We start from the raw sequence: 115,343 nt of genomic DNA, 5'->3' as shown, positions 1-115,343 counted from the left end.
ACCGGTGCCGCCGCGCTCACTGTTTCTATCCTTGTCAACACGATAAAAGCGTTCAGTCAGCCTTGGTAAATGCTCCGAGGCAATCCCCGGCCCAGTATCTTCGACACTGAACTCAACCTCACTCCCGACCATTTGCCAAGTGACCCGAATATCACCCCCTTCTTGGTTATAACGAATGGCATTGGTAATGAGGTTTTGCATTGCACTCCGTAACGCATCCTCTTTGCCGTAAACTTTAACGGGCGCCACATCAAAGTGAACATTAATAGATTTTGTTTTAGCTAATTTTTCCGCCTCAGTTTGCAACTGTTGTAGTAATGAAGGTGCATCCACTACCCGTTCAAAGACATCATGCGATGGTGTTTCCATGCGAGAAAGCTCAAGCAGTTGATCAATAAGCAATCGCATACGCTCACTTTGACGTTGCATCTCACCCACCGCTTTGGTCATCATTGCCGGCGGAGTCATCGCTGGGTCCTCAACCATTTCAAGATACCCTTGCAATACCGTCAGAGGTGTTTTTAGTTCGTGCGAAACATTCGCTACAAAGTCTTTACGCAGATTATCCAATTGCTTAATTTGAGTGACATCGCGTGCGACTAAGAGATATTGATCATCACTGTAAGGCATTACCCGAATCTCAATATCTAACGAGTCGCGGGCAGGTGAGGGAATTGTCAGCGCTTCTTCAAAATTACCTTTACTCAGGTAACTAAAGAATTCGGGATGACGGATTAAGTTTGATAGGCGCATACCCGCGTCATCTGGCCATTTAAGACCAAAATAGAATTGCGCGAGTTGGTTACTCCATAACAATGAGCCATCACGTCGAAACACAATGGCTGCATCTGGAAGCGCTTCGGCTGCTTCACGGAAGCGACGAAGTAACTGAGCTAACGACCGACGCCGTTGTTGGCTACGACGCTGGTTTCGGTAAATCCCGTCGTAAATGTAAGACCAACTGCCTGGCGCCGTGGGCGGCATTAAGTTACGGCTATTCCAGAGCCAATCGGTCAATTTTTGCTGATAATAATAGTGCCATATCAAAAGGCCTGCCATGGATAGCGACATCGCTTGCCAAAAGATGCCCAATATGGCACCAATAATGGCAAAAGGCACTAGATAGAGAACAAGCCCCTTAAGTGCACCAAAACTGCTGTATTCTCTATCCATAACCTTCTGTTACCGGCTTGAAAAGCGATAGCCGACGCCACGAACCGTCTGGATCAAACGATCGTAACCGTGCTCATGTAACGCTTTACGCAAGCGACGAATGTGCACATCAACGGTGCGATCTTCTACATAAACATTGGTACCCCAAACTTGATCGAGTAGCTGCTCGCGGCTGTATACACGCTCCGGATGCGTCATAAAGAAATGCAACAGTTTAAACTCTGTTGGTCCCATATCGATACTACGATCGTGCGTAGAAATACGATGTGAAACAGGATCAAGCTTTAGTCCCTCTATCTCTAAAGGTTCATCCAAGACGGTCGGCGCAACGCGACGGAATACTGCGCGCATCCGTGCCATCAGTTCCTTGGGCGAGAATGGCTTTGTAATGTAGTCATCGGCACCCACTTCGAGTCCACGCACTTTGTCTTCTTCCTCGCCGCGCGCAGTGAGCATAATAATTGGAATGTTACGCGTGAAATCATCACTCTTAATTTTCTTGGCAAGCTGAATACCTGAACCGCCCGGTAGCATCCAGTCTAACAGCACCATATCGGGATAGGGCTCTGCGATTTTGGCAAGACCACTGTCATAGTCCTTAGCCTCCACGGCTTGATAACCATGTTGCTCCATGACAAAACTCAGCATTTCGCGAATAGGTGCTTCATCTTCTACTATGAGAATTCTACGCGGCATTGATTGGTTTCCTGACTCGTTAAACTATGCGACATAGTATTAACAATTATTATGACAGTTTTATTAAACTAGGTCACTTTTGTGACATTGTCACGCAGTCATGCCAACCACTGCAGTAATTGATGTAATAACGGTAAAGTGATGAATGCCAACAAGATACCGTAGCCCACCATAGCGGCCGATAAGATCGGTGCCAAACCAGCCATGATGGCAACCGCGCCCGCCGTTATCATGGGCGGCATTGCGGCTTCAAAAATAGTGACTTGTACCAAAGTCGATTCAATGCCCGTGGTCGATGCTAATACCAATAATGTCACCGCTGGCATCACCAGTAATTTAAGCAATAAACCGACGGTGAGTGGCGTTTTGCTGCCTTTTGGCAAACGAAATTTTAGCTGGAACCCAACAGCCACCATGATGACAGGCACCAATGTAACCGCCAACGACTCAGTTAGCACCGAGAACACCTCAGGGTAAGCCATATCTTTGATTATTAGAGCGATTATCAGCGAAATGAACGGTGGAAACAGCACGATTTTCTTGATGATATCCACAATGCGCGGACGTTCTGCTGATTCACCCGCAGCAAGTGGACGGTACAGCGCTATAATAATTGTCGAATAAATGGCTAATCCAAAGAACGAGCCAAACTGATCGTAGAGCAACCCATATACAATCGCATCACTGCCATAGAACGCCTCAATCATCGGAAAGCCAAAAAATGAGGTATTACCTAGCGGTACGCAAATCAGCAGGGCACCGGTGACTTCCCGCGACCAGTTAAACCAACGACTTAGCAGTAATACCATAACGGCACTCATTGCCAATAGTAGCCATGGAGTAATAATTGGAATAATGAGATCGGAAGAAAAATGTAAGTCAGGAATTTTGGTAAAAATAACACCGGGTAAAGCGGCGTAAATGACGTACAAGTTGAGCACTTGCGCGGTGTTATCCGGAAACTTACCAGCGCGTTTAATCACCACACCAATCAACAAATAGATGGCAAGTACAATAAGATTCGTCATGACGTCACTCGATTATCTGGCTCAATAGATAGAGCAGCCAAAGAGTAGCTGCTCATCGCGCTTCTATCTTACCAAGAAAAATCGTGACGTATACCGATAGAAAGGTAGTCTTCTGTTATCTGCTGCTGAATATCGCGGTTACGAGCGGTGTAAAAGGCAAACAAACGTGTGTTATCACCGAGGTAGTAATCACTGCCGATAGAGATCGAATGATCTCGCTCATCATCTTTAATAACTTGATACTGAACCTTAGGCACCCAAGCGCCATAGCGTTTAGCGGCACTGACCAACACGCCCTGAGCACTGATTATACCATCCACTGACTGGTAATCTTGAGCTGCAAAACCTAACTTGAAATCATTCACCTTAGTGGCGAAAGAGAATTGCACGATGTCAAAGCCTGCCACCTCATTATCAAATGCTAACGCGGCATAAACGTTACTCTTTTTGAGCTTTTCATCCCCGTAAATGAGGCCAAACGATTGACCGTCGTCTACACTATCATCGTCCGAAAATACGTAGGTAAAGCCCAGTTTGAAACCTTTATAAGCGGGCGAGTAATAAGTCAGGCTATTATCAGCACGGACTTCGCCTTTGAATAGGTATTTCAGATCGGCTGTATAGTCCTTGAATTGGTCAACAGCACCTTGTGAGTCTTTCAGAAACGTATCATAGCGGCCTAACATGACGGTACCAAAATCGCTACGCAGACCCACGATTTGGTTACGATCACTAATAGAATTATCTTCATCAAAGCCAGCGAGGTCGACGCCCCACTCAAATTGATAAAAAACTTCAAGATTATTGTCGAGCGACTGACGGCCCTTCAAGCCAAAGCGGGATGAGTAGCTTCTGACTTCCGTATCATCTTGATCCGCAATATCACTGTATAGCAAACCAATGTTGGCACGACCGTAGACGGTTAGCGCATCACTCTTGTCGCTCGCGTATGCGTTTATCGAACTGCACATCAATGCTGCATACATAAAATATCGAAGCATAAAATCCACACGATTGTTTCAGTCATTAACGCAGTTTACGGTTTTTGTCGTGAACTACGCGTGAAAATGAACGTTTAGTTAAAACATCGTGTAGATTTTATTACAGTTTTCTTACTTTATGTACCTTTTATTGCAAAAACGTGACTAATTCATTGCGGTTTCGTTAACACGCGCTTGATAGTCAACTTGGCTTTTTGCATAACGTTGCCATTGCTGAGCTGCCGCCTTACTCTCTGGAAACTCAAGCGCTTTAGCAAACGCTTCGACGGCTTGTTCGTATTGACGTTGGTTGACCGCGGCCATACCTTGCAGCAACCACAAGTTACCCGCATTACGTACTTCGCCTTTTTCAAGTGCCTGTTTAGCTAACGCCGTCGCACGCTGATTTTTATCCAGATTGAGTGCAACGTGTGCTGCCTGCGCTAACATTTCGCCATCTTCACTGACTTCGTCAGCCCACAAATAGGCATCCAACGCTTGCTGATATTCACGCGCCTGCATCAAGCTTTGCGCATAAAACTTACGATTAGCCAGGTTTGTCTCAATCTTGTTAGCGTCAAAACCGTCTTTCATGATCTTCGCCGCTTTGTACGGTAACTGATTAATATAGTAAACCTGCGCAAGATTTCGCAATTCTCCAGCCGTATCGATAAACCCTTGCTGATTTGCAGCTTCAAGTACTGCTAGTTGCTTCTTAGTCTGATCAAGTTGACCGTAAACTCCTGCTAGTTGTAGCCAATATTCTGGTTTACTGTAGAGTTTTACCAAGCGCTCAAGCACAGCCGCCACTTGCTCAGTTTGCTTCAGTTCATAATGAATAGCTCGAGCGAGTATCAACCAATTTTCTTGAGGTGCTTTATCTTCCTTGTCAGCGGCCGCAATGGCTTTCTGAATAAATGGCAAGGATTCCGCATAACGCTCTGCTTGATACAGTGCCTGGGCTTTGAGGACCCAAGCCTTGCTAAGCTCATCCGCCTTGGCCACGTTTTCCCATAGATCGAGGTAATCCAGCGTTTCTTGAAAATTCCCCTCAGTTAAGCTTAACTGAGCCAAGCTGAACAGCGTATTTTTTCTGAGCGACTCCGGAATGGGTGACTCTTGAACCACCTTTGCAAAGTAGTCAATCGCCTTGTCGACTTGTTCATTGTCGTAATAGGTATAACCATAGAAGTTCCAAAGCATCGCACGTTCATAGCTATTCATACTATCCGCACGATCCTCAACCGACTTCAACGCAGCCAAGCCAGCTTGCACGCCATTATCTTCAGCTTCTTGTTGAGCACGAGCTAATTGGCTATACACTTTTTCACGCAATGCGGGTACACGCTCTGTTGTCTGAGCCAGTACAGGCTGAACGAGCGTCGTACCTACAACCCAAGCAATTACGCCACTTAATAGAAAATGTTTCATTGCTCACCTCACCTTAATTCATTTCGAAGGTCATACGGTTACGCACCCCTTCGACTTCTACCGGCTCACCGTCGATAACGCGTGGCTTATACTTAAACTTAAGTACGGCTTCCATGGCTGAGTCTTCAAATATGCCTTGAGGTTCTGCCTCGACAACAACCGGATTTTTCACTGAGCCTTGCTTGGTGACCGTAAACTCGACTACCACATAGCCCTCAATGCCACGTTGAAGTGCACGACGCGGATAAGTTGCCTGAACCTTAACGATGGGCAAGTACTCACCATCGCTCGCTTGTAACGAGGCGCCATTACCAATATCCGCACTGGCACTGACATCAGCGCTGAAGTCATAAGACCCCGAGCTATCTGTATCAACGTCTGAGCTCATATCGGGTTGTGGTAAATCTTCCGGTGGCTGTTCAGGTTCCGGCGGGCGTTCGGGCTTGCGCTCTTTTTCCTGCACCTGCTCTGGTTCCGGCGTACGCACGAAGTCCAAAACACTGCCCTTTACCGGCTCCGACATCGCGCCCTCACCCGAGCTAATTAATGACTGCATTAAATAGAACAGCCCGATGGTGACTGCAGCGGCAACTAATAGCGCGGCAATATATCTCATAGTTACTGCTCATCCGTTGCTACTGAAACATCGAACACACCGGCAGCTCGTGCGGCATCCATAACCTCAATCAAGGTCTTAGTGTTTGACTCTTCATCGGCCTGAATTACGACTGAGCCTTGTGGATTCTCTGCATAAAGGCGTTCGATATTCGCCTGAACCGCGCGTAAATCAATCTGACGCTTGTTAATCCACACTTCATTCGAGTCACTGATTGCAACCAAAATATTGGCGCGATTCTTTTGCACAGCTGTAGCGGCATCTGGGCGGTTAACATCAATGCCCGACTCTTTTACGAATGAGGCTGTCACAATGAAGAAGATCAACATGATAAAGACCACGTCGAGCATCGGCGTCATGTCGATAGCGCTCTCTTCTTCTTCAACTAAATTGGCAAAATGCTGTTTCATATTAGTGACGCTCCAATAAAATTCGATCTTCTAATTTCATTCGCTCGCGGCGCGTTGTACGCTGCAACCAAGTCGCGGCAAATACTCCAGATAATGCTCCAACCATTCCGGCCATGGTAGGGATAGTAGCCTTTGAGACACCCGCAGCCATCGAGCGAGCACTCCCGGTACCTGTAATGGCCATCACATCAAACACCTCGATCATGCCGGTCACGGTACCCATCAGCCCAAGCAAAGGACATAAAGCGACTAACGCTTTTATCACCGGCAAATTACCTCCCAGACCCAGCGCAACACGTGAAATCATCGCTTGGCGAATCTGCTCAGCATTCCAAGACGATTTATCGTCACGCTCTTTCCAACGTTTGCGTGCGTCTTTGACCGCTTTACGGTGCCCATTGAAAAAGTAAAAAATTCGCTCGAGTATCATCAGCCACATACTGAAAATTAGGATTCCGATGACCAGCAGGACATGCCCGCCGGCCTCGATGAAATCTCTAATCGCATTGCTGAATTCAATCAGAAATAACACGACTATTCTCCTCGCTCAGAGCGTTCAGCGATAATGCCTGATGCTTGCTCCTGCAAAATGTGGATCATGTTTTTACTGCGTGTATGCAACATCGCGAATAGCAACGTCATTGGAATCGCGACGACAAGGCCAAGCACCGTGGTCACCAATGCTTGCGAGATACCACCCGCCATCATTTTCGGGTCACCGGTACCAAACAAGGTAATTGCTTGGAAGGTATTAATCATACCGGTTACCGTACCTAATAGACCCATCAACGGCGCGACAACCGAGATGATCTTAATAAACGTGAGGTTGCGGGTGATCTTCGGTACTTCGCGTAAGATGCCCTCACTCAGCTTGAGTTCGAGTGTTTCTGTATCCGCATCAGGGAACTTGTCTTTAATCAACATGACGCGACCCAGCGGGTTGTCTTCTTTCGGTTGTGGCGCTTTAAGTTGGCGCTTTACTTTATTGCCAATGAGCATGAGTGATACGAATCGCTCAAGTGCAATCAATAGACCGATTAAGCCAAGCCCAAGAATGATGTAGCCAACAGTACCACCTTGGTCCACCCGCTCTTTTAAGCTAGGCGCCTGTACCAATAATCCAAGAATCGAACCGCCGGTTGGATCTAAACCAAATGCGACAACACCACTTGAGGCGTCTTGCAACTCTTCAGCACTCTCGGTGAAACGTCCTGCGGGTTGACGGACTAATTCAGCGATGTTGCCAGTGGTTGCGTTATATTCAAGGTACGCGCCATCTGCAACAAGGTTGAATGCCCCAACACGTAAGACATCTTCGACGTCTTTCTCACCATCAGCTTCAGTCACAGGCGCAGAGAACTCGGCAATTTTGCCTGACTCGGTCATTTCTTTTTGTAGCGCCAGCCAAACTTTCTCGATATCTTCGATAGACGCCAGTTTAGACGAGTTACTGATTTGCTCAGATAACTGCTTTAGCTCATCAGAACGGCCGGGGTACTGAGCTGAAATAACAGAGTTTTGGAAGCTACCCGCAGCATCATTGGTCACTTGCTGTAGTACACCAAAGAGTTCTTTCAATGAGCCCATGCTTTGAGTCAAGGTATCTTGCAAGTTACCTAGTTGAGTCTCATTGCTTTCAAAGCGTGTCTCTAAGTCTGACGCTTGTTGCTCAAGCGCTTGACGCTGTGCGATGGCATCGCGCAACATTTGCTTTTGCTCTTGCTCCTGCTGACGGAAACGCTCTAAGCGAGCTTTGTTTTCTTCCGACTGTGCGTATTTACCTTGCTGTAATTGCTCAAGTAACTGGTCAAGGTTGATTGGATCTTGTGGCTTAGGTGCCGCATTTGCGCCTGCCACCAAACCCATGGTCAGTGCTGCGCTGAGTATTAACTTGATTGGTTTCATCGACATCTTCGGACTCCTTAGTCGGCAGCGTTAGTTGACGCGGTTTTATTCACGACGAGCGGTAGCATCAACATATCGGGAGCAACCTGCTTACGTGCGATACGGATGGCAGTTTCAACAGCGGGACGATGAGCCTGGTCAAGTTCCATCCACTGCTTACTGTCGTTGTCCCAGATGCCAAGATGTTGTCCATCGCGCGATTTATAAATCAATGCCACACGACCTACGCGTAAGAAGGTCACGTCTTGAACTTGCCCATCAATGGAATGCTCAGCTGTATAAGCCTCAATATTGCGACCATAATCTGTCTCAATTTGATAGGCTTCCATAACACGACGGAATTTTTCAGACACGTCCACGTTCGCTTTACTCATCAAATCGCGCAGACCCGCAATGCGTTCATCACGCTCTTGCTCTAAAAAGGGCACATCGAGTTCGATAAAAGTATCTAACGCATCAACCATGCGAATCATTAATGGAGTAATCTGGCGCTCCACGTAACTGACCTGGTCAATCGACTGGTTTAAATCAGCCATCTCAACCTGTTGATCATCGATCTGATTTTGAAGTTGGTTGGTGTAAACTTGCAGACCTTCGATTTCTTTCATGATCTGCTTGTATTGCTGCATGCGTTCTTGCATGGAATCAGAAATCTTGTCTACTGTAAGCTGAGCCTCGCGTGCAGACTCATTGATGTCGGTGGCGTTCTCAACGACTGGCTCTAAGGTTTTATCCTGTGCCAATGCTGAGGTTGATAGAACGCAAGCCATTGCAATGGCTGTACTTGTCGCTAGCAACTTCATATGTGACCCTTTACTTAGGTTGGTGAATTTTTAAACACCCAGATGAAAGATGCGACAACTTTAGTGATTTTTCGTGACAGCTTAATGACGTAAATATGTCAACTTTGTGACAACGATAAAGATTGCGTCTATGAGGTGAATCGATTAGTTTAATGAAAGTCTTTAAACTAGGTAAGCGGCGCTCTAATTACAACTTATTATGGCTTATAAAAGCATATCTTATTCACTTCTCACCCGCGTTCTGTCCGTTTATTTTTTATTAACGCTAACAGTCACGGCGGTACAAATCGGTGCAGAGTACTTTGACACAAAACGTGTCCTTGTTGCGGAACTGCAAAACCAACAAAGTACCTTTAATGGCTCGCTCACGCGATCGTTGTGGGAATTTAACACACCTCAAATTGAAACCATTGCTGACGGCTTGATTAGCATTCCGGCGATTGCTGGCGTACTAATAAGAGACGAAAGTGGTAAGCCTGTTATTCAAATTGGTGAAACACTACCCGTGGATGGTTTACCTGAACGCGCTTCCGAAGGCTATGTGCTACCAGAAGAAAACGGTACTTTCGGTTTTTACAACGCGCTTATTTTCGAGTTTTCTGGGCACTCGACTCGCGTTGGTGATGTCTCTTTGTTCACCACGCGCGATATTGCTATCGACCGTATCAAAATTAGTCTCGCCTTTATCGTTGGTAATGCAATCATCAAAAGTGCTTTCCTGTTGATTTTATTTGGTATTGCATTCCAACGCATGCTTAACCAGCCGCTAAACGACCTAACGCGACAAATCAACAGCTTCCGACTGGATAACTTGGATGCTTCACGTATTAAGCTTGATGAGCGACATAACAACGAACTGGTGTTAATTGAGCAAGCTTATAATCAGCTCATCGATAATATTGAGGACTACCAAGAAGATTTGGAGCGCACACAGCACAAACTCAAATTAGCGAATCGCCAATTAGATGAACAAAATGCAATTCTCGAGCAAGAGGTTGCGCGCAAGACATCGCGTTTAAGTCAAGTCATGTTAGACCTTGAACAGCGTAAAAATGAGTTGGAAATTCGCCAAGAGAAGCTAGAGCGAGAAATCAGTCAACGCCGGTCAATGGAGACTAATTTACGTGAGTCGAACGAGCGCCTGCAATCATCGCTTGACCACTTAAAAAATACCCAGCAACAGTTGATTGAATCAGAGAAGATGGCTTCTTTAGGAGGCTTGGTCGCAGGCATTACACACGACGTCAACACGCCGATCGGCATTAGTGTAACGGCAAATTCATTTCTGAAAGAGAAGCTCGAAAACCTTGAGCGCATGCTTAACGATAAAACGCTCACTCAAGCACAATTATCCAAGTATATTGAGGAGAGTCGCGAGAGTATTCAATTGTTAGAGAATAATCTCAACCGCGCATCAGAGTTGATCAGTAGTTTTAAACAGGTGGCGGTCGACCAAACATCGGATGCGATTCGTGATATTGACCTTAAACGCTATATCAATGATCTTGTACAATCGCTTCAGCCACAGTTAAAAAAGCACAATCATCATGTCCATATTGATTGTCAAGACAACCTCTTCGTACGCTGCGCAGCGGGTGCTCTGTCACAGATATTTACGAATCTTATAATTAACTCCATATTGCATGGCTTCGAAGGTATCAGCGAAGGCGAAATGAAGATTAAAATTCGTACCAGCACCGATGATAACGATAACGATAGACTTCATGTGGTTTACTCAGATAATGGACAGGGTATGAATCAGGAGCAGTTAGCCAAGCTATTTGACCCATTCTTTACAACCAAATTAAACCAAGGTGGGAGTGGATTAGGTACACACATTGTGCGTAACCTTGTCACACAAACATTAGATGGTGAAATCACCGCTACAAGCGAGCCAGGTCAAGGCTTAACGTACACATTTTCTTTTCCGATCATTATTTTAAAGTAAAGGCGCTTAATTATGTGGTTTAAAAACGCCCGCGTATATCGTTTTAGTGACACATTCCAACTACCCGAGGACTTTGAGTCTCAGCTTGAGGCGCAAGCGTTCAAACCTTGTGGACGTCAGGATATGACCAGTTTCGGTTGGACGTCTGTATTTGGTGCTCAGAGCGATGTTCTGCACCATGCTGTTGAACAAAGCTACTTAGTGTGTGCTCAACGAGAAGAAAAGGTGCTGCCGGCAGCTGTCATTAACGCAGAGCTTGAGCAGAAGGTCCAAGCGATTCAAGACACCGAGGGTCGTCCTGTCAATGGCAAGGAAAAGAAAAACATCAAGGAAGACATTACGCACCAATTACTACCACAAGCATTTAGTAAGTTCCGTCGAACCTGGGCCTATATTGATTTAAAACGTCAACTCGTCATTGTTGATGAATCCAGCGCTAACAAAGCGGAAGATTTACTTGGACTCCTCCGTGCCAGTCTTGGTTCGCTACCAGTAAAACCCATCGCACTCGCAGAGTCGGCGGAAGTGGTCTTGACCGAATGGTTGACAAAACAGTCGCTTCCCACACGCTTTGATTTAGGTGATGAGCTTGAGCTACGTTCGCCCCAAGCTGATGGTGGCATTATCCGCTGTAAGCAAGAAGACTTAACCCGCGAGGATGTTCAGGCACACGCAACCGCCGGCAAACAGGTCGTGAAATTAGGCTTGGTTTGGAATGAGCGCATCGAATGTGTACTTGAAGCAGACTGGGCGCTTAAGCGTATTAAAGCCACCGACCAGTTACTTGACGATCAAGATGATTGGAATGATGCATCGCCTGAGCAAAAACTAGATAGCGATCTAGCGCTCGTCTCTGCCGAGTTAGGGGCCCTGCTAGATGACTTACTGAGTATGTCAGCTAAGTGATGTACGCAAAGCTTGATAACGCTTCTGGGTGGACTCGTTCTCCCAGAAGTCTTGCACGGGGATAATTTCCCGTTGCTGATATTCAGCTAAGGTCATGGCACCTTCGACGGGTTGTGAATGACCCGTCAATAGACTCGCGATGTGAACGATATCGCAATAATTTGCCACGAGCGGATCATTTAAGTCTTCGAATCGGCCGCGGTTGAAAAAATACGGCACTTTTATAAGGTTCGGCGCAAATCGCCAGTGCTCGAGCACACTCACGCCTAGACTCCGATCAAAATGCGTAATGGTTTGATTCAGGAACGTCGGATTGGCAAAACTATCATCAAATTCATCGGCAATTTTCAGTATTGGCGCCACACCAATGCGACATACCATCCCAGCGAGCAAAGAAACGTCTTGATGTAGCCGGTTACAGTAGCCGCGCTCATGCAGGTGCTGTGTGACGATAACTGATGCTGCTGCAATGTCACGCGACTCTCTGACAAACTTATCCGCATATTTTTTGACAATATCGTTTTGTGGATTAAAAACTTGTTCGACCGCCATGGCAACCACCAACGTTCGAATTCGGCGAAGTCCAATTCGAGTGAGTGCTTGCATCAAACTCTCTGCACGAGCGCGCCCGCTCAAGTAAGCGCTATTAGCGAGTCTGATCAAGCGCGCGCTTAATGCTGTATCATGTTGGATAATTGCGGCAAGGTCATGCAGGTTGGTATCTGGGTTGATCGTCGCTTCGCGAATACGTTCTGCTGTTTCTGGCAAACCAGGCAGTTTGAGTTGGTCTCTTTGTATTCTATCCTCAATCAATAAATAAAGTGCATTGGTTGCCGTCATGACTCGTTTCCATACCTTATTGGTTACCCAACTTGCGATATTGTCCACATCGCATTAAATTATCTTAACTCATTTTACTACTATACTGACAAAGTTAAACTTATGTTAAAACAAATTTTCACCATTGCGCCATTGGTTCTTGCTTTATCGGCTTGTACAGAACAAGCAACTTCTCAGGAAACACAAGCGAACCAAACGGCAACTTCTTCAGCTCAGCAAACGTCTGAATATACCGTTGTAAAAGGTGCTGAGGATCGGTTTGGGATTTATACCGATTACACCCTGACGTCTGACATTTCGCATCTGACTGCTAATCAAAAAGACATGTTGGGATTATTGATTGAAGCCGCCAAAATCATGGACGACCTATTCTGGCAGCAAGCATTTGCGCATGACAAACGTTCATTCTTAAACGCAGTGCCATCGCAAGCACAGTCATTTGCTGACATTAATTATGGTCCCTGGGATCGACTCAATGGTGATAAACCCTTCTTACGTGAGTTCAGTGAGAAGCCACCTGGAGCAAACTTTTACCCTGCGGATATGAGTAAAGCGGAGTTTAACGAGCTCGATAGCGATACGAAAGATAGTGAATACACACTTATTCGACGCGACAGTGCAGGCCAACTCAAGGTCGTGCCTTATGCAGAAGCTTATGCTAATGAGTTAAAGCAGGCCGCTAAATTGTTACGCCAAGCAGCCGAGCTAGCAGAGGATCCAGACTTTGCGAAATATTTGAACCTGCGCGCTGATGCCTTTTTAAGTAATGACTATCGTCCATCGGATCTTGCTTGGATGGATATGAAGAACAACGACGTCGACTTAGTAATCGGGCCGATTGAGACCTATGAAGACCAATTGTTTGGCTACAAAACAGCATTCGAAGCCTACGTACTCATAAAAGACAAGCAGTGGAGTGATCGACTTGCTAAATACGCTCAGTTTCTACCCGAGTTACAACGCGGCTTGCCTGTCGAAGATAAATACAAGCAAGAAATGCCAGGCGCGAACGCACAGCTAAATGCCTACGATGCGGTCTACTTTGCTGGTCATTCTAACGCGGGTAGCAAAACCATCGCTATCAACTTGCCAAACGATGAATACGTGCAACTTGAAAAGGGCACTCGCCGCTTACAGCTTAAAAATGCGATGCGTGCTAAGTTTGACAAGATTTTGCGCCCTATTGCAGATCAATTAATTGTTCCAGAGCAACGTGAAAATATCACTTTTGATGCGTTCTTCGCGAATACCATGTTCCACGAAGTGGCTCACGGGCTTGGTATTAAAAACACAATCAATAACAAAGGCACCGTGCGCGCTGCATTAAAAGAACATGCATCAGCACTGGAAGAAGGCAAGGCCGATATTCTGGGTCTATATATGGTGACTCAGTTGTTTGAGAAAGGTGAACTGACCACGGGCACCCTACAAGACTACTACACCACCTTCATGGCAAGTATCTTCCGCTCAGTTCGATTTGGTGCTTCTAGCGCTCATGGTAAAGCTAACATGATCCGGTTTAACTACTTTGCCAATGAGGGTGCATTTACTCGCAATGCCGATGGTCAATACGCCATCAACATGGAAAAAATGCGCGCAGCTATGACCAGTCTTTCGAAGAAAATCTTGCAATTGCAAGGTGACGGTAACTACCAAGGCGTGGGTGAGCTAGTTCAGCGCCTCGGCGTGATTAGCCCTCAGCTACAGTCCGATTTAGATAAGCTATCGGATGCGGGCATTCCAGTCGATGTTAAGTTTAATCAAGGAAAAGCCGAACTCGGACTTTAAGCTTTCGAGTGATATTCAGCGTGCGCCATGCGGCGCACGCTATCAATTTTGCCTACCGCCCTAACCCTGTGCTAGAATCCGCGCGCTTCAGTGGTTGAACTTTAACCACAGTGTCACATCCGTGTCAGTTCGCTCAACTATACTGCATGCTCCGTACATGTGACATACAAACTAGATGCATTCCATCTCACAGTATTTTTAATTTGGTAAGGTTTTATGTGGAAGTCTATCCAGGCAAACTGGTTTTCGAACCTGCGCGGTGATGTACTATCAGGTCTTGTTGTTGCTTTAGCACTGATTCCTGAGGCTATTGCTTTCTCAATTATTGCGGGCGTTGACCCGAAAATCGGGCTCTACGCGTCGTTTGCTATCGCCGTCATTATCTCTTTTACCGGCGGTCGACCTGGCATGATATCCGCTGCAACAGGGGCTATGGCGCTATTGATGGTTACGCTCGTTAAAGAGCATGGCTTACAATACCTTCTTGCAGCCACACTGCTGACGGGGGTTTTACAAATCGTCGCAGGATACTTGAAACTGGGCGAACTCATGCGCTTCGTTTCGCGTTCCGTCGTTACTGGCTTCGTTAACGCGTTAGCAATCCTCATATTCATGGCTCAATTACCTGAATTGACAAACGTCACTTGGCACGTTTACGTAATGACCCTCGCCGGTTTGGGTATTATTTACGGTTTTCCCTATATCCCTGTCATCGGACGCTTGTTACCATCTCCTTTGATCTGCATTTTATCGCTGACAGTCATTGCCATCTACTTTGGGATAGATGTACGCACAGTGGGTGATATGGGGGAACTTCCTGATACGTTACCCGTATTCCTATGGCCTGATGTACCTCTCAATTTCGAAACGCTTGCTATTATCTTTCCGTACTCATTGGGCTTAGCAATTGTCGGTATGCTTGAGTCGCTGATGACCGCTACCATTGTTGATGACCTCACCGATACATCCAGTGATCGCAATCGTGAGTGTAAAGGCCAAGGTATCGCCAATATCGGCTCAGGACTCCTTGGTGGTATGGCCGGGTGCGCAATGATAGGGCAATCGATTATCAACGTAAAATCGGGGGGCCGCACGCGTCTTTCTACGTTTATCGCCGGTACCTTTTTGTTGATATTGATCTTGTTTTTAGATGAATGGTTAAAACAAATTCCCATGGCTGCGCTAGTGGCGGTTATGATTATGGTGTCAATTGGCACCTTTAGTTGGGATTCGATTCGAAACCTCAAACAACATCCATTGTCTACCAACATTGTGATGCTAGCGACGGTCGCAGTAGTCGTCGCGACTCACAATTTGGCACTCGGCGTATTTGTTGGCGTGTTATTAGCTTCAGTATTCTTTGCTAATAAAGTCGGCCATTATATGGCCGTCACATCGAGCTTAGATGAAGCTTCGTTCTGCCGCACTTACAAAGTTGCAGGACAAGTATTCTTTAGTTCATCAGAGAAGTTTATTGCAGCCTTTGACTTTAAAGAAGGCGTAGATAAGATTGTCATTGACCTAAGCGAAGCTCACTTCTGGGACATTACTGCTGTCAACGCACTGGATCGTGTCGTTATAAAATTTAGACGTGAAGGTGCAAAAGTCGATGTTATTGGGCTGAATAAAGCAAGTGCGACCATTGTCGACCGCTTTGGTGAACATAACCAAAGTGATACCAAAGACTTGATCGGACATTAATTAAGGTAAGTCGTATGAAACACGTTATCGCTTGTATTGATGAGTCGCGTATGGCCAATGCTGTCACGCAATACGCGACATGGTCCGCAAAGCAACTTCAAACACCACTGACGCTTTTCCATGTACTTGACGAAATGCGTTACCCAGTGAATTCGGACATGACCGGAAATATTGGTCTAGGAAGCCGAGAGTCGCTGCTCGAAGAGCTAGCCGAACTCGATGAGCGTCGTAATAAGATAGCCTTAGAGCATGGCCATCATCTGCTTGAAGCAGCGAAAAATCAAGCCGAAGAAATGGGTGCAGAAGACGTGCATGTGCGTCAGCGTCATGGTGATTTGGCTGAGTCACTGACAGCACTTGAGGATAACCTGCGACTCCTCGTCATTGGCTTACATGGAGCACAAACATGTGACAGCGATCGGCTTGGTCATCAGATTGAAACTATTGTGCGAAATATACATCGTCCAATTTTGGCCGTTCCCCCTAAGTACCATGCGCCGACGAACGTCATGTTGGCGTTTGATGGGAGTGATGTGTCACGTAAAGGCGTAAAAATGCTTGCGGAGTCACCTCTTTTTGTCGGCATGCCTATCCATGTGGTGATGGTAGGTGCCGCGACAGCCGATGCAACGGCATCGGTCGAGGCTGCCGTCAGTCATCTGCAAGAATTTCGTCATAAAGTCAGCTATGAGATCCGAGCGGGCGACGTTGAATCAACTTTGCACGATATTCAACAAGAACGTAATATCGACATGCTTGTTATGGGGGCATATAGCCACTCTAAGTTACGTCAGCTATTTATGGGTAGCACCACGTCAAGAGTACTCTCTCGTTCGCAAATACCCGTGCTTTTACTTCGTTAATTTTATTTTTAGGAATTCAGTGAATGACGCCAGATTGGCAAGAATTAGAGCTTGATGATGCGCTCATATCAGTACTTAAAGCAGCCGGTCTCAATAAACCGGCTAAAGTCCAGCAGGCAGCATTGCCAGCCGCAATGGATGGCCATGATCTACTGATCAGCTCGCCCACAGGTACAGGCAAAACCTTAGCGTTTTTGCTTCCTGTGCTACAGCACATGATGGACTTTCCTCGCAAGCAACCGGGGGCTGCGCGCGCACTTATTTTGGCGCCAACTCGTGAGTTGGCGGAACAAATCTATCAACAAGCAGAGATGTTTCGTGCGCTCACAGAGCTCTCTTCTGTCGTTGTTACTGGCGGCGTCAATTACGGTAGTCAGTTGAGCCGACTGGAGCAGAGCCATGATATAGTCATCGCAACGCCAGGCAGGCTATTAGACTTATTAGAAGCCGAGCAATACGAGCTTGAAGCCGTTGAATGGTTAGTTATTGACGAAGCCGATCGTATGCTGGATATGGGCTTTAAAGATGTTGTTAAAGACATTGCGCTGCACGCGCGCAATCGCCAACATGCAATTCTTTGTTCGGCGACGATTGAAAGTGACGGTGTGAAAGCATTCTCGCGTGCGCTGTTAAATGAACCCGAACTTATTGAGGTCACGCCTCCTAAGCGAGAACGCGGTAAAATAATTGAACACGCATATCTTGCAGATACCGATGATCACAAGCGTCAGTTGTTGATGGCGTTATTAAAGCAGCATAGTGGTCGCTCGATTGTTTTTGCGCGCACCCGCGAACGAGTGCAGGCGCTAGCCAGCTTTCTCCAATCACAAGACGTGCCTGTCATGTTTTTACGTGGTGACTTACCACATGCTGAACGACAACAGAAAATCATCGAATTTAAGCGTCGTGATAACGCCGTGTTAGTCGCAACTGATGTAGCTTCTCGCGGACTCGATATTGACGATATTAAATTGGTTATTAACTATGATTTGCCTAAACAGGCAGACGTTTATGTGCATAGAATAGGTCGTACTGCCCGCGCCGGCCAAAAAGGGTTAGCTATTTCACTCGTAGAGGCGCACGATGCACTTCTGTTAGGAAAAATCGAACGCTACATGGAGCATCGTCTTGATAGACGTGTGATTGATGGGCTCAAGCCGCAGTATAAATTTCCATCGACAGACAAAAAGCGTGTTAAGAAGAAGAAGCAAAATAAGAAAACAAAGAAGCGCCGTTAATCGCGGCGCTTTCGATAGAGCCACAGCAAGGTAAAGTAAGCCGTCACGCCCGCAGCATCAGCAAGCCAATCCATTACGTCAGAGCCTCGCCCTGGAATATAATACTGAATCACTTCTATCGCACAGCCATATATGAGTAGCAGTGAGCTTGCGAGTTTACCCGATAGGTCAAAGGCCTTGTGAAGGGTCACGCTCAACAGGAAAAAAGCACTAAAATGAACCCATTTGTCTGCATGAGGGATCATACGGCTCGCTTCATGACTTGGAAACTGCCATAAGAACGCGATGGTGATCACAATTAATAAGCTTAAAAAAATCGCACGCGCAAACATGCGAGAACTCGTTAGGTTACTCAACGTCCTGTCCTTCATACACCGAAACGTTACTGTATCCTGCTTCCTGCAGAAGTAACGTTTGCATTTTACTCATCACACCCTGCGAACAATATAATAGATAGTGATTTGCGTCATCCAGTTTTACAAATTCTGACTGAACCTTGAAGAATGGCATTTCAATCACCTCAAAGGAGGTCGATAGCGGTTGCTCTTCAATTTCGTCGGCTGTTCGAATATCGATGATGACCTTAGGCTTATCTGTCGCTGTATGCTTTATTTGTACTTGGTCCTGTGCTGCCTTAGCAATGTCTTGCATACTAAGTACTTGGGCATTGCGAACGACTTGCTCAATAAGCGACATATCGAGCTTTGCTTCTTCTGCTAAGATAGCTCGCTCGTCGGCCTTTACGGTGGGTTTATTGGAAATAACACCACAATACTCTGGGATTGTTTTCGCTAAAGCTTCGGTTCCAATGCGCTTCGCTTGATCAACGATGGTTTGTTTGTCCGCTGTAATAAGTGGACGCAATACCAGTGTATCTGTCGCTTTATCGATGACTTGTAAGTTAGCCAACGTCTGGCTCGATACTTGTCCAATCGCTTCACCTGTGACCAACGCTTGCGCTTTTAAAAAGCCCGCAACACGCGTTGCTGCTCGTAGCATTTGACGTTTTAGAACAACTCCCATGGCACCGTTGTCGACGTGGGTCAGAATATCTTCTACGATAGGCGCGAAGTCCACGCTGATAAACTTAATGGGATGCGACTTACTGTAACGGTCCCAAAGATAATGACATATTTGCTTAACGGCGACTTCGTGCGCGTCGCCACCGAGATTAAAAAAACAAAAGTGTGTGCGCGCGCCACGACGAATGAAGTCAAAGCTCGCAACACTCGAGTCGAAGCCGCCGCTCATGAGGCTCACCACGGTCTCCTGAGTAGGAATAGGAAAACCGCCCAGGCCCTGCCTCCGGGTACCCACTAACTGAATATTTTGCTCAATAATTTGCAAAGTAATTTCATGCTCAGGCGCCTTTAATTGCACTTTTGCAGTCGGTTGATGCTCAAGAAGGTAGCCACCGATGTAGCGCTCCAGCTGTTGTGAAGAGAAATCATGATGCCCTTTACGCTTTACTCTGACCGCAAAGGTTTGTTGAGCGATTTTTTCTAGCCAGAACTGCGCGACCCACTCGGCAAGGATCTCGAACTCATCCAGGGGGCGCTCAACCACCTCAGCGAACCATGAAATCCCTGGCGTACAAGCCAATTTATCAATCACCGCTTGACGTACATCTTCCTCTTCTGAGGGAGTACTCACTTCGATACGGTCCCACAACCATTTTACGTAGAGACCAGCATCTATATCGGCCAACACTTTACGTAGATTATTGGTGAGTACTTTTCCGTAACGCTTACGAACTGAGCGGCTTTTGATGGTGATTTCGGCATGCAACCGTACAACGAACTTCATGGAGGCCCCAGTTTTAGCTAGTCTAAAAACCGATCATTATACGATTTTTTAACGCTGTGAGCCACCCGAGCTAGTCAATTACATCCACCGGATCGGACTCTTTCGCCTTGCCTTGCATAATAGCGATATCAACACGTCGGTTGAGCGCACGATTAGAGGCCGAGTTGTTCGGTACAATCGGTTTTGTATCGGCATAGCCCATCGTAACAAGGCGTGATTGATCGAACCCGTCTACTGTAGTCATCTCTTCAGCAACAGCGACAGCTCGTTTAGCGGATAAATCCCACTTTGAGGTGTACATCTCAGAAACTAACGGTTGATTATCGGTATGCCCCGAGATCGTGATCTCGCCAGGAATATCTTTGAGCGCTTGTGCCACTTCCCGAATGACTGGCTTAAATTGCGGCTGTAAGAACGCAGATCCCTCTGGAAACGAACCATTTTCTTTAATTCGAATAATAATTTGTTGCCCCAATTGCTCTAATTCTAATGAGCCGGCCTTGATGTTATCACTTAATTGCTCTCGGATACGCTCCATTAGCTCCTTAACTTGCTGCTCTACCGCTGGATCGGACTCGCTTCCGTCAGCGGCCTTCTTGTCCTCCTCGCTGTCAGCTTGCTGTCCGCCCCGTTCGACCTGCTTACCTCCTGCAAAGTCTGATTCCCCATCTTGAAACTCCAAGGTTTGTTGGGTCATTTCGACTGTTTGTTGCTGAATGGTCTCGATGGGCGTAGGTTCAGGACGCCCAGGCCGAAATTCCTGTGCAATAATACTTGTTCCCTTGGGTATGTCTTTTACTTCAATTTTATTCTGAACACCCAGCGCATACTTCATAGAGCCGGCAATTTGCTTGAATTTAAGAACATCCATTTCAGAGAACGCAAGAAGCAGCACGAAGAAGCACATTAGTAGTGTCATTAAATCAGCAAAAGTCGCCATCCACATAGGAAGCCCAGGGGGCGGGCAACGGCATTCTTCTTGATCGTCTGCGGCAGCCATAGGCGCTATTCGTCCTCATTCCCTTCATTGACACGTTTGGATTCGGCGAGGTAATTACGTAGCAAGCCCTCAATAACCCGTGGGTTTTGTCCATCCTGAATTCCTAAAATAGCATCCAAAATGAGCTGCCGGTTCAGCTTTTCCTGTTCCGCTCGCAGCACCAATTTATTCGCAATGGGAATCGCAATCACGTTGGCCAAAAATGCACCATACAGTGTTGTTAGCAATGCAACCGACATCGCCGGACCAATAGCCTTGGGGTCATCCATATTAGCGAGCATCGCAACCAATCCAATGAGCGTACCAATCATCCCCATTGCCGGTGCTACGTCAGCCAAAATTTTAAAAAACCGAGCCCCCTCTTCATGTCGGGTAAAGCTCATGCTAATGTCTTTGCTTAAAGTGTGCTTGACCACTTCCGCGTCATGACCGTCCACCAGCATATCCACGCCTTTACGAAAAAAAGGATTAGGAATCTCTGCCTCTTCCAACGCTAGGAAGCCACCTTTACGCGCCGAGTCAGCCATTTCGACGGCACTATCGATAAGTTCTTGAGGGTGTTCTATTTTAAAAAAGAAAGCTTTTACTACGACTTTGCCGGTGGCAAAAAACTGTTGTAGTGGAAAGTTGGCCATAACGATAAACAGCGAACCACCCACAACAATCAATAAAGACTGAGTGTCAATGAAAAGACCGGGGTCACCACCCAATATCATCGCGGCAACAACAAAGCCTATGGCTCCAATGATCCCAACCAGCGTTGCTATATCCACTCAGCTTCCTCCACTTCACGCGATAAATTTGGCACGTGATCAATTTTAAACATCCCACTCACTGTGGCAACCTATATTGTAAATTTAAGTAAACCACGCATTGATCATCGGCTGACAATCGAGTTTCTTTATATGATAATGAGCCTATATTGAAACTAAAGGTGACGCATTATGGCAAAGAAGGAAGACAACCTATCGTTTGAACAAGCATTGCAACAACTTGAACAGTTAGTGAATGAGCTTGAGCAAGGCGACCTTCCATTGGAGACGTCATTAGAAAAGTTTGAACAAGCCGTAAAGCTATCACGTTTAAGCCAAGCGCAGTTGCAGTCAGCAGAACAAAAGGTTTCAACGTTACTAGAAAAAAACGGCGAACAGGTGCTGAGTGAACAGCACAGTGAGGCGCGCGAGTGAATATTAAGCAGTTTACAGCCGAGGTCCGTAGTGCCGTCGATAACCGATTAAACCAACTGATCGAATCACACATTGCTTCTAGTTCACTTAAAGAAGCCATGGCATACGGCGTCTTACTTGGCGGCAAGCGTATCCGTCCCTACTTAACGATGGCAGTGGCCGAATTATGTGGGGCTGAAACTAACGAGGCTTTGGACGCGGCTTGTGCCGTAGAATTGATCCACGCGTACTCATTAATTCATGATGACTTACCGGCGATGGACGACGATGAACTACGCCGAGGTCATCCCACGTGTCACATTAAGTTCGGTGAAGCGACAGCCGTATTAGCCGGTGATGCGCTGCAAACACTCGCTTTTGAGGTATTAAGCACCAACTTAGAGGCTAAACTTCCCTCTCAACGACGCATCGCAATGATCCAGCATTTGGCCAGCGCCAGTGGTGCTAAAGGTATGTGTTTTGGACAGGCGCTGGATTTAGATGCCACCGGGCGCGCCATTGATGAGCTTGAACTTGAAAAGATACATCGTCACAAAACCGGTGCTTTAATACGTGCCTCTGCGGCACTTGGAGTGCTTGCAGGTAACGACGAAAGCCAACAATACTTAGATCACTTTTGTGATTTCGCCAGCTGGATTGGACTTGCTTATCAAGTTTACGACGATATTCTTGACGTCGTCGGAAACACTGAAGTTATGGGTAAGCCACAAGGTTCAGATGAAGCCCACCACAAGGCGACTTACGTTGCGCTACTGGGGCTTGACGGAGCCAGTGAAAAACTGCTGTCATTGCATCAACAAGCACTACTGTCACTCAACAAGATCCCGTACAATACCCAAAAACTAGAAACATTTTCAGAGATCTTGCTGAAGCGCGATCACTAAGTAATACGAGACCTATGACCAAATTATTAGACGGTATTGAATACCCAACAGATCTACGCAAGCTGCCTACACATCAATTAAACGCGCTCTGTGAGGAAGTACGCGCCTACTTACTGGACTCTGTCAGTCGCAGTAGTGGTCACTTAGCATCAGGGCTGGGTACAGTTGAACTGACCGTCGCTCTGCACTACGTCTACAACACACCAAAAGATAAGTTAGTTTGGGACGTTGGTCATCAAGCCTATCCCCATAAGATTTTAACAGGACGAAAAAAGGCGCTGCATACAATCAGACAGAAAGATGGTTTGCACCCATTCCCATGGCGGGAAGAAAGTGAGTATGACGTTTTGTCTGTTGGTCACTCCAGTACCTCAATCTCAGCAGCATTAGGTATGGCGGTTGCCGCCCAGCGCAGTGGTTCTAACGAAAAGGTCGTCTCAATTATTGGTGACGGTGCAATGACAGCCGGCATGGTGTTTGAAGCGATGAACCATGCAGGCGATATTAAGCCTGACATGTTAGTGGTACTAAATGATAACGACATGTCGATTTCTGAGAACGTAGGTGCCTTGAATCAGCATTTCGCGCGTCTTTTGTCGGGGCGTTTCTATACCAAAATACGTGAGCAAGGCAAAAAACTGCTTAAGCCGTTACCGCCTATCCATCACTTAGCTAGCCGTGCTGAAGAGCATATGAAAGGTATGATGGCACCCGGTACTATCTTTGAAGAGCTCGGATTTAATTATATTGGTCCCATTGATGGGCACGATGTGGACACCTTAGTTGAAACGCTGCGTAATATGAAGCACTTACGCGGTCCACAGCTGCTTCACGTAGTCACGCAAAAGGGAAAAGGCTATCGGCCTGCAGAAGCCGATCCTATCGGTTATCATGGCGTGCCTAAATTTGATCCGTCGCTGTCCAAGCTACCGGCGAAAAAGCCCGGAATCCCAAGTTACTCAGAGGTATTCGGTGATTGGTTGTGTGATCACGCACAAGACGATGCCAAGTTAATGGCCATTACCCCTGCAATGCGAGAGGGGTCGGGAATGGTCAAATTCTCAAAACTTTATCCCGAGCAATATTTTGATGTCGCTATCGCCGAGCAGCACAGCGTAACTTATGCGGCTGGGCTCGCCATTGCTGGTCTTAAACCTGTTGTGGCTATTTATTCAACCTTTTTGCAGCGCGCCTATGATCAAGTCATTCATGATGTTGCGTTACAAAATCTCGATGTTTTGTTCGCTATTGATCGCGCAGGTATTGTTGGTGCAGACGGACCTACTCACCAAGGTGCATTTGACTTAAGTTACCTCCGTTGCATTCCAAATATGGTCGTTATGACACCCAGTGACGAACAGGAGTGTCGCGATATGCTTTACACTGGCTATTGCCATCAGGGGCCTGCTGCAGTCCGCTATCCCCGTGGTAGCGGTACCGGTGTCACATTACGAGAACACGATAAGTTACTTACGTTAGGTGAAGCAAACATCATACGTCAGGGTAACGACGTTGCGATCCTAAACTTTGGCACGCTGCTACCCGAGGCTATCGCGGTCGCCGAAGATATCAATGCAACAGTAGTCGATATGCGCTTTGTGAAGCCACTTGATAAGCAAGTCGCGATTGATTGCGCTCGTCGCCATCAGCTTGTTGTAACGCTTGAAGAAAATGCCATCGCAGGTGGTGCAGGTAGTGCCGTAAACGAAGCACTGGCGAATTCAGGAATCAATACTCAAGTTCTAAATATTGGTTTACCTGATGAGTTTATAAAGCACGGTAGTCAAGATGAGGTTAAACAAGAAATTGGACTGAACGCTACGGCGATTAAGTCGCGTATACAAGACTATTTAAACAGCTAACAGGCGCCACGCGCCTACAAAAACCAGTCACGACCGATTGTTGTCGCAAGTATCAGTTGTAAAACGAGGTTGCTCGCGATCCCCGCGAGCACGTCATCTAACATAATACCTGTTCCGCCATGCAGGCGTTTGTCCAACCAGCTAATTGGCCATGGTTTGAGAATGTCGAAGACGCGAAAGACCAAAAAGCCGACCATAAGTAAAGCCCAGTTAGCTGGCATGGCCCACATGGTAAACATCAAGCCGACGAACTCATCCCAAACAATTGCTGGATGATCGTGTACACCCATTTTATCGGCCGCACTGCGACAAATATAGATGCCTAGCAGGGTGCTAAGCGCGACAAACAGGCTATAGCTAGTGATGTCTAACCAGAGCATACCGTAGACCAATGGAACAGCAGCCAACGTGCCGAACGTGCCCGGCGCCTTTGGTGCTAGTCCAGAGCCAAATCCAAGAGCAAGTAAATCAACTGGATTCGCAAGTGAAAGCCCAGGAAATCGGCGCATATTAGGACGCTCCAAAATGGTTGTAACCCAATTCAATTTTAGGGAGTTCCCACGGCTCGCCTTGGTAAGTCATTCTCACCTGACGTGTCTCATCCTTTACCATTCGACCGATACAGATAGGTTTGTCTTTTAGATGTGACGTGATAGTTTCAAGTCGTCCGCGATTCTGCTCTGGTACAGTAAACAAAAGTTCATAGTCATCACCCGCAGTTAATGCCAATGAAAACGCCTCATCCAAGTCGAGAGTTTCAGTTAAAGCCATCGATAAAGGCAATTTATCAAGCTCTAACTGAACGCCCATTTGAGCGTTTGTAGGCAACAAATGAGACAAGTCTGCCAATAGGCCGTCTGAAACATCGATGCAACTATTAGCAACACCCCGTAATAGCTGCCCTAAAGCGACTCTCGGAGTGGGATAGTGCAATCGATTAATTAATGACTGTAAATGGCGATGAGTTGCCGACAATTCACCTTGTAATAACCGCAATGCTAAACCCGCATCACCTAACGAGCCACTCACGTACAGCCAATCTCCAGCCCGCGCTTGATCGCGTCTAATCGCCGTACCGTTGGGCACAACGCCTTGAGCAGTATAAGTCAACGTTAAAGGACCACGCGTTGTATCACCACCTATCAGATCACACTCATAGTAGTTTGAGATTTCTTTTAAGCCTTCGCTAAAATCGTGCAGCCAATCAGTATCAACTCGCGGTAAAGTCAGTGCCAGACTTCCCCAACTCGGCACTGCCCCCATCGCCGCTAAATCACTTAAGTTCACGGCGACTAATTTGTGTCCAATTGCACGTGGGGGGGTATTTTTATCAAAATGAACGCCCTCGACCATGGTATCCGTCACAGTAACGAGTTGATGATCTTCAGGCACTTCTGTCACAGCGCCGTCATCTCCTACGCCAACGATGACATCGCCACGATAAGATTCAGCTTTAAAGTAGTGTTCAATCAGATTGAATTCGTCGAGTTTTGGAGTCTGTGTCATAAGGGAGAAGAGCGGCGCACCGCTCTTTTATTATTGGCGGGCAGGTCTTAATGCATCGACAGCTTTGTCGAGTACACCATTCACAAAGCGGTGGCTATCATCAGCACCGAACGACTTGGCTAATTCGATAGCTTCATTAATTGCTACTTTATAGGGTACATCGTAACGTTCACGTAGCTCATACGCAGCGATACGTAGGACCGCAAGCTCTACCGGATCCAATTCGCTGATCGGTCGATCAAGATAGGGTGCTATCGCTTCATCTAGGCTTTTATAGAACGCACCCACTCCTCGAAGCAACTCCAGAAAGTAATCCACATCAACTTTACTGGTGTCATTGTCGGTTAGAAACTGTGCTTCTATCTCATTAAATGTATTTTGCGATAACTGCCACGAGTAGACCGCTTGTACTGCAAGCTTTCTCGCTTTTCTGCGTGCTGCTGGTTTCATTCTTAATGCGTTCCTGTTAAATCTTATCCAAGACGTTAACCATCTCTAACGCACTCAATGCTGCTTCAGAGCCTTTATTACCGGCTTTTGAACCGCTGCGCTCGATGGCTTGTTCCAGCGTGTCAGTGGTAATAATACCGAACGCCACTGGTAGACCAAATTCCATAGCAACTCGGCCTAAGCCGCTATTACTTTCTCCAGCGACAAAATCAAAGTGCGGTGTTCCACCTCGAATAACTGCGCCGACCGCAATAATCGCATCAAACTTATCCGATTCTGCGAGTCGCTTCGCGGTTACTGGGATTTCGTAAGCACCCGGCACTCTAACCACGGTAATATCGTCATCTGCGACCTGACCATATTGCTTTAGTGTCTGCACAGCGCCCTGAAGGAGGCTTTCAACGACAAAGTGATTAAAACGAGAGACGATAATAGCAAACTTTTTGCCTGGTGCGTTTATGCCACCCTCAATGATATGCATGCTTGGAATTCCTTGTGATCTCAATAATGCGCAAATAATACCATATTTTAACGTTATTTTCGGGCTAACGTATAAGAATAAAATACTTCATGTGTATCCCTATTCATCGCCACCTTTCGTGCTGCGCTATTATCCAATACAGCGAGCGCCGATTGGTTTGACTCAGAAACAGGGAATAGCACTTGACCCCAGGGCCAGCCAGCTCTTAACCAGTCGGTCGTCAGCGCAAACAAATCATTATGTAGGTTATCGGCGACTGCCTTTTTTCCTAACCACCACGTCACTTCCGCTTGAATATTGCTGGTATCAAGCGCAGCACCATTACCACGCTCTGCTGAAACTGGAGCAAAGTACACCATGCCAACCACTTTGTTCCGCTTTTTATCAGTGACGACAAAGCTAAAGCCATTTTTTTGCTTCATCTGCTTTAGCAGATGTTGCACCATCGATGCGTTCTGTTCTTCCGACGTTTTACTACTGGGCCAGCTCCATCCAAGCTGATGATACAACCAAGCTTGAGAGTCCATGTAAGCGCGATAGATAGCACTGGCATCATCAGCTTTAAGTGCTGTTATTTCGAGTCGAGAGGACTCAATACGCTGCCCCATTGACCAATCGTCTTGCCAAAACTCGGCTGCGCCGAGGTTTTCACTCAGCGCAAGAGCGAACACAGTCCAAAAAATGATACAAAGACGCCGAACGACCATTACGCGCGCTTACCCTGTGCATGAGCGAAAAACGACTTTACACGTTCCAACTCACGTTCGATTTCGCCATTAATCATCATCGCAGGGCCTATATCAATTGCTTTACGAGCAAAGTCCATCGCAACAGGCACAACCGGTACATTTGCCTGCTTTGCAATATGCAAAAAACCTGACTTCCATTGCTTCACTTTTTTGCGAGTGCCCTCGGGCGTGATCACTAAAACTAATTCGTGCTTGGTCTTAAACTCTTCAACCATTTTACCAACGACACCATTCGCGGCAGAACGATCAATCGGGATGCCTCCTAATTTGAGCATTAAACGCTTAATAGGGAACCGGAACAAACTCGCTTTCCCCAAATAGTTCAGCTTTAAGCCCATTGCGAGCATCACAAACACGCCAACAGGGAAATCCCAATTTGAAGTATGCGGCGCAATGGGGATAATTGCCTGACGGCTATTTGGCATGGAACCATTAATTTTCCATCCCCCCATTAATCGCATCCCCACTCGCCCTATCCAACGCGAAAAGCGATTCCCCTGTGACGGGAAATCGCCCTCTAAATTATTAGGTATTGAATCTTGATTTTCTGTCATTAATTCTCTCGAAACGCTGCTTTTACTTCTCTTAACTTAGCCTTGATTCGTTCAATATTGTTCGGTCCCATGCGCAATAGCTGCTTCTGTGCTGGCGGTAAGGCCTCAAGCGACGAATCGTGATACGTGTACATGACACTGTCATCGTCGACTTGCACCAAAGACTCTGGCACGGGTGTTTCTAACAAGACATTAATCGCTTCTATAATCGCATTTTTGAACTCACTGTCAGGGTAACCGATTTCACCGTATGCCTCTTGAAGCAACGGTTTAAACAACTCGTAGTTATCCACTAATGCATTGGCATCCAGGCTGGTAAACCAGTCAACGATAGGATCGTAACGTTGATAGCTTTGCTCATCAATATACAAGTCGCCCTCGACTTCAATCACTGAGAACCGGCCATCTGGGCGCTGCACTACGGTTCTGTCAGTCACCAACATGCCATTTCTTAGGTTATCGATAATAACCACAGCGTCTTTAATCAGTTGCGAGCTCTTCAGTGGCTGTATCTCTATGCCACTATTATCCAATTCTTGCAGCACTGTCGGGGTGCTCTCGTTGAGATCAGGTAGCGTGATAGCCGGTTCTGGCTCTTCCACCACTTCGGTGGTCGGCTCTGGCGTCGCTGCTGATTCAGGATCTGGTTCTGGCTGCGGCTGTGGCTCAGGCTCTTTCGGTTCGACCGCAGGCGCCTCTTCAGGCTGCTTTGGCAAATCCATCGACTGTGTCTGTTTTGCCTCGTTGTTATTTGAGCCACTTAACATCCACCAACTAACGCCACCAATAATAATAGCGACAATAATAACCGCAACGACCCAGCGAGCGGTGTTGCTACTGCTTTCTTTACCAGGATAATTATCTTGTTCTGCCATGCCCTGCGGTCCTCATTGTTGCAATAGATTAAGGTCGTTCGCTTTCAGCGCGCTTGAATACAAGTTCTTTTTCGTTAGATTCAGATTCTGAAAAACGATAACCCGCATAGTCAAACGCTTTTAAATCAGACACATTTTCAGGCTTTTGGTTCACCATAAAGCGCGCCATTAACCCTCGTGCTTTCTTCGCATAAAAACTAATGACCTTAAACTGGCCGTTTTTTTCATCCTTAAACACTGGCGTAATGAGCTGAGCGTTCAATGCCTTTTTGTTGACTGATGAAAAGTACTCGTTAGAAGCCAAGTTGACCAATACATCGCTGCCCGTTTGCTTCAAATCCGCATTGAGCATTTCAGTAATTTGGTCACCCCAAAACTCATAAAGATTTTTACCGCGCTGATTATCGAGCTTAGTCCCCATCTCGAGACGATAAGGCTGCATCAAATCAAGCGGCCTTAGCAAGCCGTATAATCCCGACAAAATTCTAAGTTGCTGTTGCGCTGATCGCACTTCTTCGTGAGTCATTGAGTCAGCATCTAAGCCCGCATAAACATCACCATTAAATGCGTAAATAGCGGGTCGTGCATTATCTTCATTAAATGGACGGGTCCACTCAGTAAATCGAGCCGCATTTAAACCCGCCAATTTGTCACTGATCTTCATCAGCGATCCAAGCTGCTGTGGAGTCAGCTCGCGGCAACGTTGAACCAGTATTTCAGCCTCATCAAGCAACCGAGGTTGCGTTGCTTCTACCGCAAGATGTTCGGATTCATAATCTAAATTCTTGGCCGGCGAAAGTACCGCGAGCATATTAATCTCCTATGAACTATTGCAGCGGATCTTGATCCGCACCTTCTTTTTCGACTTCTGTTGGCATCAGATCGTCACGGCTAACACCTAACGATAACGCTACGCTGCTTGCTACGAAAATTGACGAATAAGTACCGACAAATACACCAAATAATAGCGCAGTGGCAAAGCCATGGATCAACTGTCCACCAACAAAGAACAGCGCCAACAACACTAAAATAGTGGTTAATGACGTAATCAACGTACGGCTCATGGTATCCGTTAACGCTCGGTTAATAACCTGCGTTGGTGTCAACTTAGCGTACTTACGGAACGTCTCACGTACGCGATCCGAGACAACCACAGTATCGTTAATTGAGTAACCTATCACCGCAAGAAGTGCCGCCAACACGGTTAAGTCAAACTCGAGACCCAAAGCCGAGAATAAACCCAGCGTTAAAATAACATCGTGCGCGAGTGCTGAAACAGCACCAACAGCCAAACGCCATTCGAAACGCATTGCGATATATATCAAGATACATATCAACGCGGTCAGCATCGCTAACCCGCCCTGTTCGACAAATTCGTCACCCACGTTAGGTCCCACAAATTCGATCCGACGCATTTCGATGGAATTATCAATTCCTTCACGCAGGGTCGTTAAAATTTGTGTTCCCAGCTCCTCCGCTTTTACACCCTCTCTAGGTGCCAATCGGATCAATAAATCTTGCTGGGTGCCGTAGTTCTGCACCACAGCATCATCAAAACCACCGGCTTCAAGCGTACTGCGAACCTGATCAAGCTCAGCCGCTTGTGGAAAACCGACTTCAATAAGCGTTCCGCCAGTAAAGTCTAAGCCAAAGTTAAGTTTGTTTACCGATAACGAAACAATTGACGCGATAAGGAGCAAGCCACTGATGAGCGCGAATACTCCACGGAAGCGCATGAATCCTATGCGTTCTTTTGTTTTAATAAACTGTCTCATCATTCACCCTAAATTGATAACTTGCTTAAACGCTTACCACCCCATACGGAGTTCACTATCGCTCGCGTGCCTACTATTGCAGTAAACATCGAAGTGATAATACCGATCGCCAATGTAATCGCGAACCCTTTAACCGGGCCATTACCTACGGCAAAGAGGATAATCGCAGCGATCAACGTGGTAATGTTCGCATCAGCGATGGTCGACAAGGCACTATCATAACCATGATGAATCGCTTGTTGCGGACTTCGCTTAGCGCGTATTTCCTCGCGAATACGTTCGAATATCAGCACGTTAGCATCGACCGCCATACCGACTGTCAGAACGATACCTGCCATACCAGGAAGAGTGAGCGTTGCACCCGGTATCATCGACATAACACCAATGATAAGCACGATATTAGCTGCCAAAGCCATGTCAGCAACAAGACCAAACTTACGGTAATAGATAACCATAAATAGGAGCACTAACACCAAGCCCCAAATAATCGCTTGAGTACCTGCATCGATATTTTGTTGACCTAAACTCGGACCCACTGTCCGTTCTTCAACAATTTGAATCGGCGCAATCAACGCACCCGCACGGAGCAAGAGTGAAAGGTTTTGCGCTTCTTGCGGACCTACACCGGTGATACGGAAGCTGCTACCTAAACGAGATTGAATTGTTGCCACACTGACGACTTCTGCTTTCTTATTAAATTGCAGGTTACCCTCAGCATCGCGTTCGCCGGTTGATTCATACTCCATGAATACCGTAGCCATTGGTTTGCCGACATTGTCTTTGGTCGCCAATGACATCTTGTCACCGCCAACACCATCCAACTCGATATTTACCTGAGGACGGTTATATTCGTCGTAACCAACGCCCGCATTAACAATATGGTCGCCTGTTAGAATCACATCCTCTTTTAACAGCTGTGGACCGCCATTACGCGAAGGGAGTAACTCACTACCAAACGGTACTCGACCATTGACTGCATCTCGTACATCATTTTCGGTATCTACCATGCGAAACTCGAGCGTCGCTGTCGCACCCAAAATTTCTTTAGCACGCGCTGTATCCTGCACGCCCGGCAATTCCACGACAATGCGATTTGCGCCTTGACGCTGGATAACAGGCTCCGCAACACCAAGCTCGTTAACCCGATTACGCATGATAGTAATGTTTTGCGACACCGCATAATCACGCGTTTCCGCGAGTTTTTGCTCGGTCATTCGCATGGTTACAGTATTGGTTTCTGCATCGACAACCATTTGATAGCCTTGATAACGACCATCTAAATACTGCTCTGCCTGTTGAAAGTCTTCATCTGAACGAAGCTCAACGTTAATGGCATTATCTTCAACACTTACGTTAGTGTAACGAATACGCTCCTCGCGCAAAGAGCTACGAATAGTATCTTTCATACCATCTAAGATCTTGCGCATGGCTTCGTTCATATCGATTTCCATCAAGAAATGAACGCCACCACGTAAATCTAGGCCCAATTTCATGGGCTCAGCACCAATACTTTTCAGCCAACTCGGCGTTGCTGGTGCCAAGTTAAGGGCAACAATATAGTGCTCACCTAAGCGCTTATTGAGAGCTTCACGCGCTTGTAGTTGCTCTTTATCGGAGCTCAGTCGTACGAGTACTTGTTCTTGCTCAAGCGCAATCGATTTAGGTGAGATGTCTTCTGACTTAAGCGTTTCGCGAACTAGATCAAGCGTTGCGGCATCTACTGTTGCTTGACGATCTGCGGAAATTTGTACTGCGGGATCTTCGCCGTAAATGTTAGGCAGCGCATACAGCGCTGCCAACAAAATAACGAAAATAACGAGCAGGTTTTTCCACAACGGGTATTTATTTAACACGTCGTGCCTACCTTACATTTTCTATTAGAGAGACTTCATTGTACCTTTAGGAAGAACAGAGGTTACAGCTGCTTTTTGTACTGTCACTTCCATTTCTTCACTCAGCGCGATGACGATAAAATCTTTGTCATCGCTCACTTTAGTAATTTTGCCAACCATGCCGCCTTGAGTGAGTACTTCGTCACCCTTGCTCAGCGAGCCAATGAGCTCTTTATGCTGCTTCATACGCTTCGCTTGTGGACGGTAAATCAGAAAGTAAAATACCAAACCGAATAATAGCAGCATGATGATCAATTCCATGCCGCCACCTTGAGCAGCTGCACCATCTTGCGCGTACGCAGGGCTAATAAAAAAACTCATAATGTTTCCTCAATTGATGTTGCTTTATAATATTTTAACGCCACCCATTTCAGATGAGGGCTGATTTCTTAATTGCAAGTGCTGGCCGCACAGTTTATCGGATTTTTGCCGTGTTTAATATGCCTAACTTTCAACCTATATTGCTAAACCCATCGCTTTAAGCCGACGCCTCAAACCTACTTGGGATACTTTCAATGCCCACATCATTTTTTCTGTATCACCATTGTACCGTTCATAGTGCTCTCGAATCGTCACCTCATCTAAATCCTGCGCTGTTTGAATCCCATCGAAGCGCTGAATAAGCTGATAAACAGAGGCTCGGGATATGTTCAGTTCCCGTGCAGTTGCTTGCAACTCAAAGCGGTTATTCTGTAATGACTCGATGAGTTCATCTTTGCTGACACTGTTAGGCTTACGCGATTTTGTCACTTTTTTGCTGCTGGTTTGCGCTGCTGATTCTTGTTTGTTTGCAAGAATATTAATCAGCTGCGGATCCAAATATAGGCTCTCTTTATCACGGCTATCAATGACAATCTGTCGCGCAACGTTACGCAGTTGTCTCACATTCCCAGGCCAATTAAACATTAACAACTGTACGACTAAGTCAGTAGGGACCTCGGCTGTCATCGCCTTCTCCGCATGAACGCGCGCCCACTGTTCAGCGACAAAGTGATAAAATAACAAACCGATGTCTTCTCGCCGGTCGACCAGGTTCGGAACAAAGAACTGATAAGCTGACAACAAATTATTTAATCGCCACAAGACCGAGCTTTTATTTTCTGGACAGTTGTCGTAAGTACTTGTCAGCATGAATCGACACTTTAGGGCGACCGAGTTAGCATCATTTACTGCCAATACTTTCTGGGCTTTAAACGCCTTAAATATCAGTTCATGGACTTTTTCTGAGGCGTCCTCTAAGTCTTCTAATAGTATCGTTCCACTGCCTGCTTGCTCCAACCAGCCTCTTTTTCTCTGACCATTGCGAACCACGCCAAATAGCTCTTCTTCGGCAACCGCATCATGTATCGCGGCGACGTTCACTGAAATGAACGGTTCATTGGCTTGATCACTGTACTCGTGAATACTGCGTGCAACGTGCTCTTTACCAACACCTGCTGCTCCTCGAATCATGACCGGTAGGCTGAGTCGTGCAATATTTTTTGCTTTATCTCTCACCGCCGCAATATCGGGACTAATACCTAAAATCATGTTGTCATCAGGAACAATCATGTGTTGCAGAGGTAAAAACTTTAAAATGAGTACGACCTTCTGACTCAAGGTCAAAATAACGCCCTCATGCATATCGTCGGCCGTTAACAGGTACTCTTGCTGAAGCGAACGGCCTGGGATCGAAACTTCCGTACTCGTACTGTGAGCGCGAATACGGAACAACTCATCAGAGTCTTTTTGAATGATTAGAGGTGAGCGGCTGATGTGTTGATCAGCCAGCGGTTTACCTGCATATCCGCTTTTTGAGAATTCAGGACGATTACGACTAACATAGCCACGACCCTCACGATCTAAGTCGAGTAATGGCGCGACTTCTCCCACTCGGTTGAGATTTGGGTGAAGCGCAATTACCAACATAGGAACCGCAGCTTGCTGCTTATCCAACGAGTCATCAACATGTTGTGTTTTAATATCGGATATATCCATAGCTTGCTAGTCCTTAAGCATTCTCGTCGTCAACTACAATATAATACTGTGGTGACCTAAAAACTGCTACATTTCTCGTCCCATCTATGGCACTGTTGGCTTTATTTTATCTGCGAAAGCGCCAAGACTAAAATGTCCTCAATTGATCTCTTATTTTACCTTACCGACTTAACAGGTGTCGCGGTATTTGCGGTGGCAGGTACATTACTTGCGTTCCGTAAAAAAATGGACGGCTTTGGCGTTATCATTCTCGCCTCCGCAACCGCCATTGGTGGGGGCACAACGCGCGACCTGATTTTAGGCCTTCCGGTGTTTTGGACACATGACCCAACTTACATTTACGTCATTATCGCGGCCGCCTTGCTTACTATCATTTGGCTAAGATTTAAGTCTTATATTCCTATCAACACATTATTAGTGGCCGATGCTTTTGGTTTAGCATTTTTCGCGACCATGGGCGCACAGAAGACCCTCGCAGCCGACTTTACGCCCTTTATCGCTGTTATTATGGGAACCGTATCAGCGTGCTTTGGCGGCATGTTACGAGATGTGCTCGCTCGTGATGTTCCGATGGTATTAAAAAGTGAACTCTATGCAACGACATGCATCATAGGCGCTACAATTTATACAGTGCTTGTTCCCTACTTCCCTGTAACCGCATTAGTGGCGAGTATGCTGGTAACCTTAGTCGTCCGACTCGGGGCTATCAAATACCAGTGGTCGCTCCCCGTATTTAAAGAGTATGAGCACCACTAGCCATGTTATCTATCGGTTGGATCATCACCGTTGCCGTCGCTTATTTGTGCTTATTGTTCTTTATCGCCTATCGCGGTGATAACCTCAGTAGAAAGCGCGTAAAACCTTATCGTTATGCGCTAGCTCAAGGCGTTCATTGCACTTCTTGGGCGTTTTTTGGCACCGTCACGCAGTCTGCTATTTATGGTTGGTCGTTTGCCCCGACCTACGTCGGAGCTATTTTAGTTTTCCTGATTTTTCACCGTCTTCAGTTGCGTTTACTCAGCTATTGCAAGCAACAGAATATTACGTCAATTGCTGACTTAGTCGGAAGTCACTTTGGGCGCTCCTCAATACTCTCGGGGTTTATTGCAATCACTGCGCTTGTCGCCGTTGTACCCTATATCTCACTACAACTGCGGGCTGTAACAGCGAGTGTAACGACCCTGACAGGAGTCGCAACAGGTTCAAATACGTTTTTTGACTTAGCCTTGTTGGTCACACTTGCCATGGTGAGCTTTGCATTTTTATTTGGTACGCGTCGGCTGTCTTTAGCCGAGCAACATAATGGCTTGATGGACGTTGTCGCCTTTGAATCTATCGTAAAGTTGGTTGCTTTTATGATAGTCGGCGTTTTTGCTTGTTGGTCACTATTTGATGGCATGCTCGATCTTGCTCAGCAAAGTTTGGCAATACCTTCCGTCACTTCCATTTTAGAAGGGCGCCCAGATGGCGTCTATATTTTCATTGTGCACGCGTGTCTGGGGGCGTTATCGATGTTTTGCCTCCCACGTCAATTCCACGTCGGCTATATTGAGTGCAACCACCCTGATGAACTAAAAGCGGCCCGGTGGGCCTTTCCCCTTTACTTATTTGCTATCAACTTTTTTATTTTACCCATCGCACTCGCCGGCTTAGTCCTCGCCCCTGAATACGCACATACCGATATGTTTATGTTAGCGCTTCCCATTATCGCCGATCGCCCGGATATCAGTATTGTCGCGTTTATTGGCGGTTTGTCAGCGTCAACAAGCATGGTACTCATTGCGCTATTAGCGCTTAGCATCATGATGTCAAATGATGTCGTCATTCCAAGTTGGCTGCATTTATTTAAGCATCCGCGGCGAAAACTGTCGCCCCGCTTAGTACTCAACATCCGACGCGTTACCATTATTTTGGTCATGTTATTAGCTTATGGCTATTATCAGCTCACTTTGGATTCATTGCCGCTGGTTAACTCGGGGTTGATTGCATTAGCGCTACTTGCCCAATTGGCGCCCGGTATTCTTGCAACGGTACTGTGGCCAAGAGCCAGCGGTTTGGGCGTCGGTGCTGGGATACTCATGGGATGGAGCATTTGGATTTGGCAGTTGTTGCTACCGGCGTTAAACACCACGCAACCCATGCTCGACACCGAGCTTGCCGATGGCGTGGTCTTGAGTTTAACGTTAAACTTCTCTGTGTTCTGGCTTATTTCTATGCTTCGGCCACAAATGCCTCAAACCGCCGTCCCCGCGATCAGAGATTCCATCGAGTCGAGTCGTCTAACTTGGGCTAAACTTTATACCGTTCTATCTACTTTTTATACAGACGCACAATTACGCATTATCCAACGTCGACTCGATATCGATCTCTTCTCACAGGATAACCACGCAATCGTGCCTGCGGATGTCATGGTGCGTGTCGAACGCGAACTGTCAGCCGTTATCGGTACCTCTGCAAGCCGATTATTACTGGAGTCTGTATCCGAACAGGGTTCGCTATCTGTTGATCGGATGGTCGATTGGGCCGCCGAAGCATCAAAACTCTATCGATTCAATCGGGAGTTATTACAAGCATCCGTGGAAAATATTCCTCAAGGCATCAGTGTCATCGATCAAAAGCTTCGCTTAGTCGCATGGAATCAGCGCTATGCAGAGATTTTTGCTTATCCAGATGGGATATTAGAAACCGGTATTCCCGTCGAGAAACTTCTGCGCTTTAACGCCCAACGCGGTATGCTGAGTTCTCAGGAGAGTGATGTCGAAAGAGAAATTCAAAAACGGCTTGATTACTTACGCTCAGGCAGTGCTTATTCATACCAGCGCCAGCAAGGTGAGCGAATCATTGAACTGCATGGCAACCCAATGCCAGGTGGCGGTTTTGTAACCACCTACAGCGACATTACTGAAAAGGTGGTTGCTCAAGATCAATTACGACAGATTAATGAAGAGCTTGAACAGCGCGTCGCAGAGCGTACTGAGCAGTTATTACTTGCGAAGCAGGCAGAAGAATATGCGCATCGGAGTAAATCGCGATTCTTTGCCGCAGTAAGCCACGACCTGATGCAACCGTTCAATGCCGCCAGTTTGTTTACCGATATACTCGTGACTAAATCAACCGACGCGCAACGTCCAATTACCAACCATCTAAAGCAGTCGTTAGAGCAAGCAGAGGAGCTACTTACGATGCTGCTCGACATGACAAAACTCGATAGTGGACACCTTACACCCGAATATCAAACGTTTGAACTCAACTCGGTCTTGCGTCCGTTAGTAGAGCGCTATCGGTTTATGGCGCAAGAGAAGCACTTAGCGTTTCACTATCTCGACAGTCGGGTAAGAATTCGCAGCGATCGCCGATTACTGACACGAGTGTTTCAGAACTTGTTATCCAATGCGCTTCGTTATACACACAGTGGGCGGGTTAGCGTGGGCTGCAAGCGTAGAGGTGAACAAATCACCGTTTGGATTATTGATACAGGTCCTGGTATACCAGAACATAAACAACGAGAAATTTTTCAAGAGTTTCATCAACTACAAAGTGAGACAGACAACCCCGGGCTAGGACTTGGCTTATCGATCGTTGAACGCATTTGTCGCCTCATGAACTTACCTCTCACATTACGCTCTGTGGTTGGCAAAGGTACAGGCTTTGGAGTTACTTTTACCGCACTCCCAGTTGCAAACGCGCCCTCAACTCTTAACCTCGGAGATGAGGTTGATACCCAGGAGCTATTACTGAACGAATTCCGCGTTTTAGTCATCGATAATGACCCGCAAGTGCTCTTTGCAACCAGCGCTCTTTTAAAAGGATGGGGTGCTCAGGTGGTTACTGCCGAGGATATCAGCGATATTCATTCTCTCGCACCCTGTGATTTAATTTTCGCTGATTACCATTTAAACCATGGTCAAACAGGGGTCAATGCCATACAACAGTTGCGGACACACTGGCGAAGCGATACGCCTGCTATCATCAACTCAGCTGATCCAACCGAATCGGTGCGTCAGGCCGCGATGGCCGTTGAAGCATACTTTATTCCAAAGCCACTTAAAGTCGGCGCACTAAAACGCTTACTCAAGCGTATCCGAGGCGGATAACATCTGCCGGAAAAGAATCCCTGCTTGAGTACGGTTTACGCAATGGAGTTTTCTTAAAATCGCTGAAACATGTTGCTTGATAGTGGTTTCCTGTACACCTAAATCAAACGCAATTTGCTTGTTCAAGCGACCATCTGCAATCGCTTTAAGCACTTTTAGCTGTTGCGGCGTTAAGCTTTCGAGACTGCGTGCAAAGTTCACCACCTCTTGGTCCGTCTCGGTCAAGTCAACGAGTCCTTCGGGTAGCCAGTTATCTCCTGCTAATACCGTTTCCACCGCGGCCGCCCACTCGGGTAAGGGCACCGATTTAGGAATATAAGCACTCGCCCCCAATGCCATTGCCTGTCTTATAATATGGGCGTTTTCATTCGCAGAGACAATAACAACTAAGACATCGGGAAATTGGCTTCGTAATAACGTTAAACTTGTCAGCCCTTCATTGCCGGGCATCGACAAATCCAAGAACACCAATTCTAATTGCGGGTTTTGTTTGAGTAATGACTCTAACTGAGTGAAGCTAGAAGCCTCGAGAACTTCGGATTCAAGCGTTTCGCCAAGCGCTTGTTTAATTGCGGCGCGAAAGATCGGGTGATCATCTGCAATGATGGCGCGTGCCATGGACCTAAATACCGTGTTAAGCATTTGTTGATGCCACCATGCTAACCAGTTTTAAGGAAATATGCCAGCGCGAGCATTGCTCACGCTGGCACGGTTGCTTTATCGAATATTAAAAACGGTAACCAACCGAGAGTGACACGGTACGCGGATCGCCGTAGTAACCCGTAACAATGTTCTCACCAAACGTGGAACCGAAATTATAGCCTGCTAGACGATACTCTTTATCGAACACATTTTTAGCATGTAAGCCGACATTCCATTGTCCACTGGTTGAATACCAGACTAGACTTGTGTTTGCCAAGCTATAGGCTTCTTCATCCAACGGTGATGGCACTTCAAAAATCTGTGTATCGTCGCGATATGACACCGACGTCGACCAAATTAATGAGCCACTATCGAGAATAAACTCTTTGGTGAACCCAAGGTTCGCAGTTAACTTAGGTGTATTGGCAAACGACCACGTGTTTGATACGTCCTCGACTTGCTGAGTCTGTGGATTAAAAAATGCCACTTCATCGAACTCTGCATCAATATAGCCAAGTGAACCGGTAAAGTTTAAGGTCTCAGTGGCCGCAAATGTACCTTCTAGCTCAAATCCTTGAACAGTTGAGTCAGCCGCGTTCAGCACTTGTGACGCCACGCCCCCTGTTTCAACAGCGCGTTGAACGGTTACTTGCATGTCCTGATAGTCTGAATAGAACACCGCACCGTTTAAGCGTAACCGGCTGTCCAACCATTCACTCTTAACACCTACTTCAAAAGTGTCCACAATTTCAGGATCGTAAGGGTTCGCCGCATCTGGGTTGAGACTCACGTCGGCACGCATATCAACACCACCCGACTTAAAGCCATTACTGTAGCTCGCATACCACATTAACTCAGGCGTCATTTGGTAGCTCACGCTGGCGTGCGGAGAGAACTTACTCCAGTCTTCTTTAGTATTGAAGTCAGAGTTAACCACAATAGGATCAGCCGAGTAGTCGCCTCTATCTAAGAACTTAACGCCGGCATAAGTGTAGCGATATACGTCAGCATCCTTTTCGTCTCGCGTATAGCGACCGCCCACGGTAACAGACCATTGCTCATCCAGCTGATAGCTCGCTTGTCCAAACACCGCTTCGCTGGTGGTATCGACACAGCCACCGTTATCGATTGTCAAATCCAGTAGACCCAGCACGGTACCAAACACACCACAGGCCGTGCCGTCATATAGATATAGCCCACCAATGAAATCTAGACGACCGTCAGAATAAGTTAACTGAAACTCTTGAGTGGTTTGGTCATCATCGTAATAAGCTGGGACCAATAATACGGGGTTAACCGTTGAGTCAAAGTCAATATTAGTGTCAGTGCTTCCTTCACGATAAGCAGTGATTGATTTAAATCCCCACTGCGCGTTGACATCCCAATCGACAGTCAGCGAGTACCCTTCGGTTTCAACCGAATTATCAATGGGCATTGCAGTATATGAATCAAAGACATCATCAAGATAGGGTTCATCGCTCAGTAAAGAAGGCATCAAACGATGACCCCCGCGCGCGTTTGAGTCATCTTGAGTCCAATCAGCGGCAAACTTTACGTCAACGTTTTTCGCGGCAAGCCAACGTGCATTAAAACGTCCAGTCATTAGCTCTTTGTTGTAGTTATCAGCGCCAAGATTTACAAATTCGCCATAACCATCGCGATTGAGCGTAGCAAACGCGCCGCCCACGTAAAAGTTATTGCTAAGCGCTGTCTGGCCAGATACTTTCAAATCCGTCTGATTATAGGTGCCTATCGTCCCTTTTATCTCAAACTCATCGTAACCGGTTAAGTCACGCGTCACGTATTTCATTGCCCCGCCAATGGTGTTTTTACCATACAAGGTTCCCTGAGGACCGCGTAATACCTCAACACGCTGCACATCAAGCACTTCGAGTACAGCACCTTGCGGACGAGCAACATAGACGTCATCAATGTAGATACCGACGCCGGGTTCAAAGCCCCACAATGGGTCTTGTTGTCCAATCCCACGGATATAAGCTGTCAGCGTTGAGTTGGTTCCGCGACTGACCTGAAAGGTCGTATTGGGCATCTTGTACTGTAATTCAGTGATATCTTCGATGCCGTCTCGCTCGAGTTCTTGCTCACCAAATGCGCTGACAGCGACGGGCACTTCTTGCAAACTTTCGTTAGTCCGACGAGCAGTGACTTCAATACGCTCAAGTTTATCGGATGCTTGTTGTTCCTCTTGTTTGGCGTTGTCCTGCGCCCACACCGATGCGCTGCTGAGCGCACCTGTCATCGCTAGTGTTAACAGCGAAAGTTTAAATCCTTTGTTGTTCATGGTGTTTCCCCTGACATTTATTGTCATTGTTATTGCAATTATTGGCCGTGCATCACGCACCAGAATCATGGCTGTTAAATAACCTAGCGCAAAATGTTAAAAAAGTGATCTGTACCATAGTACTATGGGTTAACTCCATGCGTTCACGCACAATAGAGCCATGCAACGACCAGAACATGGCCCGTTATTAACTCGTTGCGAGGTATTTCATGTTAAGTATGATTGGATTAGTGGGCGGTTTACTGCTGCTCATTGTACTCACATTAAGAGGAATGAACCTCTTTATCAGTGCGCCGCTGTGTGCGGTTGTCGTCGCTTTGTGCAGCGGAATCCCGTTATTCACTGGCGATGTCAATTTTGTCGCCGCCTATATGGATGGATTCGCCGGCTTTGTCGCAGCCTGGTTCTTTATGTTCCTACTCGGCTCCATGTTCGGTAAATTCATGGAAGATACCGGCGCGGCAGACAGTGTGGCTAAATGGATTATCGACCGACTAGGTAAAAAACAAGCCGTATTAGCCGTCGTATTAGCTTGCGCTATTTTGACCTACGGTGGTGTGAGCGTATTCGTGGTCGCTTTCTCAGTCTATCCTATGGCACTCAGTCTATTTAAAGACGCTAACTTGCCACGTCGCTTTATTCCTGCTGCACTTTCGTTTGGTTCAGTTACCTTCACCATGACCTCGGCGGGTTCACCCGAAATTCAAAACTGGATTCCGATTAAATATTTAGGTACCTCACCTTACGCGGCTTGGGAAGTCAGTTTAATCGTCGCTGTTTTTATGGCGGTATTCGGTTATTGGTGGCTAACCAAGATTATCAATCGCGCCGTCGCGCGTGGCGAACATTTTGAAGCACAAGAGCACGATCCGGTATTACTTAAGCGCGATTTACCCAATCCTTTGGCAAGTTTAATCCCGCTACTGGTCGTATTGGGACTCTCGTTTTCATTTCACGAGCAACTCGCTCAAAACGCGCTTATTGTCGCGCTACTCGGTGGCGTAATTGCTATTGCGATTATCAACTACAACTACTTCCACAAGCCTCAGTTGGCGATTTCAGACGCGACAACGGGGGCGCTTGTCGCTATCGGCAATACAGCAGCTGTAGTTGGGTTTGGTAGTATCGCCAAAATCACGCCCGCATTTGATACCGCCGTTAATGCCATGACTAATTTACCGGGTAACGAACTGGTCGGTGCTGCCGTTGCTGTCAGTGTGATCGCAGGCTTAACAGGTTCTGCCTCGGGTGGACAAGCCATTGCCCTACCCGAAGTCGGTCCCCACTACATGGATGCAGGCGTTAACCCAGAACAGCTACACCGTATTGTTTCAATATCATCAGGCGCACTCGACTCATTGCCACACAACGGTTATGTGGTCACAACTATTCGCGCTATCTGTAAGCAGAGTCACAAAGATGCATACCCGGCAGTGGCGGCTGTCACCGTCGCCGTACCGCTGATCGGACTCAGCTTAGCTATCGCACTCTTCATGCTGTTTTAATTAAGAGGCTAAAACGATGTTAACTACAGAACTTTCTGGCAATATGATGCAGCGACCGCTACAAATTATTGATATTTTGCGCTACGCAGCAACCCGTTACCCACATCAAGAAATCGTCACACGTCGTCTCGAAGGCGACCGTCATCGCTATGATTATCAAGCGTGTTATCAACGCACGTGCCAATTGGCACATGGACTCAACCAATTAGGTATTCAGCCAGGGGAACGCGTCGCTAGCCTCGCATGGAATACCTATCGTCATATGGAGTTATACTACGCGGTCAGTGGTATCGGCGCGGTAATGCACACGGTCAACCCGCGCTTATTCGAGGAACAAATCGCTTGGATCTTAAACCATGCCGAGAGCACCTGGATCTTTGTTGATATATCCTTCTTAGCGATACTTGAACAAATAGCGCCAGAACTCAAGCATGTAAAAGGGGTTATCGTGATGGTCGATGAAGACCAAATGCCCGAGCCTAAGCTCAATAACCTTTATAATTATGAAACCCTGCTTGCCTCTAATGCGCCAGCGTATGAATGGCCAGATATAGATGAGCAGAGTGCAGCTCTGCTGTGTTATACATCAGGTACCACGGGGCATCCGAAAGGCGTACTCGCTTCCCATCGCGCCATGGTGCTACATGCGCAAGCAACAATGGGGAAGGATATGCTTGCACTTGATGAAGACACTGTCCTAATGCCGATGGTGACCATGTATCACGTCGCTGCATGGGGTGCGCCTTACGCGGCCCCCCTTGCGGGAAGTAAATTAGTGTTCAGTGGCGACGGCACATCAGGCGAGATAATGAGCGAACTTATTAGGCAAGAACAAGTCAGCGTTGGCTTGGGCGTGCCGACTATTTGGCTCACTCTGCACAATCATTTATCAGAATCAAAGCAGTCGATACCCACCTTAAAGCGTGTTTGTGTCGGCGGCGCGGCCTCTCCGCTGGGGCTCGTTAAAACCTACGATCAAGTTTATAACGTTTACTGGCAGCCGATTTGGGGCATGACAGAGACAGGACCATTGGTGTACTCAGCCCCGCCTACTCGCGACATATTGACGCGTACCAAGGAAGAACAATATCGGATTCAGACCACTGCGGGTCGTCCGGTATTTGGTTCTGAAGCGCGTATCGTCGATTTAGATAACAACCCTCTCCCCCATGATGGTGAATCACGCGGCGAGTTGCAGGTACGAGGCCATTGGATTGCCAGTCAGTACTTTCGCAACGATGATCTGACAAGCTTCCCAGACGGTTGGTTAGCGACAGGCGATATTGCCGTAATTGATCCAGAGGGCTTTATGAAAGTCGTTGACCGCAAGAAGGATGTCATTAAAAGCGGCGGTGAATGGATAAGCTCGCTTGATATCGAAAATATTGCCAGCCAACACCCCGCAGTGAATGAAGCCTGTGTTATTGGTGTTAAACACCCTAAGTGGGATGAACGCCCATTGCTACTTATCGTGCCTAATGTGGGTAAAACAATTGATGAAACAGAAATCAAAGACTTCTTGACCGGGAAAATCGCACGTTGGTGGATGCCTGACGCTATTTTGCTCGTCGAACAGTTACCGCACACCGGTACGGGTAAACTCCTCAAAACTGACCTTAGAACACAGTATCAAAATTTCTTACTGGAGAACGCATCATGAGTACACTAAAAACTGCCAAGCTGAGCCTCGTTGCGCTCTGTGGCTTGTTTATTTCAATCACGCAGGCGCAAGAACCGCTGCTCGTAGAGAAACAAAGCTTTCAAATGGACAACTACACCACGGTGGGAGGAGAAACCATCAAGGATGTCACTGTCGGGTGGGAGGCTTACGGTGAGCTTAATGAGGCTAAAGATAACGTAATTCTTATTACTCACTTCTTTTCTGGCAACAGTCATGCGGCGGGAAAATATACGCCTAATGATCCGCAAGCGGGCTACTGGGATGCCATTATTGGCCCTGGGAAGGCAATCGATACCAATAAATTCTACGTCGTAAGTGTCGATTCTTTAGTTAACGCTTACCCGAATCTACCGAGTGTCATTACCACCGGACCGGCCAGTATCAACCCTGATACAGGCAAGCCCTACGGTCTTGATTTTCCTGTGGTCACTATTCGCGATTTCGTCAACGTGCAAAAAGCATTGCTTGAGTCAAAAGGAATTAACAAACTCCACGCCGTAGTAGGTGCATCCATGGGCTCACTGCAGGCTATCGAATGGGCATCCGCCTATCCAAACTGGGTCGACCGGATGGTTTCGGTCATCGGCACCGCAAAAATGGATGCGTGGACCATTGCCGGGCTCGAAATGTGGTCACAAGCTATAAAGCTAGACCCGAACTGGCGTGGAGGTGATTATTACGACCATGACGCTCCTCTTGATGGCGTTACTATGGCGCAGGCGATGATTACGCATGGCGCTATGCACCCCGAGATCTTCAATCAAAGTGCCCCTCAGCAACCGACATTGCCTGCCGATGGACTTAAAACCGTGAACAATCAACTACCAGCGGCAAAGTGGCTATTCGACAGCAGTCGGGCACGTGCCCCCTTAGCTGATGCCAACCATATTCTCTATTTGGTAAGGGCTAACCAGCTTTTTATTGCAGGCCATAAAAAAACCTTAGAACAGGGGTTAGCTAATGTAACAGCGAAGTCGCTATTCTTGCCGTCGAGTAATGACTTATTGCTCATGCCTTACATGGCTGAGCATGCCAATGCGATGTTAAACGATCTGGGTAAACAGTCAGAGCTAGAATACATCGAGGGGCCATGGGGCCACCTCAATGGTCTTTTCTCGATTCAATCAAAAGCCGCTAAGTTAGCGCAGTTTTTGAACCAATAACGCTTAGGAGCCGCCGAAGAGGCGGCCCTTCAACTTATCTTTTAACGAGTCCTCAATTTTCGACTTAAGTAACTCCTCAAGTTGTTTATCTAAACTATCAGACTGTCCTTGCCAGTCACCGAGCTGATTCAGAAATGCCTCTTCACCGCCCATTTGCTCATTCACTTTTGCCATCAAGTCTTGCTTAATCGACTGCAATTTTTCTGAAGCCTCGCCGAATGCCGCTTGCGAGAGCATTTGTCCAAGCTGATCGTCTAAATCGGAATTCAGCGAAAGATTCGGGCTCACGATACTGCCGCCCACCTCAGTATTCACATCGAGACGATTAAGTTGACCCAAGGCGTTAACAATTGCCTTAGTAATTTTGCTCGTTCCTGATGCATCGACTTTTAAATCAAGCAATTTAACCAGTGCTGAACCGTCGAGTTCATTTCCTTTCACCCGCACTGAGCCGTCGCTATCTAGCACCGAAGAAATGAGTGATGCCGCTATCTCACTGTTATTAACTAGGCCGATATTACTCAACTGTGCACCTTTTAACTGCCACTGCTGTTTTGCGTCAATCCCACTTGGCAACAGCGCTAGCTCACCATTCAAGTTAAATGAGCGCCACAGTGATGCATTATCTGCACGGGCTTGGTAAGTCGTAGACTGACCCAATAAGTCATGCTGATAAGTAATATTTTCCCAGTTGACATCCACTTTTGTGCCTGCAATCAGAATCTCTGTGCGTGCCTTTTTGATTAATAATTCGGGCGCTGCATCCTGCTCGGCAAAACTGATGTTCTCGCCCATCCCACGAGCTTTTTCAATGGTTTGACTATCATCTGCCCGTGCAAGCATCGGTGCAATCTGCTCATAGGCGAGTAACACATAATGACTCCATTTCTTGGCTTCCTCACCGAGCAATAAGCCTGTCACATTTTGAATACCCGTCTCATTGAGCTGGAAGAACGATCGAATCCTATCGATATCATTACCCGGCGCCGCTTTCACTTCGCTGAGCTGAGTCTTCACCGTATCAATGCTTTGCTCGAGTTCTTCTTTAAATTGCGCAACCGCTTCTTTATCTTGTCGAATTTGTTGTTTCAACTCATCGAGTTGCTTTTTACGCTCGGCAATATCACCGAGTCCTTCAACCTTGCCCGATGTCAGTTGTTCTATTTGCTGTTTATATTGTTCAATTTTTTCCTTTTTAGGCAACTGATCGCGAGCTTGCTTAAATTCAGTCTCTTGTTGCTTAACCTTTTGCTTAGCCGTCGCGATCACGTCCTCAGTCTGCAAACCGACTTGCGCGACAATCTCATCGGTCGAAGGCAGTTTAGCCTTAACTGACGACCAACCATCCGAAGCCCAACTTTTGACCTGGTCTTTATTAATAGATACATAGACCTCACCGGGTGACTCACGTTTTTGTGCCAAACGCACGCCGGTTACGTCGAGCTGTTCCATTAATACACGACCAAGAATTAGCTCGCTCAGACTCACATCACCACTGATACGTTCAGCCTGCACACGGTTTAATTCTGGCTGGTTAGGGTCAGTAATTTGCACCCCCGTCAACGTCAACCGGACAGGTGACCACTGGTGAGACACCTCCGCAACATTCACTTCAGCACCGTTCAAGCGTCCGAGAGTTTGTTCAAACGTAAATTTCAAAATGGTGTCTAAAAATAGCCAAGACAATAAAACCAGAGTGCCTAACACAACAAAAAACGCGCCGAGCCCAGGCCATCTAATGATACTCTTACTCATATCAACCTCTTAAATCCGAATATACTTGCCACAGCCGGCTTCCCTTGAGAACGCGCACGATTTTTAGCTTATTAAACGTTGCCTGAATCCGTTTGCGGTAATTAATCACGATGTAGTAAGTCGTTCCCCAAACGATGGGACTGACGATGAGGCTGAAAATAAAGCTTCCCATCGTAATCGTGTGATAAAACAGCGAAACACGTCCAATGGCCGTCGCGTAAACAGCTTCATAAATTGCTTGCCAACTGTCGGCTCTGAGTATAGATTCGCCAAAACTGTGAAACATCGGATCGAGTAAATAGGCGAGCCCCGAAAACACAGCGAACGAGACCAAAAACAGTGATAAATTGACTCGGAAAATCAAGGCTGCAAGTAAGATAATTAAGTTATGAACACGCCACAGTGGCGTTAATCCTAGAAACATGCCCAGCACCACCGCAATGGCCAATGAGCGGGCACTAGTTTCTGAGTTTAGCGCTTTCAATATTCGCGCTAATAACGTAAGCATGGCGACATCCTTTTGAATTATTTTTAACTAATATAGTGTTTGATTCGTGCCTAAAGCAAATAAGCTGTTATGTTTTTATAAAAGCTTTTCATTAAAGAGATATACCCACTCATGCAACAACAAGTTCAATTAATTATCAATGATATAAGCGATTGGCAACCGTATTATCCGAGTCAATCATTGCTAACAGCCAATGAGTACCTGCAAACACCGGCTGCGGGCAAAAGTCACATTCTTAACTTATGTGACGATCTAAGTTATCTATCAACAGGCTACTATGTCAGCTTGCTGGCAGAAGCGCGTGGACAGCGCGTGTTGCCATCAGTTAACACCATCAATGATCTAAACAACTTTAATCATTATCAGCTGTTAGCAAATCCGGTCGATAAGGCAGCAAGCAAGTACCTTGCTAAGCAGACTGGCAGTACTATGCAGCTCGTCGTCTGCTTCGGACAAACGTTGGTGGAGCCGTTAAAGCACTTGGCGCGACAACTATTTGATCGGTATCCGTGCCCAATTATTAATATCAACTTCATCAAGGAAAATGATCGCTGGCTGATTCAGTCCTTAAGCGCTGGGCGGCTTGCTGACCTGAATGATGACGAGCAAACTTTATTTGGCGAGTCATTGGACTTATTTAATAAACGCGTTTGGCGTAAAGCTCGCGCTAAAAAAGAATATCGCTATGATTTGGCAATTCTTTATAACCCTGATGAAGCTATCCCGACGAGCGATAAAAAAGCACTCAACTTATTTATTAAAGCCGCCAAAGAATGTGACATTGAAGCGGAACTTATCACCGTGGATGACTACAACCGGTTGCTTGAATTTGATGCGCTGTTTATTCGCGAGACAACTAAGATCAGCCATTACACGTATCACTTTGCAAAAAAAGCTGAAGCAAACGGTATGGTCGTCATCGACCACCCCGATTCGATCGTGAAATGCGCCAATAAAGTATTTCTAAAGGAACTGCTTGATAAGCATCATGTCGCGACACCTAAGACCGAGTTGCTATTGTTGCAGTCTGATATCGACTATAAAGAACTGGGCGAACAACTCGGTTATCCGGTAGTATTAAAAATTCCGGATGGCTCGTTTTCTATCGGCGTAGAAAAGGTCGAAGATGAGGCTGAGTTTAAGGCGGCGGCTGAACGCTTATTTGAGCAGTCGACTATTCTATTAGCTCAAGAATTTTTAAAAACCGAGTACGACTGGCGCATTGGTGTACTCAATAACCGCCCGATATACGCATGCCAGTACTTTATGGCACGCAATCACTGGCAAATCTATAACCATAGTGAATCAAGCCGAGCTAAAAGTGGCTCTTTTGAAACCTATGGCGTTCATCAAGCACCCAAAGAGGTGGTTAAACTCGCATTGCAAGCAACCAAGCTGATTGGTGATGGGCTTTACGGCGTTGATGTGAAGATGACGCAAAAAGGCCCCGTGATCATTGAAATCAACGACAACCCATCTATCGAGTCCGGTGTTGAAGATAAGTTGCTTGGGTATGAATTGTACCGTTTAATTATGGCTGATTTTGGGCGCCGGTTAGATGAACACTAACTGCCGTATTACGATTCATCCGTGCCAGCGCAGTGATATCACTGCGCTTGTCGAGCTCGAGAATGAAGTTTTTGATTACTCTCGTATCAGCCGACGCAACTTTATACGTCTGCTGCAAAGTCCTGCTGCCTCCATCTTGCTTGCCAAAGACAGTGCAGAACAGCTGGCGGGTTATGCGGTCATTTTAACTCGACGCAATAGTCGCTATGCACGTATTTATTCCATTGCTGTCGCGCCCGCGTTTCGCGGCCGAGGCGTAGCTAAGCGGTTAGTTAACGAAGTGATTGAAGCACAACGTCAACAAGGTCGGCATGGATTATCATTAGAGGTAAAGTTGGATAACAAGCAAGCCATCCAACTTTACCAATCGTTGGGGTTCGAGACCGTTGATATACTGGTCGACTATTATGATGACGGTACGGATGGTTTAAAAATGCGGCTTACTTTTGATCCGGAAAGTCACTAAATACCCCTTGTACACCGGCTTCTTTTAACCAACCTCTTAATTGCTTGAGCGACTCAACGCCTTGAGGCAGTTGGTCAGAGCGCAATGTATAAACGTGCACTTTAAGCCCGACTTTTTCGGCATTCGTGAGCACATCAGTCCAGACAGGTTGGCCGTCTTTAACTTCCTTGAGTACGTGGCCTATCCACAGACCAACATGATCGACATAAGAAGTTAAGGACTCTAAGCCCGCATAAGTTCTCAGTGCATCGTAATCAATAGGCGTCTCGCCCCAAGCATTGTCTGCAATCAACTGTACCAACGGAAAATCACAATGAAATTCTCGTTTCACTCGTCTAAGCGTTTCGGGATCAAACGACTGAAGATAGATAGGTGTCGCTTGTTGCTGATCCGAATAACCGTTTTTGCTTAGCACATTCATCACCACTGCTAGCGGATCATAATCCTGATCGCGATACCAACGCGCGGCTTTTACCTCAATGTATACACCTGTGTTCTTATTTCTAACACGATTGAGTTCCTGAATCAGATTCAGTGACTCAGCTAAAGTTTGAATTTTGAAGTCGACCTGATTATTTTGAAACCGCTGAGGATAACGCGCAGCCCCATCACTGTTTCGGCGTGGCGTGAGGCTTAGCTGCTTTAAGTGATTAAGTGTGAAGTCGACCACATAATAACTGCCATCGGGGCGATGCCGCTCCGGAAAAACTTCGGCGACATTCGTTACCGCATCAAGTTGGGCATCATGCAAGACGACAGCCTTACCGTCGCGGCTCAACTGCACATCTTGCTCTATATAGTCCGCGCCTAAGGCGTGAGCCATAACGGTTGCTGCCTGAGAATGCTCAGGTAGATAGCCTGACGCACCACGATGGGCAATATCGATGAACTCGGGGACAATGACGGGTTCGACAGTCAACTGTTCAGTCGAGTTATCCGCTTGTGCTGAGACCGATAAAGACCACGATAACGCCAGTCCAGCGACCATTGGCATCCATTTCATGAGTCATCTCCTGACCAATTGACCTCGATAAGACGATCACCTAAATGCTGATAGCGCTCGGTTAATTGTTCAATCGGCTCAGGTTCAATAGTTAAACCCTTTTGCTTGAGATAATCATCGTTGTAGAGTTTACTGGCTGAGCGCTCGCCCAGATCGCAAGCAAACGTCACAATGTTACGTCCTCGTTGACCATTCAACGCCGCTGCATAAGCAGCAGCCAGGTTAAGTGCTGAGCTACTCCCTAAGACGATTCCATCTTGCTCACGCACATACCGTGAGATACTAATGAGATCTTGATCGGGTAAGTTAACAGCATGGTCGATACGCGCTTCTTTAAAGTTATCCACCAAGCGCATGATGCCAATGCCTTCAGTCATTGAACTACCGTTCGAAACATACTCGCCGGTTCGCAAAAACTCAAAAATCCCAGAGCCGTCCGGATCAGCAAGCCAGACATCAATATTCGGGTTTTTCTCCTTGAAATAACGACTGTTACCACCGATGGTGCCGCCCGTACCCGCAACGGAAACAAAGGTATCAATGTTACCATTCAGTTGTTGCCAGATTTCTGGCCCAGTGTGCAAATAGTGGGCACGCGCATTACTGGTATTTTCAAACTGATTAGCCCACCAACAGTCATCACGCTCTTCCGCGATACGACGTGCCGTATGATAAAAATGATTAGGGTTTTTAAAGGGGACTGGATCAACCGTCTTAAGCTGGCCGCCGTGTAACGCAATCATGCGCTCTTTTTCTGGCGATTGATCATTGGGCATAACCGCAAGCATTTTAAGACCAAATGATTTGGCAACTAATGCCAGCCCAATACCGGTATTGCCTGCAGTCCCCTCGACCACTGTCATACCCGGCTTCAATTCACCACGTTCCATAGCGTCTTCTATCAGCTGCTTTGCAGCACGATCCTTAATTGAGCCGCCAGGGTTTTGAAACTCACACTTTAAATAAATATTACTGCCACTGCGCTCTGAAAGTGAGTGCACTCGTAACAAATCCGTCTGCCCTACTAAATCACTGGTGCGATTACCTACCAACATTTGTACAGTCCTCTACTTCGCTGTTGCATGATACAAGTATCCCTGTTGCGTAACTTCGGTTCAACTCAATTTGCTTTTGTTTAACTGCACCCTCGAAGTGCAACTGCACCATAACCATGCTTTCTTAACGAGCACTCTTCCCAAAGATATTCATAACTCTTTGTTTTAATTTGATTTAATTACTGGCACGAATCCTGTATTAACAATTTATCTACATTAACGGAGATCTGTTATGAAAATGATTACCGCTTTAATAAAGCCATTCAAATTAGACGATGTGCGACAAGCACTCGCGGATATCGGCTGTACCGGCATGACGATCGCGGAAGTACGAGGGTTTGGTCGTCAAAAAGGTCATACCGAACTCTATCGTGGTGCTGAATACCGTGTCGATTTTCTACCCAAAATTCGTCTAGAGCTTGCTGTCAGTGATGACCAACTAGAGCGGGCTGTTGAGGTTATCTCTGAAGCCGCCCACACCGGCAACATCGGCGATGGCAAGATTTTCGTGACGCATCTCGAACACTGTGTACGCATTCGTACCGGTGAAGTCGACCAAGAAGCCCTGTAGCTAGGAGGAATACGTGATGAATGCAGCTTCACTCGCAAGTACAGAGTACGCATTAAATACACTATATATTTTGTTGTCAGGCGCATTAGTCATGTGGATGGCAGCCGGCTTCGCAATGCTAGAAGCGGGTTTAGTGCGCAGCAAAAACACCACCGAGATACTCACTAAAAATATTGTCCTTTTTGCGCTCGCCTGTATCGCCTACCTGATAATTGGCTACACTCTCATGTATGGCGCTGGTGGTACCGACAACTTCGCCGACAATGCTGACTTTTTCTTTCAAAGTGTGTTTGTCGCTACAGCTATGTCGATTGTTTCTGGTGCAGTCGCTGAACGTATGAAATTACTGGCGTTCTTTATTTTTGCCGTCGTTCTGTCAGCCTTTATTTATCCTTTTCAAGGTAGCTGGAGCTGGGGAGGCGGATTTCTGGCTGAAGCAGGCTTTGTCGACTTTGCGGGCTCGGGTATTGTTCACATGGCAGGTGCATCAGCAGCGCTTGCGGGTGTTCTATTATTAGGCGCTCGACGAGGTAAATATAAGGACGGCAAGCCGACCGCTATTCCCGGCGCTAACATGCCGTTAGCGGCGTTAGGTACATTAATTCTCTGGTTTGGGTGGTTCGGTTTTAACGGTGGCTCACAGTTGGCCATCCATGACATAGAAAATGCAAATGCAGTGGCAAAAGTATTCGTGAACACCAATACCGCAGCAGCAGCTGGGGCAATAGGTGCACTGCTCATCACTGTTTTTATTTGGCGCAAAGCGGATCTGACAATGATTGTAAACGGGGTATTGGCCGGCTTAGTCGCGATTACTGCTCAACCCTTAACACCGGAGCCCTACACCGCCGCGATTATCGGCGCAAGCGCGGGTGTACTCGTCGTCATATCAATTATCTCACTCGACCGTCTTCGTATTGATGATCCAGTCGGCGCATTGTCCGTACATGGTGTGGTAGGTTTTTATGGCTTGATGCTTGTCCCTTTGACTGATGCGAGCGCAACTTGGTCGGTTCAACTGCTCGGCGCGGCGGCGATTTTTGGTTGGACATTTGTCGCTAGTCTGGTTATCTGGTATCTGTTAAAAGTCACAGTGGGTATTCGTGTGAGCGAGGAGCAGGAGTATCTGGGCGGTGATATCAGTGAATGCGGTGTCGAAGCCTATCCAGAGTTTACGGGCTCAACAAAGCGTTAGTGAATCAACGTTTGCCTGTGACCTACTCCATTGTTAAGTTAAGAAATACTTAATACGTAAGGGTTAAGTCTCATGGCATCATCAAAAGAATACTGTAGCGAACTACTCAACCGAGCCGGCATTCAAATTAACGGTTCACACCCGTGGGATATGCAGGTACACGATGACAGCATCTTTGATCAGGTGTTGTCACGTGGCAATTTAGGGCTTGGAGAGACCTATATGGCGGGGCTATGGGATGCTGAGCGTTTAGACCAGTTTTTCCATAGGTTATTACGTTCCGGCGTGCAAGATGAAGTCAATCCGGCGCGCCTTATTTTCCATTCACTGAAAAGTCGTTTATTTAATCTACAAGACGATAAGCGCGCTTGGGAAGTCGGACAAAAACATTACGATATCGGCAATAAATTATATCAAGCCATGTTGGACGAACGCATGGTGTATACCTGTGGTTACTGGCGCGACGCTGATAACCTCAACGAGGCGCAACGCGATAAATTAGAGCTCAGTTGCCAAAAGCTGCAGCTCAAACCGGGTATGAGGATACTCGATATCGGTTGTGGCTGGGGCAGCTTTATGCAGTATGCAGCGGAAAACTACGGCGTTGAGTGTGTCGGTGTCACGATATCAAAAGAGCAAGTGCGCTTAGGTGAGGAGCGCTGCAAAGACCTACCTGTCGAGTTTCGTTTGCAAGACTACCGCGATCTCGACGAGTCTTTTGACCGCATCATCAGCTTGGGCATGTTTGAACATGTCGGTCAGAAGAACTATGAAGATTACATGGATGTTGCTCGGCGGTGCCTGAAAGATGATGGCTTGTTTTTACTGCACACTATTGGTAAGAACGTCTCGGATACAGCGGCTGATCCGTGGATAAGTCGTTATATTTTTCCTAACGGAGAAATCCCCTCCATCGCTCAAATTGGTGCAGCACTAGAACAACGGTTTGTTTGTGAAGATCTGCACAACTTTGGTGCCGACTACGATAAAACTCTTATGGGTTGGTTCGAAAACTTCGATACGGCTTGGCCTCAACTCGAGAGTGACTACGAAAAAACATTTTATCGCATGTGGAAATATTATTTGCTGTCATGCGCAGGCGCATTTCGCGCCCGCGACATTCAACTTTGGCAGTGGATTCTCAGTAAACAAGGTATCGAAGGTGGTTACCACCGACCTTTCGTTTAAGAACCAATATTAAACTCATGCGTGAACATATCCCAAAATGCCAAAAATAGAGCCGCTATCAGCGGACCTATGACAAAACCTGTGATACCAAATAAGCTCAGCCCACCTAATGTCGAAAACAATACAACATAGTCAGGCAGTTTGGTATCACGGCCGACTAAAAGCGGTCGCAAGGCGTTATCAGCTAGGCCAATAATAATGAGTCCGTAAAGTACCAATACGATGCCCTCGAACGTAGCTCCTGTTGCTAACAAATAGACCGATACAGGGAGCCAGACAATACCCGCACCAACGGCTGGAATGAGTGATAAAAATGCCATGACTACACCCCATAACACGGGCGCCGGAATACCTAGCAATGCAAAAATAACACCGCCGAGCGCACCCTGAACCATCGCAACGACGATATTGCCTTTAACGGTGGCTCGAGTAACCTCCGCAAACTTCTTAAATAGCTGATGTTCTCGCTCATCGCCTAGCGGCAGCGCACGTACCATCAAGCGGATTAACTTATTACCATCACGCAATAAAAAGAAGGTCAAATAAAGCATCAACCCCAAGTTCATCACAAAGCCAAATGTATTCTGACCGACCACTAGCGCTTCTTGCGCAAAAAACTGACTCGCACTCATTGCCCATTGCGATATGCGCTCAGGGAGTGATTCTATATCAATACCCAAGCGAGCGAGTAAGTCAGGCAAAAACGGCAACCCCTTCTCAATTTTATCGACGATTTGCGCAATACTCACATCGCCGGATGACAGCTTTTGGTAAAGTTGCACGCCCTCTTGAATAAACGAGTAAGCCACCAAAAGAACAGGAATAACCACAATGACCGTAGCGATTAGCAGCGTGAGTAAGGCGGCGCGATTACTGCGTCTTCCTAGCATACGCTTCAGCCGGATCTGTAACGGATAGAAGATAACAGCAACCGCGCATGCCCAGAAAATTGACGCCCAAAATGGCTTAAGAATCAGTGCAAAAGCGATGCTCACCGCGAGCAACATAAGTAAGAATGAGCGAGTTTCCAATTTGTCTTGCATAATCGTCCCAATTGATAGAAGCTTGTGAGGTTAGCCGGTCCCATATTAGTAAATGATTTACGCTTAAGATAGTGCGATGAGCGCACACATATGGATACTCATGCACAATACATCAAACCCATACAGTTTTGCGACTTGGTGCCGAGAAACACTCGTTGAATTCACCGAACTAAATGCTGAGAAGCAGGTATTCAGCGGTTTCTTGATCGCTGTCTTAGTAACCGCATGTATCCAGTTAATTGAGTATACTGGGGGACTGCCCAGCGTTTTTGAACATTTAATTTATTTTCCACTTATATTTGCAGGCTTATTGCTTGGACCTCGTATTGGTGCTTTAGGTGGTTTCGTTACGGGGTTAATGCTCACCCCGATGTTTTTCCCCACGGAACTTAACAATCACTCCGAAGCGATAATCGATTGGCCTTTGCGGTTATTGATGCTCACGCTGCTTCCGCTTATAACTGGCCTTATTAGCCGCTCAGTTCAACAGCTCCATCATCTCGAGAATAAGGCCAAAAAGACGTTTCATGGAACAGCACTCCCCAATCACGATGCGCTACTGGAACAGATTAATGAGTGGTCAAAAGAGACCGCAGCCCCTGCAGATGCGTTAATGGATATCATAAACTTACGGTTGAAAAACATTGATAAACTTCGCAATCAAGTAGGACATCAAAAGGCCGATAAAATCGTCGCTGAACTCGCTCGACAGTTAAAAGAGGCGCTCGGTAGCTCAGCGGAAATTGGCCAGACAGCTACTAATGAGTTAGTTGGACTCCATGCCAATACAGAACATTCACGAGAAGAGTTGCAAGAGAAACTGCAAGCATTACTCAGACAGCCCATTGTTATTGACGGTAACGAATTCAGGCTAGATACATCAGCAGGTGTTCTTCGTGTTAAGCGAGAGAACGTAAAGGACAACGCCAATGTTGTCATTCATGACGCACATCAGCATGGTTATAGTGCCGCAGAGAATAACCAAGTGTTTTCATTTTTAGATCAAGATAATGACCTCGTTAATGACCAAGATGAGCCACTATCAAAACAGCTTTTATCGGCTATCGAAAACGAAAACATCAAGCTTTATTATCAGCCACGCCTCAATACCAATTCTGGCTATTTCTCTGTTCTAGAAGCCATTGTTCGATGGCGTGACAACCAACGCGGTTATTTATCACCAGAGGACTTCAAACCGCTCATCGAAGAGGCATCACTCGCCAAGCAATTTACCGGCTGGATGATTAAAACAGCTTTTAATGACGTATCTCAATGGATAAAAAAAGATTTTATTGTTCGCCTATCGCTGCATATCACTTTAAACGATATTCTTGAGCCGGCAATCTTAAACGCGGTTGCAAAATCACTTAATCAGACTAAGTTCCCAGCCTCTAGCCTCAGCTTAGAGGTGAGTGAGAGATCGCTCGTACGTATCAATGAGCAGGCTAAAGTGTATTTAAAAAAATTGCGTTCAATGGGCGTTACTGTCATTGCCGATCAGTTTGGTGAAGGTCAGCTCACACTTCAGAGTATTTTCGTCCTACCGGTTGATGCAATAAAGCTTTCTGAAAATTTAGTGCTACAGGCGACATCAAATAGTGACAAAAAGCGAACATTAATTTCAATGATCAAAATGGCACGCTCTCGTGGTCTAAAAACAATCGCAACGGGCGTCGATAATCGCGCCAAACTTTTATTACTTAAACATATTGGATGTGATGAGTTGCAAGGCTCAATCTTAAGTAAACCTACAGCTAAAGATGATATCCCATGGGCAAGAATCCGATAGAAAGAACCAGTAAAGAAAAGATCGATAGTGCACACTCTCGCTGGTTGGCTGCGTATGCGATAACAACCGCGGTGATTACCATTGTCGCGATAAGCCTATTTTACCTATTCCCATTTGATATGCAGATGTTACACATGGGCATTTTGTGCCTCGGTTTAGCCATTATCGCTGAGTCTGCATTTTTTATATGGCAAGCATTACGCGCCTCTAAGGCGACTTTCTCCGCGTTGCACCCGTCGCTAAGTCAGCTCGATGAGGGTGCCACCATCATTTATGAATTACATAAACAAAACGGCAATTTTCGACCTGCCTATGTCAGCGCCAATATATCTCATATCCTTGGTTATACGGTACAAGAAGCGTTAAGCCCCAATTGGTGGTTCGACAATGTTCATCCTGAAGATAGAGCGCTCACGCTAAGCGCTATTAGTAAAGTTGAAGCCAACAAGACGTTCGTTCATCGCTATCGTTTTCGTTCTAAGCATGGCAATTATATATGGCTACGCGACGAACTTCGCACCTTCAACGACGATGACACCAAAATTGCTGGTCAGTGGACCGACATGAGCCAAGACTTAACTTGGATGCGCGACAGCAAAGCAGTTACTCAACGTGAACTTATGGGCTTTGCCGAACTCAACGAGCACGACTGTATCGTTCGTGCCGACAATAATTTTCGTAATTTAGTGGGCCTGACCGATAGTCTGCCTAATGCTCATCATATTTTAGATTTTATTTCTCCGTTAAACAGTGATAACGAGAGCCCGCTATTAGCGACAGGCATTGAGTATTTAGTCGAGTTTAATCGACCTAGTCAACAGTCACTGCAAGGTCTGCTGAAAATCAGCGAAGATAAGCAAGGGAGCGTTCGCTTCGTCACGCTAATTGATCTGTCTGCATTCATTTTAGAGCGTCGACGACTCAAACAGATCGCCTACTTACAGCCTTTGACCGGGTTACCCAATATCGAGCAACTGAAGCTTGATCTTCAAAATGCACTTGAAACAGCAGCAGATAATGAGCTCGTTGCGGTACTTAATATCAATATTCGCGAGTTCCACAAAGTCAATGAGTCTTACGGCGTGGATGACGGCGATCGCGTATTACAACGAGTCGCGCAGCGCTTTAAACAGGCGCTTCCCGAAAACGCATTTTTGTACTGCGCATGGGGTGATGACTTTTGGGTTTTATTGTCAGGTATTAAGGAATATATGGCTTTACAAGACCTGATGGATAACTTGATGAACTCACTTAACAAGCCAATTTTAATTGAACAGCACAAACAAATAAAAGCGTCCGCTAATATTGGTGCATGTACTTATCCCTTAGATGGTTTAACAGCAGCCGAGTTGCTCTCGTATGCCAGTTCCGCATTGCAACGCGCACGTCGACAAACGAGCGCATGCCAAGTTATTTTTAACCAGGAAATGGCAAGTGACTCACAGTCACAACTATTGGTGAAGCAACAGTTGCATGATGCCATAGAAGCGTCACAATTCGAGATTTACTATCAACCGATGTGTGATTCAAGTCTGCAAGCGCAGGGGTACGAGGCTCTGTTAAGATGGAATCACGAAGAGGAAGGTGTGATTGCAGCCGCCAATTTTCTTCCACTTTGCGACACAGTGACCAAACAAAAACTTGGCACCTGGGCTATTCAACGTATTATCGACGACCTTCCATCGATTCCAGTGAATGCTGAGGGTAAACGTAATATCGCTGTCAACGTATTCGCAGAACAGTTAGATGATGCGTTCGTTTCAGATATGGTTCAATTCTCGCATCAGTTGTCTGAAACAAACACACATTTTTGTTTCGAACTGAAAGAAGCATCGTTGATAGATCCATCTGATGAGCTTCGGCAAACATTGAGCCGGCTGACTGAAGCAGGTTTCTCGCTGATTATTGATGACTTTGGCGCAGGCTTTGCAGGACTGACTTATTTGCGAGAGTTTCCGATTTCTGCGATTAAAGTCGAACATGACTTTATTAAAAAGCTCGATAACGAACGTGGTTATGCCATCGTGGACGGAATTGTTGAGCTCTCTCATCGCGCCGGAATAAAAGTACACGCTCTGGGCGTCGAGTCCGAGCAACAATTGAAACAAGCAAGAGCCCTAAAATTTGACTTATACCAAGGTCGATACATTCATCCCGCTAAACCTTTAAATGAACTCGTTGATAATATAAATAACTAGCGCAAGCATTCGTGTTTGCTATTATTGAGCGCGTTCATCCTGATGGTATTAAAGTTATGAATCCGGAAACATTAAAGACTTCCTCTCAAGAGGCTGCGAAAGTGATGCAGTTGCTATCTCACCCCGATCGCTTGCTCATTCTATGTTTACTCAGCGAAAAAGAGTACTCAGTGGGCGAAATTGAAAAGCAACTAGATATTCATCAACCCATGTTATCGCAACATTTAAATCGTTTGCGTCAACAATCATTAGTCGCTACGCGTCGAGAAGGTAAGTACATTTATTACCAACTTTGCGATGGTAATACAAAGACCATTATGGAACTCCTCTACCGCCTTTATTGTCCAACGGACAGTTAACAAACGTAGGTAAGAGCATAATGGCCAATCGAGATCGCGTTTATCAAGTATCAGCCAATCGAGAATCTGCAAGTCACAAGCTTCGTTATATCGAAAGGTCGGCGCCAGAACAAGGTGATTGCCGTTTGTGCGCCAGCATTCCGAGTGCTAAGTCGCCTGTAGCATCTCGAGATGATAGCGAATGCCTTCAACGTGAGGATCTTTAACTCCCAGCTGACGAAGTCCATCTGAAAGCTTAAGTAGGTACTCACTATTGTCCCCGCTTGGGCCTCGACTTTTAGCAATATGTGTCGCGATTTCATCAAGTGGCGCTTCGCCTAAGAAGGCCGCATTGTCGCTACTAGCGATATATACAAGACCATCCTCTTGACTACCGTCTTGAAATTGCATGGGTGTAAAAAAGCGGAGATAGCCATTTTTCTCTCGATGATCTAAGTGTTCGAAAACGGCAGGCGATACTCGATAAGCCATGCCTGTACAGGTCTCTCCCGGCGTTTCAATTAACGTGAGTACACGACCGGGTGATTCGGGCGTACCACGGTGATCGTGTGAACCTTGCCAAAACCGGCGACTCCAGCCCGAAATGGTAGCAGGCTTACGTTCGATATATGGGAAATCAACCTTGTAGATTAAGGAGCCATAACCGAACAACCAAACAGATTCGAATGTTGATAAATCTTGGCGTTGCTTATTAATTAAACTCGTATCGTGAGACATCTAGTACTCCTTTCAGATACATCCTGATAAGGCAAAGTCTAACAAGCTTTTGTAATTGACAGTAGCTTGGCTTCGTTGCACTCTTATTCGCATTCAATACGATTAAAAAGGTCACTCTATGAGCCGTTCACTTGTCGATCACTTAGCACAGTACGCAAAGTATCATCGTGATCCGCGCAATATACTGACTCACCTCATTGGTATTCCACTAATTGTGGTCGCTATATTAACCTTACTGAGCCGCCCAGAGTTTAGTGTTGGCTATCTTCTACTGACACCCGCCAACTTAGTCGTATTCATTGCGGTGGTATTTTATATACGTCTCGACATTCCCCTTGGACTGCTCATGACAGTCCTTTTGTGGTTAGCGTTGTCAGTAAGTCGCGAACTTGCCGCCTTACCCACCACAGCGTGGTTAATATTTGGTATTGCATTATTCATCATCGGTTGGATTTTCCAATTTATTGGCCATTACTTTGAAGGTAAAAAACCTGCTTTTGTCGATGACATAATGGGCCTTGCCATTGGTCCACTGTTCGTTGTGACTGAAATTATTTTCTTTTTAGGTTTACGTAAACAACTGAAAAATGAGGTTGAAAAACGTCAGTGAATTACCCGGATTGGTTTATTGAGTGGGCCGACGGACGCCCTTATGCCTATACTCTGAGTGCCTGCATTCTGCTTGCTCTTGCTGTTTGGCTTGCACAGTTTTTTACTAAACACATTCTTTTACGCGGTGTCGCTCGTCTATTATCACGCACCGAGTTAGGACGCGATCCAAGCGTGGGTCTTAAAAAGATTATCAGCCGACTTTCTCAAGTGGTTCCTGCGTTACTACTAACAGCCGGTATTCATTGGATTCCAGAGTTATCCGATACCGTCATTACCATCGTCCAAAATGTCGCTGTCGCTTATATCGTGCTCACCATTGCTCGTGCCTTTAGTGCAGCAATGAGCAGTGTAAATGAGATTTATAGCCGCCGTCCCGATGCGCATTTAAAACCCATTAAGGGTTATTTACAAATCGCCACTATCGCGGTTTATTTAATTGCGGCCATTCTTATCATCGCAGCATTAATTGATAAGTCACCGGTTATTCTATTATCCGGTATCGGTGCGATGGGTGCAGTAACCATGTTGGTTTTTCAGGACACTATCCTTTCATTTGTTGCGAGTATTCAGCTATCGTCAAATGACATGATCCGCGTCGGTGACTGGATTGAAATGCCGCAGTTAAATGCTGATGGTGACGTCATCGATATGGCACTACACACGGTAAGAGTGCAGAACTGGGATAAAACAATTACCACCATTCCTACCAAGCGCCTCATTTCTGAATCATTTAAGAACTGGCGCGGCATGCAAGAGGCCGGTGGGCGTCGTATCAAGCGCAGTCTATTTATCGACCAAACCAGCATTGGCTTTTTGAGCGATGAAGATAAGACCCGCCTTCGTAAATTCAAAATACTGAGTCAATATCTCAACGAAAAAGAACAAGATATTAAACAGTGGAATGAACAATTAGTGAGTGAGGGACATGACCCCATTAATAGCCGTAATGTCACTAATATCGGTACGTTTCGAGCTTATGTGCAAAAATATCTGCAAAGCCATCCGCAAATCCACCAGGATATGACGTTAATGGTTAGACAACTCAGTCCCACCGCACAAGGCTTACCCTTAGAGATTTATTGTTTCACCAATACAATTGCCTGGGTTGAATATGAGGGCATCCAAGCGGATATTTTTGACCATCTATTAGCTATCTTACCGGCATTTGGTCTGAATGTTTTCCAAGAGACCTCTGGTCAGGATCTGCGTTCCAGTATTCGTGAGTTTGGGCGTCAGTCGTTGCAGTCTTAACAGCAAAGTTGTATGGTTTTTGCAACACAATTCGATATAAAAGCAAAAGCCATACATGAAAGCATATTTCACTCGGTATCCCGTTCTTTTATTGACCGCTTGTATACTCTCGCTGTCTGTTGCAGCAAAAGAAAAAGTCGTAATGCCTGTCTCGTATTCGACAATTACTGAACTTCCGTACGCTGAAGCAGACTCCGTATTGAAGTATGGCGACCACGATAGTCAGTTTATAGAAGTATGGAGACCATCTGAACCCAGCCAAGGTAACCTCGTGTTTATTCATGGCGGATGTTGGTTAAGCGATTACGATATTAAACACGCACGCCCGTTTATGTCAGCGCTCAGTAAGCTGGGCTATCAAGTATTTGGCGTTGAATATCGGCGCGTGGGTAATGGCGGCGGCTGGCCAACCAGTTACCAAGATATCAGTTCAGCCATTCAACATATTCTTGAGAAACCCAACGTTACCGCGCCAAATACCGCCATTTTGGGTCATTCTGCGGGCGGGCACCTCGCCTTACTTGCCGCAACGGATAATCAGCTACCTCACCCGTTCTCAGCGATTATCGGATTGGCCGCTATCAGTAATATCGAACAATATAGTCAGGGTAGCAATAGTTGTGAAACGGTGACCGAACACTTTATGGGAGGCTCGTTGCAAGAACGTACTACCGAATACCGTGCGGCTAATCCAATCGAGCACGCTTTTTTGAATCCCGTTTATTTACTGCATGGCGCCGACGACCCGATTGTCGATCCAAACCAGTCAAAAGCACTGACCGACCGAGCGCAGTCAATATACATACAAAAAGGGGCTGGGCACTTTGATTGGCTACACCCGGATACTGTCGCATTTACCCGCGTAGAGAAATTACTTAAGGATGTATTTAATGAATCAGATTGATTATGCGCGACTTGATCGTGACGATCCCTTAGCCCATAAACGTGAAATCTTTGAGCTACCTAATGACACGATATATTTCGATGGTAACTCACTAGGCGCGTTACCCAAAATAGTCGCACAGACAGTCAATGAAACTACACGCGAGCAATGGGGAAATGACCTAATTAAGAGCTGGAATCAGCACGATTGGGTCAACTTACCCACCATCGTTGGTGCCAAGATTGCCCATTTGATTGGCGCACAAAATAACGAGGTCATTTGTTGCGACTCTATCTCAGTCAATCTATTTAAGGTTATCTGTGCTGCGATTAATGCCGTTGGAAGTGAGAAGCGACGCGTTATTTTATCGACTCGCGATAACTTCCCGACCGATTTATACATGGTCCAAGGTGTTGAATCGTTTCTGGGTCAGCAACGCTGTGAACTCAAGCTGGTTGACGAAGCTGAGCTCGTCGACGCTATTGATGAACGTACCGTTGCGGTTTTAGCAACCGAGGTCAACTTTAGAACAGGCCGTCGACTTGATTTGCAACAGCTCAGTCAAGCGGCTCATGCCCAGGGTGCTTTAATGATAGCCGATTTAGCCCATAGCGCCGGCGTCATGCCGATCCAGCTGAGTCAGTGGCAAGTCGACTATGCCATTGGTTGTACATACAAATATTTAAACGCAGGTCCTGGTGCTCCTGCGTTCGTTTATGTCAGTCAGCGTCACCATGCAATACTCACACAACCGCTACAAGGCTGGTTTGGGCACCTTAACCCATTTGCTTTTGAGCCCAAGTATCAAAGCGCTAAAGGCATTCGACAAATGTTAGTGGGTACGCCCCCCGTCATCTCAATGCAAGCAGTAAACGCTGCACTCGAATGCTTTAATGATGTTTCTCTAGCGCAGGTGCGTGCAAAATCAATGCAGCTGACTCACACTTTTCAACAGAGCTTAGCCGCTCAGGATTGGTCATCCGACTTTGAACTCATTTCACCGTCGCATGCCGAACAGCGTGGCAGCCAACTGAGTTATGCTCATCCAAATGCCTATGAGATTTGCCAGGCACTGATTGAACGCGGTGTCATTGCTGACTTCAGAGCACCTAATTATATCCGTTTCGGCTTTGCACCATTGTATAATCAATTCCAAGAAGTTGAACGCGCAATAGCAATACTGGCAGATATTATGTCAACTGAAGCCTATCGGGATCCGCGTTGGCAAACGCGCTCAACAGTGACCTAACTCAATAACCGTGTGTCTATCATGAGCTCGTACCGATGCGGGCACATGATGACTTGCTACCAAAACGATAGATAGGGGCAACTCATTCATCAGCCGCTCGGTAATTCGAGCGGCTAAGTCCACTTCTAAGCCAGAGAAGGGTTCATCCAAAATCACCAGAGGCGCGTCTTTAAGCAATGCACGAGCAAGCGCCAAACGTCGATATTGCCCACCCGATAAGCGAATCCCAAGCTCACCAATACGACTATTTAACTGCTCCGGCATTTGCCGAATACGTTCGGCTAACTCAACCCACTCCAACACTTTCCAAATTCGCTGCTCATCCAGTTGGCGTCCCAGGGTGAGGTTGTTAAATACGGTATCATCGAGTATGTCAGTGTGCTGAGTCAGGTAATTAAATTCCGATAATTTCGGTACTGCGATCTTACCTGAAAAGTTCGCGTACATACCTGCCGTTGCATTTAGAAGTGTTGACTTCCCCTCGCCCGATGGGGCGGATAACCATACCCATTCGCCCGCAACAGCTTGGAGGCTTATAGGTGCAAATAGTTGGCGTGACTGTCGATACACGGAGACATTATCCCACCGCAGCGAGGCATCCGCGGACTCAACGACTTTCGCCTTTGCTGAACTATTGGTTCGTTCTGCCAATAAGCGACGACTAGCTAGAGCAGTACGTCCATAATTTTGCCATTGTTGAGGTAATTCAAGTAACAACTCCTGCCAAGCTAACGCGGCAAGCAATAACATGACCACCTCCGCACTACTGACCTGAGCGCTTGGGTCAATGAACAACTGAATAGCCACCCAATAGATACCTATAACCGCTCCATGTGTCAGCCACTCAAGTAATAGCTTAATCTTGCGAGCGCGGCGTTGTTCAAACTGAAAGGCACGTTCAGTTTCTCGAGAATAATATGTAATACGTTCGCTTTGCTTATCAAACTGTTTCCACGCCATGACTTCTTCTAGTGACTCGGTGAGTGCCATTCCACGGGCGCGTATACGGTGTTGATACTTCTCAACCTTTACCGCTTGTAATAGCGAGTAGTGTGCTAATCGAGATATCAACCAGTAAGCGCCCAGCCCTGTAACCACAACAATTCCAGCAAGCGCCCAGTGATAAAAACTAAACCAAACGATAAAACATAAGCTAACGGCGGTTACCGCAAAGGCTGGCATAGCCAGTCTAAGCCAAAGATTATCCATTGCTTCTATGTGGCGAGTCAGACCTTGAATCGCCTGCGCGACTCGAAAACGTGCTAAGCCTTCATAGGCGTGCCGTTGAAAACGTTTGAACCAAGCGATACGCCAACGCGCTTGTATTTTCAACACCAAGTCATGATTAACTAAACGTTCAACATAACGCGCGACCGTTCTCGTCACGGCGAAAAAGCGAATACCAGAACCCGGTGCATAAATGTTCACCGTAACAAATATCGCGGAAGCCGTAATAAACCAGCCTGATAAAGCCAAAAGTCCAATGCCACAAACGACGGTAAGTAACGCCAACTTGAACCCGAGCCACCACTGCCAGCGATGTGCGTTAAAAGCCCGAAACCAAGGCTTAAATACCGCAGGCTTAGACATACGAACCTCCCCCATCGAGCTCGATACGATGATCGGCCAACGCGATGAGTGCTTCATCATGACTGGCAACAATCACCGTCCGCCCAGATTTACATAAGTCACCCAGTTCGCGTCTAATCACATCCGCCGATTCGGCATCCAAGTTTTCTGTCGGCTCGTCTAAAATGATCAAGGGGTATGAACTCAGTAAACAACGAGCCAAAGCTAACCGTCGTTGCTCACCACCGGACAAGCCTGCCCCACGCTCACCTAGCATCGTATCTAAACCAGAAGCGGCAACAGCAATGGCTTTATCAAGACCGACTCGCCGCAATACGGGTTGCGGGTCAACGGATGGGTCATCACTGTACAAAAACAAGTTAGTGCGAATGCTCGCGGGTAGTAGAAAGGGTTGTTGCGAAAAGTAGGCAATCGGTTGGTCACTATCGTTCGCGCGTAACACGGTACCTTGATAACTTTGAAGTCCAAGAAGAGCTCGTAAGAGTGTGCTCTTTCCCGAGCCAGAAGGGCCAGAGATGACCGTCAGAGCCCCTTTCGGGAACGTAAAGTCGGGGTAAGGTAATCGGGCGTTGGGCGTAATAGTCACCTGCAGGTTTTGGGTTGCCAAGCAGTGCCCCGGAGCAGTCATTGCTACATCCGCCTGCACGTCTTGCGGGTTGTTTTCAGTTAATAAGGTCGCGGCGCCCATGGCTGCCGCACGATCGTGATAAGTTTGCGCGAACTGTCGAAGCGGAGCAAAATATTCAGGGGCCAGCATAAGCACGAGCAGCCCACTAAATAACGTGAGTTCATCAGCACCTAGCCAATTAATGTAGCCAAGCAAACCAAAACCAACGTATAGCGCCACCGCCGCGATGGCCACACTCGAGAAAAACTCCAACACAGCAGAAGATAAAAACGCTAGCTTGAGCGTTTTCATGTTCGCGCGCCGATAATCCTCCCCGGCTTGCGCAATCGTATTATTGGCAAACTGTAAGCCATTAAATAGTTTGATACTTGTCGCGTTCTTAAGCATGCTGGTGAATACTCGACTTAGCGCGACACTGCTTTGTGCATGCTTTTGACTGACTCGCTCTGCCCCTATACCAACAAGCGCCATAAATAAAGGAATGATAGGCCCGGAAATAAGCAGCAACACACCCACAACGGGATTCAGCCAAAAGCAGACAACCAAAATCATCAGTGGGCTTAACACAGTCAGATACTGTTGCACAAAGTAACGCTCATAATAGCCACGTAACTGCTCAACGGTATCGATAAGCATCGACCCATCACCGCGATCAATACTTTGTCCTTGTCGACACTGACTCTGCCATCGCCGCAGTAGTCTTTGTCGTGCATTATGCAGCGCCAGACCCGCTGCTTCACTTTGCCAAAGTTCACGCCGCCAACCCATGATGGCGCGCGCACAAGTAGCGAAAGCCAACAACAACCAATACAGTGTCAGATCGCTGAGCGGCTCTTTCAGCACCAGCAGTCGATGGGCTAACTGAGCGACCACATACAATTGCAGGATCACACTGGATGTTTGTAAAACACCGAAAAGCAGCGCTCGACGAGTCGAGCGCTGCGCAACAGTTTGGATTTGCTTAAGATAGTTCGCTGCAGAGCGAAAGTTATCACTCATTGGTTCTTAGTGATAACCCTGATCGGCTTTTACCTTGCCGCGGAAAACCCAGTAAGTCCATGCAGTGTAAACAAGGACAATCGGGATTACGAACAATAAGCCTAACAATAAGAAGAGCTGCGACTCATGGGCCGACGCTGCTTGGCTTAATGTATAGTTAGGCGGTACCACATAAGGCCACTTGCTCGCCAATAGGCCTAAGTAAGTGAAAATAAACATTCCCATGGTGGCAATAAAAGGGGTTCCCTCACGCTTGGCTTGAATCGAGCGATATAACCAAAACGCACAAGCCAACGCTAAAATCGGCAGTAGCCAAATCGGCGTGATGTGTGAGAACCAACGCTCTGAAACGAACGGGTCAACAAAGGGAGTCCAGATACTGATGATGGCAAAAATCAGCAGTACCGCCGCCAGTAGCGGCTTCACTAAACGATAGGCCCATTGTTGAGTCGAACCCTCAGATTTCATCACTAACCAAGTTGCCCCCAGTAGCGCATACCCCGCGACCAGTCCAAGCCCCGTCAACACGGTAAACGGTGACAGCCAGTCTAATGCTCCACCGACATAGCGCATATTTTCAGTTTCGAAGCCTTGGATATAAGCGCCTACAACAGCGCCCTGTGCAAACGCCGCAACTGTTGAGCCGATCGCAAAGGCCCAGTTCCAAAGATAACGCGATGTATGTGCTTTGAAGCGGAACTCAAAGGCAACGCCGCGAAAAATAAGCCCGGCGAGCAATAGGAAAACGCCGATGTAGAGCGCCGGCAAGAAAATACTGTAAACCAGCGGAAAGGCAGCCAATAAACCCGCGCCGCCTAACACCAACCAGGTCTCATTGCCATCCCATACAGGTGCCACGGAGTTCATCATAATGTCGCGGTCATGTTCACTGGGAGCGAACATAAACAGTATGCCTTGGCCTAAATCGAAGCCATCCATCAACACATACATGATGACACCGAAGGCAATTATCGCAGCCCAGACGTAAGTCAAATCAAAAATGGGTTCACTCATGATAGGTGCTCCTTAATCAAAGTCGGCTTCTGCAGCAGAAAGTGGACGTTTAGCACGATGCTTCTCGTCGTCGTGCTGCTCGGCAGCTTCAGTACCTGCACGGATAACGCGTGTCAGATAATAAGCACCCGCCGCGAATACACAGGCGTACACTGCGATATAGCCAATCAAGGTGAACAATGCCATCCCCCCCGTTAACGACGGTGTTAGTGCTTCGGCTTGGGTCATCTGACCGTACACAAGATAAGGCGCTCGTCCCACCTCGGTTACAAACCAACCCGACAGCACTGCGACGAACGGCGCCAGCGACATTAATCGCAATCCTTGCAAGAACCAACGATTACGTGCGTAAGCCTTATTTTTACGCAAAATGAGACCGGTAATGGCGAATAACACCATGAGTACGCCCATCGCAACCATTATTCGGAAAGACCAGAAAACAACCGGCACGTTAGGTTGTTGATCTCTCGGCATTTCTTTAATGCCGGGCACTTCACCGTCCCACTCGTGAGTCAAGATCAAGCTCGCCATGCTGGGAATACCCACTTCAAAGTGGTTTTTCTGAGCCTCTTGGTCAGGAATCGCAAATAAAAGCAGGGGCACATTCTTTTGTGTTTCCCAGTTCGCCTCCATCGCGGCCACCTTGGTCGGCTGATGTTTTAGCGTATTGAGACCATGCATGTCACCGACAAAGATTTGCAACGGCGCAATTATCAGTAACAGCCATAACGTCATTGAGAGGGCTTTACGGTGCAGCTCGGTATCACGCTTTTCAAGAATAAACCAAGCACTCACGCCAGCAACAACAAAACCACCGGTTAGAAAGGAAGCTAACGCCATGTGGCTGAAACGATACCAAAACGAGTCATTAAAAATGGCGGCTGACCAATCAATGACATGATAAAAACCATCACGCATTTCAACGCCCGCAGGTGTTTGCATCCAGCTATTGGCCGACAAGATCCAAAAACTAGAAATAAAGGTGCCGATAGACACCATCAGCGCAGCAAAAAAGTGAACACCGTTCGGTACCTTACCGCGACCGAACAAAAGCACCCCCAGAAACGCCGCTTCTAAGAAGAACGCTGTCACCACCTCGTAGCTCAGTATTGGGCCTAAAAAGTTAGATGTCGCGAGCGCGAAGTTACTCCAGTTCGTACCGAACTGAAAGGACATAACAATACCGGACACCACACCCATACCAAAAACAACCGCGAACACTTGGGTCCAGAAGGCACCTAAGCGCTCCCACTTCGGGTTGTTAGTTTTGAATGCAAGGCCGTAAATTAATGCAATATAAGATGCCAAACCGATAGTGAACACGGGGAATATGGCATGAAATGACACGACAAACGCGAATTGAATTCGCGAAAGCACGAGGGGGTCAAGATCCATAATACGATCTCCTTAGCCAATGACGTTATAAGTCAAGTTACTAACCTTAATTGAAAGGTTACTAAATATTTTTTAACACGCTTCTTGTTGCTCTGTCGTGCGGTCAATTTGATGCATATCAATATGCTTATAAATATAATATATTAATCGCGAGCTAGCGCAATTCGCCCCGCTTTTACTGCGTTTCGGCGGACGCTCGGCTGTAATCCAATTTTAAATAAATCACCGTTCATGCCCGTAAGCGTCATCCTCACACCCGCTTTTTTGGCGACTTCAGCATGCGCTTTCATATGGTCGGGTCCGCCATGCGTGGGTATCACCATACGCGGCTTCACCCACTGGTACAGTTGTTTAAGCTCTTCTTGATTAGGATGGCCCGAAGCGTGCAGTATGCGGTCACTTTGTTCGGCATGCACGACCTCTATTCGACGCGCTTTAAACTTATTCGTGAGGCGTTGAATATCAAGCTCATTACCTGGAATAATAATAGCGCTCATGATGACTTTGTCACCTTTATCCAGCACTAAGTGAGGATGGCTATCGTCGGCTAAACGATTGAGTGCTGCTCTAGATTCACCCTGGCAGCCTGTCGCCACAACTAACACTTCTCGTGCTGGTAAATAACCAACATGCGTATGGTCAATGAGCTCAATATGCTCGGGCCATAATCCAAATTGGCGTGCCAGACCTACATTTCTCTCTAAAGAACGCCCAAGCACTGCCAAATAGCGACCCGAAGCTTCAGCTACCCGAGCTAACGTGATTAGACGTGCGATGTTACTGCTAAAGCAGCCGACAACAACGCGTCCTTGTGCTTCTTTTACCTCGGCTAACAGCCCATCATGGCAATCCGCTTCAGAAGTCGACCACCCTGGTTTCATGGCGTTAGTGGAATCACCCACAACGGCATCAATGCCTGTTAATCCAAGTCGTTGAAACACGCCACTGTCAAAGCCGGCTGAGGTAATTGGTTGTGCATCTATTTTCCAGTCTCCCGTGTGTAATACGCGAGCAGCAGGTGTTTCGATAACCACACCAAATGGTTCAGGGAGCGAATGGGTAAACCGTATCCAAGTCACACTAAACGGACCGATTTGAACGGTTTCCCCGTCATTGACTTCGATAATGGAGACCAGTTCAGCAAATGCGGTATAGGCTAATTTTTTGCGCAGAACAGCAGCTGTATAAGGTGTGGTGTAGATTGGTTTTTGCCAGCGCAGCCATAAATCTTCTATAGCGCCAATGTGGTCTTCGTGAGCGTGGGTAATAATGATCGCTTCGAGTTCGTCTTTATTATCTGTAATGAAGCGAGGGTCGGCACAGACGACTTCGTGCTTTAGGCTATTGGGCTTTGCAGGGTTAAGCGGTTCATCAAAGGAGACACCACAGTCAATCATCAACCAGCGACCGGCATGACCGTAAAGGTTCATGTTCATGCCGATCTCACCTGTCCCGCCAAGGGGTAGGAACCACATGTCGACTTCGCTTGGATACAACGTGAGTCTCCTCTAACTTACTGTGTAAGCGTTAGATATGCGAAACTAGTAACGTTGATGCTACTCCTTTTGGATTACTTTTACATCTTCATTCAGAGATTAAATCGTGCTGTGATGTCAATCAAATACAACACTACACTTGCTTAAACCAATCCTCTATCACATTCATCACTAAACGTGTCTTTGCCGGGATACTCTCTTTCACCGGTAGGACTGCATAAACACCGTATTCCACACCGTCCCAATCGGGTAGTAAGCGGACGAGTTCACCGTTTTGTAACTCAGGCTTCACTTCGGGTTCTGGCAACAGTGCAAATCCAACGCCGTCGCACGTCAATTGAACCGTTGTTTGCATATTGTCGACTTGGATACGCGGCGCTGGCAGCGGCAAGTCATAGGTATTTGAAAAATGCGCAATAAAGGTCTCCGCTTGTAAATCCTCAAGACTGCTAACCCTGCGTTTGGCGAGCTCATGAGTGCTTGCGACACAAGGCACCAAATGCCAATTAATTAAATGATGGGAGTACAAGGAGGAGTCGGGTAATGGCCCAATACGAATTGCGAGATCCACGCCTGCAGTCACTAAATCAATCGGTTCATCCGTCATTGATAACTTAAACTGCATGTCTGGAAACTGCTCAGTTAGCTGTCGTAGAGGCTCGCTCAGTAAGCCGCCCCCGAACCCCACAGGTGCCATGATCTTCATCACCCCCGCCGGCGTTTGCGTCAGCTGCTCCATACGCTCTTGATTTTTCGCAGCAATACTCAAAATGTCCAGACATGACTGATAAAACACTTCACCGGCTTCGGTGAGCGTCATAACCCGCGTGTTACGGTGAAATAACGCTAGGCCATTATCCTTTTCAAGCTTCCTAAGTTGTTGACTGACAGCAGAAACGGTCATATGCAGCTCACTCGCGGCTGCACTCATACTCTTTAACTCGACGGTGCGAGTAAACGCCTTCATCGACCGAATCATCTTCGGATTCATAGCTTAAGCACCTCTTAAATATGCTTACAAATAAACGAGATTGCAGAAACGTTTATTATACGTATATTTGCAAATAAAAACTATTCTCATTTTTATATATGGAGAACATTGTGTATCTATCAAACACGCGCGGCTTAAAACTGTCAATCATTGCCTCTGCCATTTGCACCTTCACTTTATCAGCAAATGCTAACCCGCAACAGTCAGATTACCGCGCAAACCATTCTCATAAACGTGAAAAGCCCATGGAGGTTTTAGTTGTCACTGCGTCCGGTGCCGACAAGACTTTACGAGATGCACCTGCGTCAGTCAGTGTCATTTCTGGTAAAGAATTATCACAACGTTTTTACAAAGATCTGACCGATGCACTGACCGATGCGCCTGGGGTTATTGTCACCAATGGTGGTGACCGACAAGACATCAGCGTTCGCGGAATGAGCAGTCAGTACACCTTGATTTTGGTCGATGGACAGCGCCAAACATCACGAGAAACACGACCTAATAGTGACGGTCCGGGCGTTGAAGGCGCGTGGACACCGCCCTTAGCAGCTATTGAACGTATCGAGATAATTCGCGGCCCAATGTCTTCGCTATATGGTTCGGATGCTATTGGCGGTGTCATCAATATTATAACCAAGAAAACACCGCAAGAATGGCGCAGCGAAGTTCGTGTAGACTCCGTTGTACAAGAACGCAGTGACTCCGGTAATAGCTACCAAGTTAACCTTTTTACCTCTGGTTCGCTGATTGAAGACACCCTCGGACTGCAAGTGTATGGCGGATATACACGTCGACTTGAGGACGATATTGTGGATGGATATCGCGGTAAAAAAACCGACCATGCGACCGTGAAACTCGCTTACACACCAACGGTCGACCACGAATGGCTTTTTGAGGCAGGCACTAACTCACAAACCATAGACGCCACACTGGGTAAAACCGTTGCGCCCCTAGCGGCGGGTGAAAGTTGTGGCCGCCGCGGTTGTCCTGAGTCATCCACTACCGAGTATGACAATCAAAGTTACTCCATTGCTCACAACGGTCAATGGGGGCTTGTCGGCGCTCGAAGCTATCTAAAACGAGACGAATACGACAACAATGCGCGTCAGATGTACATAACCAATACCGATTTCCAAACCGTATGGAATGTGCCACTCACCGTTGAGCAGCCAATTACACTCGGCGCCGCATATCTAAAGGAAGAGTTAGAAGATCGCACCAGTAACCAAATTAGCGACCGCACACAAATCGATAGCTCTCAATGGTCAGTATTTGCTGAGTCAACATGGCCTATCGCAAAACACTTCGAGCTCACAACCGGCTTGCGTTACGACGATGATGAGTATTTTGGTGACCAATGGAGTCCCCGGGTCTACGGCGTCTACCACTTATCACGAGCCACCACACTAAAAGGTGGCGTATCCACCGGCTTTCGAGCACCTAACTTACGTCAAACCACAGAGGATTGGGGGCAAGTCAGTCGAGGGGGAGATATTTATGGTAACCCCGACTTGCAAGCCGAAACATCGGTTAACTACGAACTCGGTTTATATACCCACTTTAGTCGAGGAATAAAGAGCTCAGTTACCGTTTTCTATAACGAGTTCGACGATAAAATATCGCGTATTGCATGCCCCGTCACTCAGTGTACCGGCGGTCCCAATCAGTTCGGCTCTATGCCCACAACGTACGTCAACGTGGATGAAGCAGTGACACAAGGTGTTGAAGCCACTTTTGATGCACGATTTAACAAAGCTTGGAAACTGAGCGCGAACTACACCTTTACGGATTCGGAGCAAAAAACCGGTGAATATAAGGGCGAGCCACTCACACAGCTACCCAAGCATTTGGTACAAACGTCGCTCAATTGGAAGCCTTCCGCGGCAATGAATACCTGGTTACGCGTTCATTATCGTGGCGAAGAAAGCCAGCCGACGACGGGACCTTCGAGCGGCTCACTGATTGCCCCTTCATATACGCTGACCGATTTAGGCATCAATTACTTCCTCACACCCGATATAAAGATCGGAGCCGGTATTTATAATCTATTTGATAAGCAAATTGGTGTCGAAGAGTACGGCTATATCGAGGACGGACGCCGTCTGTGGGTTTCTCTTGGCTGGACTTTTTAATCGATGCGAGCACGTCAATTTTGGAATATTAAAAACTGGCATTGGGTCAGTTCCGCGATTTGTTTGGTCGGCATGCTGCTTTTTTCTGTGACAGGTATCACCCTCAACCATCCCACCGTGTTTGAGGGTGATGCTGAGATCACTCAAATCGAGGCTGAAGTTCCACCCACCATTATGGCGGGTTTAAATGCCGAGCGGCCTATTAGTCAGGCGTTTCGCCAGTGGTACCAAAGTACAACAGGTAACCCATTACCTGACACCGTTAACGCACAATGGAGTGAATTTGAAATGTACGTAGCTTTACCACGCGCGGGCTCAGACTGTTGGTTTTCAGTCGATCGCGAGTTACATACCTTTTATCAAGAAACCACAGACCGTGGCTGGATTGCCTATCTCAACGATCTGCACAAAGGCCGCAACACTCACTTTATGTGGTCGCTGTTTATCGATGTTTTCGCACTGGCCGCTATTCTGTTTTCAGTAACCGGCTTGTTACTTTTGAAAAAGTACGCCAAGGGTCGTAAAACTACGTGGCCATTGGTTGCCGCAGGTCTGCTCATACCTGTATTACTTTTGATTCCAAACCATAGCTCCGCCAATGAACTCAAGGTTGAGCTGCCACGCCTCGCAGTCTCTGAATATCATCCACCTTATCTCGCGGTGTGGCTGATGGACAGTGAGCGCAAGAAAGTCGCTGATGTCGCTATCTGGTATGACACTCAACTTGCTGACAAAGAAGGTGAAAAGTGGCTTAAAGATATGCGCTTATGGTGGCGCCGCAGCGGCCGCTTTTTGAGTATGCCCGTCGATGGGGTCTCTGGCGCAACTCGACAACCGGGTTCACATCGAATAGACCTCAAGCCACTGACTCAGGTTATCAGCCAACGGCCTCCCCAATCTTACACCTTGTATATCGAGGCAGCGCGTGAACTCGGTGGACGCGAGGTACTGCAATTTAATTTCCAATGGCCATTAAACAAACCACTGCAACACACCGAGCAAGGCGACAACGAGCTCGGTACTGTAATACTTACTCTGGAGCCTTTAAATGATTAAACGTAAAACCTCACAACTATTACTCATGGGCGTGTTACTAACATCGAGTCTCTCGGTCAACGCCCACCGCTTATGGATAAAACCGAACACCACCACAGTATCCGGTCAGGATGAATGGGTCACCTTTGATGCCGCTATCGCTAACGGTATTTTTAATCCAGATCACTTTGCCATGCCTTTAGACCGCCTCACAGCGTACAACCCAGACGGTCAGCCTATTGCGCTGCAAAATCAGGCGAAGCTGAAATACCGAAGTGTATTTGATCTTCAGCTCACCCAGCCGGGCACCTATGAAGTCAGTATGAATAGCCGCAGTCTGCAAGCCAGCTGGCAAGATGATCAAGGAAAGCGGCAGCGTTGGCCCAGCCGTGGGGAAGCGGGTACGCTCGAAGGGTTTCGCCAGCACGTACCCCAAGATGCAAAAGATTTAAAAGTCTTCGACAGTGCCCGTCGGGTGGAAGTATTTGTTACCGCAGGCGCGCCCAGTCAAAAGGTCATAACACCGACTGGTAACGGACTTGAGCTTAATGGCAAAACCCACCCCAACGATCTCTATACCGGGGAATCGGTATCACTGGGTTTCTTATTCGATGGCGAACCGGCTCAAGATGCGCAGGTGACCCTTGTACGACAAGGCGAAAAATATCGTGACAATAGTGAGCCGATGCGCTTTACCACAAACGCGGAAGGAGTTTTTGAAGTGAGCTTCGATGCTCCCGGCATGTACTTTATCGAAGTTGAATATAAAGACGATCGCGCAAAAGCGCCAGCGATGGTGAGATTAGGTAACTATTCAGCCGTCATTGAAGTACTGCCTCTATAACGTGTTCAGGGCGCGCCAGCGCCCTGATTATTTTACACCCTACGCTAAAAAATTCCTCGCCGAGGCAAATCCAAGCTGAGCTAACTTTGGTATCTTTTAGACGCGTTGTACCCAACCAATAGAGGAACTTTTATGTCGAATAATGCTTACGTCCCACCCAAAGTATGGGAGTGGGAACCCGGTAACGGTGGTAAATTCGCCAACATTAACCGCCCAGTTTCTGGTGCGACTCACGAGCAGCCACTGCCCAAAGGGGAACACGATCTTCAACTCTATTCCCTGGCAACACCCAATGGACAAAAAGTAACTATCCTACTTGAAGAACTCCTTGAGACCGGCGTTAAAGAAGCCGATTACGATGCCTATCTTATTAACATATTAGAGGGAGAGCAGTTCTCGAGCGGATTTGTTGAAGTTAACCCAAACTCAAAAATACCCGCTCTGCTGGATAAAAGTACCGAACCGGGCACACGCGTGTTCGAGTCAGGCTCTATTCTTCTGTATCTTGCTGAAAAATTTGGTCACTTTCTGCCAACCACGCCCGCTGCACGTACTGAATGTCTAAACTGGTTATTCTGGCAAATGGGCAGCGCCCCTTTGCTAGGCGGTGGCTTTGGTCATTTCTATGCTTATGCTGACGAAAAGTTAGAGTACCCAATCAACCGCTTTACGATGGAGATCAAACGCCAATTAGATGTACTCGATAAGCAACTTGCCAATCATGAGTTTATTGCAGGGGACGAGTACAGCATCGCAGATATGGCCATTTTTCCGTGGTACGGTGCGTTGGTTCGCAACGAAGTCTATGAGGCTGCTGAGTTTATTCAAGCGCACACCTATAAAAACGTGCAGCGCTGGGCCGAACAGCTATCACAACGCCCTGCAGTTAAACGCGGCCGTATGGTCAATAAAACCTGGGGTGAGCCAGAAGAACAGCTACATGAGCGCCACAGCGCTGAAGACTTTAAGACTAAAACACAAGATAAAATCGGCTAGAAAAGAAAAAGCCCCGAGTAAAGGCTCGGGGCGAAATATATCCAGGGAGTATAAATCTGTTGTCTGGTGTTCTCCAGAAAACGACTGCAATTATCAATACTTACGGTGACAACTTCGTTTCGGATTCATGACAGTTTGATGAATCTCTCAGTTAGTTTTAATTGTCGCCTTAAACTGATATCGAGCCTTCGTCTTCCTCTTGCTGAACTTCCTTAGGATTTGGGCCATACTTATTCGTACCCGGCTTACCCGCTACACAGGCGATACCCAAAATAATAAAGGGTCCCGCGATAGGAACGAATACCAGTAAATAAAGCCACCCGGTCAGGCCAACGTCGTGCAAGCGCCGAACAGCTACGGACACGTTAGGTAATAAAATAAATACACCATAAAGACCCGTAAATAGACCCACGCCGAACTCTTGGTCCCATAATCCTAACGTGATGTCTAGAATAGCCGCAGCAATATAGAACAACAAATTAAAGAGCGTGAACATCCAAAATTCCGTCCGAGTAGAACGGGACTTGAAATCTAAATAGCGTCGCAACGCTTCTAAATACCACTTCATAAAAAACCTATTATTGTTGAAGTGCTTGCATTATCGGCAGTTCGTTTCCGTTAAGTACAAACTTACCATCTTGCAACGTAAATTTGCTCACATAAGCATCATCTTGCTCAGTGATAAAGCCCTGTTGAATCAAAGCTGAAATAATAAGCGGCGCCTGCTGCTCAGCTAGTTGTTGCATTTTCTCAGGATCTTGTCTTGTCGACGGCAGCTGGTTTTTAAGCTGCATCAATATTTGTTTTTCTGCAAGCCATGTAGCAAGCGGCTTGTCGATCGAAAGATTAGCATCAGAGTTCACATGAGATAGCCAAAATACCTGATTATCGATGGGCTGAGGTAGTTTATCGATGGCGGCCAATTGCATCATCATATCCGCATTCATATCGCCTTGCTCGAACGAAGCTTTGAGCGCATCGATTTTAAGCGAAGGCTCAGCCTCAGAGAATTGCATCAAACGCTTAACGAAGAACTCCTTTTGTTCCTCGAGAAGAACCTCAGGATGGGCAGTCGCATCTTGGTTTGCCGCCAACTTTTGAAACGCCTCAAGCACCTCAATATTTAAATTATCCATGGATATGTCTAGCGCTATATCATTAACACTAATAACCGACGAAGTGAGCGATTCAAGTGTCTGAGCAACAGACATACTTGCATTGACTTCATCTTCCCCGATATCAGATCGAGTGTTCATTTGATAGTTACTTAGTACTAAAGGTTGCTCCATTGTCTTATCTTCAAAATAAAACTGCGCAATGGAAAGCGATGAATCGCCCTCATAAACACTACCTTTTAATAATTTTTCAAGCGGTGTTTCGGCGTTAATATCGAACTTCATGTCTTTAAGATCGACTCGCGCCCCACCCTCGGTAGCGAGTTTAAACTGCTCAAAACCACCGCCATATTCGATATTGTCGCTATCAATAGCGCCACGCCCCTGATAACCGGAAAAATTCACCGCTACACCGTCGCCATTCTCGACAGCTTTAAACTTGGCAATTCGGTCACGGTATTCCCCACCTCCGAACAAACCTAAAGAGCCTGTCATGTGATAAAAGGCATCACCATCGCTCCACTCAAGGTACTCGCGTAACTTGTCGTCCACAAGTTCAAGTTTCCATGAAGCTAAGCCGATTCCTGCATCATATTTTGTCAACAATAAACCATGTTGTGCGGATAGTTGGAATTCGGCGTTTACTTCTTCAGGGAGTTCCATTCCGTCATCAGTCATATTACCGAGTTTTACCGTAACTAAAATCGTCCCTTCCGAACTAAGATAGCCACTCTGAAAGTCGACCAGTTTAGCATCGTACGCTGGCTGAGAATCTAATGCAGCCACTTGCGCCTTAACCTGATTCTCAACAACCGAGCCTGTAAAGTATGGACTCACAGCAAATGCTGCCACAACAGCAGCTGCGCCGCCTAGAAACACTTTTTTGCTCATTTATACACCTTATTTAGATCAGTTTATTTTGTAATTATTTTGTTGCCATTTTGTCACAAGTTGGGCTGCGGCGCATTAAGAAATATCTTAATTTTCGTGATTTTACCCATGACGCAGGCATCAAAAGACGAGATAATGCGCGCTTTGTTTTAGCAATCAGGTCGAAGCGCTATGGAAATCAAAGTTAATTTTTTAGACAATCTCAAACTCGAAGCTAAGTTTGACGATTTCACCGTTATTGCCGATCAGCCTATTCGTTATAAAGGTGACGGCTCTGCGCCTAGCCCATTCGACTATTTTCTCGCATCATCAGCCTTGTGCGCGGCATACTTCATTCGCTTGTACTGCAATGCGCGCGATATTCCGACGGAGAATATTCGTTTATCGCAAAACAATATCGTCGATCCCGAAGACCGCTATAACCAGATCTTTAAAATTCAGGTCGAACTCCCAGAGGATATTTCGGACAAAGACCGCCAAGGTATTCTCAGAGCCGTCGAGCGTTGTACTGTCAAACGTGTGGTGCAAACTGAACCTGATTTTCAGATTGAGGCCGTCGACAACCTCGACGATAGCGCTCAAGCTCTCTTGATGGGGGCGCCAGACGGCGATCATACGACCTTTATTAAAGGCAAAGATTTGCCTCTAGAGCAAACCATCGCCAACATGACTCAAATACTGGCTGACTTGGGCATGAAAATCGAGATCGCTTCTTGGCGCAATATCGTGCCAAACGTGTGGTCTCTGCATGTGCGTGATGCCGCATCGCCGATGTGCTTTACCAACGGCAAAGGCGCGACAAAAGAAGCCGCCTTATGCTCTGCATTAGGTGAGTTCATTGAACGCCTCAACTGTAATTTCTTTTATAACGACCAGTACTTTGGTCAAGAGATTGCGCAAAGCGAGTTTGTCCACTATCCCAACGAACGTTGGTTTGAGCTCACCGGAGACGACAGCCTACCTAGCGGCATTTTAGACGACTATACACGTGCTATTTATGACCCTGAAAACGAGTTAGCTGGCTCCAATTTAATCGACACCAACTCCGGTAATATCGAGCGCGGTATCTGTGCGCTCCCGTTTAAGCGCCATTCGGATGGTGAGACGGTGTACTTCCCTTCTAACTTAATCGAAAACCTGTACTTAAGTAACGGCATGAGCGCCGGTAATACGCTCGACGAAGCGGTTGTTCAATGCCTATCGGAAATATTCGAACGTGCCGTCAAACGCGAAATTATCGAAAATGAAATTGCATTGCCTGACGTACCGGACACCGTTCTTGAGCGCTTTCCCAAACTTGTTGAAGGCATCAAGGGGCTAGAAGAGCAAGGCTATCCCGTATTAATAAAAGACGCCTCGTTAGGCGGTCAATTTCCTGTAGCCTGTGTCACTCTGATGAACCCTCGCACCGGTGGTGTGTTTGCCTCATTTGGCGCGCACCCCAGCTTAGAAATTGCCCTTGAGCGCAGTCTCACCGAGCTTTTACAAGGTCGTAGCTTTGAAGGATTAAACGACTTACCTGCGCCGACTTTTAATCAAATGGCTGTCACCGAACCTAACAACTTCGTTGAACACTTTATCGACTCATCAGGTGTGGTGTCGTGGCGTTTCTTCAGCGCACGTTCGGAATATGAATTCGTCGATTGGGACTTTTCCGGTTCAAATCATGAGGAAGTGAACACCTTGTTTGGGATCCTTTCTGATTTAGGCAAAGAAGCCTATGTCGCCGTTTATGACGAACTGGGCGCACCGGCATGTCGTATTCTCGTGCCAGGTTATTCAGAAGTGTATCCCGTAGAAGATTTGATCTGGGATAACACCAACGTGGCACTGCAATTCCGCGAAGATATTCTAAACCTTCACCGTCTCGGTAACGATGCCCTCGCGGATTTAGTCGAGCGTTTAGAAGAAAGCCAGCTTGATAATTACATGGACATCATCACGCTGATCGGTATTGAGTTTGATGAAAATACTGTGTGGGGTCAGCTCACGATCCTAGAGCTTAAATTGCTTATCTACCTTGCGTTAGGCGAACATGCGCTCGCGCTAGAGCATGTGGAAATGTTCCTACAATACAACGACAACACCGTTGAACGCGTCTTATTCTATCGCGCCGTGGAAGCCCTTCTTGAGGTCGAACTCGACGAAGAACTCAAGCGTAGCGACTTTATTTATAACTTCCGCCGAATGTTCGGCGATAAAACCATGGATGCAGTCGAAGGTTCCGTCGATAGAAACGTGCGTTTTCACGGTCTGACGCCCACCGACATGAATTTAACAGGGCTCGATCGTCACTTGCGTTTGATTGAAAGTTATAAAAAATTGCATGCCGCTCGAGCGCGTGTTGCTGCAATACGTTAACCTCACTCAGTTTGTAGCTTTTGATAGCTGCCCCTGCCTCTCGTTGAAGTGTTGAATTCTGGTGAACCTTTAAAACTAAATGTTTTCGGGCTTAGTCTAACTAAGCCCTGCTCGCTCTTACTTCCAAACGCCTAATACAGTCATCTCTGACACTTACGTCATTCATTATCGTTTGCGCCTTTCGTCACCATGTACAAAATTAACCTGTCAATTTTCACAACAGTCGCGAAGTCATGAAGAATCCATTAAATCAATTTTTTATTACATGTTTTTGTACCGTCTCCTTAAGCGCTTGTGTCAGTACCAGCCCCAGTCTAGGCGGTAGTTCTGGAAACACCATCACGGGAGCTGCCGGTGGAGCGCAAAGTCAGGGCGAAAACAAAGCGTTAGAACGCTGTGAAGCGCCTTTGGGAACACTCTCCATCTACGAGGATACTAACGAAAACTGGTGGTATGACTATCGCCGCATGTACCCCCAATTGGGCACAACCGTGCCGCTCATACGTGTCATGATTCAGCAGTCAAACTGCTTCGTCATTGTTGAGCGAGGTAAAGCAATGCAGGCACTAGAAACCGAACGAACACTCATGGAAAGCGGTGAGTTGCGAGAGCAAAGTAACTTTGGCAAAGGTCAACTGGTAGCAGCCGACTACACAGTCAGCCCTTCGATTCAGTTTTCTGAAAGTGGTACACAAAACGTAGGAGGCTTACTCGGAGGTTGGGCAGGTATTGTTGCAGGCGGGCTATCAAGTAATGAAGCAGCAACCACCCTGTTGTTAGTCGATAACCGTTCTGGTGTACAAGTCTCCGCAGCGACAGGTAATGCGAAGAATTGGGACATCAGTGCCTTTGGTGGACTATTCAGTGGACTCTTTGCCGGTGTTGGTGGCTACACTGACACACCCGAAGGAAAAGTCATTTCAGCCGCATTTATGGACTCATATAACAATATGGTCAAATCACTAAAAAACTATAAAAGTCAGCGTGTAACTGGCGGGCTAGGTCGAGGAGGTGCGCTGGGCGTCAATTAGACGCCCAGCCATTAGCTCACAACAGGCACGCCAAATATGGCTTCTATTCTTCCCTGAAGAGACATCCCATCGACGCGATGTTTAGAAGCCTTATCGAGCAACTTGTTCCAGCGCATGTAATTATCCTTATAGAGCTTTATTGATTGATCCGATGAAGCGCCCGAAGCATTCCAAGCCCTACTGTTTTCTAAAGCCACACCTACCGAAGCCATACTGACGGCAACGGTTCCTTCTAATACATTTTCAGGAATTACAATACCGAGACCAGCAGAGCCAATCGAAAGCATTGCCGGTAAGCAAGAGCGCCCCATATCAAGTAAGTTATCACGCCATGAACCTTGCCGAGCGTTGATTGCTGAAAACGTATCTCCAAACAAGCTACTGTGAATATCTTCGAACTCCTCAGCACTCCATTCATGTACAAATCGCTTACCGCTATTGTGGTCGCGTGCCTGCGCTCGAATCACCGTTTCATCTCTTACTTTAAAGAGTAAATCCAATAGCTGAGTAGGTGTAGTGACCTTCTTCTGCATTAGCAAGGCGTAAGCATAAGGAAAACTTTGTAACGCCTCTGACTCTGTTTGAGAGATGGTCTGTAGTTGATTAATCGTAGAATTCTGTTGTAACTGACGCCCCAAATAGCGCCACAAAAGAGCGCTCTGTTGCGACTTAAGATCTTCGATTGCAGGGGCTGCCACGTAAACCGCGCGATGCTGCGCCGCCAATTCATTAACAAAATTAACGCGAAAGCGATCGATCAAACCAGAGACCAACTTTCCCTCACCCTCTACTTGGGATGCGGCTTGAGAAAATGCCTTATTAAAGTCATCAACGCTCGGTTGGTCAATGGCGGCGACATCAGCGATACTAACCAACAAGCCGGCTACACACTTCGACCCTCGAAAGGCGTTTCGTTCTAACGTTTCCTTTGCCAGACGCTTACGTTCAGTAAAGTTAAGAGCTAACCCCTCAAGCAAACATTGCTTAAAGAGCTCCGCATCATTTTTATCAACTGCCTTTTGTTGCACCCATTTGGACGGACTTTCAAGCCACTCCTTAATCAATAACGAGGATTGAGCAACAGCTTCCTGACAGCAATTGAGCCATTGGTCAGTAACAACTAACGAAGTTTCACGCAGAAGCGAGTGATACAAATTGTTGTGATTTTTTAAAATGGCCTTGTCTTCATCTTGAATTGAGCCATCAAACCACACCTCCGACGACATCGCCAAAGATTCAATCACATTGAGCAGTTGCATGACTTGCTGTCGATTTAACTGCTTTGGACGTGAGTCTGCCCCTAACATCAAACTCATCGATAGATTCAGTTGGCGCGCATTCAACAACGAGCCACCCGTATAGTTCTGAATAGATAACGTCTTCATAATTAACGTTTTTGCTCTTTAAACCCTGTCCAACTAACACTTTATCAATAACTAGTTTGATAGCAAGTTATACCGATTATAAGTCCTGCATTGGCGGTTTTGACGATTTTGATCTCAACTTCCGTTGTAACTACCGCTTGAGATTAGTTTGCTTCAAAAAGGTTTAATACGATTACTGTCTTTTGTCATTAACGTCATCAACCGCGGATGCACAAATAATTTTTCCTTTCCTGAATCAACCTCTTGTAGCACGCCAATATCTGCTAACTGCTTTAAATAGGTTGAAGCCGTCTGGCGTTTTGCAATATCACGCTCAACCAGATTGCTAATACGGCAATAAGGCTGTTCAAAAATAAGCTGAACAAGCTCGTAGCTATATATTTTTGGTAGCTGAGCCTTTACATAATCGGTTGTACTTTCCATGAGCGTTCTAATCGCTGTGATTTTTTCACAGGTCCATGTTGCGGTTTGCTCGACACCTTTTAGCATAAATAACAACCACTCTTCCCAGTTCTGATCTTTAGTGACTTGATTCAAGAGGCGATAATAGTCTTGCTTATTATGAACGATGAAGCGACTCAAATACAAAATAGGCAGTGTTAGAAGACCCGATTCAATAAGGTATAAAACGTTTAAAATACGACCTGTTCTGCCATTCCCGTCATAGAAAGGGTGTATAGCTTCAAATTGATAATGGCTAATCGCCATCTTTATAAGTGGATCCAGATCGTCGTCATTATGAAGGAATCGCTCCCAGTTGGTTAACAAGTCGCGAATCACATCTTCACCGTTTGGCGGCGTATAGATAGTTTCGCCTGTCGTTTGGTTTCCTATAAAAGTCCCCGGTACTTTGCGAATATCCATTTCGGAGTGCTTTAAAGTACTGCATACCTCAATAGCCGTCGCCGTGCATAGCGGCTTTTTCTCAAGTTGTATAAAGCCTTGGTATAGCGCAGTTCGGTAACGTAATGCTTCCTTGGTTGCATGATCAGCACCTTTACCCCCTTGCGCATACTGAAAAAGCTTATCGGTCGTGGTAACAATATTTTCAATTTCTGAACTATCCTTTGCTTCCAGCAAAGGCAGCAAGTTGATTAACATGCTTTGATTGGGAATGAGCTCTCCCGCCTTTTTTAACTCCGCTACAGCAGCACGTGCAGAAATACAGGCCTTCAGCACAGCCCTAGTTTCTATGACATCTAGGTTGGGTGGTAATGTCGGTAATTGGTTATACGGCTGCTCTGCTTGCCAAGTCATGTTTAAATTTCCAGTCTAAATCGACATAAATGAATTATGGTTTCAGTTTATGTCGTTCCAATCGACATATCAATCTAACGTGTCGATATTTTCTTGTTTTTTCGACATAAATTATTTTTAGGTCGAGATCATCGACACACCAAGCCTTATCAACCCAAACAAATGGATAGCTGTCACAGCACAATATTGCTAACGTTGTAAAAAGCAGAGTTGCATGAGCTATTCTAAAAAGTAGCACAGAGGTAGCACCAACCAATTTTGGTTAGTGGTAGTTAACACTGAAAGCCTTTAAATATGGTGGCCCCTCGCAGATTTGAACTGCGGACCAACCGATTATGAGTCGGGTGCTCTAACCACTGAGCTAAGGGGCCATTTTAGAAGTGAGTTGCTTAGAAAGCGGCGCAAATTATACGAACTTTTTGCTAGCTTGTCATCGGTATCTTTAAGATAAATCGAGAGATTTCGCCATTTGATTGAAATTCGACCGACCCTTTTAAGCTGCTGACAAGGTCCTTCACCAAACGTAAGCCATCTCCGTAACGTTCAGGTTTTACATCATCAAACCTAAATAAGTTCTGCTCGACATCTCGGCGTACACTCGGATTTTCGTCGACAACTTCCAAAACTACGTTGTCGTCCTGTTTGCACACACGGATAAATATCTCGCCCGCCTGTGGACCAAATTTTAATGAATGTAAAATAATGATATCGAGCGTAAAGCGAAGCAGTAGCGGGTTCGTTATCACATGCACATCGTCATCACATACCGCTGCAATTGTTTGGCGGTCGTTCGCATGACGTTGTTGATGAAAATCTGCCAATGCTCGTGTCCAACGATTCATCGCTACTTCCGCAACGGGTCCCTGCTTTTTGTGACGAACATCAATTTGTGCCAAAGCTTGGCAAAGATATTCGGCAGCATCGAGTTCTCGCTGCAATTTCTCGAACTGGTGAGTCGACGTATCCGAAACCACCGTTGTAACATCCCGCTGCAGTTGTTCAATACGTCCGCGCAGTTCCTCAGCAAATGCGAGTGCTGCGCGTCCGATAATCGACAATTCATTAATCTGTCCGAGTTTCGCTTCTAACGAGTTAATCGCACGCTCTGCATTGTGTCGTTTTTGCCGTGCCTGATACAACAATAGTAAAAATGGCTGCACATCGTTAATGGCTGATGTGGTGGGCACGGGCGCAGCTTCGTCATGAAGTTGTTCTGTTAGCTTCTCTCGCTCGGTCAGCCAGCCTCTCTCAAAGTTACGGTTACGTACCAGCATCATGGTGCCAATCACAGCAAGTAAGCCGAAAATGCCGAATAGCACACCGACTAAACTTGCAGGGACCAATGACGTCCGCTTCATTAACCAAGCAGCTAAACCCCGGTGAGTGGTGACCGGGCAGGAGACGGTAATCACCGCAGCATCCACTGACTGTCTGACAGACGTAAGTATGTTGGATTCATCGACGGCTTGCCGTGACAAGGCACTGAGCAGTGCCATTTCGGACTGAGGCACGTCGGTTTTAATACTTGACCCTACATAGGTAGGAAAGGCATAGCCAAAGAATTCGCTGGCGACATCCCAATAACCCCCCTCGACTCCCTGAAGTTTACTCGTTTCGCGGTACATAACCTGCTGCAACAAGTCGGGGTTAGTGACCTGATAGTGAGGCTCTGCGTTGGTGGGGTAGAGTTGGGTGATTTCTGTACGCACTTGCTCACAACTCGACGCAAGTCCTTCAGTTGAACGACTGATCAGCTGTGATGGCGAATACCAAAATGTGAGACCAATACCGAAAATAGCGATGGCGATGATTGTCATCGCCATCCAACGGTTCTGGTTACTTATTGAGGAGAGCGAATACACGCGCCACCTTATCTAGAAATTAAACACCTTAGGGTAGTTTATAAAACTCTTTGGCGTTTTGGTAGAACACTTTATCCGCGGCATCAGAGTCATCAAGTGCTTCAACAATGGTGTCAATATCACTCGGCTCAAACCCGCGATTACTACGCGTACCCGGTAAGTCTGTGCCAAACATTAGACAATCAGGGTTCGTCTTATAGAGCGTCTTAATTGCTTCTGTAATATTCACTTCGGTACGCCCAAAGCCGCTTGCTTTGATATTCACACCGCCCTCAGCTAATCGGCGCACTTGAGAAAGGCCTGACTTAGCCATACCCAAGTGGTCCACGCTCAATTTAGGCAACTTCAACAATGTAGGCACCATATCGTCAAGTTCACGACTATCGACATAAATTTCCAAGTGCCACCCTGCTAAATCCCAGATACGACGCCCGAATTCGACAATCCCTTCGATATCTCTATGTACACCACGCTTTAAGTTAACGCGGACACCACGGATACGATGCTCATTAAGTTGCTGAATTTTCTCATCACTGACACTACCCGGTAACTGAGTAACGCCGACATAATTATCCCCCAGGTTTCCAAGCGCTGCTTTCAAATAGCGTTGCTCGAAGCCCTGAAAGGAACCTGAAACAATGACGCCACCTTCGATAGGCATTCCTGTCACAAGGCGGTTGTAATCGTCAATGTAAAAAGGCTTTGGGATGTGACCTTGGTTTTCTATCAACGGAAACGCATCATCATAGATATGAAGATGCGAGTCTATAATCCGTTTTGGCCAATGTTCACGATTAATTCCCATACTGCCTCCTTTCTTAGTAACAGAATCACTCAAGTAGAGCTTGAGCAATTACATACGGTTACTCATCCAAAAACGATTTAAGTTGCTCTGAACGGCTTGGATGACGCAATTTACGCAGTGCTTTTGCTTCAATCTGACGGATACGTTCACGCGTTACATCAAACTGTTTACCCACTTCTTCGAGCGTGTGGTCAGTATTCATATCAATACCAAAACGCATACGCAACACTTTCGCTTCACGAGCAGTCAATCCGCCGAGTACGTCGCGCACAGAGTTACGCAAGCTCTCTGAGGTAGCCGAATCAATCGGTAAATCCAGAGTGTTGTCCTCGATAAAGTCACCTAAATGCGAGTCTTCATCATCACCGATTGGGGTTTCCATCGAGATCGGCTCTTTTGCAATCTTGAGGACCTTACGGATTTTATCTTCCGGCATCGCCATCCGCTCAGCCAATTCTTCTGGCAGCGGCTCACGGCCCATTTCTTGTAGCATTTGACGCGAAATACGATTGAGTTTATTAATGGTCTCAATCATGTGCACCGGAATACGAATTGTACGTGCTTGGTCAGCGATCGAGCGCGTGATCGCCTGACGTATCCACCATGTCGCATACGTCGAGAACTTATAACCACGGCGATATTCAAATTTATCGACCGCTTTCATCAAGCCGATATTACCTTCTTGAATCAAATCAAGGAACTGCAGACCACGATTGGTATATTTCTTAGCGATTGAAATAACCAAACGAAGGTTCGCCTCCACCATTTCTTTCTTGGCTCGGCGCGCTTTTGCCTCACCAATCGACATCCGGCGGTTAATATCCTTAACCTTGGCAATAGTAAGGCCTGTTTCTTTTTCTATTTCATTTAACTTCGTCACACAGCGTTCGATTTCAACGCGTGCTTCTTGTAATGTGGTTGCATAGTCAACGCCCGCAGAAATCTGCTCATCAACCCATGCTAAACTATTTTCGTTACCCGCAAACGCTTTCATGAATGCACGCTTAGGCATACCGGCTTGTTCAACCGCCGCTTTCATGACCAAGCGCTCTTGAACGCGCACACGCTGCATCATGGCACGCATGTCTTGAACAAGACGGTCAAACTGCTTAGGAACTAGGCGGAACTGCTTAAACAGATCGCTAAGCTTGTCAATTTCAACGCGTGCGTCTGGATGCTCACGACCAAACTGAGTTATCGCTTGGCGAGTTGCCTCGTATTGCTCGCGCAGTTCGGTGAATTTCTGACGAGCAAACTCTGGGTCAATGCCGCTATCATTTTCTTCCTCGTCATCATCATCCTCGTCATCGTCGTCCTCATCCTCAAGCTCATCTTCAGAGAGCTCAGAACCAACGTGAGTTGCACTTACGGGCGCTTCATCAACCTCATCAGGATCAATAAAGCCTACAATGATTTCGGTCAGACGTAACTCTTCGGCCTCATAAGAGTCCCATTGCTCTAGCAAGAAATTAATTGCTTCGGGGTACTCAGCAACAGAACACTGAACTTGGTTGATACCGTCTTCAATACGCTTAGCGATATCGATCTCGCCCTCACGCGTTAACAGCTCAACAGTACCCATTTCACGCATGTACATGCGAACAGGGTCGGTGGTACGGCCTATTTCACCATCCACAGTAGCAAGTGCTTGTGCTGCTTCTTCAGCTGCGTCCTCGTCCGCCGCACTTTCGGACATCATCAAATCATCTGCATCAGGCGCACTTTCAAAGACACGGATACCCATGTCATTTATCATGCGAATGATGTCTTCTATTTGATCGGAATCAACGATTTCCTGCGGTAAGTGGTCGTTCACTTCCGCAAACGTAAGAAAACCTTGCTCTTTGCCTTTCGCAATGAGAACTTTTAACTGTGATTGCCGATTCTGCTGCATACAGAGATTCCACCTGTCACTTTCTACGAGAGTACCCAAAATGACCTAAAACTATAGCATAATGGCTAATTTTAAGCTACCAAAACGCTGATTATAGCCTAGTCAGTTACGTGTTCTTAAATGCTTAACCAGCATTAAATATTCTTGCTTTTCCGCTTTATTCAAGGGCGTTTGTTGCCCCTTTTTGAGCAGTTCGTCGGCTCTTTGTTCCACATATTGGTCAATTAAATAAACAAAGATATCCTTAAACTCTTGCTCCATATTGTGTTCATCAAGTCCATGTTGCCACACGGCAAGTTTTTCTAGTGCTTTTTGATACGGCGTATCGCGCCAATGCTCTAGCACCTGGGCTGTCGTCATATCACGCTCATTACACTGTTGATGAAGCGCGATAAATAAATCCATACCTGGCAACTTAAGTTCGCCTAGCTCTGCTTTAACGGGCACCTCTTTCGCCAACTGCGGATACTGCACGATAAGAGCAACGGCACGGCGCAACGGCGTCATTTTTACCGCATCTGGTTTTGCCTTGCGTTGCTGCGGCGTGTCAACATAGCGTTCCAGTTGCGACGTTTCCCTTCTTAAGAGCTGTGCCAGTTTTTGCATTAGCGACTCACGATAAAAGTCACTGGCAATCCGCTCGATACGCGGTTTCGCCTCACTTAATAAAGCTGAGCGTCCAGACTCTGTATTTACATCAACGTCTTCCGACAAATGCTCGAAAAAGTAATCGACAAAGGATTTAGCCTGATTTAAGTAACGCTCAAACCCTTCCTTACCACTACTTTGAACCACCGAGTCAGGATCTTCACCCTCAGGTAGAAATAGGAAGCTTAAGTCGATACCATCTTTTAGCAACGGCAGTGCATTTTCTAACGCCCGCCACGCCGCATCTCTTCCGGCTCGGTCACCGTCATAACAACACACCACTCTATTAGATGTACGGAATAAACGCTGTAATTGTTCAGTAGTCGTTGCAGTCCCGAGAGAAGCGACCGCGTAGTCGATACCGGCTTGCGCTAACGCGACAACATCCATGTAACCCTCAACAATACAAATTTGCTCGGGTCGGCGTAAACGCTGCTGCATATTCCAAAAGCCATATAGCTCTTGGCCCTTATGAAACAAGCGTGTTTCGGGTGAGTTCAAGTATTTAGGACCGTCACTATCAATCACACGTCCACCAAAGCCAACGACACGGCCTCGACGATCGTGGATAGGAAACATCACGCGATCACGAAAGAAATCGAACTTTCGACCCTGGTCATTAACATTGACCAACTTCAAATCGATGAGCTGTTGACGCGCACGTGGCTCAACGCCCATGGTGGTCAACAAACTATCCCAGGCATCGGGGGCATAACCGATTTGAAACCGTTTGACAATGTCACCCGATAAGCCGCGTTGCTTTAAATAAGTAATTACTTTTTCTGAGTTCGCGTGATGCTTGAGCTGATGCTGAAAAAATCGCGTACATTGCGCCATCAATTCAGTGTCATTTTTTAGCTGTGCCTGCTGTTGGTGTTGTTTTTGTAGATCGTGACCCTCTTCACGAGGCACCTGCACACCTAAACTTGAGGCCAACTCTTCGACGGCATCGGGAAAGTTTAGGCCATCAAACTCCATAATGAAATCGATTGCATTACCGTGTGCACCGCACCCAAAACAGTGGTAAAACTGCTTATCGGCACTGACCGTAAACGAAGGCGTTTTTTCATTATGGAATGGACAACAGGCCTGATGGTTTTTCCCTGCTTTTTTTAAAGGTACACGGCTATCCACTACTTCGACGATATCAGCTCGCTCAAGTAGGTCGTGGATGAAGCTTTTCGGAATGAGTCCTGCCATGCCCTCAACTTATCTTTTATCTTCGTCTACAAACACGAAAGCCGCGTCGCTTAGGACACGGCTTCCAACACGTAACTTAACGAATTAAGTCTAAGTGCAAGCTGCGAAAAGTGAATATCGCTGTCTGCTACTCGTGTATCTTAGTACAAACGAGTGCGACGCGCGTTCTCGCGAGCCAATTTCTTGGCGTGACGCTTAACTGCTGCAGCTTTTTTGCGCTTACGTTCTGCTGTAGGTTTTTCATAATGTTCGCGACGACGAACTTCAGACAGAACACCTGCTTTTTCACAAGAGCGCTTAAAGCGACGCAGTGCTACGTCAAACGGCTCGTTTTCTTTCACTTTAACGACTGGCATTAAAACATCACCTCGGAAAAAATTATCTATGTTGTTTAAAAAATAACCGCAAGGGTTTAATTGGTGGTGAATTGTACCGAGTGAAACTAGACTTGTAAAGTGTTATTCGAATATGAATCATTGGATTGATCATTATTGATCAAACGATCGATCGCATTTTGATGACTCACTAAATGGTATAAAACCTCCTCACACTCCGCCACGCTCAATTCGCACTTTATTCCAACGTGCCATACATTCGGTCGGTGCTCTTGAAGTAAACGGAGTCGACCGCTTAACGACCAACGCTGCTGATCGTCCTTACCAATATGCAGTTTTACATCGCGATCACAGAGATCGCTCATCATGCTAGGCAATTGCTGAGTAGTTTCGAAGCCCACACCTCCGCGCCCAATATCAACAATGCTTCCATTAATATAGGGAAAATGGTTCGCAACCTGCAGTTGCGCAGGGTAATCAATACCCACTCGCGGGGACTGGCGTAAAGAACGAGCAATACCTTGCTCCGGATAACTCATAAACAACAGTTTTTCCGGGAAATGAGTCGCGTGTATTAAGCTGACATGCGCTGCGATCATTTCGCCCTCATCTGAAATCAACTTAAGGCGTAAATTCTCGCTTTCCTTAATGGCGGGTAGCACTTTCTCCCAACGTGCTTGGTAACCCAGTCCTAAAATCAGGTACTGAGGGTATTGTTGACCTAACAACGTGACAGAGAAAACAAAAGGTTCACCGGCAAACGTACCACTTAACTCAACCTTTTGATTAAAAGTTGGTACAATTTTATGACTGATCTTATCTAGCATTTTTATAGTTAATTTTTATTGTTATGAGATCAGCATAGCGTAAAGTTGACAATTGTTAAGCTAAACACACATAAATTTTTTATGACGTCAATTAACGCCAAACTACCATAACATACGTCAAGTCAACGTCTCTGATTGCCCGGCTGATAACTCTGTCTGTACACTCAAAACAGGTAAAACCTAATAGATTAAGGATTTTTGATTTGGACGAAGCTTCGACCAATACAAAAAATGGCCTACAATTTCCGTACTCAATTCCCGAGCGTTTTCGTTGTCGTGATTTTTTGGGTAGCGGAGGTAGTGGCGTTGTTTTTAAAGCGTGGGACGAGCTACTCCAACGAATGGTTGCCATCAAGTTCATCAAGAATCCAACTTTTCTTTCTCGGCAACGACTTGTCGCAGAAGCCCGAGCCTTAGCCAAGTTGAACCACCCATCGCTATGCGGTGTTTATGATGTGGGCGAACCTTCTGAAGACCACTCTTCTCTTTATATGGTCATGGAGCTGATTGAGGGTCCCCGAGTGACCGAGCTTGCTGGTCAGCTGAGTATTAACGATGCGGTCAAACTGGTATTGCAGTTGGCTGAGGGGGTCAGCCATATGCACAGCGAGGGCCTTGTTCATAACGACATAAACCCCACTAATGTCATTGTTAAATACGACTCGAGTGACGAATCGATTCCGACACTAATTGACCTTAGTATTGCAGGACGCGCATCATCCAACCGTCACAAAGGCTTTGGTGTCAGCCCGCTATTTTCAGCTCCGGAACAACCCGGAAGTGAACCCAATACTAGCGGGCGTTCAAAAGCAGTAGATATTTATGGGTTGGGTGCGCTGCTGTTTTTCCTAGTCACGGGTCAAGCCCCCTCTGACGAACCCCAGCGCCAGCTCAAACAATACGCTGATCGCTGCCCGACTCGCCTGCGCAATATTATACTTAACTGTTTGCACCGAGATCCAAACGAGCGCACCAGCAGCGCACAACTATTAGCACAACAATTAACTGATTACCGATACCGCCGTTTTCCATGGCTGGTGCCGGCATCAGTCACCTTACTCGTATCCTCACTCGTCGCAACGATCGCGATCAGTATCATGCACTATCATTTCGCTGATAGTGCAACGGCTGAGCGCACCGAAGTGGTCGAAGCAGGTAGTCATATTGAACAGGCGCTTGCCCACAGTCACTACGCTCGAGAACTGATCGAGAGCAATCAACTGGAACGGGCAAAGCAACAGTCGTTACTCGCCTTAAACTACTTTAAGAGCTCTTTTAAAGAGCAACAACATAGCACATCGGTTGCTGCTGAGATGACAGAGTTGCTCGTCGCCATTGCACCTTTGCTCAGTCGTTCGGAAATGAATGCCTTATTACTCGAGACCACGACTTACTTAGAGAGTGAAAAGCCCGAGGAACGCACTGCAAAATATCATTTAGCTCTGGCACGACTCTATCATCAGCTTACGCTATTGCAGCAAGACAAACCGAAACAAGCCGAGCAGTGGGAGCGCGAATCATTGCGAGCCGCGGCGCGCGCTCTCGCAATGAAACCTAATTCGCAGGAGATCAGAAGCTTTTTCACCCAACTGGATGCTCAGTCAAGCGAAGGAACCGATTGACCGCGAGCGGCATAAAATGCATTTACATAATCGTCAAACGTTCCTGCATCAAGCGCATCTCGCATGCCTTGCATCACGCGTTGGTAAAAATGCAGGTTATGAATTGTATTCAGACGCGCACCTAGCATTTCATTAGTACGATCCAAGTGATGTAGATAAGCGCGTGAGTAGTTTTTACAGGTATAGCAATCGCACTGCTCATCGAGTGGTGAGGTGTCATTGCGGTGCACCGCATTACGGATTTTAATGACACCCGTTGACACAAACAGATGACCATTACGTGCGTTACGCGTTGGCATCACACAATCAAACATATCAATACCACGGCGCACTGATTCAACCAGATCCTCCGGCTTACCAACGCCCATCAAATAACGAGGCTTATGTTCAGGCATTTTTGGCGCAGTGTGCTCAAGAATACGCATCATATCTTCTTTAGGCTCGCCAACGGAAAGACCACCGACAGCATAACCATCAAAACCGATATCGGTGAGTCCTTCCAACGAGATATCACGCAGTTCTTCGTACATTCCGCCTTGGATAATACCAAATAATGCAGCATCGTTGCTTTCATGCGCAGCTTTTGAACGTTGAGCCCAACGCAAAGACAGCTCCATTGATTTACGCGCCTCTGCTTGAGTCGCTGGATACGGCGTACACTCATCAAAAATCATGACAATATCAGAACCCAACTCACGCTGAACTTGCATGGATTTTTCCGGCGTTAGCAAAATTTTCTCGCCGTTGATAGGCGAACGGAAAGTCACACCCTCTTCATCGATTTTGCGCAGTTCACCTAGACTAAAGACCTGAAAACCACCGGAATCCGTTAAAATCGGCTTATCCCAGTTCATAAAATCGTGGAGGTCACCGTGTTGCTGAATCACTGACGTACCTGGACGGAGCATTAAGTGGAACGTGTTACCCAAACAAATCTGAGCGCCAGTCGCCTCGACCTCTTCCGGTGTCATACCCTTGATGGTGCCCAGCGTACCTACCGGCATAAATGCAGGCGTCTCAACGGTACCGCGCTCAAACACCATACGCCCTCGACGCGCGCGCCCTTGAGTTTTATCTAGTTCAAATTTCATCATTACTACAGTCTCAATTCTTATCGTAAAATTAGCATCGAATCGCCATAACTAAAAAAGCGATATTTTTCATCAATCGCCTGTTGATAGGCGTTCATAATCAATTCTTTACCGGCAAATGCGGATACCAACATAATCAAGGTGGATTCAGGTAGATGAAAGTTTGTTACCAAGCCATCAATGACCTTAAATTCATAACCGGGATAAATAAAGATATCCGTATCATCAAAAAATGGAGCAATAAGTTCGTCAGTAGCCTGCGCCGCCGACTCAAGTGAACGCACCGACGTGGTTCCTACAGCAATTACACGTTTGCCCGCTTGCTTCACCTTTTTAATTTGCTCGCATACCTTCGTATCGACTTTGGCATATTCGCTATGCATAACGTGTTCTTCAATCGAATCGACACGCACAGGTTGGAACGTTCCGGCTCCAACATGCAAAGTTACATAACCGAATTCGACGCCTTTATCCTTAAGCTGCTGCAAAATGGCGTCATCGAAGTGCAGTCCAGCCGTTGGAGCAGCCACTGCACCTGGCTCTCGGTTATAAACGGTTTGATAACGCTCTTTGTCAGATTCTTCGTCCGGACGATCGATATAGGGTGGGAGGGGCATATGGCCATGTGCTTCGAGTAACTCAAGAACGGTCTCCTGATGATTAAACTCAAGCTCAAACAACGCATCATGGCGTGCCAACATCGTTGCTTTTACCGCTCCTTCGAGTAAAAACTCGGCACCTGGCTTAGGTGCGCGATTGGCTCTTACATGCGCTAAAACCCGACTGTCATCTAACATGCGCTCAACAAGCACTTCAACTTTGCCACCCGATGTCTTCTCTCCCAATAAACGGGCAGGGATGACGCGAGTGTCGTTGAATACGAGTAAATCACCCGCTTCCAGTTGATCCACAATATCCGTGAATTGACCGTGTTCAATACGGTTTTGTTGAGCTAAAACTCGCAACATACGACTTGCTGTACGTTGTTGCTGAGGATATCGAGCAATAAGTTCGTCGGGTAAGTCAAAGCTAAAGTCGCTGACTTTTAAACCCTCTGACGCATATGACATGTTCCGTAAAATCCGCTGTTTCTATCAAGTGCGCGAATTTTACTCGAAACAGGGCAGCCTGTCACGGCTGCCGCATAGGAGAATAGAACACAGAGCCGACTAAAATTTATATTTCTGTGCCTGTTCTAGTAAATCAGCAGGCTCACTTTCACATGCATTGATCGCTGATTTTTCAAAAACATAAATATTGTCTAAACGCTTTTTGTCACTAACAGACGCATCACGAATGACCAAACTCACCTGTTCGCTGTCTGGTAGAGACTTCAGTGTAATACCGTAATCACATAAAACGCGAGTGAAAACCTGCTCGATAGCTTCAATACTTTTCTCTTGCGTGAGCAGTCTCTCTTTTTGCACCTTTTCTTGCTTTGCTTTTAGCGTTTTTTTCATTTCGTTCAGCTCGATATCAAGCTGCTTTTGTTGAGCTTTGAGCTCAGCTAAGCGCGCCTCAAGTTCCTCCTTGTGCGTCTTCATCTCAGCTTTTGACGCTTTATCCTGCACATCACGCTGAAACTCAATGTCTCGAAGCTCTCGATTCAAGTCGCGCACTTCCCAAGCAAGTTCTCGCTTTTGTTCAACGAGCTCAAACCACTCATCTGAATATTCGCCACTAAACTGACTTAATACGCGGTGTGCCGTGCGTAGACCTTCTTCAACGACCCGATCCAGCTGGAGATCCTTAGCAAAACCACTCATCTCCGGCATTTCCGGCGGCATAGGTGGTTCTGGTACGTCCGGGGCTACAATACGCCATGGCATGCGTGCTGAACGAACAAAAAACACCACACCCTGGCCTCTAAGATAAGTGAACTCGACATCGTCCAGTCGTGAACTCTCTGTGCCGTCTTGTTGCTTAGCCGCCGTCGTCAAAATATCTTTGAAAATTTCAATTTGATTCTTCAGTCCTTGATGATCAGCTTCTTGTGCAATGCTCGCGGTCGCAGGCAACATCAGTGCACTGGCGATACTGAGCGATAATAACCAACGTTTCATCATTGATTCTCCTCTTTTAATAGAATCGGTTGCTGCGCAACTTGGCGCAATTGCGCGGTATAGAAATTTAAATCCTCACTGCGCGTTTCATTCATGTACTCAACTAATTGACTCATATCGTCTTTTCGCTCGGCACGATTCGTTGCCATTATATAAGTTGCGAGCTGGGCGGTTGACGTTGATAATTGCTCTCTAAAATTAGCTCGCAGCGCCTTTTCCTGCTTAGCTAATGCAATATTCTGTTGCTGTTCAAATACACTGAGCTTTTGCTCCACCACAGCAGCTACGCGTTCATCAAACTGTTCCGTTAGTTGCTGTTTAACCACAAGCACAGACACCATCGCAAGTGCAGCACAGGAGAGCGCAAACGCGGCAAAGCTCCACGGATTCGCCCAGCGGTTTACTCTTGGCTGTGGACCTGTTCCCTGGCGATTCCAATCAGGTACGCGTTCACCTTGGTAGCCGTCGGCTTGCTGTTGCATCCAGCGAATCGACTGCATGCGTTTATGTAATTCGGGTGCATGAGCAGCTAACTGCTCCGCTAGCTCTAGTTCAGCCGACTTTGATAGGTGCCCATCTAGCCATTGCTCGAACTGTAATTCGTAATTCGATTCGTAGTTAGCCATTAATTACCTCCAGCTCACGCTTTAACTTCTCGACTCCGCTATACAGCCGTGACTTAATCGTATTTTCTGACTCTTGCAACTGCGTTGCGATAGCGCGTGTCGTAAGATGTTGAAAAAACTTCAGTTCAACTACCATGCGTTGCGCTAATGGTAGCGCTCTAATCGCTTTGACCAACGCAGCTTCTTGTTGTTGATCACTCAGCTCCGGTTCTGGCTGACCAAAAGTAGACTCGTCTATCAGATCCGTTTGTAGCTCATTGTCTAGCACATCAATGTGCCTACGGCGGTAGAACTCAACGCATCGACGATGAGCAATGGTCATTAACCACGGCTTAAATTTATCATCTTGATTCCAGTCTTTAAGACTTCGAAAAACGCTACTAAAGGTGTCTTGAAGTAAATCAAATGCGTCATCGGGACTCGGCAACATGCGTACGCCGTAGTGATAGACCAGCTTCTCGTATCGCTTTACCAAGTCGACCCACGCGGATTGATTACCTTTGAGCGCTTGACTGACGAGCTTTTTATCGCTTTTTTTAAACACTCGTGCTTCCATTGCTTTTGGTTTAGTAATTAAGTCGATAGTGGCTGGAAAAAAGTTTTAATGAAAGCAAAAAAAAAGCTCGCGGCTAAGCGAGCTTCTTTTCAGGAACACGAGGAGTTAAGCGGCAAAGATGCCTTTTAACATGTAGAAGAACATGATGGACATAATCGCACCGGCGGGTAAAGTCACCACCCAAGAAACCACGATGTTACGTACAACACCTAGGTTCAATGCAGCGATACCACGCGCCATACCTACACCCAACACGGCACCGACGAGGGTTTGGGTCGTCGAAATTGGTAAGCCTGTGCCTGACGCCAGCACGACCGTCGAAGCCGCCGCCAATTCTGCAGCAAAACCGCGACTTGGCGTGAGGTGTGTAATGCCTTTACCGATGGTCGCAATTACACGTTTACCCAGCATCGCAAGACCTGCAACAATACCGAATGCACCAAGTGGCAAGATCCACCATGCAAGCTGTGCTTTGCTCGCAATTTCACCACCACTTGAGACAACACTTACAACCGCTGCAAGAGGTCCAATGGCGTTAGCAACATCGTTTGAACCATGAGCAAATGCCATCGCACAGGCTGTTACAACCATAAGCACCGCAAACACTTTCTCCACATTGGTGTAGTGCATATCTTTATCGGCCGACTCTTTAAACTTCAGGCGTCCAATCGCAACTTTACCAATGAAGAAGACTACGATCGCTATACCAATCGCCCATGCAAAACCTTCAGCCGTACCCATACCGAGTCCAACGTGCTTAAGACCCTTTTTGATGGTTACCAGTGATAGGACAAACCCAGCTAAAGCCATGTAAAAAGGTACATATCGTTTAGCGCGCTTGAGGGGATCCTCTTGGTCAAAAATAAGCTTCTGCGCACTCATAAAGATCAAATACGCAATAAAGCCGGATATCGCGGGTGTAATAACCCAACTACCGACAATTCCTCCAACTTTACCCCAAGAAACAGCGTCAACACTAACGCCAACGGCAGCAAAACCAACGATAGCACCAACGATTGAGTGGGTTGTCGATACTGGCCAGCCAAGAAACGAGGCGATTAGGAGCCAAACACCGGCAGCTAATAGCGCCGAGATCATACCGAAGACAAGGAGCTCGGGCTGGTCGACAAAGTAGGCTGAGTCAATAATACCTTTACGTATCGTTGAGGTCACTTCGCCACCGGCTAGGTAGGCACCTGCGAACTCGAAAATCATCGCGATGAGGATAGCTTGTTTAATCGTAAGCGCTTTAGAACCGACTGAAGTTCCCATTGCGTTTGCAACGTCATTAGCGCCCACACCCCATGCCATGAAAAAACCGAACACGCCGGCCATGACAATCAGAATTAAGCCGTAAGAACTGATAATATCCATTGATAGCTCCCGTTTAGACTCGCGCTAACATCAATTCGAAGCGTGCGCCTACACGTTCAGACAGGTCGGCTAAGTCACCTACCCAATCGAGAATACGATACAAAAACATTGCATCGAGCGGATTCATGTCGTTTTCAACTTGACGGAATTGCTGACGTAATTTGACCTGCAACTCATCAGTATCCGCTTCAATTTCGTCGAGCTCTTTAATGAAATTATCAACTAAAGTACGCTCACGTCCGCGGAAACCAGTTTCCAAAAGGTCATCGAATTCACCAATGGTGTCACGTGCTTTTGCAACCGCATCAATACACCGGTTTAGATAGCTGTTAAAGCCCTCAACCAAATGTGCAGGAATTTGTAATTGGCGCCCTGTGATAAGGCCAGAGATATCTTTCGCTTTGTTAGCGATACGATCTTGCTGAGAAACTAACTCTAGTAGGTCAGTCCGCTCAACGGGCATGAAAAGTCCGCCGGGGAGGTTCAAACGGATATCACGTTTTAGCTTATCCGCCGCTTGTTCAAGCGTTACAATACGTTTACGCTGTTCTTCAGCAGCGTCCCAGTCGCCCTTATAAACCGCTTGAAAGAAGTCTTTCAATGACTCCGCACAACGATGTACTTCATCGATATGTTCAATCATCGGTTTAATAGGTGACTTTGCGAATACACCTAAAAACGAATTTACAGACATAACAGGTCCTTGGATTTTAGCCGATGTTAGCTGGCGCGAATAGTAACTAAATCGCCCCCTAAATAAAACCGCTAACAACCGATATAACCTTGATTTAAGCAGACGTTGAATAGAGAACTATTCAATCGCCCGATTATGCTGAGCAACGATACTGTCTACTCACCTAGTCTCCAAAGTAGACTAATTATCGTTATGTGGAAAATATACTACAAAAATATGACACAAATATGACAAAGCCTCTTCCAGTAAAACTGAAAGAGGCTTTTTTTATATTAATCGGCTGAACGAGTTTAGAACGTATAAACAACAGTTACCGCGGTCTCAGTGTCGAGGTTTTCAATGTCTTCATTCGCAACTTCAGAGTTGTGAGTGCCCGATACCGACACTTTTAACGCCAACGATGAGTTGATATTGGAAGAAATTGATACTTCAGCTCGGCTTTTCGTGTTTTCTTCACCAATTTCAGAGGAAACTAATGCATTAAAACGCGAGTTTTCTGAAATATCCCACGTCATACTGCCCGCTAAACGTAAGATTGCTGAACCTTCAGCTTCTAGTGGGTTTCGATTTTCATCAACCGGCTTCACACGAGAATAACCCGGACCGACTTCATAGTCAGCGTACAGATTTTCGCTGTAGCGATAGCGTGCTCCGTAACCGATAGCTAATGTGCTCTGATACTCATAGCCACTGTATACATCTTCTTCATAGGAGCCGAAGATGAACAATGATGACTTACTGTTTGGCTCAAACTTATAGTTTGATTGCGCCGATAAAAACAAGCGATCTGCTGTCTCGGTTGTTTCACCCGTGTCTTGGTTTTCTTGTTCTGCTGTGTAGTAATCCAAAACACCTTTGTGGCGCCAGTTCCTGATATCCTTTGCGACATTTAGTTTGGCCTTTAAGCTTTCCGTTTCGGTATTACCCGTCGTGAATAACAGACCAAACTCGGCACTTGCTTCCCAAGCCTCTTCCGTTGTCGTATCCATATCCTCGGCATCATCAAACATAAACGTTTGAGCCTGCACACCAAATGGTAGAAGTATACTTGCTACTAATACTGATAAACGCACATTAACCCCACTTTGCATGCGAGCCGGCGCGCCGGCTCGTTCATGAGCATCCGCTCTACTTTACGTTACTTAATGACAGCCTTCAAACTGCCCGCCTCGTACAATTGAAACATTTTTTCCAATGTAATGGGCTTGATTTTGTCTGCTTGACCTTCACAACCAAAAGCTAAGTACCGATCTTCACAGATCTTTTGCATCGCGTCGGTAGCCGCTTGCAAATACTTGCGCGGGTCAAAATTACTTGGATTTTCAGCCAAGTGACGACGCACTGCGCCTGTTGAAGCTAAGCGAAGATCCGTATCAATGTTGACCTTACGAACACCGTTTTTGATACCTTCTTTAATTTGCTCAACCGGCACACCATAGGTTTCTGGTATTTCACCACCAAATTCATTGATGATTTTCAGCCAGTCCTGCGGTACAGAAGATGAACCGTGCATTACAAGGTGCGTATTAGGAATACGACGGTGAATCTCTTTAATACGGTCAATCGATAAGATGTCACCCGTAGGCGGGCGAGTAAACTTATATGCGCCGTGTGACGTTCCACATGCGATGGCTAACGCATCAACATCCGTCGCAGCAACAAAAGCCGCCGCCTCTTCAGGATCCGTCAACAATTGGTCATGTGACAGTTTACCTTCAGCGCCGACACCATCTTCTTCACCAGCTTCTCCTGTTTCAAGCGAACCGAGGCAGCCCAATTCACCTTCGACTGATACCCCACACGCATGCGCCATCTCAACGGTTTGCTTAGTAACACGCACGTTATAATCGTAATCCGCTGGCGTTTTACCGTCGTCAAGCAATGAGCCGTCCATCATGACCGAGCTGAAGCCCAACTGAATTGATCGCTGACACACCGCCGGTGACGTACCGTGGTCTTGGTGGACAACCACTGGAATATGAGGCCACTCTTCAACAGCCGATTCTATTAAGTGACGCAAAAAAGGAGCACCGGCATACTTCCGAGCCCCTGCTGAGGCTTGTACAATGACCGGGCTATTGGTTTTATCAGCTGCCTGCATGATCGCGCGCATTTGTTCTAGGTTGTTTACGTTAAAAGCAGGAACGCCGTATCCATTCTCTGCTGCGTGATCAAGTACTTGTCTTAGTGACACAATGGCCATGTAATTCTCCTTAGTTTTCGGCGTGCATTTATGCGTCTTGTGCGCGCTGTTCTAAAATTTCTACCGCGGGTAACTTTTTGCCTTCTAAAAATTCAAGAAATGCGCCTCCACCCGTTGATATATAACTTATCTTATCAGCGATATTAAACTGATCAATCGCAGCGAGCGTATCCCCGCCGCCAGCAATTGAAAAAGCCTCACTGTTGGCTATTGCATTCGCCATTGATTCGGTGCCTTTACTAAATGCCTCAAATTCAAAGACCCCAACTGGACCGTTCCATACGATAGTACCAGCTGCTTTCAGTTTCTCTGCCAGCATTTCTGATGTTTTAGGCCCAACATCAAATACCATATCTGAATCCTTGATCGATTCAACCGCTTTGGTCTCTGCTACTGTATCGGCGCTGAACGCCTGTCCCGTCACAACATCAACAGGCAACGGAATTTCTGCATTCTTTGCTTTGGCGGCCGCCATCAGACGTTGTGCTTCAGGTACTAACTCTTTCTCGTACAAAGACTTTCCGACATTGTGCCCTTGGGCTGCGATAAAGGTGTTTGCAATACCGCCACCGACGATGAGTTGATCGACAACCGTCGAAAGCGATTCCAACACAGTAAGCTTTGTCGAAACCTTAGAACCGCCAACAATCGCGACCAACGGGCGTTTAGGGTTATCAAGTGCTTTACCGAGCGCATCAAGCTCTGCAGCAAGCAGCGGTCCGGCGCACGCCACAGGCGCATATTTTGCGACGCCATGTGTTGAGGCTTGCGCACGGTGTGCTGTACCGAAGGCATCCATTACAAACACATCACATAAGTTTGCCAATTGCTGAGCTAAAACATCATCGTTCTTTTTCTCGCCCTTGTTGAAACGTACATTTTCAAACACCACCACTTGTCCCTGCGCGACATCGATACCATCAAGGTATTCCTTCGCTAAAGAAACCGGTTGCTCGAGTGCGTCGTTCAAGTAATCTGCTACAGGTGCCATCGAATATTGTTCTTCATACTCGCCCTCTGTCGGACGACCGAGGTGCGACATCACCATCACTTTAGCACCCCTTTCGAGTGCTAATTTAATCGTGGGTAGTGCTGCTCTTAAGCGCGCATCCGAGGTGATCTTTCCATCTTTTACCGGAACATTTAAATCTTCCCGTATCAATACGCGCTTGTTTTGTAAGTCCAAATCAGTCATCGCTATGACAGACATTGAATCCCCTTACTCAGTTGAGTTTTATATAATTATTGCTGTGTCATTAATTCAGTCGTTTCTAACAAACGGTTAGCGAAACCCCATTCGTTGTCGCACCAACATAATAGTTTTACCAATCGACGATGACTCACACGCGTCTGAGTTCCATCAACAATGCAAGAGTGCGGGTCATGGTTAAAATCAATCGACACCAAAGGCTCTTCAGTATAGTCGAGTATTGCTCGTAACCCTTTGGAAGCTGCATTTTTTATCAATCGGTTAACTTGTTCACCATCGACATCGGTTTGTAGCGTGACGCTTAAATCCATCGCTGTCACATTTGTAGTTGGAACACGTACCGCGATCGCCTCAAAGCGACCGTGTAAATGAGGCAATATGCGTTCAATCCCGCGTGCTAGCTTTGTATCGACAGGGATAATTGACCGTCCCGCCGCTCGTGTGCGCCTTAAATCAGGATGATAAGCATCGATGACTTGCTGATCATGCATTGCCGAGTGGATCGTAGTGACCGCACCTGATTCAATGCCAAAAGCGTCGTCGAGTAATTTGATCACCGGTACAATGCAGTTCGTTGTACAAGAGCCATTCGATACGATGCGATGCTCAGGCAATAATACATCTTGGTTGACCCCAAAAATGATAGTCGCATCCATATCAGGCGTACCGGGTTGCGAGAACAACACCCGACTCACACCCGCGTTTAAGTAGCGCTCTCCGTCTGCATGGCTGCCAAACACACCCGTACAGTCAACAACGATATCAACGCCGTAAGCTTGCCATTCAACGCGCTCAATTTCGGTTTCGTGGCTCAACTTAATCGTATCGCCGGCAACGGTAAGATCGTCATCAGACAACGTGACTGGAAATTGAAATCGACCGTGAGACGAATCGTACTTCAACAAGTGCGCCATCGACTCCGATGGCGCGGGCTCGTTCACCAAGACAATACTAAAGCGTTGCTGCCAGCCGCGCTCATAGAACGAGCGTAGAAAACTACGCCCGATCCTGCCGAAACCGTTTATTGCGATTCTCTTCGTCAATTCAAACCTCGTTTAGCTCGCCGCGCGAACAACCGCTTCCACGGTAATATCAAAGTGCTCAAAAAGTGCTTTAGCCGGAGCTGACTCACCAAACGAGTTCATACCAATCACAGTGCCGTCTAAGCCAACGTATTTACGCCAATAATCAGCAATACCGGCTTCAACTGCAACGCGCTTACGCACTGCTGAAGGTAATACGTGCTCGCGGTATTCGGCGTCCTGCTCATCAAATACATCCGTGGATGGCATCGAAACAACACGGACATTCATACCTTTTGCAGCCAATTGCTCATGTGCTGCAACTGCTAAGTCGACCTCAGAACCCGTCGCAATCAAAATACAGTCTGGTGTGCCATCACACTCTTTCAGGATATAACCACCGCGGCTAATGTTATTCAGTTGCTCGGCATCACGTGTTTGCTGCTGCATGCCCTGACGGCTAAACACCAACGCCGTTGGTTTATCGTTGCTTTGCAACGCACTGCGCCACGCAACCGCGGTTTCGACTGCATCACACGGGCGCCAGCAATTGAGGTTAGGTGTTAAGCGCAGATTAGCCAATTGCTCAACAGGCTGGTGAGTCGGTCCGTCTTCGCCTAAACCGATTGAGTCGTGGGTGTAAACAAAAATCGAGGGCTGCTTCATTAAGGCGGCCATACGCACTGCGTTGCGCGCATATTCCATAAACATTAAGAAGGTTGCACCGTAAGGCTTGAAGCCACCATGCAGCGTAATTCCATTCATTATCGCCGACATCGCAAACTCACGCACCCCGTAAAACACATAGTTTCCGCTCGCGTCGTCAGCTGTTACGCCTTTAGCGCCTTGCCATAAGGTTAGATTAGACCCTGCTAAGTCAGCCGAACCACCGAGCAGTTCAGGTAGCTTTGGACCCACCTCATTCAATACATTTAACGACGCTTTGCGTGTTGCGAGGTTTTCAGGGTTCGCTTGCAATTGTTCAATGTAAGCCTGCAACTCGTTTTCAAAATCGCCAGGCAACTCACCCGCTAAGCGACGTTTAAGCTCTGCAGCAAGTTCTGGGTAAGCTTGTTCATAAGCAGTCCAATGCTTATTCCACGAGGCCTCAATCGCATCACCCTTGTCTTTTGCATCCCACGCTTGATACACATCCTGTGGGACTTCGAAGCGATCATACGACCAATTCAATTGCTTGCGAGCGAGTGCAATTTCGTCATCACCTAATGGCGCGCCGTGGCAACTTTCTTGCCCTTGCTTATTAGGCGAACCAAAACCAATAACGGTTTTACAAATAATTAATGTCGGGCGCTGCGTTTCGCTACGTGCGCTTTCAATCGCCTGTTTAATGGCATCGGCATCATGCCCATCAACATCACGGATCACGTGCCAGTTATATGATTCGAAACGTTGTGCAGTATCGTCTGTAAACCAGCCTTCGACTTCACCATCAATCGAGATACCGTTATCGTCGTAAAATGCGATGAGCTTGCCTAAGCCAAGTGTACCTGCCAATGAGCAAGCCTCATGAGAAATGCCTTCCATCAAGCAACCATCGCCCAAAAAGGTATAGGTGAAGTGGTCAACTACATTATGTTCATCACGGTTAAACTGTGCCGCCAGAGTTTTTTCCGCTAACGCCATACCGACAGCATTTGCGATGCCTTGACCTAAAGGTCCTGTCGTTGTCTCGATACCCGGCGTATAACCATACTCTGGATGGCCAGGGGTTTTCGAATGTAACTGACGGAATTGCTTAATGTCGTCAATGCTAAGGTCGTAACCTGTTAAATGAAGCAACGAGTAGATGAGCATCGAGCCATGACCGTTGGACAGCACAAAGCGGTCGCGGTCGGCCCAACTGGGGTTATTTGGGTTGTGCTTTAAATAATCTCGCCATAATACTTCAGCGATATCTGCCATGCCCATTGGCGCCCCAGGGTGACCTGAGTTGGCTTGTTGGACGGCATCCATACTTAGAGCACGGATAGCGTTGGCGAGATGACGACGTTCAGACATGAAAAACCCCCGATTGGTGACACGCAATTAGATGAACCATAGTTGGTGCGCGTATTGTCCACAATTCGGGGGCTTCAAGCAAATTTATGGGCGAAAAATTCAACACCCGTAAATTAGATATCCTGCTTTAATGCATCGGCTTTATCAGTTTTTTCCCATGGAAATTCCTCTCGCCCAAAGTGCCCGTAGGTCGACGTAGCACGATAAATAGGCCGTTCCAGATCAAGCATCTGAATTAAACCGTAAGGACGCAAGTCAAAATGACGGCGTACTAGCGCTATCAATTTCTCTTCACTGTGTTGCGAAGTACCAAAGGTATCAATACTGATTGATGTTGGCTCAGCAACGCCAATTGCATATGACACCTGAATTTCGCAGCGTTCCGCCAGGCCTGCGGCAACGAGGTTTTTCGCCACGTAACGTGCCGCGTATGCGGCGCTGCGGTCAACCTTCGATGGATCTTTGCCCGAGAACGCGCCGCCACCGTGACGCGCCATGCCACCGTAGGTATCCACAATAATTTTGCGCCCCGTCAAACCGCAGTCACCCATCGGGCCGCCAATCACGAATCGACCGGTTGGGTTAATGTGGAACTTAGTATCACGGCTAACCCATTGTTCGGGTAGCACTGGCTTAATGATCTCTTCCATCACGGCTTCACGCAATGTGGCTTGGTCGATATCTTCACGGTGTTGGGTCGAAAGCACTACCGTATCAATTGCCACCGGTTTACCATTCTCGTAAAGAAACGTCAGCTGGCTTTTGGCATCAGGACGTAACCAATCGAGCGTGCCATTTTTACGCATCTCTGACTGACGCTGAACAATGCGGTGCGCATAGGTAATGGGGGCTGGCATTAATACCGAGGTTTCATTAGATGCATAGCCAAACATCAAACCCTGGTCACCCGCGCCTTGCGCTTCAGGCGATTCACGATCTACGCCTTGATTAATATCTTGGCTCTGCTTACCAATCGCGTTTAGTACCGCGCAAGAGTTGGCATCAAAACCCATGTCCGAATGTGTGTAACCGACATCACGGATGGCTTGACGGGTTAAATCTTCAATATCGACCCAAGCTGAAGTGGATATTTCCCCGCCCACTAATACCATGCCAGTTTTGACATAGGTTTCACACGCCACACGGGCGCGGATATCTTTTGCTAAAATTGCATCCAGTACGGCATCAGAAATCTGGTCCGCAATTTTATCAGGATGGCCCTCTGAAACCGATTCAGAAGTAAATAGGTGACGTGACATATGCCTACCATTCCTTTATTTTGATTAAAATAACTAGTACTGACGGCGTAATTTAACCGATCAATAAAAAAATTTCTACTTCTAGACGTCCAAAAGTCTGTTCATAGATAAGGATTCAATTAAGTCGTATGAGAGTTCCACGCATTTTTCATCCCGAGCCACTCATGGTCAACAGCACCGTATCGCTCAGTGATGACGCCTTTCAACACACCATCAAAGTGCTTCGCATGCAAGAAGGTCAGGCGCTTGAGTTGTTTTGTAACGATGAGTTTAATTACCCAGCAGTACTCACTTCAGTCGCCAAGAAAAGCGCGCAAGTTGAAATTATTGGTGCCCAACTCAACAACACCGAGTCTCCTCTATTCGTTCACCTAGGTCAGGTCGTTTCGCGCGGAGACAGGATGGATTTCGCCCTACAGAAATCAGTGGAACTCGGTGTTAATGCCATCACTCCGCTGTTCAGCGAGCGCTGCGGTGTAAAATTAAACGGTGATCGACTTGAGAAGAAACAACAACAATGGCAGAAAATTGTCATTTCTGCTTGTGAGCAATCCGGTCGCAGTCATGTCCCTACCGTGCTTCCCGCGGTGTCAGTGGATGACTTTGTAAAGACACCTTTTGACGGTTTACGCTTAACTCTCGATCCCTATGCGCAGGTACCTCTCAATCAGATTCAAGGCGCTCGCACAGCCCAACGCATCCAATTGATAATTGGTCCTGAAGGAGGCTTCACTGATATTGAGGTAGAGCACGCGCGTAACAACAGCTTTAAACCGATTCGTTTAGGACCACGTATTCTGCGAACAGAAACCGCTGCGATGACTGCTTTAGCAGCCATACAGTATGAATTTGGTGATCTCAACGCCAGCAACGAATAAGGAAGATACCCATGAAGTTAGCCATGATTATGGATCCCATTGCGCAGGTAAAAACGGAAAAAGATACCAGTTTCCGACTGTTGCTCGAAGCACAGGCGCGCGGTTACCAAAGTTATTATATTGAAATGGCCGACCTGCTCATTGACTCAGGTCGACCTTACGCTATGGCACGCAAAGTCACCGTCAAAGATCAAAAAACGGACTTTTATCAGTTGGGCGATGTCGAGAAGCTGCCATTAGGTGAGTTCAATGTCATCATGATGCGCAAAGATCCGCCCTTCGATAGCCAGTTTCTTTATGCGACTCATATTTTTGATTTAGCTGAGGCGGAAGGTGCGCTTGTCGTTAATAATCCGCAAAGCCTGCGAGATTGTAATGAAAAGCTTTATACCAGCTGGTTTCCTGAGTTTATCACCGACAGCCTAGTATCAGCCAATGCTGAGCAGCTTAAGGCGTTTCACAAAAAGCACGGTACCGTCATTCTTAAGCCGCTCGACGGAATGGGTGGCGCGTCGATATTTAAAGTTAACGAAGACGGTGCGAATTTAGGTGTCATCATCGAAACACTGACCGAAAAAGGTCAACGTTATGCTATGGCACAAAAATATCTGCCAGAGATCAAGGACGGCGATAAGCGTATACTGATTATTAATGGCGAACCGGTACCTTACGCATTGGCACGAATTCCGTCTGCAGGAGAAACTCGAGGTAACTTAGCGGCCGGTGGCAGCGGACGACCGCAACCTTTGAGCGAGAGTGACGAACGCATCGCGCGTGCCATCGGCCCCACACTTAAACAAAAAGGTTTATACCTCGTTGGTCTCGATGTCATTGGCGAACGTATTACAGAAATCAATGTGACCAGTCCAACATGCATGCGAGAAATCGAAAACGCCTACGACATCAATATCGCGGCGCAACTCTTCGCAGCTATCGAGCAGGATCTAAAGCAACGCCGTTGAAATTACTGAATAAGCCCCGATATAAGTCGTATCGTGAGTGAGGAGTGCTTTATGGAAAGCTTACAAAACCATTTTTTAATTGCAACACCGAGCATGAATGACCCGCTGTTTCGTCGCAGTGTGACTTATATCTGCGAACACAACGAAGACGGTGCGATGGGGCTGATCATTAATCAACCTGCAGAGCTAACGGTTAACTCGTTGCTCGACAAACTTGAAATTGTTTATCCAGATAGCGCAGATAGCCTTAAAGGTCCAGTCTATCAGGGCGGACCTGTGGGCCAGGAGCGAGGGTTCGTGATTCACCCGCCACAACAAAACTGGCGTAGTAGTCTCAAGTTGAGTGATGAGATTATGGTCACCACTTCGCGTGACATTTTAGAGGCATTGGGTTCCTCCGCGGCGCCGTTACAATTTCTGCTAACGCTTGGATATGCGGGTTGGGAAGCTGGCCAGCTGGAGCAAGAGCTGGCTGAAAATTCGTGGTTAGCCATCCCTGCGGATCCTGAGATATTGTTTAATACACCGACTAATCAACGTTGGGAAAAAGCCACCGAGCAACTCGGTTTTGATATTTGGAAGCTCGGACCCGATGTAGGTCACGCATGACAGTTGTCGGGTTTGATTTTGGCACCAAAAGTATTGGCGTTGCAGTGGGTCAGTCGATAACGGGCACCGCCTCTATTTTAAAAGCACTCAAAGCTCAGGACGGTATTCCAAACTGGAGTGCTGTCGAACAACTGCTCAAAGAGTGGCAGCCTGAACGTGTCGTCGTTGGCCTACCACTTAATATGGATGGCACGGAGCAACCGCTCACGCAACGCGCGAAAAAGTTTGGCAATCGTATTCACGGTCGTTTTAATGTCCCCGTTGTCTTTCAAGACGAACGTTTAACGTCCACCGCCGCTCGAGAATCGCTGTTTGAACGCGATGGCTATCGCGGCTTGGAAAAAGGCAAAGTCGACAGTGCCGCAGCATTGCTCATTGTTGAGGATTATCTTCGTGCATTGTAGTCATGTTGCCAAATCAGGATAATTCGTTATAGTGATGATTAAAAAGTAGAATGCTTGGGAGAAGGCTGTGCTAGGCAACGAAGAACCATTTTCTGTCACAGGTAACACCATTTTATTGCGCAACGAAAATAAAAAGTTGCTACTGGTAACTGGTGACCGTTATAAAAACATTTTAGTTTCGCGCACAGGCGTGGAGATGAGCGACTGGAACGCTGAACGCCGTCCTGGCGTGCGCGTCGTTTCACTTCATGAACTATTCAAACGCGACAAAACGTATTTCTTTATTAGAGCGGGCGGCGTTGAGTATCAAGTCGACTTAAAGTTTGAAGAAAGTCCAATTACCGAAATGAAGTTCTAATGAAAAAGCTATCTGATGAGAGAACATACCTGTCCGCTTGGGGTGCAGTCATTGTTCTCTCAACAGTTCTGCTTGTTAGCAGTGTCCCCAAAGTTTTTGCTCAACAAACAGCTTTCGAGAAAACATCCCGTGACGGCGATATTTTATTTTCCTACCAATGGAATCTTCCCAACGGAAAGCTCACACAGCTTAGTTTCAGTGTTAATCAACGCGACTTCTTAAAGCCGTTTGCAACATTTCGGAGTTACGACCGAAAGCGCGCACTTCGTGAGCTTAATTATCAAGTTAATCAGTATATACAGCGCCAACGTTGGTATGGTGTTGAAGCGACGCTGTCCCCCCGACAAGAGAAATTAACCTTATCAATACGCAAAGCACGAACGGAACCGTTACAACAACGTTACCAACAGCAACTGAGAAAGGTACAACAATTTTTTAATCAGCAATGGCAAGACTATTTATCGGCAAATTACTATCGCAAATTGTCGCTTCCATTGGGGGAAACGGGCATCGTTCCAGATGCAGTTACTATTGCCGAGAAAACTCAATCACTTCTCAGAACGCTGGTTGTCGCTATCGGGAACGAACTTAAAGATAACAGTCGACGCAGCTACACCAACTACGTTGGCCATTTTGTTCAGTCGATTCCTTATGACAGTCTCAGTAGCAAGCTATCAAGTCGTGGAGATGGCTTCACGCCACCTAATTACCTTCTTCTCAACAATCGAGGTGACTGTGACAGTAAAGTCAGCCTCACGCTAGCCTTACTAAAAGAGATTATTCCTGAAGCAAGAATGATCATTGTTTATTTCCCAAAACATGCGATTTTTGGCATTCAAATGGCAAAGCAAGCAAACGATATAACCTTGATGCACAACGGAACTGAATTCGTTCTCATGGATGTCGCAGGGCCCGCCGTTTTACCAGCGGGCCAACTCTCCAGTGATGTGCAGTTTCTTGTCAACACTGGGCAGTATACGGTTATCAAAGGCAACTAAGCTATAGATGCTCCTCTGCATACTCTGCCAGACTACTTCTTACCACACCGTTTAGATTAATGGTCGCACTGCCTGGATAATCTTTAAAACGCTCTACGATAAAGGTGAGTCCTGAGGTGACAGCAGTTAAGTAATAACTATCAATCTGCGCCAAGTTGCCCGACACGACCAGTTTCGTATTCTCACCACAACGGGTAATTATTGTTTTTAGCTGTGATGCGGTTAAGTTTTGTGCTTCATCAAGTATAACCACCGCATTTTGAATACTGCGACCACGCATGAAGTTTAATGACTTGAACTGGATATTCGCTTTCGTCATGATGTAATTGAGACTCGAGTCCATGCTCTCATCATTCTTATGCAATACTTCAAGAGAATCCGTTATAGCTGATAACCAAGGCGCCATTTTCTCCTCTTCTGTCCCCGGTAAAAAGCCAATAGACTCAGCGATCTCTGGCGTGTTTCGGGTAACAATAATTTTCTCGTAGATCCCCTTTTCGACCACCATTTCTAATGCCGCAGCAAGCGCTAATAGCGTCTTA

Annotated in this window: 104 protein-coding genes and 1 tRNA gene (2 of these 105 cut by a window edge); 39 read left to right on the top strand and 66 right to left on the bottom strand. The window is 46.7% G+C overall.

Going from position 1 to position 115,343, the window contains the following annotated elements:
- The 10 genes from phoR to AC3AP5_RS00730 all read right to left on the bottom strand — a co-directional run.
- Window positions 1–1,173: the 5' portion of a phosphate regulon sensor histidine kinase PhoR gene (gene phoR / locus AC3AP5_RS00775; protein ID WP_006956339.1), read on the bottom strand. 135 nt of this gene lie to the left of the window's left edge; only the first 1,173 of its 1,308 coding nucleotides appear in the window; the start codon lies at window positions 1,171–1,173; its stop codon lies beyond the left edge, outside the window.
- A gap of 9 nt (window positions 1,174–1,182) precedes the next feature.
- Window positions 1,183–1,869, bottom strand: coding sequence for a phosphate regulon transcriptional regulator PhoB (phoB, locus tag AC3AP5_RS00770; RefSeq protein WP_006956340.1), 687 nt, complete (start codon window positions 1,867–1,869; stop codon window positions 1,183–1,185).
- Between the two features lie 98 nt (window positions 1,870–1,967).
- Window positions 1,968–2,897, bottom strand: coding sequence for an AEC family transporter (locus AC3AP5_RS00765; protein ID WP_287830410.1), 930 nt, complete (start codon window positions 2,895–2,897; stop codon window positions 1,968–1,970).
- A gap of 68 nt (window positions 2,898–2,965) precedes the next feature.
- Complete coding sequence (locus AC3AP5_RS00760) at window positions 2,966–3,898, bottom strand: porin (RefSeq protein WP_487326899.1); 933 nt, start codon at window positions 3,896–3,898, stop codon at window positions 2,966–2,968.
- 144 nt (window positions 3,899–4,042) lie between these two features.
- Window positions 4,043–5,308, bottom strand: a complete 1,266-nt coding sequence (locus AC3AP5_RS00755) for a tetratricopeptide repeat protein (protein ID WP_287830413.1) — start codon at window positions 5,306–5,308, stop codon at window positions 4,043–4,045.
- A 13-nt stretch (window positions 5,309–5,321) separates the two neighbouring features.
- Window positions 5,322–5,924: an energy transducer TonB gene (locus tag AC3AP5_RS00750; protein WP_006956344.1), complete on the bottom strand. Its 603-nt coding sequence runs from the start codon at window positions 5,922–5,924 to the stop codon at window positions 5,322–5,324.
- A gap of 2 nt (window positions 5,925–5,926) precedes the next feature.
- Window positions 5,927–6,334 carry an ExbD/TolR family protein gene (locus AC3AP5_RS00745; RefSeq protein ID WP_006956345.1) on the bottom strand — a complete coding sequence of 136 codons (408 nt, stop codon included), beginning with the start codon at window positions 6,332–6,334 and terminating at the stop codon, window positions 5,927–5,929.
- 1 nt (window position 6,335) lies between these two features.
- The gene (locus AC3AP5_RS00740; protein ID WP_006956346.1) at window positions 6,336–6,866 is read right to left on the bottom strand and encodes a MotA/TolQ/ExbB proton channel family protein; all 531 of its coding nucleotides are present in this window, start codon (window positions 6,864–6,866) and stop codon (window positions 6,336–6,338) included.
- A gap of 2 nt (window positions 6,867–6,868) precedes the next feature.
- A complete protein-coding gene (locus tag AC3AP5_RS00735; RefSeq protein WP_287830417.1) occupies window positions 6,869–8,239 on the bottom strand; it encodes a MotA/TolQ/ExbB proton channel family protein in 1,371 nt (456 codons plus the stop codon).
- A gap of 17 nt (window positions 8,240–8,256) precedes the next feature.
- Window positions 8,257–9,042 carry a DUF3450 domain-containing protein gene (locus tag AC3AP5_RS00730; protein ID WP_006956348.1) on the bottom strand — a complete coding sequence of 262 codons (786 nt, stop codon included), beginning with the start codon at window positions 9,040–9,042 and terminating at the stop codon, window positions 8,257–8,259.
- A 199-nt stretch (window positions 9,043–9,241) separates the two neighbouring features.
- Here AC3AP5_RS00730 and AC3AP5_RS00725 point away from each other — a divergent pair, with 199 nt between their 5' ends.
- Both AC3AP5_RS00725 and rdgC read left to right on the top strand, forming a co-directional pair.
- The gene (locus AC3AP5_RS00725) at window positions 9,242–10,990 is read left to right on the top strand and encodes a sensor histidine kinase (protein ID WP_006956349.1); all 1,749 of its coding nucleotides are present in this window, start codon (window positions 9,242–9,244) and stop codon (window positions 10,988–10,990) included.
- Window positions 10,991–11,002: 12 nt separating this feature from the next.
- Window positions 11,003–11,896 (top strand): recombination-associated protein RdgC, encoded by an 894-nt coding sequence (gene rdgC / locus AC3AP5_RS00720; protein ID WP_272977406.1) that lies wholly within the window; start codon window positions 11,003–11,005, stop codon window positions 11,894–11,896.
- Here rdgC and AC3AP5_RS00715 read toward each other — a convergent pair.
- Window positions 11,885–12,736: an HDOD domain-containing protein gene (locus AC3AP5_RS00715; RefSeq protein WP_006956351.1), complete on the bottom strand. Its 852-nt coding sequence runs from the start codon at window positions 12,734–12,736 to the stop codon at window positions 11,885–11,887. The two genes, rdgC and AC3AP5_RS00715, sit on opposite strands and share 12 nt — an antisense overlap.
- Window positions 12,737–12,838: 102 nt before the next feature.
- Between AC3AP5_RS00715 and AC3AP5_RS00710 the strand changes: the two genes are divergently transcribed.
- The 4 genes from AC3AP5_RS00710 (at window position 12,839) to srmB (ending at window position 18,326) form a co-directional block, all read left to right on the top strand.
- Complete coding sequence (locus tag AC3AP5_RS00710; protein WP_272977408.1) at window positions 12,839–14,524, top strand: dipeptidyl-peptidase 3 family protein; 1,686 nt, start codon at window positions 12,839–12,841, stop codon at window positions 14,522–14,524.
- Window positions 14,525–14,740: 216 nt separating this feature from the next.
- Window positions 14,741–16,225 (top strand): SulP family inorganic anion transporter, encoded by a 1,485-nt coding sequence (locus tag AC3AP5_RS00705; RefSeq protein ID WP_272977409.1) that lies wholly within the window; start codon window positions 14,741–14,743, stop codon window positions 16,223–16,225.
- Window positions 16,226–16,239: 14 nt separating this feature from the next.
- Window positions 16,240–17,088: a universal stress protein gene (locus AC3AP5_RS00700; RefSeq protein WP_487326898.1), complete on the top strand. Its 849-nt coding sequence runs from the start codon at window positions 16,240–16,242 to the stop codon at window positions 17,086–17,088.
- Between the two features lie 23 nt (window positions 17,089–17,111).
- The gene (gene srmB, locus AC3AP5_RS00695) at window positions 17,112–18,326 is read left to right on the top strand and encodes an ATP-dependent RNA helicase SrmB (protein WP_272977411.1); all 1,215 of its coding nucleotides are present in this window, start codon (window positions 17,112–17,114) and stop codon (window positions 18,324–18,326) included.
- Here the strand turns inward: srmB and AC3AP5_RS00690 are convergent.
- From AC3AP5_RS00690 to pomA, 4 genes are all read right to left on the bottom strand, one after another.
- Complete coding sequence (locus AC3AP5_RS00690; protein WP_242603672.1) at window positions 18,323–18,682, bottom strand: VanZ family protein; 360 nt, start codon at window positions 18,680–18,682, stop codon at window positions 18,323–18,325. The two genes, srmB and AC3AP5_RS00690, sit on opposite strands and share 4 nt — an antisense overlap.
- Window positions 18,675–20,132 (bottom strand): tRNA uracil 4-sulfurtransferase ThiI, encoded by a 1,458-nt coding sequence (gene thiI, locus AC3AP5_RS00685; protein WP_006956357.1) that lies wholly within the window; start codon window positions 20,130–20,132, stop codon window positions 18,675–18,677. Before thiI ends, AC3AP5_RS00690 begins: the two co-directional genes overlap by 8 nt.
- A 70-nt stretch (window positions 20,133–20,202) precedes the next feature.
- A complete protein-coding gene (locus AC3AP5_RS00680) occupies window positions 20,203–21,132 on the bottom strand; it encodes a flagellar motor protein MotB (RefSeq protein ID WP_272977412.1) in 930 nt (309 codons plus the stop codon).
- 5 nt (window positions 21,133–21,137) lie between these two features.
- Complete coding sequence (gene pomA / locus AC3AP5_RS00675) at window positions 21,138–21,905, bottom strand: flagellar motor protein PomA (protein WP_006956359.1); 768 nt, start codon at window positions 21,903–21,905, stop codon at window positions 21,138–21,140.
- Window positions 21,906–22,076: 171 nt separating this feature from the next.
- On the opposite strand from pomA, the gene AC3AP5_RS00670 reads away from it, so the two are divergent.
- From AC3AP5_RS00670 to dxs, 3 genes are read left to right on the top strand one after another with little or no spacing between them, the layout of a single operon-like run.
- A complete protein-coding gene (locus tag AC3AP5_RS00670) occupies window positions 22,077–22,319 on the top strand; it encodes an exodeoxyribonuclease VII small subunit (RefSeq protein WP_006956360.1) in 243 nt (80 codons plus the stop codon).
- Entirely contained in the window at window positions 22,316–23,203 is an 888-nt protein-coding gene (gene ispA, locus AC3AP5_RS00665; RefSeq protein ID WP_348671155.1) for a (2E,6E)-farnesyl diphosphate synthase, read from the top strand. Before AC3AP5_RS00670 ends, ispA begins: the two co-directional genes overlap by 4 nt.
- Window positions 23,204–23,217: 14 nt before the next feature.
- Window positions 23,218–25,065, top strand: coding sequence for a 1-deoxy-D-xylulose-5-phosphate synthase (gene dxs, locus AC3AP5_RS00660; RefSeq protein WP_487326897.1), 1,848 nt, complete (start codon window positions 23,218–23,220; stop codon window positions 25,063–25,065).
- Between the two features lie 14 nt (window positions 25,066–25,079).
- On the opposite strand, the gene AC3AP5_RS00655 is transcribed toward dxs, so the two are convergent.
- From AC3AP5_RS00655 to AC3AP5_RS00600, 12 genes are all read right to left on the bottom strand, one after another.
- Complete coding sequence (locus AC3AP5_RS00655) at window positions 25,080–25,574, bottom strand: phosphatidylglycerophosphatase A family protein (RefSeq protein ID WP_287830809.1); 495 nt, start codon at window positions 25,572–25,574, stop codon at window positions 25,080–25,082.
- A 1-nt stretch (window position 25,575) separates the two neighbouring features.
- Window positions 25,576–26,571 carry a thiamine-phosphate kinase gene (gene thiL, locus AC3AP5_RS00650; protein ID WP_487326896.1) on the bottom strand — a complete coding sequence of 332 codons (996 nt, stop codon included), beginning with the start codon at window positions 26,569–26,571 and terminating at the stop codon, window positions 25,576–25,578.
- Window positions 26,572–26,601: 30 nt separating this feature from the next.
- A complete protein-coding gene (gene nusB, locus AC3AP5_RS00645; RefSeq protein ID WP_006956365.1) occupies window positions 26,602–27,021 on the bottom strand; it encodes a transcription antitermination factor NusB in 420 nt (139 codons plus the stop codon).
- A 16-nt stretch (window positions 27,022–27,037) separates the two neighbouring features.
- Window positions 27,038–27,502 carry a 6,7-dimethyl-8-ribityllumazine synthase gene (ribH, locus tag AC3AP5_RS00640; protein ID WP_006956366.1) on the bottom strand — a complete coding sequence of 155 codons (465 nt, stop codon included), beginning with the start codon at window positions 27,500–27,502 and terminating at the stop codon, window positions 27,038–27,040.
- Between the two features lie 53 nt (window positions 27,503–27,555).
- Window positions 27,556–28,209 (bottom strand): GNAT family N-acetyltransferase, encoded by a 654-nt coding sequence (locus AC3AP5_RS00635; protein WP_006956367.1) that lies wholly within the window; start codon window positions 28,207–28,209, stop codon window positions 27,556–27,558.
- Window positions 28,209–28,805, bottom strand: a complete 597-nt coding sequence (locus AC3AP5_RS00630) for a lysophospholipid acyltransferase family protein (protein ID WP_040488092.1) — start codon at window positions 28,803–28,805, stop codon at window positions 28,209–28,211. The genes AC3AP5_RS00635 and AC3AP5_RS00630 overlap by 1 nt, the downstream gene beginning before the upstream one ends.
- A complete protein-coding gene (locus tag AC3AP5_RS00625; RefSeq protein WP_487326895.1) occupies window positions 28,805–29,680 on the bottom strand; it encodes a DUF3014 domain-containing protein in 876 nt (291 codons plus the stop codon). The genes AC3AP5_RS00630 and AC3AP5_RS00625 overlap by 1 nt, the downstream gene beginning before the upstream one ends.
- 28 nt (window positions 29,681–29,708) lie before the next feature.
- Entirely contained in the window at window positions 29,709–30,491 is a 783-nt protein-coding gene (gene yaaA, locus AC3AP5_RS00620; RefSeq protein ID WP_287830816.1) for a peroxide stress protein YaaA, read from the bottom strand.
- Window positions 30,492–30,507: 16 nt separating this feature from the next.
- Window positions 30,508–31,455 carry a protein translocase subunit SecF gene (gene secF / locus AC3AP5_RS00615; protein WP_006956371.1) on the bottom strand — a complete coding sequence of 316 codons (948 nt, stop codon included), beginning with the start codon at window positions 31,453–31,455 and terminating at the stop codon, window positions 30,508–30,510.
- Between the two features lie 8 nt (window positions 31,456–31,463).
- Complete coding sequence (gene secD, locus AC3AP5_RS00610; RefSeq protein WP_272977984.1) at window positions 31,464–33,308, bottom strand: protein translocase subunit SecD; 1,845 nt, start codon at window positions 33,306–33,308, stop codon at window positions 31,464–31,466.
- A 24-nt stretch (window positions 33,309–33,332) separates the two neighbouring features.
- Complete coding sequence (gene yajC, locus AC3AP5_RS00605) at window positions 33,333–33,668, bottom strand: preprotein translocase subunit YajC (protein ID WP_006956373.1); 336 nt, start codon at window positions 33,666–33,668, stop codon at window positions 33,333–33,335.
- 135 nt (window positions 33,669–33,803) lie between these two features.
- Window positions 33,804–35,324, bottom strand: coding sequence for a sigma-54-dependent transcriptional regulator (locus tag AC3AP5_RS00600; RefSeq protein ID WP_487326894.1), 1,521 nt, complete (start codon window positions 35,322–35,324; stop codon window positions 33,804–33,806).
- A gap of 132 nt (window positions 35,325–35,456) precedes the next feature.
- Here AC3AP5_RS00600 and AC3AP5_RS00595 point away from each other — a divergent pair, with 132 nt between their 5' ends.
- Together AC3AP5_RS00595 and AC3AP5_RS00590 are read left to right on the top strand one after the other, a co-directional pair.
- Complete coding sequence (locus tag AC3AP5_RS00595; RefSeq protein ID WP_487326893.1) at window positions 35,457–36,080, top strand: trimeric intracellular cation channel family protein; 624 nt, start codon at window positions 35,457–35,459, stop codon at window positions 36,078–36,080.
- Between the two features lie 2 nt (window positions 36,081–36,082).
- Window positions 36,083–39,418, top strand: coding sequence for a PAS domain-containing hybrid sensor histidine kinase/response regulator (locus AC3AP5_RS00590; protein WP_487326892.1), 3,336 nt, complete (start codon window positions 36,083–36,085; stop codon window positions 39,416–39,418).
- On the opposite strand, the gene AC3AP5_RS00585 is transcribed toward AC3AP5_RS00590, so the two are convergent.
- Window positions 39,392–40,036: a response regulator gene (locus tag AC3AP5_RS00585; protein WP_006956378.1), complete on the bottom strand. Its 645-nt coding sequence runs from the start codon at window positions 40,034–40,036 to the stop codon at window positions 39,392–39,394. The two genes, AC3AP5_RS00590 and AC3AP5_RS00585, sit on opposite strands and share 27 nt — an antisense overlap.
- Window positions 40,037–40,145: 109 nt before the next feature.
- On the bottom strand, window positions 40,146–42,362 hold the full coding sequence (locus AC3AP5_RS00580; protein ID WP_006956379.1) for a TonB-dependent receptor: 2,217 nt from the start codon (window positions 42,360–42,362) through the stop codon (window positions 40,146–40,148).
- Window positions 42,363–42,571: 209 nt separating this feature from the next.
- Between AC3AP5_RS00580 and AC3AP5_RS00575 the strand changes: the two genes are divergently transcribed.
- The 3 genes from AC3AP5_RS00575 to AC3AP5_RS00565 are packed head-to-tail and all read left to right on the top strand — an operon-like array spanning window position 42,572 to window position 46,711.
- Window positions 42,572–43,867 carry a GntP family permease gene (locus AC3AP5_RS00575; protein WP_006956381.1) on the top strand — a complete coding sequence of 432 codons (1,296 nt, stop codon included), beginning with the start codon at window positions 42,572–42,574 and terminating at the stop codon, window positions 43,865–43,867.
- A gap of 16 nt (window positions 43,868–43,883) precedes the next feature.
- Window positions 43,884–45,527 carry a long-chain fatty acid--CoA ligase gene (locus AC3AP5_RS00570; RefSeq protein WP_487326891.1) on the top strand — a complete coding sequence of 548 codons (1,644 nt, stop codon included), beginning with the start codon at window positions 43,884–43,886 and terminating at the stop codon, window positions 45,525–45,527.
- On the top strand, window positions 45,524–46,711 hold the full coding sequence (locus AC3AP5_RS00565; RefSeq protein ID WP_006956384.1) for an E22 family MetX-like putative esterase: 1,188 nt from the start codon (window positions 45,524–45,526) through the stop codon (window positions 46,709–46,711). The genes AC3AP5_RS00570 and AC3AP5_RS00565 overlap by 4 nt, the downstream gene beginning before the upstream one ends.
- Window positions 46,712–46,714: 3 nt before the next feature.
- On the opposite strand, the gene AC3AP5_RS00560 is transcribed toward AC3AP5_RS00565, so the two are convergent.
- On the bottom strand, window positions 46,715–48,466 hold the full coding sequence (locus AC3AP5_RS00560; RefSeq protein WP_487326890.1) for a TIGR03545 family protein: 1,752 nt from the start codon (window positions 48,464–48,466) through the stop codon (window positions 46,715–46,717).
- A gap of 1 nt (window position 48,467) precedes the next feature.
- On the bottom strand, window positions 48,468–48,974 hold the full coding sequence (locus AC3AP5_RS00555) for a TIGR03546 family protein (protein WP_006956386.1): 507 nt from the start codon (window positions 48,972–48,974) through the stop codon (window positions 48,468–48,470).
- 111 nt (window positions 48,975–49,085) lie between these two features.
- On the opposite strand from AC3AP5_RS00555, the gene AC3AP5_RS00550 reads away from it, so the two are divergent.
- Together AC3AP5_RS00550 and AC3AP5_RS00545 are read left to right on the top strand one after the other, a co-directional pair.
- Entirely contained in the window at window positions 49,086–50,543 is a 1,458-nt protein-coding gene (locus tag AC3AP5_RS00550; RefSeq protein ID WP_487326889.1) for a RimK family ATP-grasp domain-containing protein, read from the top strand.
- Window positions 50,533–51,009: a GNAT family N-acetyltransferase gene (locus AC3AP5_RS00545; RefSeq protein WP_006956388.1), complete on the top strand. Its 477-nt coding sequence runs from the start codon at window positions 50,533–50,535 to the stop codon at window positions 51,007–51,009. The genes AC3AP5_RS00550 and AC3AP5_RS00545 overlap by 11 nt, the downstream gene beginning before the upstream one ends.
- Here the strand turns inward: AC3AP5_RS00545 and glpQ are convergent.
- Together glpQ and AC3AP5_RS00535 are read right to left on the bottom strand one after the other, a co-directional pair.
- The gene (gene glpQ / locus AC3AP5_RS00540; protein ID WP_487326888.1) at window positions 50,984–52,012 is read right to left on the bottom strand and encodes a glycerophosphodiester phosphodiesterase; all 1,029 of its coding nucleotides are present in this window, start codon (window positions 52,010–52,012) and stop codon (window positions 50,984–50,986) included. The two genes, AC3AP5_RS00545 and glpQ, sit on opposite strands and share 26 nt — an antisense overlap.
- On the bottom strand, window positions 52,009–53,067 hold the full coding sequence (locus AC3AP5_RS00535) for a cysteine synthase A (protein WP_272977974.1): 1,059 nt from the start codon (window positions 53,065–53,067) through the stop codon (window positions 52,009–52,011). Before AC3AP5_RS00535 ends, glpQ begins: the two co-directional genes overlap by 4 nt.
- A 232-nt stretch (window positions 53,068–53,299) precedes the next feature.
- Between AC3AP5_RS00535 and AC3AP5_RS00530 the strand changes: the two genes are divergently transcribed.
- From AC3AP5_RS00530 to cfa, 3 genes are all read left to right on the top strand, one after another.
- Window positions 53,300–53,638: a P-II family nitrogen regulator gene (locus AC3AP5_RS00530; protein WP_006956391.1), complete on the top strand. Its 339-nt coding sequence runs from the start codon at window positions 53,300–53,302 to the stop codon at window positions 53,636–53,638.
- Between the two features lie 16 nt (window positions 53,639–53,654).
- Window positions 53,655–54,833 carry an ammonium transporter family protein gene (locus AC3AP5_RS00525; protein ID WP_006956392.1) on the top strand — a complete coding sequence of 393 codons (1,179 nt, stop codon included), beginning with the start codon at window positions 53,655–53,657 and terminating at the stop codon, window positions 54,831–54,833.
- Window positions 54,834–54,905: 72 nt separating this feature from the next.
- A complete protein-coding gene (cfa, locus tag AC3AP5_RS00520) occupies window positions 54,906–56,021 on the top strand; it encodes a cyclopropane fatty acyl phospholipid synthase (protein ID WP_006956393.1) in 1,116 nt (371 codons plus the stop codon).
- Here cfa and AC3AP5_RS00515 read toward each other — a convergent pair.
- Window positions 56,018–57,064, bottom strand: coding sequence for an AI-2E family transporter (locus AC3AP5_RS00515; RefSeq protein ID WP_006956394.1), 1,047 nt, complete (start codon window positions 57,062–57,064; stop codon window positions 56,018–56,020). The two genes, cfa and AC3AP5_RS00515, sit on opposite strands and share 4 nt — an antisense overlap.
- A gap of 76 nt (window positions 57,065–57,140) precedes the next feature.
- On the opposite strand from AC3AP5_RS00515, the gene AC3AP5_RS00510 reads away from it, so the two are divergent.
- From AC3AP5_RS00510 to AC3AP5_RS00500, 3 genes are read left to right on the top strand one after another with little or no spacing between them, the layout of a single operon-like run.
- A complete protein-coding gene (locus tag AC3AP5_RS00510) occupies window positions 57,141–58,853 on the top strand; it encodes an EAL domain-containing protein (RefSeq protein ID WP_242603673.1) in 1,713 nt (570 codons plus the stop codon).
- Window positions 58,835–61,051 (top strand): GGDEF and EAL domain-containing protein, encoded by a 2,217-nt coding sequence (locus AC3AP5_RS00505; protein ID WP_006956396.1) that lies wholly within the window; start codon window positions 58,835–58,837, stop codon window positions 61,049–61,051. The genes AC3AP5_RS00510 and AC3AP5_RS00505 overlap by 19 nt, the downstream gene beginning before the upstream one ends.
- Window positions 61,052–61,107: 56 nt before the next feature.
- Window positions 61,108–61,410, top strand: coding sequence for an ArsR/SmtB family transcription factor (locus AC3AP5_RS00500; protein WP_040488113.1), 303 nt, complete (start codon window positions 61,108–61,110; stop codon window positions 61,408–61,410).
- Between the two features lie 147 nt (window positions 61,411–61,557).
- Here AC3AP5_RS00500 and AC3AP5_RS00495 read toward each other — a convergent pair whose 3' ends face one another.
- Complete coding sequence (locus tag AC3AP5_RS00495) at window positions 61,558–62,127, bottom strand: gamma-glutamylcyclotransferase (RefSeq protein ID WP_006956398.1); 570 nt, start codon at window positions 62,125–62,127, stop codon at window positions 61,558–61,560.
- A gap of 118 nt (window positions 62,128–62,245) precedes the next feature.
- Here AC3AP5_RS00495 and AC3AP5_RS00490 point away from each other — a divergent pair, with 118 nt between their 5' ends.
- The 4 genes from AC3AP5_RS00490 to kynU are packed head-to-tail and all read left to right on the top strand — an operon-like array spanning window position 62,246 to window position 66,122.
- On the top strand, window positions 62,246–62,737 hold the full coding sequence (locus AC3AP5_RS00490) for an Mpo1 family 2-hydroxy fatty acid dioxygenase (protein ID WP_272977970.1): 492 nt from the start codon (window positions 62,246–62,248) through the stop codon (window positions 62,735–62,737).
- The gene (locus AC3AP5_RS00485) at window positions 62,734–63,990 is read left to right on the top strand and encodes a mechanosensitive ion channel family protein (protein ID WP_006956400.1); all 1,257 of its coding nucleotides are present in this window, start codon (window positions 62,734–62,736) and stop codon (window positions 63,988–63,990) included. The genes AC3AP5_RS00490 and AC3AP5_RS00485 overlap by 4 nt, the downstream gene beginning before the upstream one ends.
- Window positions 63,991–64,045: 55 nt before the next feature.
- Window positions 64,046–64,894 (top strand): alpha/beta hydrolase family protein, encoded by an 849-nt coding sequence (locus AC3AP5_RS00480; RefSeq protein ID WP_272977969.1) that lies wholly within the window; start codon window positions 64,046–64,048, stop codon window positions 64,892–64,894.
- The gene (gene kynU / locus AC3AP5_RS00475) at window positions 64,881–66,122 is read left to right on the top strand and encodes a kynureninase (RefSeq protein ID WP_272977968.1); all 1,242 of its coding nucleotides are present in this window, start codon (window positions 64,881–64,883) and stop codon (window positions 66,120–66,122) included. Before AC3AP5_RS00480 ends, kynU begins: the two co-directional genes overlap by 14 nt.
- On the opposite strand, the gene AC3AP5_RS00470 is transcribed toward kynU, so the two are convergent.
- The 6 genes from AC3AP5_RS00470 to AC3AP5_RS00445 form a co-directional block, all read right to left on the bottom strand.
- The gene (locus tag AC3AP5_RS00470) at window positions 66,108–67,712 is read right to left on the bottom strand and encodes an amino acid ABC transporter ATP-binding/permease protein (RefSeq protein ID WP_487326887.1); all 1,605 of its coding nucleotides are present in this window, start codon (window positions 67,710–67,712) and stop codon (window positions 66,108–66,110) included. The genes kynU and AC3AP5_RS00470 overlap by 15 nt on opposite strands.
- Entirely contained in the window at window positions 67,705–69,339 is a 1,635-nt protein-coding gene (locus tag AC3AP5_RS00465; protein ID WP_487326886.1) for an ABC transporter ATP-binding protein/permease, read from the bottom strand. The genes AC3AP5_RS00470 and AC3AP5_RS00465 overlap by 8 nt, the downstream gene beginning before the upstream one ends.
- Before the next feature lie 6 nt (window positions 69,340–69,345).
- Window positions 69,346–70,353: a cytochrome d ubiquinol oxidase subunit II gene (gene cydB / locus AC3AP5_RS00460; RefSeq protein WP_006956405.1), complete on the bottom strand. Its 1,008-nt coding sequence runs from the start codon at window positions 70,351–70,353 to the stop codon at window positions 69,346–69,348.
- A gap of 12 nt (window positions 70,354–70,365) precedes the next feature.
- Window positions 70,366–71,748, bottom strand: a complete 1,383-nt coding sequence (locus AC3AP5_RS00455; RefSeq protein ID WP_487326885.1) for a cytochrome ubiquinol oxidase subunit I — start codon at window positions 71,746–71,748, stop codon at window positions 70,366–70,368.
- Window positions 71,749–71,891: 143 nt separating this feature from the next.
- A complete protein-coding gene (locus AC3AP5_RS00450; protein WP_487327317.1) occupies window positions 71,892–73,184 on the bottom strand; it encodes a ribonuclease J in 1,293 nt (430 codons plus the stop codon).
- Window positions 73,185–73,377: 193 nt separating this feature from the next.
- On the bottom strand, window positions 73,378–74,235 hold the full coding sequence (locus AC3AP5_RS00445) for a LysR family transcriptional regulator (protein WP_272977963.1): 858 nt from the start codon (window positions 74,233–74,235) through the stop codon (window positions 73,378–73,380).
- Between the two features lie 161 nt (window positions 74,236–74,396).
- Here AC3AP5_RS00445 and AC3AP5_RS00440 point away from each other — a divergent pair, with 161 nt between their 5' ends.
- The 4 genes from AC3AP5_RS00440 to yghU all read left to right on the top strand — a co-directional run bounded on the left by AC3AP5_RS00440 (window position 74,397) and on the right by yghU (window position 79,242).
- Window positions 74,397–76,367 (top strand): ligand-gated channel protein, encoded by a 1,971-nt coding sequence (locus tag AC3AP5_RS00440; protein ID WP_286681672.1) that lies wholly within the window; start codon window positions 74,397–74,399, stop codon window positions 76,365–76,367.
- Window positions 76,368–76,370: 3 nt separating this feature from the next.
- Window positions 76,371–77,423, top strand: coding sequence for a PepSY-associated TM helix domain-containing protein (locus tag AC3AP5_RS00435; protein ID WP_286681631.1), 1,053 nt, complete (start codon window positions 76,371–76,373; stop codon window positions 77,421–77,423).
- Entirely contained in the window at window positions 77,416–78,246 is an 831-nt protein-coding gene (locus tag AC3AP5_RS00430; RefSeq protein WP_487326884.1) for a DUF4198 domain-containing protein, read from the top strand. The genes AC3AP5_RS00435 and AC3AP5_RS00430 overlap by 8 nt, the downstream gene beginning before the upstream one ends.
- Before the next feature lie 132 nt (window positions 78,247–78,378).
- Window positions 78,379–79,242, top strand: a complete 864-nt coding sequence (yghU, locus tag AC3AP5_RS00425) for a glutathione-dependent disulfide-bond oxidoreductase (protein ID WP_487326883.1) — start codon at window positions 78,379–78,381, stop codon at window positions 79,240–79,242.
- 169 nt (window positions 79,243–79,411) lie between these two features.
- Here the strand turns inward: yghU and AC3AP5_RS00420 are convergent, their stop codons facing one another.
- Window positions 79,412–79,810 carry a DUF805 domain-containing protein gene (locus AC3AP5_RS00420; protein ID WP_286681628.1) on the bottom strand — a complete coding sequence of 133 codons (399 nt, stop codon included), beginning with the start codon at window positions 79,808–79,810 and terminating at the stop codon, window positions 79,412–79,414.
- Window positions 79,811–79,820: 10 nt separating this feature from the next.
- Window positions 79,821–81,248, bottom strand: coding sequence for a YdgA family protein (locus tag AC3AP5_RS00415; protein ID WP_286681627.1), 1,428 nt, complete (start codon window positions 81,246–81,248; stop codon window positions 79,821–79,823).
- A 171-nt stretch (window positions 81,249–81,419) separates the two neighbouring features.
- Here AC3AP5_RS00415 and AC3AP5_RS00410 point away from each other — a divergent pair, with 171 nt between their 5' ends.
- Together AC3AP5_RS00410 and AC3AP5_RS00405 are read left to right on the top strand one after the other, a co-directional pair.
- Complete coding sequence (locus AC3AP5_RS00410; RefSeq protein ID WP_286681626.1) at window positions 81,420–83,609, top strand: OsmC domain/YcaO domain-containing protein; 2,190 nt, start codon at window positions 81,420–81,422, stop codon at window positions 83,607–83,609.
- A 233-nt stretch (window positions 83,610–83,842) separates the two neighbouring features.
- On the top strand, window positions 83,843–84,640 hold the full coding sequence (locus AC3AP5_RS00405) for a CsgG/HfaB family protein (RefSeq protein WP_286681625.1): 798 nt from the start codon (window positions 83,843–83,845) through the stop codon (window positions 84,638–84,640).
- 11 nt (window positions 84,641–84,651) lie between these two features.
- Here AC3AP5_RS00405 and AC3AP5_RS00400 read toward each other — a convergent pair whose 3' ends face one another.
- The 9 genes from AC3AP5_RS00400 to AC3AP5_RS00360 form a co-directional block, all read right to left on the bottom strand.
- Window positions 84,652–86,025, bottom strand: coding sequence for a hypothetical protein (locus AC3AP5_RS00400; protein ID WP_487326882.1), 1,374 nt, complete (start codon window positions 86,023–86,025; stop codon window positions 84,652–84,654).
- 153 nt (window positions 86,026–86,178) lie between these two features.
- Window positions 86,179–87,282, bottom strand: coding sequence for a protein adenylyltransferase Fic (gene fic, locus AC3AP5_RS00395; RefSeq protein WP_272977592.1), 1,104 nt, complete (start codon window positions 87,280–87,282; stop codon window positions 86,179–86,181).
- Between the two features lie 295 nt (window positions 87,283–87,577).
- Window positions 87,578–87,653 (bottom strand) — tRNA-Ile (locus AC3AP5_RS00390).
- Between the two features lie 51 nt (window positions 87,654–87,704).
- Entirely contained in the window at window positions 87,705–89,144 is a 1,440-nt protein-coding gene (locus AC3AP5_RS00385; RefSeq protein WP_131382113.1) for a sensor histidine kinase, read from the bottom strand.
- A gap of 28 nt (window positions 89,145–89,172) precedes the next feature.
- A complete protein-coding gene (locus AC3AP5_RS00380; protein WP_487326881.1) occupies window positions 89,173–89,949 on the bottom strand; it encodes an amidohydrolase family protein in 777 nt (258 codons plus the stop codon).
- A 58-nt stretch (window positions 89,950–90,007) separates the two neighbouring features.
- Window positions 90,008–91,843, bottom strand: a complete 1,836-nt coding sequence (gene rpoD, locus AC3AP5_RS00375; RefSeq protein ID WP_006954237.1) for an RNA polymerase sigma factor RpoD — start codon at window positions 91,841–91,843, stop codon at window positions 90,008–90,010.
- Between the two features lie 102 nt (window positions 91,844–91,945).
- On the bottom strand, window positions 91,946–93,691 hold the full coding sequence (gene dnaG, locus AC3AP5_RS00370; RefSeq protein WP_487326880.1) for a DNA primase: 1,746 nt from the start codon (window positions 93,689–93,691) through the stop codon (window positions 91,946–91,948).
- A gap of 140 nt (window positions 93,692–93,831) precedes the next feature.
- Complete coding sequence (gene rpsU / locus AC3AP5_RS00365) at window positions 93,832–94,047, bottom strand: 30S ribosomal protein S21 (protein ID WP_006954239.1); 216 nt, start codon at window positions 94,045–94,047, stop codon at window positions 93,832–93,834.
- Window positions 94,048–94,133: 86 nt separating this feature from the next.
- On the bottom strand, window positions 94,134–94,853 hold the full coding sequence (locus tag AC3AP5_RS00360) for a hypothetical protein (RefSeq protein WP_287832173.1): 720 nt from the start codon (window positions 94,851–94,853) through the stop codon (window positions 94,134–94,136).
- A 203-nt stretch (window positions 94,854–95,056) separates the two neighbouring features.
- Between AC3AP5_RS00360 and AC3AP5_RS00355 the strand changes: the two genes are divergently transcribed.
- Complete coding sequence (locus tag AC3AP5_RS00355) at window positions 95,057–96,475, top strand: serine/threonine-protein kinase (protein WP_487326879.1); 1,419 nt, start codon at window positions 95,057–95,059, stop codon at window positions 96,473–96,475.
- Here AC3AP5_RS00355 and tgt read toward each other — a convergent pair.
- From tgt to metK, 13 genes are all read right to left on the bottom strand, one after another.
- Complete coding sequence (gene tgt / locus AC3AP5_RS00350) at window positions 96,451–97,566, bottom strand: tRNA guanosine(34) transglycosylase Tgt (protein ID WP_487327316.1); 1,116 nt, start codon at window positions 97,564–97,566, stop codon at window positions 96,451–96,453. The genes AC3AP5_RS00355 and tgt overlap by 25 nt on opposite strands.
- A 20-nt stretch (window positions 97,567–97,586) precedes the next feature.
- A complete protein-coding gene (queA, locus tag AC3AP5_RS00345) occupies window positions 97,587–98,636 on the bottom strand; it encodes a tRNA preQ1(34) S-adenosylmethionine ribosyltransferase-isomerase QueA (RefSeq protein WP_006954243.1) in 1,050 nt (349 codons plus the stop codon).
- A 99-nt stretch (window positions 98,637–98,735) separates the two neighbouring features.
- Window positions 98,736–99,632 (bottom strand): hypothetical protein, encoded by an 897-nt coding sequence (locus tag AC3AP5_RS00340; protein WP_286681574.1) that lies wholly within the window; start codon window positions 99,630–99,632, stop codon window positions 98,736–98,738.
- Entirely contained in the window at window positions 99,629–100,255 is a 627-nt protein-coding gene (locus AC3AP5_RS00335) for a hypothetical protein (RefSeq protein WP_487326878.1), read from the bottom strand. The genes AC3AP5_RS00340 and AC3AP5_RS00335 overlap by 4 nt, the downstream gene beginning before the upstream one ends.
- A complete protein-coding gene (locus AC3AP5_RS00330; protein ID WP_006954246.1) occupies window positions 100,248–100,799 on the bottom strand; it encodes an RNA polymerase sigma factor in 552 nt (183 codons plus the stop codon). Before AC3AP5_RS00330 ends, AC3AP5_RS00335 begins: the two co-directional genes overlap by 8 nt.
- A gap of 117 nt (window positions 100,800–100,916) precedes the next feature.
- Window positions 100,917–102,185 carry an inorganic phosphate transporter gene (locus AC3AP5_RS00325; RefSeq protein WP_006954247.1) on the bottom strand — a complete coding sequence of 423 codons (1,269 nt, stop codon included), beginning with the start codon at window positions 102,183–102,185 and terminating at the stop codon, window positions 100,917–100,919.
- A gap of 13 nt (window positions 102,186–102,198) precedes the next feature.
- Window positions 102,199–102,879: a TIGR00153 family protein gene (locus AC3AP5_RS00320; protein WP_006954248.1), complete on the bottom strand. Its 681-nt coding sequence runs from the start codon at window positions 102,877–102,879 to the stop codon at window positions 102,199–102,201.
- Window positions 102,880–103,169: 290 nt separating this feature from the next.
- Complete coding sequence (locus AC3AP5_RS00315; protein ID WP_272978675.1) at window positions 103,170–103,952, bottom strand: DUF481 domain-containing protein; 783 nt, start codon at window positions 103,950–103,952, stop codon at window positions 103,170–103,172.
- 65 nt (window positions 103,953–104,017) lie between these two features.
- A complete protein-coding gene (gene fba / locus AC3AP5_RS00310; RefSeq protein ID WP_006954250.1) occupies window positions 104,018–105,082 on the bottom strand; it encodes a class II fructose-bisphosphate aldolase in 1,065 nt (354 codons plus the stop codon).
- A 28-nt stretch (window positions 105,083–105,110) separates the two neighbouring features.
- Entirely contained in the window at window positions 105,111–106,292 is a 1,182-nt protein-coding gene (locus tag AC3AP5_RS00305; RefSeq protein WP_487326877.1) for a phosphoglycerate kinase, read from the bottom strand.
- A 32-nt stretch (window positions 106,293–106,324) separates the two neighbouring features.
- Entirely contained in the window at window positions 106,325–107,335 is a 1,011-nt protein-coding gene (epd, locus tag AC3AP5_RS00300) for an erythrose-4-phosphate dehydrogenase (RefSeq protein ID WP_487326876.1), read from the bottom strand.
- Between the two features lie 12 nt (window positions 107,336–107,347).
- Window positions 107,348–109,333, bottom strand: a complete 1,986-nt coding sequence (gene tkt / locus AC3AP5_RS00295) for a transketolase (protein WP_487326875.1) — start codon at window positions 109,331–109,333, stop codon at window positions 107,348–107,350.
- A 113-nt stretch (window positions 109,334–109,446) separates the two neighbouring features.
- Window positions 109,447–110,592 carry a methionine adenosyltransferase gene (gene metK / locus AC3AP5_RS00290; RefSeq protein ID WP_487326874.1) on the bottom strand — a complete coding sequence of 382 codons (1,146 nt, stop codon included), beginning with the start codon at window positions 110,590–110,592 and terminating at the stop codon, window positions 109,447–109,449.
- A 128-nt stretch (window positions 110,593–110,720) separates the two neighbouring features.
- Between metK and AC3AP5_RS00285 the strand changes: the two genes are divergently transcribed.
- The 6 genes from AC3AP5_RS00285 to AC3AP5_RS00260 all read left to right on the top strand — a co-directional run bounded on the left by AC3AP5_RS00285 (window position 110,721) and on the right by AC3AP5_RS00260 (window position 114,801).
- The gene (locus tag AC3AP5_RS00285) at window positions 110,721–111,470 is read left to right on the top strand and encodes a 16S rRNA (uracil(1498)-N(3))-methyltransferase (protein ID WP_487326873.1); all 750 of its coding nucleotides are present in this window, start codon (window positions 110,721–110,723) and stop codon (window positions 111,468–111,470) included.
- A gap of 11 nt (window positions 111,471–111,481) precedes the next feature.
- The gene (gene gshB, locus AC3AP5_RS00280) at window positions 111,482–112,432 is read left to right on the top strand and encodes a glutathione synthase (protein WP_487326872.1); all 951 of its coding nucleotides are present in this window, start codon (window positions 111,482–111,484) and stop codon (window positions 112,430–112,432) included.
- A gap of 51 nt (window positions 112,433–112,483) precedes the next feature.
- The gene (locus AC3AP5_RS00275) at window positions 112,484–113,041 is read left to right on the top strand and encodes a YqgE/AlgH family protein (RefSeq protein WP_006954257.1); all 558 of its coding nucleotides are present in this window, start codon (window positions 112,484–112,486) and stop codon (window positions 113,039–113,041) included.
- Window positions 113,038–113,445 carry a Holliday junction resolvase RuvX gene (gene ruvX / locus AC3AP5_RS00270; protein WP_487326871.1) on the top strand — a complete coding sequence of 136 codons (408 nt, stop codon included), beginning with the start codon at window positions 113,038–113,040 and terminating at the stop codon, window positions 113,443–113,445. The genes AC3AP5_RS00275 and ruvX overlap by 4 nt, the downstream gene beginning before the upstream one ends.
- A gap of 67 nt (window positions 113,446–113,512) precedes the next feature.
- Window positions 113,513–113,803 carry a hypothetical protein gene (locus AC3AP5_RS00265; protein WP_006954259.1) on the top strand — a complete coding sequence of 97 codons (291 nt, stop codon included), beginning with the start codon at window positions 113,513–113,515 and terminating at the stop codon, window positions 113,801–113,803.
- Window positions 113,803–114,801, top strand: coding sequence for a hypothetical protein (locus AC3AP5_RS00260; RefSeq protein ID WP_487326870.1), 999 nt, complete (start codon window positions 113,803–113,805; stop codon window positions 114,799–114,801). The genes AC3AP5_RS00265 and AC3AP5_RS00260 overlap by 1 nt, the downstream gene beginning before the upstream one ends.
- A 1-nt stretch (window position 114,802) precedes the next feature.
- Here AC3AP5_RS00260 and AC3AP5_RS00255 read toward each other — a convergent pair whose 3' ends face one another.
- Window positions 114,803–115,343: the 3' end of a PhoH family protein gene (locus AC3AP5_RS00255; protein WP_006954261.1), read on the bottom strand. It continues 863 nt past the right edge of the window; only the last 541 of its 1,404 coding nucleotides appear in the window; its start codon lies off the right edge, out of view; the stop codon is at window positions 114,803–114,805.

The organism is Idiomarina sp. D18 (assembly GCF_057748155.1).
This window is presented reverse-complemented; position numbering and strand designations above follow the sequence as displayed.

Bases quoted from the DNA above. Each gene is read 5' to 3' on its own strand.
- phoB (WP_006956340.1), bottom strand. From the start codon at position 1,869: ATGCCGCGTAGAATTCTCATAGTAGAAGATGAAGCACCTATTCGCGAA.
- AC3AP5_RS00765 (WP_287830410.1), bottom strand. From the start codon at position 2,897: ATGACGAATCTTATTGTACTTGCCATCTATTTGTTGATTGGTGTGGTG.
- AC3AP5_RS00760 (WP_487326899.1), bottom strand. From the start codon at position 3,898: ATGCTTCGATATTTTATGTATGCAGCATTGATGTGCAGTTCGATAAAC.
- AC3AP5_RS00755 (WP_287830413.1), bottom strand. From the start codon at position 5,308: ATGAAACATTTTCTATTAAGTGGCGTAATTGCTTGGGTTGTAGGTACG.
- AC3AP5_RS00750 (WP_006956344.1), bottom strand. From the start codon at position 5,924: ATGAGATATATTGCCGCGCTATTAGTTGCCGCTGCAGTCACCATCGGG.
- AC3AP5_RS00745 (WP_006956345.1), bottom strand. From the start codon at position 6,334: ATGAAACAGCATTTTGCCAATTTAGTTGAAGAAGAAGAGAGCGCTATC.
- AC3AP5_RS00735 (WP_287830417.1), bottom strand. From the start codon at position 8,239: ATGAAACCAATCAAGTTAATACTCAGCGCAGCACTGACCATGGGTTTG.
- AC3AP5_RS00730 (WP_006956348.1), bottom strand. From the start codon at position 9,042: ATGAAGTTGCTAGCGACAAGTACAGCCATTGCAATGGCTTGCGTTCTA.
- AC3AP5_RS00725 (WP_006956349.1), top strand. From the start codon at position 9,242: ATGGCTTATAAAAGCATATCTTATTCACTTCTCACCCGCGTTCTGTCC.
- rdgC (WP_272977406.1), top strand. From the start codon at position 11,003: ATGTGGTTTAAAAACGCCCGCGTATATCGTTTTAGTGACACATTCCAA.
- AC3AP5_RS00715 (WP_006956351.1), bottom strand. From the start codon at position 12,736: ATGACGGCAACCAATGCACTTTATTTATTGATTGAGGATAGAATACAA.
- AC3AP5_RS00710 (WP_272977408.1), top strand. From the start codon at position 12,839: ATGTTAAAACAAATTTTCACCATTGCGCCATTGGTTCTTGCTTTATCG.
- AC3AP5_RS00705 (WP_272977409.1), top strand. From the start codon at position 14,741: ATGTGGAAGTCTATCCAGGCAAACTGGTTTTCGAACCTGCGCGGTGAT.
- AC3AP5_RS00700 (WP_487326898.1), top strand. From the start codon at position 16,240: ATGAAACACGTTATCGCTTGTATTGATGAGTCGCGTATGGCCAATGCT.
- srmB (WP_272977411.1), top strand. From the start codon at position 17,112: ATGACGCCAGATTGGCAAGAATTAGAGCTTGATGATGCGCTCATATCA.
- thiI (WP_006956357.1), bottom strand. From the start codon at position 20,132: ATGAAGTTCGTTGTACGGTTGCATGCCGAAATCACCATCAAAAGCCGC.
- AC3AP5_RS00680 (WP_272977412.1), bottom strand. From the start codon at position 21,132: ATGGCTGCCGCAGACGATCAAGAAGAATGCCGTTGCCCGCCCCCTGGG.
- AC3AP5_RS00670 (WP_006956360.1), top strand. From the start codon at position 22,077: ATGGCAAAGAAGGAAGACAACCTATCGTTTGAACAAGCATTGCAACAA.
- dxs (WP_487326897.1), top strand. From the start codon at position 23,218: ATGACCAAATTATTAGACGGTATTGAATACCCAACAGATCTACGCAAG.
- AC3AP5_RS00655 (WP_287830809.1), bottom strand. From the start codon at position 25,574: ATGCGCCGATTTCCTGGGCTTTCACTTGCGAATCCAGTTGATTTACTT.
- thiL (WP_487326896.1), bottom strand. From the start codon at position 26,571: ATGACACAGACTCCAAAACTCGACGAATTCAATCTGATTGAACACTAC.
- nusB (WP_006956365.1), bottom strand. From the start codon at position 27,021: ATGAAACCAGCAGCACGCAGAAAAGCGAGAAAGCTTGCAGTACAAGCG.
- ribH (WP_006956366.1), bottom strand. From the start codon at position 27,502: ATGCATATCATTGAGGGTGGCATAAACGCACCAGGCAAAAAGTTTGCT.
- AC3AP5_RS00635 (WP_006956367.1), bottom strand. From the start codon at position 28,209: ATGGTCGTTCGGCGTCTTTGTATCATTTTTTGGACTGTGTTCGCTCTT.
- AC3AP5_RS00630 (WP_040488092.1), bottom strand. From the start codon at position 28,805: ATGACAGAAAATCAAGATTCAATACCTAATAATTTAGAGGGCGATTTC.
- AC3AP5_RS00625 (WP_487326895.1), bottom strand. From the start codon at position 29,680: ATGGCAGAACAAGATAATTATCCTGGTAAAGAAAGCAGTAGCAACACC.
- yaaA (WP_287830816.1), bottom strand. From the start codon at position 30,491: ATGCTCGCGGTACTTTCGCCGGCCAAGAATTTAGATTATGAATCCGAA.
- secF (WP_006956371.1), bottom strand. From the start codon at position 31,455: ATGAGACAGTTTATTAAAACAAAAGAACGCATAGGATTCATGCGCTTC.
- yajC (WP_006956373.1), bottom strand. From the start codon at position 33,668: ATGAGTTTTTTTATTAGCCCTGCGTACGCGCAAGATGGTGCAGCTGCT.
- AC3AP5_RS00600 (WP_487326894.1), bottom strand. From the start codon at position 35,324: ATGGATATATCCGATATTAAAACACAACATGTTGATGACTCGTTGGAT.
- AC3AP5_RS00595 (WP_487326893.1), top strand. From the start codon at position 35,457: ATGTCCTCAATTGATCTCTTATTTTACCTTACCGACTTAACAGGTGTC.
- AC3AP5_RS00590 (WP_487326892.1), top strand. From the start codon at position 36,083: ATGTTATCTATCGGTTGGATCATCACCGTTGCCGTCGCTTATTTGTGC.
- AC3AP5_RS00585 (WP_006956378.1), bottom strand. From the start codon at position 40,036: ATGGCACGCGCCATCATTGCAGATGATCACCCGATCTTTCGCGCCGCA.
- AC3AP5_RS00580 (WP_006956379.1), bottom strand. From the start codon at position 42,362: ATGAACAACAAAGGATTTAAACTTTCGCTGTTAACACTAGCGATGACA.
- AC3AP5_RS00575 (WP_006956381.1), top strand. From the start codon at position 42,572: ATGTTAAGTATGATTGGATTAGTGGGCGGTTTACTGCTGCTCATTGTA.
- AC3AP5_RS00570 (WP_487326891.1), top strand. From the start codon at position 43,884: ATGTTAACTACAGAACTTTCTGGCAATATGATGCAGCGACCGCTACAA.
- AC3AP5_RS00565 (WP_006956384.1), top strand. From the start codon at position 45,524: ATGAGTACACTAAAAACTGCCAAGCTGAGCCTCGTTGCGCTCTGTGGC.
- AC3AP5_RS00560 (WP_487326890.1), bottom strand. From the start codon at position 48,466: ATGAGTAAGAGTATCATTAGATGGCCTGGGCTCGGCGCGTTTTTTGTT.
- AC3AP5_RS00555 (WP_006956386.1), bottom strand. From the start codon at position 48,974: ATGCTTACGTTATTAGCGCGAATATTGAAAGCGCTAAACTCAGAAACT.
- AC3AP5_RS00550 (WP_487326889.1), top strand. From the start codon at position 49,086: ATGCAACAACAAGTTCAATTAATTATCAATGATATAAGCGATTGGCAA.
- AC3AP5_RS00545 (WP_006956388.1), top strand. From the start codon at position 50,533: ATGAACACTAACTGCCGTATTACGATTCATCCGTGCCAGCGCAGTGAT.
- glpQ (WP_487326888.1), bottom strand. From the start codon at position 52,012: ATGAAATGGATGCCAATGGTCGCTGGACTGGCGTTATCGTGGTCTTTA.
- AC3AP5_RS00535 (WP_272977974.1), bottom strand. From the start codon at position 53,067: ATGTTGGTAGGTAATCGCACCAGTGATTTAGTAGGGCAGACGGATTTG.
- AC3AP5_RS00530 (WP_006956391.1), top strand. From the start codon at position 53,300: ATGAAAATGATTACCGCTTTAATAAAGCCATTCAAATTAGACGATGTG.
- AC3AP5_RS00525 (WP_006956392.1), top strand. From the start codon at position 53,655: ATGAATGCAGCTTCACTCGCAAGTACAGAGTACGCATTAAATACACTA.
- cfa (WP_006956393.1), top strand. From the start codon at position 54,906: ATGGCATCATCAAAAGAATACTGTAGCGAACTACTCAACCGAGCCGGC.
- AC3AP5_RS00515 (WP_006956394.1), bottom strand. From the start codon at position 57,064: ATGCAAGACAAATTGGAAACTCGCTCATTCTTACTTATGTTGCTCGCG.
- AC3AP5_RS00510 (WP_242603673.1), top strand. From the start codon at position 57,141: ATGAGCGCACACATATGGATACTCATGCACAATACATCAAACCCATAC.
- AC3AP5_RS00505 (WP_006956396.1), top strand. From the start codon at position 58,835: ATGGGCAAGAATCCGATAGAAAGAACCAGTAAAGAAAAGATCGATAGT.
- AC3AP5_RS00500 (WP_040488113.1), top strand. From the start codon at position 61,108: ATGAATCCGGAAACATTAAAGACTTCCTCTCAAGAGGCTGCGAAAGTG.
- AC3AP5_RS00495 (WP_006956398.1), bottom strand. From the start codon at position 62,127: ATGTCTCACGATACGAGTTTAATTAATAAGCAACGCCAAGATTTATCA.
- AC3AP5_RS00490 (WP_272977970.1), top strand. From the start codon at position 62,246: ATGAGCCGTTCACTTGTCGATCACTTAGCACAGTACGCAAAGTATCAT.
- AC3AP5_RS00480 (WP_272977969.1), top strand. From the start codon at position 64,046: ATGAAAGCATATTTCACTCGGTATCCCGTTCTTTTATTGACCGCTTGT.
- kynU (WP_272977968.1), top strand. From the start codon at position 64,881: ATGAATCAGATTGATTATGCGCGACTTGATCGTGACGATCCCTTAGCC.
- AC3AP5_RS00470 (WP_487326887.1), bottom strand. From the start codon at position 67,712: ATGTCTAAGCCTGCGGTATTTAAGCCTTGGTTTCGGGCTTTTAACGCA.
- AC3AP5_RS00465 (WP_487326886.1), bottom strand. From the start codon at position 69,339: ATGAGTGATAACTTTCGCTCTGCAGCGAACTATCTTAAGCAAATCCAA.
- cydB (WP_006956405.1), bottom strand. From the start codon at position 70,353: ATGAGTGAACCCATTTTTGATTTGACTTACGTCTGGGCTGCGATAATT.
- AC3AP5_RS00455 (WP_487326885.1), bottom strand. From the start codon at position 71,748: ATGGATCTTGACCCCCTCGTGCTTTCGCGAATTCAATTCGCGTTTGTC.
- AC3AP5_RS00450 (WP_487327317.1), bottom strand. From the start codon at position 73,184: ATGAACATGAACCTTTACGGTCATGCCGGTCGCTGGTTGATGATTGAC.
- AC3AP5_RS00445 (WP_272977963.1), bottom strand. From the start codon at position 74,235: ATGAATCCGAAGATGATTCGGTCGATGAAGGCGTTTACTCGCACCGTC.
- AC3AP5_RS00435 (WP_286681631.1), top strand. From the start codon at position 76,371: ATGCGAGCACGTCAATTTTGGAATATTAAAAACTGGCATTGGGTCAGT.
- AC3AP5_RS00430 (WP_487326884.1), top strand. From the start codon at position 77,416: ATGATTAAACGTAAAACCTCACAACTATTACTCATGGGCGTGTTACTA.
- yghU (WP_487326883.1), top strand. From the start codon at position 78,379: ATGTCGAATAATGCTTACGTCCCACCCAAAGTATGGGAGTGGGAACCC.
- AC3AP5_RS00420 (WP_286681628.1), bottom strand. From the start codon at position 79,810: ATGAAGTGGTATTTAGAAGCGTTGCGACGCTATTTAGATTTCAAGTCC.
- AC3AP5_RS00415 (WP_286681627.1), bottom strand. From the start codon at position 81,248: ATGAGCAAAAAAGTGTTTCTAGGCGGCGCAGCTGCTGTTGTGGCAGCA.
- AC3AP5_RS00410 (WP_286681626.1), top strand. From the start codon at position 81,420: ATGGAAATCAAAGTTAATTTTTTAGACAATCTCAAACTCGAAGCTAAG.
- AC3AP5_RS00405 (WP_286681625.1), top strand. From the start codon at position 83,843: ATGAAGAATCCATTAAATCAATTTTTTATTACATGTTTTTGTACCGTC.
- AC3AP5_RS00400 (WP_487326882.1), bottom strand. From the start codon at position 86,025: ATGAAGACGTTATCTATTCAGAACTATACGGGTGGCTCGTTGTTGAAT.
- fic (WP_272977592.1), bottom strand. From the start codon at position 87,282: ATGACTTGGCAAGCAGAGCAGCCGTATAACCAATTACCGACATTACCA.
- AC3AP5_RS00380 (WP_487326881.1), bottom strand. From the start codon at position 89,949: ATGGGAATTAATCGTGAACATTGGCCAAAACGGATTATAGACTCGCAT.
- rpoD (WP_006954237.1), bottom strand. From the start codon at position 91,843: ATGCAGCAGAATCGGCAATCACAGTTAAAAGTTCTCATTGCGAAAGGC.
- dnaG (WP_487326880.1), bottom strand. From the start codon at position 93,691: ATGGCAGGACTCATTCCGAAAAGCTTCATCCACGACCTACTTGAGCGA.
- rpsU (WP_006954239.1), bottom strand. From the start codon at position 94,047: ATGCCAGTCGTTAAAGTGAAAGAAAACGAGCCGTTTGACGTAGCACTG.
- AC3AP5_RS00360 (WP_287832173.1), bottom strand. From the start codon at position 94,853: ATGCTAGATAAGATCAGTCATAAAATTGTACCAACTTTTAATCAAAAG.
- tgt (WP_487327316.1), bottom strand. From the start codon at position 97,566: ATGAAATTTGAACTAGATAAAACTCAAGGGCGCGCGCGTCGAGGGCGT.
- queA (WP_006954243.1), bottom strand. From the start codon at position 98,636: ATGTCATATGCGTCAGAGGGTTTAAAAGTCAGCGACTTTAGCTTTGAC.
- AC3AP5_RS00340 (WP_286681574.1), bottom strand. From the start codon at position 99,632: ATGATGAAACGTTGGTTATTATCGCTCAGTATCGCCAGTGCACTGATG.
- AC3AP5_RS00335 (WP_487326878.1), bottom strand. From the start codon at position 100,255: ATGGCTAACTACGAATCGAATTACGAATTACAGTTCGAGCAATGGCTA.
- AC3AP5_RS00325 (WP_006954247.1), bottom strand. From the start codon at position 102,185: ATGGATATTATCAGTTCTTACGGCTTAATTCTGATTGTCATGGCCGGC.
- AC3AP5_RS00320 (WP_006954248.1), bottom strand. From the start codon at position 102,879: ATGTCTGTAAATTCGTTTTTAGGTGTATTCGCAAAGTCACCTATTAAA.
- fba (WP_006954250.1), bottom strand. From the start codon at position 105,082: ATGGCCATTGTGTCACTAAGACAAGTACTTGATCACGCAGCAGAGAAT.
- AC3AP5_RS00305 (WP_487326877.1), bottom strand. From the start codon at position 106,292: ATGTCTGTCATAGCGATGACTGATTTGGACTTACAAAACAAGCGCGTA.
- tkt (WP_487326875.1), bottom strand. From the start codon at position 109,333: ATGTCTGAACGTCGTCATCTCGCCAACGCTATCCGTGCTCTAAGTATG.
- metK (WP_487326874.1), bottom strand. From the start codon at position 110,592: ATGTCACGTCACCTATTTACTTCTGAATCGGTTTCAGAGGGCCATCCT.
- AC3AP5_RS00285 (WP_487326873.1), top strand. From the start codon at position 110,721: ATGAGAGTTCCACGCATTTTTCATCCCGAGCCACTCATGGTCAACAGC.
- gshB (WP_487326872.1), top strand. From the start codon at position 111,482: ATGAAGTTAGCCATGATTATGGATCCCATTGCGCAGGTAAAAACGGAA.
- AC3AP5_RS00275 (WP_006954257.1), top strand. From the start codon at position 112,484: ATGGAAAGCTTACAAAACCATTTTTTAATTGCAACACCGAGCATGAAT.
- ruvX (WP_487326871.1), top strand. From the start codon at position 113,038: ATGACAGTTGTCGGGTTTGATTTTGGCACCAAAAGTATTGGCGTTGCA.
- AC3AP5_RS00260 (WP_487326870.1), top strand. From the start codon at position 113,803: ATGAAAAAGCTATCTGATGAGAGAACATACCTGTCCGCTTGGGGTGCA.